The sequence below is a fragment of the Pseudomonas sp. RV120224-01b genome (genome assembly GCF_003208145.1).
Classification (GTDB): Bacteria; Pseudomonadota; Gammaproteobacteria; order Pseudomonadales; family Pseudomonadaceae; genus Aquipseudomonas; species Aquipseudomonas monteilii.
Genome location: NZ_QKMQ01000007.1, coordinates 170,683 through 265,862 on the forward strand (window position 1 = coordinate 170,683; position 95,180 = coordinate 265,862).

The 95,180-nt window shown below is 60.9% G+C and carries 78 protein-coding genes and 4 pseudogenes (1 of these 82 running past the window's edge); 36 read left to right on the forward strand and 46 right to left on the reverse strand.

From position 1 onward, the window contains the following. From N436_RS28410 to N436_RS13590, 9 genes are all read right to left on the reverse strand, one after another. Nucleotides 1–3,260: the 5' portion of an NACHT domain-containing NTPase gene (locus tag N436_RS28410; protein WP_146232434.1), read on the reverse strand. Its footprint begins 751 nt before the window's first position; only the first 3,260 of its 4,011 coding nucleotides appear in the window; the start codon lies at nt 3,258–3,260; the stop codon falls past the left edge of the window. Between the two features lie 209 nt (nt 3,261–3,469). Then, nucleotides 3,470–7,429, reverse strand: a complete 3,960-nt coding sequence (locus N436_RS13555) for a DUF4365 domain-containing protein (protein WP_110741284.1) — start codon at nt 7,427–7,429, stop codon at nt 3,470–3,472. Nucleotides 7,430–7,571: 142 nt separating this feature from the next. Further along, nucleotides 7,572–9,089 (reverse strand): Hsp70 family protein, encoded by a 1,518-nt coding sequence (locus N436_RS13560; RefSeq protein ID WP_146232433.1) that lies wholly within the window; start codon nt 9,087–9,089, stop codon nt 7,572–7,574. Between the two features lie 1,008 nt (nt 9,090–10,097). Continuing rightward, the gene (locus N436_RS13565; protein ID WP_110741286.1) at nt 10,098–10,409 is read right to left on the reverse strand and encodes a DUF3325 family protein; all 312 of its coding nucleotides are present in this window, start codon (nt 10,407–10,409) and stop codon (nt 10,098–10,100) included. Continuing rightward, nucleotides 10,402–11,949 (reverse strand): PepSY domain-containing protein, encoded by a 1,548-nt coding sequence (locus N436_RS13570; protein ID WP_110741287.1) that lies wholly within the window; start codon nt 11,947–11,949, stop codon nt 10,402–10,404. Before N436_RS13570 ends, N436_RS13565 begins: the two co-directional genes overlap by 8 nt. Further along, nucleotides 11,949–12,257 carry a hypothetical protein gene (locus N436_RS13575; RefSeq protein ID WP_110741288.1) on the reverse strand — a complete coding sequence of 103 codons (309 nt, stop codon included), beginning with the start codon at nt 12,255–12,257 and terminating at the stop codon, nt 11,949–11,951. The genes N436_RS13570 and N436_RS13575 overlap by 1 nt, the downstream gene beginning before the upstream one ends. A 108-nt stretch (nt 12,258–12,365) precedes the next feature. Beyond that, entirely contained in the window at nt 12,366–14,783 is a 2,418-nt protein-coding gene (locus N436_RS13580) for a TonB-dependent receptor (protein ID WP_256589956.1), read from the reverse strand. An 82-nt stretch (nt 14,784–14,865) separates the two neighbouring features. Further along, a complete protein-coding gene (locus N436_RS13585; RefSeq protein ID WP_110741289.1) occupies nt 14,866–15,828 on the reverse strand; it encodes a FecR domain-containing protein in 963 nt (320 codons plus the stop codon). Then, nucleotides 15,825–16,331, reverse strand: coding sequence for a sigma-70 family RNA polymerase sigma factor (locus tag N436_RS13590; RefSeq protein WP_256589957.1), 507 nt, complete (start codon nt 16,329–16,331; stop codon nt 15,825–15,827). Before N436_RS13590 ends, N436_RS13585 begins: the two co-directional genes overlap by 4 nt. Nucleotides 16,332–16,461: 130 nt before the next feature. On the opposite strand from N436_RS13590, the pseudogene N436_RS13595 reads away from it, so the two are divergent. After that, a pseudogene (locus N436_RS13595) lies at nt 16,462–16,707 on the forward strand (transposase); the annotation flags it as partial. 26 nt (nt 16,708–16,733) lie between these two features. Here N436_RS13595 and N436_RS13600 read toward each other — a convergent pair. From N436_RS13600 to N436_RS13610, 3 genes are all read right to left on the reverse strand, one after another. Then, entirely contained in the window at nt 16,734–18,146 is a 1,413-nt protein-coding gene (locus N436_RS13600) for an amino acid permease (RefSeq protein ID WP_110741290.1), read from the reverse strand. 296 nt (nt 18,147–18,442) lie between these two features. Beyond that, a complete protein-coding gene (hisD, locus tag N436_RS13605; protein WP_110741291.1) occupies nt 18,443–19,750 on the reverse strand; it encodes a histidinol dehydrogenase in 1,308 nt (435 codons plus the stop codon). Between the two features lie 359 nt (nt 19,751–20,109). Beyond that, entirely contained in the window at nt 20,110–20,928 is an 819-nt protein-coding gene (locus N436_RS13610; protein ID WP_110741292.1) for a helix-turn-helix transcriptional regulator, read from the reverse strand. A 246-nt stretch (nt 20,929–21,174) separates the two neighbouring features. Between N436_RS13610 and N436_RS13615 the strand changes: the two genes are divergently transcribed. Together N436_RS13615 and N436_RS28745 are read left to right on the forward strand one after the other, a co-directional pair. Then, nucleotides 21,175–21,492, forward strand: a complete 318-nt coding sequence (locus N436_RS13615; RefSeq protein ID WP_110741293.1) for a type II toxin-antitoxin system PrlF family antitoxin — start codon at nt 21,175–21,177, stop codon at nt 21,490–21,492. After that, nucleotides 21,492–21,952, forward strand: a pseudogene (locus N436_RS28745) (type II toxin-antitoxin system YhaV family toxin). The gene N436_RS13615 and the pseudogene N436_RS28745 overlap by 1 nt, the downstream one beginning before the upstream one ends. Nucleotides 21,953–22,256: 304 nt before the next feature. On the opposite strand, the gene N436_RS13625 reads toward N436_RS28745, so the two are convergent. Then, a complete protein-coding gene (locus N436_RS13625; protein WP_110741294.1) occupies nt 22,257–23,456 on the reverse strand; it encodes a CdaR family transcriptional regulator in 1,200 nt (399 codons plus the stop codon). A 292-nt stretch (nt 23,457–23,748) separates the two neighbouring features. On the opposite strand from N436_RS13625, the gene N436_RS13630 reads away from it, so the two are divergent. Next, a complete protein-coding gene (locus tag N436_RS13630; protein WP_110741295.1) occupies nt 23,749–24,618 on the forward strand; it encodes a phytanoyl-CoA dioxygenase family protein in 870 nt (289 codons plus the stop codon). A gap of 116 nt (nt 24,619–24,734) precedes the next feature. Here the strand turns inward: N436_RS13630 and N436_RS13635 are convergent, their stop codons facing one another. The 7 genes from N436_RS13635 to N436_RS13665 all read right to left on the reverse strand — a co-directional run bounded on the left by N436_RS13635 (nt 24,735) and on the right by N436_RS13665 (nt 34,745). After that, nucleotides 24,735–25,697: a YCF48-related protein gene (locus N436_RS13635; RefSeq protein ID WP_110741296.1), complete on the reverse strand. Its 963-nt coding sequence runs from the start codon at nt 25,695–25,697 to the stop codon at nt 24,735–24,737. Between the two features lie 10 nt (nt 25,698–25,707). After that, on the reverse strand, nt 25,708–28,122 hold the full coding sequence (locus N436_RS13640; protein WP_110741297.1) for an RND family transporter: 2,415 nt from the start codon (nt 28,120–28,122) through the stop codon (nt 25,708–25,710). 8 nt (nt 28,123–28,130) lie between these two features. Further along, on the reverse strand, nt 28,131–29,777 hold the full coding sequence (locus tag N436_RS13645; protein ID WP_371920909.1) for a DUF1302 domain-containing protein: 1,647 nt from the start codon (nt 29,775–29,777) through the stop codon (nt 28,131–28,133). A 24-nt stretch (nt 29,778–29,801) separates the two neighbouring features. Then, the gene (locus N436_RS13650) at nt 29,802–31,223 is read right to left on the reverse strand and encodes a DUF1329 domain-containing protein (protein WP_110741299.1); all 1,422 of its coding nucleotides are present in this window, start codon (nt 31,221–31,223) and stop codon (nt 29,802–29,804) included. 463 nt (nt 31,224–31,686) lie between these two features. Continuing rightward, nucleotides 31,687–32,349, reverse strand: coding sequence for a hypothetical protein (locus tag N436_RS13655; protein ID WP_110741300.1), 663 nt, complete (start codon nt 32,347–32,349; stop codon nt 31,687–31,689). A 74-nt stretch (nt 32,350–32,423) separates the two neighbouring features. After that, a complete protein-coding gene (locus N436_RS13660; RefSeq protein WP_110741301.1) occupies nt 32,424–33,791 on the reverse strand; it encodes an FAD-binding oxidoreductase in 1,368 nt (455 codons plus the stop codon). 66 nt (nt 33,792–33,857) lie between these two features. Next, nucleotides 33,858–34,745: a phytanoyl-CoA dioxygenase family protein gene (locus N436_RS13665; RefSeq protein WP_110741302.1), complete on the reverse strand. Its 888-nt coding sequence runs from the start codon at nt 34,743–34,745 to the stop codon at nt 33,858–33,860. Nucleotides 34,746–35,048: 303 nt separating this feature from the next. Here N436_RS13665 and N436_RS13670 point away from each other — a divergent pair, with 303 nt between their 5' ends. From N436_RS13670 to N436_RS13715, 10 genes are all read left to right on the forward strand, one after another. Further along, nucleotides 35,049–35,630, forward strand: coding sequence for a TetR/AcrR family transcriptional regulator (locus N436_RS13670; protein WP_110741303.1), 582 nt, complete (start codon nt 35,049–35,051; stop codon nt 35,628–35,630). 487 nt (nt 35,631–36,117) lie between these two features. Then, nucleotides 36,118–37,644, forward strand: a complete 1,527-nt coding sequence (locus N436_RS13675) for an NAD(P)/FAD-dependent oxidoreductase (RefSeq protein WP_110741304.1) — start codon at nt 36,118–36,120, stop codon at nt 37,642–37,644. After that, on the forward strand, nt 37,641–38,516 hold the full coding sequence (locus N436_RS13680) for an alpha/beta fold hydrolase (RefSeq protein ID WP_110741305.1): 876 nt from the start codon (nt 37,641–37,643) through the stop codon (nt 38,514–38,516). The genes N436_RS13675 and N436_RS13680 overlap by 4 nt, the downstream gene beginning before the upstream one ends. Before the next feature lie 215 nt (nt 38,517–38,731). After that, the gene (locus tag N436_RS13685) at nt 38,732–39,889 is read left to right on the forward strand and encodes an iron-containing alcohol dehydrogenase (RefSeq protein ID WP_110741306.1); all 1,158 of its coding nucleotides are present in this window, start codon (nt 38,732–38,734) and stop codon (nt 39,887–39,889) included. A gap of 12 nt (nt 39,890–39,901) precedes the next feature. Continuing rightward, nucleotides 39,902–41,233 (forward strand): APC family permease, encoded by a 1,332-nt coding sequence (locus N436_RS13690; RefSeq protein WP_110741307.1) that lies wholly within the window; start codon nt 39,902–39,904, stop codon nt 41,231–41,233. Nucleotides 41,234–41,313: 80 nt separating this feature from the next. Then, nucleotides 41,314–42,738 carry a gamma-aminobutyraldehyde dehydrogenase gene (locus tag N436_RS13695; RefSeq protein WP_110741308.1) on the forward strand — a complete coding sequence of 475 codons (1,425 nt, stop codon included), beginning with the start codon at nt 41,314–41,316 and terminating at the stop codon, nt 42,736–42,738. A gap of 37 nt (nt 42,739–42,775) precedes the next feature. Continuing rightward, entirely contained in the window at nt 42,776–44,029 is a 1,254-nt protein-coding gene (locus N436_RS13700) for a diaminobutyrate--2-oxoglutarate transaminase (protein ID WP_110741309.1), read from the forward strand. 84 nt (nt 44,030–44,113) lie between these two features. Then, nucleotides 44,114–45,493, forward strand: coding sequence for an aspartate aminotransferase family protein (locus N436_RS13705; RefSeq protein ID WP_110741310.1), 1,380 nt, complete (start codon nt 44,114–44,116; stop codon nt 45,491–45,493). Nucleotides 45,494–45,522: 29 nt separating this feature from the next. Beyond that, nucleotides 45,523–46,413, forward strand: a complete 891-nt coding sequence (locus tag N436_RS13710) for an NAD(P)-dependent oxidoreductase (protein WP_110741311.1) — start codon at nt 45,523–45,525, stop codon at nt 46,411–46,413. 280 nt (nt 46,414–46,693) lie between these two features. Continuing rightward, the gene (locus N436_RS13715; protein WP_110741312.1) at nt 46,694–46,846 is read left to right on the forward strand and encodes an amino acid permease; all 153 of its coding nucleotides are present in this window, start codon (nt 46,694–46,696) and stop codon (nt 46,844–46,846) included. Nucleotides 46,847–46,856: 10 nt separating this feature from the next. On the opposite strand, the gene N436_RS13720 is transcribed toward N436_RS13715, so the two are convergent. The 7 genes from N436_RS13720 to N436_RS13750 form a co-directional block, all read right to left on the reverse strand. Then, nucleotides 46,857–47,906 (reverse strand): AraC family transcriptional regulator, encoded by a 1,050-nt coding sequence (locus tag N436_RS13720; protein WP_110741313.1) that lies wholly within the window; start codon nt 47,904–47,906, stop codon nt 46,857–46,859. Continuing rightward, a complete protein-coding gene (locus tag N436_RS13725) occupies nt 47,903–48,958 on the reverse strand; it encodes an AraC family transcriptional regulator (protein ID WP_110741314.1) in 1,056 nt (351 codons plus the stop codon). The genes N436_RS13720 and N436_RS13725 overlap by 4 nt, the downstream gene beginning before the upstream one ends. Nucleotides 48,959–49,147: 189 nt before the next feature. Continuing rightward, nucleotides 49,148–50,797, reverse strand: a complete 1,650-nt coding sequence (locus tag N436_RS13730; RefSeq protein ID WP_110741315.1) for an acyl-CoA synthetase — start codon at nt 50,795–50,797, stop codon at nt 49,148–49,150. Between the two features lie 96 nt (nt 50,798–50,893). Then, the gene (locus tag N436_RS13735; protein WP_110741316.1) at nt 50,894–51,661 is read right to left on the reverse strand and encodes an SDR family NAD(P)-dependent oxidoreductase; all 768 of its coding nucleotides are present in this window, start codon (nt 51,659–51,661) and stop codon (nt 50,894–50,896) included. Next, the gene (locus N436_RS13740) at nt 51,661–52,833 is read right to left on the reverse strand and encodes an acyl-CoA dehydrogenase family protein (protein ID WP_110741317.1); all 1,173 of its coding nucleotides are present in this window, start codon (nt 52,831–52,833) and stop codon (nt 51,661–51,663) included. The genes N436_RS13735 and N436_RS13740 overlap by 1 nt, the downstream gene beginning before the upstream one ends. A gap of 49 nt (nt 52,834–52,882) precedes the next feature. Beyond that, a complete protein-coding gene (locus tag N436_RS13745; protein ID WP_110741318.1) occupies nt 52,883–53,239 on the reverse strand; it encodes a DUF6285 domain-containing protein in 357 nt (118 codons plus the stop codon). After that, on the reverse strand, nt 53,236–54,294 hold the full coding sequence (locus N436_RS13750) for a phosphotransferase family protein (protein ID WP_110741319.1): 1,059 nt from the start codon (nt 54,292–54,294) through the stop codon (nt 53,236–53,238). The genes N436_RS13745 and N436_RS13750 overlap by 4 nt, the downstream gene beginning before the upstream one ends. Before the next feature lie 199 nt (nt 54,295–54,493). On the opposite strand from N436_RS13750, the gene prpR reads away from it, so the two are divergent. From prpR to N436_RS13770, 4 genes are all read left to right on the forward strand, one after another. Continuing rightward, on the forward strand, nt 54,494–56,440 hold the full coding sequence (prpR, locus tag N436_RS13755) for a propionate catabolism operon regulatory protein PrpR (protein ID WP_110741320.1): 1,947 nt from the start codon (nt 54,494–54,496) through the stop codon (nt 56,438–56,440). Nucleotides 56,441–57,024: 584 nt separating this feature from the next. After that, nucleotides 57,025–57,240 (forward strand): hypothetical protein, encoded by a 216-nt coding sequence (locus N436_RS13760; protein WP_110741321.1) that lies wholly within the window; start codon nt 57,025–57,027, stop codon nt 57,238–57,240. A 123-nt stretch (nt 57,241–57,363) separates the two neighbouring features. Then, nucleotides 57,364–57,744, forward strand: coding sequence for a termination factor Rho (locus N436_RS13765; protein ID WP_110741322.1), 381 nt, complete (start codon nt 57,364–57,366; stop codon nt 57,742–57,744). Between the two features lie 588 nt (nt 57,745–58,332). Continuing rightward, complete coding sequence (locus tag N436_RS13770; RefSeq protein ID WP_110741323.1) at nt 58,333–59,190, forward strand: glucose 1-dehydrogenase; 858 nt, start codon at nt 58,333–58,335, stop codon at nt 59,188–59,190. A 142-nt stretch (nt 59,191–59,332) separates the two neighbouring features. On the opposite strand, the pseudogene N436_RS13775 reads toward N436_RS13770, so the two are convergent. Then, nucleotides 59,333–59,416, reverse strand: a pseudogene (locus N436_RS13775) (exodeoxyribonuclease III); the annotation flags it as partial. Next, nucleotides 59,413–59,655: a hypothetical protein gene (locus tag N436_RS13780; RefSeq protein ID WP_110741324.1), complete on the reverse strand. Its 243-nt coding sequence runs from the start codon at nt 59,653–59,655 to the stop codon at nt 59,413–59,415. The gene N436_RS13780 and the pseudogene N436_RS13775, both read right to left, overlap by 4 nt. A gap of 166 nt (nt 59,656–59,821) precedes the next feature. Between N436_RS13780 and N436_RS13785 the strand changes: the two are divergent. Then, nucleotides 59,822–60,354, forward strand: a pseudogene (locus N436_RS13785) (type 1 glutamine amidotransferase domain-containing protein). A gap of 153 nt (nt 60,355–60,507) precedes the next feature. Here the strand turns inward: N436_RS13785 and N436_RS28750 are convergent. The 4 genes from N436_RS28750 to N436_RS13810 all read right to left on the reverse strand — a co-directional run bounded on the left by N436_RS28750 (nt 60,508) and on the right by N436_RS13810 (nt 62,163). Continuing rightward, nucleotides 60,508–60,672, reverse strand: a complete 165-nt coding sequence (locus N436_RS28750; protein ID WP_256589961.1) for a DUF6021 family protein — start codon at nt 60,670–60,672, stop codon at nt 60,508–60,510. Nucleotides 60,673–60,754: 82 nt separating this feature from the next. Further along, nucleotides 60,755–61,135, reverse strand: coding sequence for a low affinity iron permease family protein (locus tag N436_RS13795; protein WP_110741326.1), 381 nt, complete (start codon nt 61,133–61,135; stop codon nt 60,755–60,757). A gap of 339 nt (nt 61,136–61,474) precedes the next feature. Next, nucleotides 61,475–61,705 carry a metallothionein gene (locus tag N436_RS13805; protein WP_110741328.1) on the reverse strand — a complete coding sequence of 77 codons (231 nt, stop codon included), beginning with the start codon at nt 61,703–61,705 and terminating at the stop codon, nt 61,475–61,477. Then, nucleotides 61,702–62,163, reverse strand: a complete 462-nt coding sequence (locus N436_RS13810) for a phosphotransferase system, HPr-related protein (protein ID WP_110741329.1) — start codon at nt 62,161–62,163, stop codon at nt 61,702–61,704. The genes N436_RS13805 and N436_RS13810 overlap by 4 nt, the downstream gene beginning before the upstream one ends. Before the next feature lie 153 nt (nt 62,164–62,316). Here N436_RS13810 and ligD point away from each other — a divergent pair, with 153 nt between their 5' ends. From ligD to N436_RS13835, 5 genes are read left to right on the forward strand one after another with little or no spacing between them, the layout of a single operon-like run. Further along, nucleotides 62,317–64,782 (forward strand): DNA ligase D, encoded by a 2,466-nt coding sequence (gene ligD, locus N436_RS13815; protein WP_110741330.1) that lies wholly within the window; start codon nt 62,317–62,319, stop codon nt 64,780–64,782. After that, the gene (locus N436_RS13820; protein ID WP_110741331.1) at nt 64,779–65,804 is read left to right on the forward strand and encodes an acyl-CoA dehydrogenase; all 1,026 of its coding nucleotides are present in this window, start codon (nt 64,779–64,781) and stop codon (nt 65,802–65,804) included. The genes ligD and N436_RS13820 overlap by 4 nt, the downstream gene beginning before the upstream one ends. Next, complete coding sequence (locus N436_RS13825; RefSeq protein WP_110741332.1) at nt 65,801–66,571, forward strand: PIG-L deacetylase family protein; 771 nt, start codon at nt 65,801–65,803, stop codon at nt 66,569–66,571. Before N436_RS13820 ends, N436_RS13825 begins: the two co-directional genes overlap by 4 nt. Continuing rightward, on the forward strand, nt 66,568–67,167 hold the full coding sequence (locus tag N436_RS13830; protein ID WP_110741333.1) for a bifunctional 2-polyprenyl-6-hydroxyphenol methylase/3-demethylubiquinol 3-O-methyltransferase UbiG: 600 nt from the start codon (nt 66,568–66,570) through the stop codon (nt 67,165–67,167). The genes N436_RS13825 and N436_RS13830 overlap by 4 nt, the downstream gene beginning before the upstream one ends. Beyond that, the gene (locus N436_RS13835) at nt 67,164–67,826 is read left to right on the forward strand and encodes a glycosyltransferase family 2 protein (protein ID WP_110741334.1); all 663 of its coding nucleotides are present in this window, start codon (nt 67,164–67,166) and stop codon (nt 67,824–67,826) included. The genes N436_RS13830 and N436_RS13835 overlap by 4 nt, the downstream gene beginning before the upstream one ends. Before the next feature lies 1 nt (nt 67,827). Here N436_RS13835 and N436_RS13840 read toward each other — a convergent pair whose 3' ends face one another. The 6 genes from N436_RS13840 to N436_RS13860 all read right to left on the reverse strand — a co-directional run bounded on the left by N436_RS13840 (nt 67,828) and on the right by N436_RS13860 (nt 72,511). Next, nucleotides 67,828–68,664, reverse strand: coding sequence for a Ku protein (locus N436_RS13840; protein ID WP_110741335.1), 837 nt, complete (start codon nt 68,662–68,664; stop codon nt 67,828–67,830). A gap of 9 nt (nt 68,665–68,673) precedes the next feature. Further along, nucleotides 68,674–68,811 carry a PSPA7_2676 family Cys-rich small protein gene (locus N436_RS28585; RefSeq protein ID WP_177410881.1) on the reverse strand — a complete coding sequence of 46 codons (138 nt, stop codon included), beginning with the start codon at nt 68,809–68,811 and terminating at the stop codon, nt 68,674–68,676. A 107-nt stretch (nt 68,812–68,918) separates the two neighbouring features. Next, on the reverse strand, nt 68,919–70,025 hold the full coding sequence (locus N436_RS13845; protein ID WP_110741336.1) for a carboxylate-amine ligase: 1,107 nt from the start codon (nt 70,023–70,025) through the stop codon (nt 68,919–68,921). Nucleotides 70,026–70,032: 7 nt separating this feature from the next. Further along, a complete protein-coding gene (locus tag N436_RS13850) occupies nt 70,033–70,986 on the reverse strand; it encodes a class I SAM-dependent methyltransferase (RefSeq protein WP_110741337.1) in 954 nt (317 codons plus the stop codon). Then, nucleotides 70,986–72,311, reverse strand: coding sequence for an iron-containing redox enzyme family protein (locus N436_RS13855; protein WP_110741362.1), 1,326 nt, complete (start codon nt 72,309–72,311; stop codon nt 70,986–70,988). Before N436_RS13855 ends, N436_RS13850 begins: the two co-directional genes overlap by 1 nt. A gap of 14 nt (nt 72,312–72,325) precedes the next feature. Continuing rightward, entirely contained in the window at nt 72,326–72,511 is a 186-nt protein-coding gene (locus N436_RS13860; RefSeq protein ID WP_110741338.1) for a hypothetical protein, read from the reverse strand. A gap of 216 nt (nt 72,512–72,727) precedes the next feature. Here N436_RS13860 and N436_RS13865 point away from each other — a divergent pair, with 216 nt between their 5' ends. The 3 genes from N436_RS13865 (at nt 72,728) to N436_RS13875 (ending at nt 78,629) form a co-directional block, all read left to right on the forward strand. Next, nucleotides 72,728–73,228 (forward strand): DUF4142 domain-containing protein, encoded by a 501-nt coding sequence (locus N436_RS13865; protein ID WP_110741339.1) that lies wholly within the window; start codon nt 72,728–72,730, stop codon nt 73,226–73,228. A gap of 72 nt (nt 73,229–73,300) precedes the next feature. After that, nucleotides 73,301–74,398, forward strand: a complete 1,098-nt coding sequence (locus N436_RS13870) for a mechanosensitive ion channel family protein (RefSeq protein ID WP_110741340.1) — start codon at nt 73,301–73,303, stop codon at nt 74,396–74,398. 121 nt (nt 74,399–74,519) lie between these two features. Continuing rightward, nucleotides 74,520–78,629 (forward strand): CheR family methyltransferase, encoded by a 4,110-nt coding sequence (locus tag N436_RS13875; RefSeq protein ID WP_110741341.1) that lies wholly within the window; start codon nt 74,520–74,522, stop codon nt 78,627–78,629. Nucleotides 78,630–78,669: 40 nt separating this feature from the next. On the opposite strand, the gene N436_RS13880 is transcribed toward N436_RS13875, so the two are convergent. Further along, complete coding sequence (locus N436_RS13880) at nt 78,670–79,185, reverse strand: MgtC/SapB family protein (protein ID WP_110741342.1); 516 nt, start codon at nt 79,183–79,185, stop codon at nt 78,670–78,672. A gap of 439 nt (nt 79,186–79,624) precedes the next feature. Here N436_RS13880 and N436_RS13885 point away from each other — a divergent pair, with 439 nt between their 5' ends. The 3 genes from N436_RS13885 to N436_RS13895 all read left to right on the forward strand — a co-directional run bounded on the left by N436_RS13885 (nt 79,625) and on the right by N436_RS13895 (nt 82,412). Continuing rightward, a complete protein-coding gene (locus N436_RS13885) occupies nt 79,625–80,059 on the forward strand; it encodes a PRC-barrel domain-containing protein (protein WP_110741343.1) in 435 nt (144 codons plus the stop codon). Nucleotides 80,060–80,546: 487 nt separating this feature from the next. After that, the gene (locus N436_RS13890) at nt 80,547–81,329 is read left to right on the forward strand and encodes an SDR family oxidoreductase (RefSeq protein ID WP_110741344.1); all 783 of its coding nucleotides are present in this window, start codon (nt 80,547–80,549) and stop codon (nt 81,327–81,329) included. A gap of 78 nt (nt 81,330–81,407) precedes the next feature. Beyond that, nucleotides 81,408–82,412, forward strand: a complete 1,005-nt coding sequence (locus N436_RS13895) for an AraC family transcriptional regulator (RefSeq protein WP_110741345.1) — start codon at nt 81,408–81,410, stop codon at nt 82,410–82,412. A 101-nt stretch (nt 82,413–82,513) separates the two neighbouring features. On the opposite strand, the gene N436_RS13900 is transcribed toward N436_RS13895, so the two are convergent. The 4 genes from N436_RS13900 to N436_RS13915 all read right to left on the reverse strand — a co-directional run bounded on the left by N436_RS13900 (nt 82,514) and on the right by N436_RS13915 (nt 86,867). Continuing rightward, on the reverse strand, nt 82,514–84,952 hold the full coding sequence (locus N436_RS13900; RefSeq protein WP_110741346.1) for a TonB-dependent receptor: 2,439 nt from the start codon (nt 84,950–84,952) through the stop codon (nt 82,514–82,516). Between the two features lie 78 nt (nt 84,953–85,030). Continuing rightward, the gene (locus tag N436_RS13905) at nt 85,031–85,867 is read right to left on the reverse strand and encodes a FecR family protein (RefSeq protein WP_110741347.1); all 837 of its coding nucleotides are present in this window, start codon (nt 85,865–85,867) and stop codon (nt 85,031–85,033) included. After that, nucleotides 85,864–86,388 carry an RNA polymerase sigma factor gene (locus N436_RS13910; protein WP_104834928.1) on the reverse strand — a complete coding sequence of 175 codons (525 nt, stop codon included), beginning with the start codon at nt 86,386–86,388 and terminating at the stop codon, nt 85,864–85,866. Before N436_RS13910 ends, N436_RS13905 begins: the two co-directional genes overlap by 4 nt. 92 nt (nt 86,389–86,480) lie before the next feature. Then, nucleotides 86,481–86,867: a MerR family transcriptional regulator gene (locus N436_RS13915; RefSeq protein ID WP_105947780.1), complete on the reverse strand. Its 387-nt coding sequence runs from the start codon at nt 86,865–86,867 to the stop codon at nt 86,481–86,483. A gap of 73 nt (nt 86,868–86,940) precedes the next feature. Between N436_RS13915 and N436_RS13920 the strand changes: the two genes are divergently transcribed. Then, nucleotides 86,941–88,041, forward strand: coding sequence for an SDR family oxidoreductase (locus N436_RS13920; RefSeq protein WP_105947781.1), 1,101 nt, complete (start codon nt 86,941–86,943; stop codon nt 88,039–88,041). A gap of 42 nt (nt 88,042–88,083) precedes the next feature. Here N436_RS13920 and N436_RS13925 read toward each other — a convergent pair whose 3' ends face one another. Further along, complete coding sequence (locus tag N436_RS13925; protein ID WP_105947782.1) at nt 88,084–88,998, reverse strand: LysR family transcriptional regulator; 915 nt, start codon at nt 88,996–88,998, stop codon at nt 88,084–88,086. 197 nt (nt 88,999–89,195) lie between these two features. Between N436_RS13925 and N436_RS13930 the strand changes: the two genes are divergently transcribed. From N436_RS13930 to N436_RS13950, 5 genes are all read left to right on the forward strand, one after another. Next, the gene (locus N436_RS13930; protein ID WP_110741348.1) at nt 89,196–90,164 is read left to right on the forward strand and encodes an ABC transporter substrate-binding protein; all 969 of its coding nucleotides are present in this window, start codon (nt 89,196–89,198) and stop codon (nt 90,162–90,164) included. Between the two features lie 73 nt (nt 90,165–90,237). Beyond that, nucleotides 90,238–91,089 (forward strand): proline/glycine betaine ABC transporter permease, encoded by an 852-nt coding sequence (locus tag N436_RS13935; RefSeq protein WP_105947784.1) that lies wholly within the window; start codon nt 90,238–90,240, stop codon nt 91,087–91,089. Further along, nucleotides 91,086–91,919, forward strand: coding sequence for a glycine betaine/L-proline ABC transporter ATP-binding protein (locus tag N436_RS13940; protein ID WP_110741349.1), 834 nt, complete (start codon nt 91,086–91,088; stop codon nt 91,917–91,919). Before N436_RS13935 ends, N436_RS13940 begins: the two co-directional genes overlap by 4 nt. 12 nt (nt 91,920–91,931) lie before the next feature. Further along, nucleotides 91,932–93,455, forward strand: coding sequence for a histidine ammonia-lyase (hutH, locus tag N436_RS13945; protein ID WP_110741350.1), 1,524 nt, complete (start codon nt 91,932–91,934; stop codon nt 93,453–93,455). Nucleotides 93,456–93,552: 97 nt separating this feature from the next. Then, the gene (locus N436_RS13950; RefSeq protein ID WP_110741351.1) at nt 93,553–94,044 is read left to right on the forward strand and encodes a DUF1543 domain-containing protein; all 492 of its coding nucleotides are present in this window, start codon (nt 93,553–93,555) and stop codon (nt 94,042–94,044) included. A 158-nt stretch (nt 94,045–94,202) separates the two neighbouring features. Here N436_RS13950 and N436_RS13960 read toward each other — a convergent pair whose 3' ends face one another. Beyond that, the gene (locus N436_RS13960; RefSeq protein ID WP_110741352.1) at nt 94,203–95,102 is read right to left on the reverse strand and encodes an alpha/beta hydrolase; all 900 of its coding nucleotides are present in this window, start codon (nt 95,100–95,102) and stop codon (nt 94,203–94,205) included. Between the last annotated feature and the right edge of the window lie 78 nt (nt 95,103–95,180).

Genomic DNA, 95,180 nt, shown 5'->3' on the forward strand with positions numbered 1-95,180 from the left:
AACGCAGATGCCTCGCCGGCCCTACTACTCGACAAGCTATTGTCTGAACTTACAACTGGCCACAAACGCCGAAATTGCGAAACTATCCATTCGGCTTGACTGATACTGTGATCCACTAAACGCCGACTGTGCTCAATAGTAAAGACATCGCGCAAGTGCCATAAGAGCCCCGGCCCCCCAAGCTGACAATGGAATTCATCTATCACACTTTCGAAATCTATTAGAAGCTTTAGAGCCAACCATTTCAGATCAAATTCTGACCTATCTGCGTTTAGAAACACTCGATCATTAGCAATTAGCCGCAATCGGCAAGATTCACCAGATACCATTAGAAAATGGTAAAATTTCTTTTCCACCCCAGCATCTAGAGAGAGCGGCTTCGAAAGCCACTCTAGCGCCAGCTTAATCGCAGTAGATCTCCAGCACTCCATCGTAATCAGGCGAATTATCCCTGGCACATCGCCCCGACCTTCCAATATCGCTGCTTCTAACCAGAGTCGCGCAAAAGCTTCACGCTCGCTTTCTGTTTTCAACAAAATAGCTTCGAGCTTCTGGGTAAGATTTTGGTGATCTGGCTGATTGGGTATGAACCCCTGACTATAACATAACAACAGCCCAACCTTAAGTACATCAAGGGACAGATTGGAAAACTCTAAGCCCTCACGAAATCGGTAAAGCAACGCTGAAAATATCGAATAGTTCGAAACATTACAGAGATTCTGAGACAACTCTCTAGCGACTTTTTCGGGAGAAGGAAAGTCAGGTCGGTACAATACACACTTAAAACCTGTCAACACATCACGAGCCAGCGACTTTCCCCAAAAAATATTCAAACGCTCCAATGCCGGCGGTTGTGCATGAAAAAGATGCCGTTCTCCTAGATAGTGCCTAGCGGGCAGTTCTAAAAATTTTAGATCTCCTTCGCGGAGCAGATCTCTTCTCTGCTGATATTTACAGCGCAATGAACGCTTTTCTAGAATTTTTCTTCTACGCTTCTGCAAAGCATCTGAGGTTGTACGACCCTGAGATTCCGCAGCAGAATGTTTGAGGAGCTCTATTCTACTCTGGATAAAATCTGCAAGCTCGGGGCATCCAGCCTCGAACTTTAGGCTTGCTTCACGCAACTTAGAACTAATACCACAAGACTGGGCCGCAGACGCAATCAAACCCTTCCAATCTTCACGACTTGACGAATCCAGATTACTAAACCCAGCAAATAGACTTATGAAATAAACGTAGTCATCAGCAGTAAGCCCGACTAATCGAGCGTCCAGAACAGTTGCCTGATGATAAATAAAATACTTACGCGCAGGTCCGAACAGAGCATGGTATTGAACAGCACGTCGAAGTTCTTGATTAACGCTTATTAAGTGCAACAGAGACGACATTGCCGGCCCATTGCGATCTGCATGAGAGAGCAAAGCTAGCCACCCCCAAACAACCTCAGGATTATGATGAGAAACTAGCTTTTCTTCAATTGCCCGCCCCACAAGTGAGGCTATCAACTCATATATCTCTAAAGTTGACGAAAAATCACTCGCATTAACAAGCCCAATACGATCAGAAAGTAAATCCAGAACGATTTTCAATATTGAACTGGGGACGCGACTGGGCAACGATGCATATTCACCCAATCTGTACCCTAGGATCTCAACAGGTCGAGCCACTTCGCAAAAAAGCAAACCCAGCCTCGCTAGTGTGACCTCAACGATTAGTTCAGCCCTAACTGCAAAACCATGCATCTCAATAATCAGATACGCTAGCTCTGATGAGTCACGAGTAGCCTGAAGCAATAGTTCCTCTACATGAGCCTCCCACTCCGCCGCACTACATACTGCCTCTAATGCAACTGCCGAAGCGTAGCGCTCGTGTATTGAGCGTTTAATGCACAACATAACATCGCATAGAGTGCCTTTCATTGGACTAACAAGTGAAGTCCCTCTGACACCATCCAAGAGCAATGATGTCAAATCCGAATTGCCCCCTGAAGCAATAATAGACTCGATATCACTCGACAGGACCTCTAACATCAAGCCCTTGACCGAAATGCCTTTCCGATAATTATTATGTAAATACGGATCAGACTTAGAAAAATCCCGAAGAGATTTCAATAGATGTTTCTTTTGGGAAGTGGTCAACACTGTCACGTCAGCGTACAGCACTACCCCGAAAGGATCGGCGGCTATAATACTTGCTGCAAGTTCCTGTTTATGAACAGCAAGCCAGGCATGCAACCCTCTAAAGCTAGCTGGCACTCTCCCACTACTTTGAAACTGGGCCAGTAGTCGACGCTGCTTGCGGGGGTCGTCAACCTGTCGACTCAACCACCGCGCGCCCAAGTACTCTGAAATCACTCTATGTATTGGTTTTGCGCGATACAGTCCATCGCTGCTGAACAATTTGCAGCGTACAACTGCTTCGGAAAACTCTCTATCGATAAGCACTGAAAGCTCTGCGAGTGCAATATCGCTTTCGACCAGAGATATAGGTCTAGCGAGTCCAATCGCCTCTTTACCGGACAAAAGCAATCCGGCCATGAGTGCCCCTGCAATATCGAGAACCTCCTCAGCGGTCAGCTGTCTAAGTGTATCCACAGCACGTATTTTATTGTGTTCTACCCAAAGCAATCTACAGACTCGCTCGAACAAATCCACTCGCGACTTTGGTAATTGTCGGTCGGCTTTTGCAACCTCACCGATCATTTTAAGAGTTAAAGGATTTTGATATAGCTCAGACATGCACTCGAAATCCATTTGCTCCAGCACTTCAACCGCCAGGTTGACGCCAAGCAGTTCAGCGAGAAGTCTTTCCGCTTCACTCCGATTCAAAGGTTCAAGATAAAACACTATCGTTTTATCACGATACACTTCTCCAAGCTTCGAAAGCGCATAATCCGGCCACTCACGAGCTCTGCATGCCAGAATAAAAACTGGGTGACCCATGTCCTCCAACTGCGCCAGAACCCCGTCAACTGCTGCATATTCATCATTGGAGATAGCCTCATCAAAACTATCAATCAACAGAGGGTTCTCTGACATCCCTTTCTGTAGCCGGTTAGATCGTCGGATGAATCGATTTGCCGACACAGCCTTACTTCCCAGCATGTTAGCCAGCGAGTCAATCAAACTAGACTTGCCCATACCAGGCTCACCTAAAATGATCTTGGGACCTTTGATGGCGAACAATTCAGTTTCATCTACAAAAAGTTTCTTCCCTTCAACGTAATAGCTGAGTTTTCGCGAAACATAAATATCGGTCATTTCCGGCATTCTCTCCATTGCAACCGGGTCTCAATACGTACTATTCCGCCTGCTTCGTCGCTCCAACAGCAGCAAACGGGTACACACAGACTGTAGTCCGTCCTTTTGACCGAAGCGCTCACATTATCAAAAGACATGGTAATATTTTGCCCGACACACCAGGCCAACACTAGCATCGCCCACAAGGCCAAGTTTAGAAGCGAAACATATCATGCTCTTGTGTATCCAGAGTCCTGCTGCGCCAGCCCCTTAGAAAAAGCGTTATAAAAAATACGTGCCTCGACTGACCCGTTCGGCAGGCATTTGATGAGAGCAGAAAACACCTCACCCCCCAGACCCAACGTACCGTGTTGTAAGCGAGCACACTCGCCGCCTAACGCCCGTATTGCCAACGCTATTTTAGTGTCATCAAGATGCCCATGATGCCACTCAACAATCAAAAGATAGACTTCCCAGAGCCGCTTCCCCGCCCTCCCCTCTAAGAACCGGATACTCGCCGCAAAGGTTACGAGTTGAGTAATCGCTCGCAGGGCTTTATCTGGAGCATCTTTACTCATTCCAGCCTTCACAAACCACTGAATCATAACTGCTGCGATTGCAGTATCAGATATCGGATCCAGGGTGAGCATCAAAGCAAGCAGCGCAGCAGCATGTTTCATGGTTTTCTGAAAGGAAAGCCGATAATCCCACACTGCAGAGACCAGCATTTTGAACTCAAGGTCACCGTCAAGAACCTGAATGCCTTGACTTACGTCCGTCACCTGCAAAAGCTCCAAAGGAAGAAGTGCAATAAAATCCTTCCAGCTGACCATAAGACCGACATTCCACTGACAGAGCAGTGCAACCTTACGGGCCTTTTGTCTGTTATCTAGAAGTCCCGAATCGACTAGGCTGTCGAGCACATCAAGGGTGCAGATACCGTCAGGCTCAGCCCCTCGGGCGCAAAACACTCGAAAGATTGCGTCGTCAGAATAAAGCCTGAATTCCGCCGCTTGATCCGCACAAATATCCGCGATATGGGAGTTCCCTCGACCAACCACGGCATATTTTTCTTTATCACGGTCCATCGTGGATGACGACGGTTGAAGAATCGAGCTCAAGTGCGGCCTCAGCGCCTGCTGTAACGCCAGACACTTGTTATGCCCGGGACTGCCGAACATGGGGCTCGAAAGCTCCATCAACTCTTCCAGAGTCGCTTTGGACACAGCGATGGTGCCGAAGAAAGCCACTACTTGATCAATCAGCTCCAGATCGAGAAGAATCAGCAAGGCCGTGAAGTCCAACAGAGGTACACGCTCGCGCAGTTCTTTCTGCGTCAGGATCGGCCGATCTGAATCCATTGTCATTGCAAGATGATATTTCACGTCATCACGGGTCGACGCCTTGGCAATCTCCCAGAGATGTACCACATCAGAGATCGATGAAAGAGCAAAGCGTGGTCGCCAAGAAAAAGGAACCGGGGTCGAACCCTGCTGCAATCCTTTTTCAAGCTTCCTTTGCAAAGCCTCCCCAGCTTCCGTGATACCCGCCAGGGACTTGAGGGCTGACAAAAACTCTTCATGAGACCAATCCGCTCGAATCTCACCTCTTCGCAGAATCTTGGAGTTCGGGAATTTTTCGAAGAACGCCGACGCTCTCTCTTGAAAGCGTTCACGATGCGTGACAACGTCTCCATCGGCATCGCCTAAAGGCGCCGCTAGCACCATCAGTAGGAAAGCCCCCTCCTGTTGCTCATCGTTTCGATCAATCATCTCTCCGATTTTTAGCGCCAATGCGTAGAGCCTGGCACTCGCAGGATCAGCCAGATGGATCAACGAGTAGAGCGTTCTCATGCATTCGAGACGCTGCGCTCTGGATTCGGCCACTTCTAGGAAGCGTTCCGCAGCATCGATCGCTTCGCTCACATAGCCACACCGCGTCGCGATAGTGACATAAGTATCCAGCGCAACATGGTCTGTTGAGCCTGAGGCAAGAAGAGTGGCTAGACGTTCACGTGCCGCGCCAGATCGACCAAGGTGATCAAGCGCCAGCGCTTCGAACGCCAGCATGCGATCCCCGGCCTCCGCACGAACCTTTCCCCCTTGGCACAGATTCAGCAACACGGACCAGTCTTTTAACGTGATCAGCGCCAACCCAACCCGAACCGCCATCACGGGTGACAGCAGGTTCTCTTGGGTAATTCGCTCTGCGACCTGAACACAGAGTCGCGCATCTTCCATCTGAGTCGGATTCAACTCCTGCAACAGCGTGAGAGCTAGGTCTTGAGGGTAACCGAGTTGCTCATAGCAGGTGTGCAATGTGCGTAGCGCTTCACTCCTCCCAATCTGATTCTGCTCTAGGCCCAAATGATATTGCGCAAGCGCGGCAAAGCCCCGCAGGCTAGGGTCACACTGGAGTTCGTCCAGCCAGACTCGCACAAGGTCTGGCAGCACCATCTTCTGCGCCGACAAGATGGCCGCAACGGCCGCCGTGCCAAAGCGAGGATGCAGACGATCACAGGAGTCATAACACTTCTGGAAGCTCTGCACGGAAAGGCGATGCTTGCCAGTGGAGTGAAACAGGAGTGTTGCCCACAGACTGTTGATCCCGGAGGGTGGCAACGAGCCGTTTGCCTTAAGTGCCAATTCATAATCACCACACTCCACGGCGACAATTCGAAGCGCCTCCTGTAGGCCGGGCAATTGTGGGCGCGCCGTGGTTGCCTCGACCAACAGCGGTAGAATTTCCGGCCCCTTGCCCAAGGCAAGCGCGGTCGACGGCCAGATATCAGAAAGGTGTTCGATGTTAGATTGCCACCCTGCAGCCCTGAACGACTCCACTCCCGCGTTAACCGCCGTCCACACCTCCAGAAGCATCACCGGGTCGACACCAGGAAGACCAGAGGCCGGGATAAAAGGAAACTCGGCGTCTAAGGCTCCAGCATGAGCCAACGCGAACTTAGCCCGAGCGTTGTAAAGGAGGAGCGTTTGCCCCACAGAGGAGAGCGAGTCGGCGAACGCAAGCCCATGATCGCAGCAATTCACGACAGCGCTATGCGCACCATTGAGCAGATGAGCTAGGGCTGTTGCACAGGAGCGCTCAGGCTCCGGCAGTTCCTCGGCGATCTCAACCGCCCTCCGATAATCCCCTTGGATAGCGGCAAGACGCGAGCGGGTGACAATAATCAGCGGATCGTCTCCCTGAAGCTGCTCCACCAGTTCGGGCAACGTTTCAAAGGCATTGTCAAAGCGGAGTCGGATCTCGGCCTCGCACCAGGCAGCTTGATACTTCGGCAATGGATTCAGTTGATAAGCACGTTGGTAGGCCGCGCTTGCGGGCTCATCTGCACCCGACTCCACATGCCAGTTACCTTGCAGGCACCAATATTCAGCTTCTTCGAGAACAGTAGCCCCTTCCAGCATTCGCTCAGCGGCGTCGAGGTGAATGCGAGCACGCTCAAGAGCATTCGATAAAAGGTCGGTCCTCGCCTGGTTGAGCTGCCATGCAAGAGATCCCTGCGCCGGGGCGATCCAGTGACCTTGCGCCGGTGCTGCAAGGGCTTCGATAAAGGAGGCCCCTCGTGCGGTAATCCCCTGTGTCGCTCCTTGTACCAGCGACAACCGTTCCTCCGAAGGCATACCCGGGTGGGTCTGTTCAGTATGTCCACCCAACAGATGACCAACGCGTGAATAGTCATTTTGCTGACCGATCTCTGACGACAAATCGGTCTTTCTATTGAGAAGGTTTTTCCGAGGTGCCTTGAGGGTTACGGACTTCTGCTCAGCGGGCAAATCCGACACATTAATCCGGCGCAACTCCTCATGAATCCAGACGTAGTGCAGAGGGCAGTCAACCGGATCCTCATCAACAGATAAATCGCAGATCACCAGGAGGATAGGTTCGACGACACGATTGTAGTACCTGACCGTCGAGGCCTTTAACGCGACCGAGATGAACTCTCCGTCCGCGGAAATCGACGGCGAGCGTGTGCCTTTGAGTTGGATACGAAAGACGTCGGTGACCTGTTGGTTTGGCGTTGTCTGGACTTGATAGTCGAACCCGTAGTCATCAGTCCCTTCCAAGCCCTGAATACGCCAATGCTGGGGACGTCGTGCCCGGAGACAAGAGTCCGCATCTGCATTGATATCGTGCTGATCACCGGTTTGAGGCAGAGGTCCTTCTACTGGCATGCGACAATCTCCGAGGACTCAGTGGGGCTGCTACAATTTCGGCGGTGCGCTTGGATAAGTCCAGGGATGCAGGTGGTGTGGTGGTACGAAGTTGCCCACATTGATAGAGGACTTTCAGCCGTGATTTGATGAAGTGGCCTGGTCATTTCGCATGAATTTCAGAGGCCGTCTGGTGCACCGTGGCCGCATGCATCGCCAAGCCACCTACTACCCCTAGCGACGCATCTCCATGGTGTACTTCACTACCTGAAAAGTGACGTTTGACAGCCTCTGCGATATAGGGCGCTCGCGACATGCCACCGGTAAGGAACACAATTGGGGCCCGGCCAGCGGTCGCCGCACTCACCTGACTGAGCAACTCATTGAAGGATCGCATGTACCTCTCATATCCAAACTCCAGATCAGATCTCCCCGCCTTAGCTAGAAGCCCCTTCTGCACGTAATCGAGAGAAACCTCTGCTTCGACTTCTGAACTGAGAGCAATCTTGAGCCTTTCTACGTCACGATTGATCCTGACAGTGACTCCATACCGCTGTAGCGCAAGCAAACGCTTCTTGTAGGGAGCTTTGATCGAATCAACGTTTACTTTTCGAAAGGCCGCTTGCCGGTTCTGGTCGCTGACCGTGGCGGCGTCAACGTAAAAGGGCGCAAGCAGGCGACAGTCATTTTTTCCAAATAATGGCATTACCGCGCGAAGAGAAAGGCCAAGATCCACATCGGTGCCTCCCTTAGCTAGACCCCAACTGGCGTCTAGTTTCGGAGCCCCCTTCTGACCACCGATATACCCAAGAGCGATATCAGTTGTACCACCTCCTACATCCACGACTACCGCAAACTGAGGCTCTAGGAAAGCCATGTGATAGGTAATTGCGGCTGCCGCGGGCTCTGCCAAGAAATCTACTGATTTGAATCCGGCACGATGTGCTGCTTCGCGCAGCAGTTCCACTGCCTGGTCACTTCCCTCTGGCCCCATGGAGCTTCTAAATACAACAGGCCTACCGATAGTGGCTTCAGTGACATCGACGCCCAATTGCTCAGAAGCCGCATGCCGGACGTGCTTGAGGACATTTGAGACGATTTTCACTATCGCTTCGCGCTGCGGAGCCGCTAGCCTGAAGCCAAGCATGGATTTCGGAGACTGGATGAGCCGCCCTTCCTCATACCAGAAGAATTCCTCAATCGCGTCTTCGCCAAAAACTGCTGATTCGTCCACGTTAATCGAGCTGGCCCTACCCGCCTCCCTCTGCTCATGGGCCCAATAGCGTCGAGCTGCGGCAATGGTCGCTCTCCGAATTTCTGCAGCCAAAGGCAATACAGGCCTCTTCAACTCCGAGGTAACCAAGGAAATTTGAGCCTGTGCTTCCTCTTGAGTAATGTCCCCATTTTTCGCTAGCGACCGATAGTGGAACCGGATTTTGCTGGTTGCCTCGTCATATTCTTCGAGAGCCTTCGTATACGCCACCGTCGAAGCACTGAGGTTGTCGCGGACCTGCTGCTCATAGGCGTCTGGCCGGAAAAGTTCCCAGTCAACAGACTTTTCCGGTATGAATACCGCAGTTCGAAACTGGCTGTCGCCGCCGAAGGAAATATGTCGAAGCTCACCGTCTATGTAGGCAGCTGCTGCGGTGTAGCTCGTTCCAAAATCGATCCCTATGCGCATGGTCATCCTAGACATTCAAAGCGGAGGTCGCAGAACCCACCTCCTAACGTTACCGGGGCGTAGGCAATATGCTATCACTTTCAGTCCGGTTACAATCGGGGTTTCACATTTAGGATCACCCCTTTCAAGGTCTTTGGAAAAACACCCAATATCTGATCATTTTTTGACCGCAAGGGATGTTTCCTAGGCCAAATTCAACTGGTTTTTTTGTGAATTGCAGCCTGAGATTTACGTAGGACGCGATTTCAGCCAAAGACCTTGAAAGGGATGACATTTAGGATGTCTGAACTTATCCATGCGCAGCCGCATACTGTGTCAGATGCCGGGCGCCTTGGTATCGCTTCGCGCTCCACCCGGAATACCGCTGAAGCCCAAGACATGACAAATGCCGCTCCTCTATGACCATGTCTATACCGTAAGCAGATCAGCAAAGCCACCTGAAGGCGGGAAAGTCGATACGCAAAGAGCCACCGACGGTCCGCCATGGAGGTACACTGAAGTCCAGGGTGCCCCCTCAACAGCTTTCAGAAATCGCCATTATCCATCACACGCCCTGCTAGAGGTGTCGAGGGGTACTTCTGGGGGTACATTTCTGCTTATGTACACCAGAAACACTGCTCTAGAGGCCTATCAAGATGTTCTTTGGCAGCGATGAAAACATGTGAGTCAAAAGCCTGGAAAAGCTTGAGTGTTGCCCCGTGCTTTGGGTTACCAAATTTCTAATCACTGTACGAAAGTGGTTTGGCTTGCCTGAAAGCCTTTGAATCGCATATCGCGGCAAGAAATGGCCTGCTCCAAGAGCAGGCGGACACCCAACTAACCAGTGGGAGTCTGGGGATCCCGATAGCCTTTAAGCGCAAACAGTTCGTCTGATCATTTCTGCCTTTCACGGATCATGGGGATCAATCCTCTTCCAGAGAATTGCCAAACTTGGGGACATTTCTGGGGGCACGCCAGCGCCTGCCCCTCGTCTGCCCGTTCACTGAGTTAACGCCCCCGCGGTTGGGCTCAGCGACAAAAGCACCGGCCCAACCGGCGCAACCAAGCCTTACGCCAGCACAACATCAGGCTCACGCCGAGCCCGCAGGGCACCTGGGCCAGTACCCAGAACAACGTTCCCATAGCCACCCCCAGACCGGCATGCCCCACCAGCCATGCCAAGCTTGATGCCAGCAGCGCTGACAGGCGCAGAGCGCGTATACCGGGAAGCGCTCGCGGCGGCATCACCCGCTGCCAATGCCCGGCCTGACTCAGGGCCAGCAACGCCAGGCCCAGAGTCTGCAAACCCAACACCACCCCGCTCGTCAGCCACTCAGGCATCCTTGACCTCCACCAAATTGTGCCCTCCCGCAGCGCGCCGTCGCAGGCGCAAGCCCAAGCTGCCAGCAAGCAATGCGCTGGCCAGCAGTGCCAGATCGACACCGGCCACCGACCACAAACCCTGGCTGAGCGCCCGGCACGGATGATCTCCCGTGCTCCAGGCGTTCGACAGCACGGCCAACAGCGCCAGCGCACTGATCGCCAGGCACTGCGCTGCCCAAGGCGCCCGGGCCTGCGCGCAACGGCCAATCGCCCACAGCGCGTGCATCCCGGCCAGCAGCCAGGCGGCGAAGAAAATCCACACCTCCCAGTCGGCACGCCCTCTCAAGGTCAACGGCAAACAGCGGTTCGCTACCAGCATGGCCAGCGTGGCCAGGGGCATGCCGGTGATCAGCGCGCTGCACAGCAGGGCCATAGCCATCGCGCCCCTGTCCCGGACAGGCTGCTGCAGGCGACGCTTGGCCAGCCAGTACAACAGGCCGCTGGCAAGCATCACGCATCCACTAAGTCCTGCGAAAAAGTACAAGGCGCGCAAGCCCGGCTGATGGAAGTGCGCCACGTGCAGCCCGGCCAGCACATCCAGGGCCGCAGCTGTGGGGGGCAGCCGCGACGCATGTAGCAGCCGTCCGTTGGCGCCCTCGAAGTACAGGGTCTGCCCGTCCAGGCTCACGCGATCAGCCAGGCTGCGACTGACCTCTACATAGGCATTGGCGTCGCCTGGGTGCCAGACCCTGACGAACGCAGGCTCACCACCGCCCCACTGCTGCCGGGCCTGGGCCAACATGCCGTCCAGCGAAGCCAATGGCCCCGGGGTGCCCGCCGCCGGGCGACTGTAAGCGGCGTTGGCTTGCACCGCGAACTGCCCGGCCTGACCGGGATACAGCGCATCGATGGCCGCCGGCAGGTACAGCGGGAACAGGATCAGCAGGCCGCTCAGCAGGATCAGCGCATGAAACGGCAAGGCGAGCACGCCGGTCAGGTTGTGCAGGTCGAGCAACCGGCGGGGGGCCTTGTCGGCCCTCAAGGTGAACAGGTCCTGGAACAGCCGCGCATGGATGTACACGCCGGCGATCAGGGCGATCAGCCCGACCATCGCGGCCAGGCCCAACAGCCGGGCACCGAGGCTCCAGGCATTGATATTGAGTGTGTAATGAAGACGGTAGAAAAAGTCGCCGCCTCGGCTGCCGGCAGCGGCCAGCACGCCGTCGCTGCCAGGCAGCAGAAAGCGGCTGAAGCCTTCGCGCTCGATGCTCCAGGCCTGAAAGCGCAGCAGTGGGCGGCGCGCGTCGGGCAACTCGACATACCACTGCTGCAACACCCTGCCCTCACTCAGGCCGGCAACCCGCGGCAGCACCTGCTGGTCCAGCGACAGCGGCGCGGGTACCGGCGCCACCCGCAGCGCCGGTAGCATCCAGCTGTCCAGCTCGCGGTCGTACAACGCCAGGCTGCCCATGAAAAACGCGATCAGCAACAGCGCGGAAAACCCCAGGCCCAGCACCCGGTGCGCCCACAGCATGGCCTGGCGGACACTGTCAAACATCAGCCAGCCTCTGCCAGCACACGCAACGCGGCCAGCATTGCCAGCGACACGCCGCCCAGCCACAGGCTGTTGAGCACCCGCCGACGGACGCACAACAACCACAGCACCAGTGGCGGATAGAGCACGAAGGCCGCGATCGAACTGCTTAGCACCGCCTCACTGGGCGCTTGCCCAAGCCATGCCAAGGCCAGCGCAGCCAGGGCGCTGAGTGGCCAGATCAACAGGTAGGCCAGCAGCAAGGCCAGCAGTAGCCACAACGCGCGCTGTCGGCTCCGTGCGCCTGCCTTGCGTGACGCCGGTTGCTTCACCCTGTTCTCCTTGTTCCTTCGCGGCGATTCGACGCCTCAAAAAGTTCGCCCCCGCAACGACTCCGCGGAATGAGCGGTCATCTGTGGCGGCGCCGCTGCTTTCGCGCGTCAGAACTTGGCGCGCAAGGTCAGCGATACCGCGCGGGGGTCACCAAAGATGTTCCCGTCCTGGAAGGTATTGATGCGCTGGTAGTACTTCTTGTCGGTCAGGTTGGTAGCCAGCAGGTCCGCCGACAGGTGCTCGTTGATCTGGTAGCCGATACCCGCGTCGTACAGCGCGTAGCCACTCTGTTGTAGTTTGGTGCCGTCCATGCCTATGCCGGGAACGTAGAGCTTGTTGTAGGTTTCGCTGACGACGCTCACGCCGCCCTGCACACTCCACTTCTCAAGGTCGCCGGGCAGCTTGTACAGGCTCCAGACCCGCAGCATGTTTTTCGGCAAGTAAGTCTGCAACTGCTCGTTGGGGCTGTCGTAGCGCTTGTAGGTGTGGGTGAAGTTGGCGGTCAGGAACCAGTCAGGCGTCATCTGCCCGCTCACTTCCATCTCGTAGCCACGGGTGCGCGCCTTGCCACCGCCGACCACGGCCCGCGAGTTCGGGTCGTTCATGTCGGGGATGGCGCGGTTCTCTTCCTCGATCTGGAAGGCCGCCAGCGAGGCGTTCACCGCACCGTCGAGGAACTCACCCTTGATGCCGAATTCATGCTGCTTGCCTTCGATCGGCGCGATTATGCTGTTGTTGATGTCCAGGTTGCTGACAGGCTGCGGGTTGAACACCTCGGCGTAGTTGGCGTACAGCGAGTAGCTGTCGTTCAGCTCGTAGATCAGCCCGTAGAACGGGGTGAACTTCTGCGACTCGCTCTGACTGGCCTTCTCCGACGGCGAACCGGCTTCGGGCTGGTGCTGGCTGCGATGCATGTCGAGCCAGGTGACACGGCCGCCAAGCACCAAGGTCAAGGGGTCGGCCAAGCTGATGCGCATGTTGCCGTAGACCGCCTTGGCGCGGGTGTTGGCGACGTTGGTCGGCAGGCGGTCGTCGTTAGGGAACGCCGGGTAGCCGAAGTTGGGCTGCGGGTCGTAGAGGTCCACATCACCGAGGAAGCTGGAGAAGTAGCCACCGTTGGAGGAGAACTCCGAACGCGAGTAATTGGTCCCCACCAACAGTTTGTGTTCACGACCGAACAGGCTGAACGGGCCGTCGGCGTACAGGTCGACCTCGTCCTGTTTCTCGCGGTAGTCGAACATGATCGAGTTCATCGACACCTGGTTGTCGGCCGGGTCGATGCCGCCGCCATTGCGGGCGTAAGCCTGGGTCAGGTCGTAGTTGTTGTCGGCGTGGCGCACCGCCAGCTTGGTCTTCCAGCCGCCACCGAGCTGATGCTCGAGCTCGGTGAACATCGAAGTGCTCCAGAAGTAGTCACGGTTCCAGTTGGCGCCGTAGAAGTTCTTGCGCGAGACGTCCGGCAGCGACATGGCAGCCTCGCCAGCTGCGTTGGTGTAGCGAAACGCAGGCAGCGAACGCTGGGCGCCACGGATATCGGTGTTCTGGTTGCTGGCACCGATAGTCCAGACGGTGTCCGGGGTCAGGTCGATGTCGACAATGCCATAGGCCTGGTTCGACTCACGCTTGCCGCTGCCATCGTAGGGGAAGGCCTGGTTGTGCTGGCTGAGTACCAAGCGGCCACGGATGTTGCCGGCCTCGGTCAGCGGGCCGGTGACGTCGAGCATGCCGCGGTAGTTGTCCCAGGAGCCGGCGCTGACTTCGGCCGATACCGCCGCGTCGGCCAACGGGCGTTTGCGTATCAGGTTGATGCTGCCGCCCGCACCGCCGGCACCGGTCAGGCTGCCGGATGGCCCCTTGAGCACCTCGACGCGGTCGTACATGGTCAGGTCCGGCGACAGGAAGATCCGATTGTCCATGGTGGTCGGTGTGCCATCCAGCTGCAGCGAGGTGACCTCGAAGCCACGCGAGAAGAAGCTCAGACGGCTGGCATCGATTCGTTGCACGGTCACTCCGCCTACTTCACCCAGCGCATCCTCGAGGGTATAGAGGTTCTGTTTCTGGATCCGCTCCTGGCCGATCACGTTGATCGTCTGCGGTACTTCCCGCAGACGCAGCGCAACCTTGGTACCCACTGAAAAGGTCGGCGCGCTGGTCTGCATGCCGATGATCGACATCGCCGGCAGCTCCAGCTGCGCGCCGTCCTGCGCCACCGGCAGCAAGTTCCAACTACCGCTCGGCGTCACCTCCAAACGCAGCCCACTCCCCAGCAGCGCCTGATCCATCGCCTGCTGCGTGGTCATCTGGCCGCGTACCGGCTGGGCAGTCTTGCCCTCGATAAGCGCGGGTGATACCGAGAGCACGTTGCCGGTCTCCCGGGCGATACGGGTCAGGGTGCTGCCCAATGGCGCGGCGGGCAGGTCGAAGGTGTGGCTGACCTGTTCGTTCTGGGCGACGGCTTGCCAGGACAGGCCGGCAAGGGCAATGGCGGCAGCCAGGGCATGGGGGCGGAGCGAAGGATGGGGCATGGGGTGTCGGCTCGTCTGAGTGATCGTTCATAGTCAGGACACCCGAGATCCGGAACCCCCTCATCGCGCTGCAAGAAAATCGTTATTTCACATCGATCCGGGTCAGCCAGAAGCCCAGGGTGTCGACCCGGATCGGCAGCGTCTCGCTCAGAGACGCCAAGGTGCGCTCGATGTCGTCCACAAGGAAGGTACCGAACACCCGGACCTGCGCAGCTTGCGGGCTGATGCGCAGCAGGCCGCCGTAATAAGGGCGCAGGGCATCCACCAACTCGCCCAAGGGTTCGTCCTGGGCTTCGATCCGTCCCTGTACCCAGTCAGCGCGAGTACGCATCGACGGCGCCACTGCCACGCTGCCGCGCCGGTCGAAGGCGAACGCCTGGCCCGCCTCCACCCGCCGGGCGCTGCCGTCGGCGGTGCTTAGCAGCACACTATGCTGCTGGACCGATACCAGGCAGCGCTCAGACTCCTGGCGCACCATGAAGCGGGTTCCCAACGCGCGCACCTCGCCATGGGCGGTGGCGACAATCAGCGGCCGTACCCGATCAGGCTCCACCTGCACCTGCAGTTCACCCGCGCGCAGCACTACCCGGCGCTGCTGGGCGTCGAAGCGGATATCGGCGGCACTGCGGGCGTTTAGGCTCAGACGGCTGCCATCGGCGAGCAGCAGGGTCTTGCGCTCGCCGGTGGCGGTGTGGGCATCGGTCAGCAGGTCGGCCACCGGGGTCAGGCGGTTGAGCACACTGACGCCACCGGCCCCCAGCAGCAACAGTGCCAAGCCCTTGCCCAGCAAGTTTCGCCGCGAAGGATTGGGCAGCGCGCGCAAGGCTCGGCTGGCCACCTGTACCTGGCCGGGCAGTCCCTGCAGGTCGACCAGCGCGGTCTCTAGCACAGTGTTAACCCGCTGCCACGCCAGCCGATGCTCGGCGCAGCGCTGGTGCCATAGCTCGAACGCCTGATGCGCAGGGTCGCTGGCCGGCAGGTGCTCCAGACGCAGCATCCAGTCGATGGCATCGTGCAGCGCCTGTTCAGGGGGTTGGCAGGTCATGCGCCGACGACACTCAGGCAATGCAGGAAGGCGCGGCGCAGGTCGCGCTCCACGGTGGCGAGGGAAATGCCCAGTTGCCGGGCGATCTGCGGCTGCGCCAGGCCATCCAGGCGGCTGAGAATGAAGACATGGCGCACCCGAAGCGGCAGGCCCTGCAACATCTGGTCGATCTGGACCAGCGCCTCGTACACCAGCGCAAGTTCTTCCTCGGAGGGCGCACAGGCCTCCAGCAAGTTGGCCAACTCTTCCAGATACGCCCTTTCCAGCGCCCGACGACGAAACAGGTTGCTCAGCAGACGGCGTGCGACAGTGGCGAGGAATGCGCGCGGTTCCTCGATGGTGACCGGCGGCGGTGCTCTCATGACCCGCAGGAAGGTGTCCTGGGCCAAGTCCGCGGCATCGTGCGGGCATTGCAGGCGGCGATAGAGCCAGCTCATCAGCCAACGATGGTTGGTGCCGTACAGCTCAGAGAACGCATCTTTGACGGGTTGGGAATCTGCCACGACGACACCGCACTAATGATATTTCTTCTCATTATTATCTTTACTACAAGCTTTATACAACCAGCGCTTTTACCCACCCGGCATGCTTTGGAATCCTAGGCGACTTCGACTCGCAGTTTCCGGCCATCGCCTCATGCGCCGCGGTTTGCGGGGCGTGAAGCTGGTCATTTCCGACGTACTTGAAGGCCTCAAGGCGGCTGTATCCAAGGTTTTCAATGTGACTTGGCAGAGTTGCCGCGTGCACTTCATGCGCAACGCCATGGCTCACGTTGGCAAAGGTCAGCGCACCATGGTGGCGGCGCTTTTGCGCACGGTCTTCGCTCAGGACAGCATCACCCCCATGAAGGCTGCAGCGTGTCAACTAAACAAGCCCGCGCACTAGCGCAGGCTTGTTAATCACTCTCAAAGGGCAGTGGTGGAGATGTTTCGAGATCTCGCTTGTGACAGCTGTGGCTGCTTCAGCTGCAGCCAAACACCAATGGCTACAACTATTGCAGTGAGTCCAAATGTCGCGATCAGCTCAGAGCGCTGCCCTGGGAAGGCAGCCATGACCCCGAAAATCGCCAGGATCAAAATGATGGTAAAGATTGTGAGGTATGGGAACAGCCACATCTTCACCCCGAGTTTTTCGCCCGCGGCGATCAACTTTTTCCTCATCACCAGCTGAGTAAGCGCGATTACCAAGTACATGATCAATGCAATAGCGCCGCTCGTAGCGAGCAGGAAAGTGAACACTTGCTTGGGGAGAGCGTAGTTGGCAGCAAGGGCGAGGCAGGCCACAACGGTTGTCAGTCCAATCGCAGTAAATGGGACACCTTTGGGGCTGGTGACAGCAACAGATTGCGGAGCATCACCGCGCCTGGCCAACGAGTAGCACATACGTGAAGCGGTATAGATTGCGGAATTCAGGCAACTGACCACCGCAACGAGCACCACGACGCTCATGATCTGGGAAGCAGCCGGTATGTTCATCGCCGCCAGCACTGCCTGGTACGAACCTTTTGCCAGATCAGGACCGTTCCATGGCACAAGGCACACGACAACAGTGATGGAGCCCAAGTAGAACAGCGCCAATCTCCATACAACCGAGCGGATGGCTCTCTTGATATTTTTCTTTGGATTCTCGGACTCCGCCGCCGCAATGGTTACGACTTCACTGCCCATGAAACTGAACATTGCCGTTAGCAGCGCTGCTACGATCGCAACGTACCCTTGAGGGGCGAACCCACCATTGGAGTAAAGGTTATGAATACCACTGGTGGAGGAGCCAGGTAGCATGCCAAAGATTGCCAGCACGCCTAAGCCAATGAATGACATGATCGCAACGACCTTGACCAAGGCCAGCCAGTATTCGATTTCACCATAATTGCCTACGCTTAAGCAGTTACTAGCCACTAGCGCGAAAGTAATTGCGAAGGCGGCAATCCAAGGTGAGATCCCGAGCCATCCGGCCAAGATTTCTCCCGCTACGATTGCTTCAATCGCGATGACCAGGACGTAGAACCACCAGTAGAGCCAGCCGATAGAAAAGCCGGCCCAGCGACCAAGCCCTTGATCGGCATATGACGAAAATGAACCTGTGTCCGGCCTGGCAGTTGCCATCTCCCCTAGCATTTGCATCACCAGGACAACAAGCGTCGCTGCAAGGAGGTAAGACACAATTACCGCAGGGCCTGCAATTGCGATTGCGTTTGATGAGCCCACGAAAAGCCCAGCGCCAATCACGCCCGCGATGGAGATCATGGCAACTTGTCGAGACTTCAGCCCGTGCCCAAGTTGCCCGACGGCTTGAGTGCTATTCGATACACCGTCCATCCGTTTCACCTCAATATAGGGATTTATTTTTATAGTGTCAGACCGGGCAGCTGAGGAGCGTTAACTTCATGACTACTCGGCATGGATTTAAACCGTCCTGCCATGCGCATCAACCAGACGAACCCATGCCAGAAGATGTTTTAACCTTCCTTGACTTGAACCCGGCAAGTTTGGCCGAGCGTTTCCTTGGTCAGTTATCGATCAGATGCAAAGTCTGTTTTGTGTGCCAATGAATTGGCCTTTCCTATACACAAAGGGGCCGAAGTATTCGCTTCGCCCCCTTCGCTTACTTTCCGTTACAGCGCAGGCGCGCCGAACGGTACCTCTTTCTTGCCGTACCGGCGGACGCGAATGTTGGCTTGCTCAGCATGGCCAACGAACCCTTCCATCAGGCACAGGCGGGAGCAGTATTCACCAATAAGCGCCGACGCTTCGTCGGTAAGTACACGCTGATAGGTACAGGTCTTGATGTACTTGCCGACCCACAGGCCGCCAGTGTAACGAGCGGCTTTATTGGTTGGCAGGGTATGGTTTGTACCAATCACCTTGTCGCCATATGAAACATTGGTGCGGGCGCCCACGAACAGGGCACCATAGTTTTCCAGGTTCTTGACGAAATAATCGTCATCACGGGTCATGATCTGGACGTGTTCAGACGCATACTCGTCCGAGAACTTGACCATTTCTTCGTAGGATTCACAGAGGATGATTTCACCGAAGTTCTCCCATGCTTCCGAAGCAATGGCAGAGGTCGGCAGCAACTCCAGAAGGCGTGCGATTTCCTTTAGCGTGTCCTCGGCCAGTTCGCGGGATGTCGTCAGCATGACGGCAGGAGAATCCTTGCCGTGCTCCGCTTGGCCCAGCAGGTCGGTCGCACACAGCTCACCGTCAACGCTGTCATCAGTAATCAGCAACGTTTCAGTCGGGCCGGCGAAGAGGTCGATGCCCACACGACCGAACAACTGACGCTTGGCCTCAGCCACATAGGCGTTGCCTGGGCCCACGATGATATCCACCGGGTCGATGTTTTGGGTGCCGATAGCCATTGCGCCTACAGCCTGGATTCCGCCAAGGCAGTAGATCGAGTCTGCTCCTGCCAGGTATTGGGCAGCCACGATGTAGGGCGCCGGCTTACCCTGGAAAGGAGGAGCAGCCGTCGTGATGTTGCGAACACCTGCCGACTTGGCGGTGACGATCGACATGTGAGCGGAGGCCAGCAGAGGATACTTGCCACCCGGGACGTAGCAGCCGGCAGCGCTGACCGGAATATGCTTGTGGCCCAACACCACACCGGGAATGGTCTCAATTTCGCAATCGAGCATCGAGGCGCGTTGAGCATCAGCAAAGCGACGTACTTGAGCTTGAGCAAAGAGAATATCGTCGCGCTCTCTATCAGTCAGTTTGTTCATGCACTCCTGAATCTCCGCTGGGCTCAGCCGGTAATCAGTGCGATCCCAGCCATCGAATTGAATCGACAGCTCGCGAACAGCGGCATCACCGCGCTTCTCAATGTCCAGGAGAATGCGGGAGACGTCCGACTTTACCTTGTCATTGGCGGCTACTTGCTGTTCCGTAGGTTTCGCCTTTTTGATCCACTCAGCCATCACTTCACCTTTCTTGTAGGTAGCAGTACCCCTGGCGTCTCACCTAAAAGCGACGCCCGGTTACGCTTTAAAATTTCTTGAGAAAAACGCCTTATCACATCGCCTTGGCTGACCAAGCCAAAGCGAGCCGGTGACATATCGCTCGCTGGTACGGGCATGGAAACCGGCTCGACGGGCAGTGCCGTGAAGCATCACAACCGGAGGTCATGATCTGCCTGCCGATAAAATTACGGCCTGAGCTACTGCGTCACAATTTCTCAAGAGCACGAAATATGACGCAATGTGACGCACATCGAAAGCTGACTGAGCCGAGCACAACTGGAGTCTTCAGGTCGCGCACAGAAGTGACGGATGCGGGGCTAGATCCGGGCGGAATCGATGAATGAATTGTCCGTATCGAGGTAGGTGATCACTTCGCGAGGGATGGAAGGGTCGGACGGGGACAGCACTGTCGCCCTTTTGATGTGTGACTTGCGGATCAGGCCTTTGCCGACATAGGCCATCGCGACCTTCGCCGCAACCGGTTGGCGCATCATCGTCGCCGCTACGCCGCTTATCACGCCAAAGATGAATTTGTTGGAATTGCGGCTCACGGAGGCTAGGTTGCTGAAGGTGAGTTCATTGCGCTGGATCGTTTCGAAATCGATGGCGAAGATTCGGCCCGCCACAGGGAAGCACAAGCCATGGTATTTGAAATGGTAATCCATCTTCCCCGTACCATCAGCGCTGGGGAAACGTTCTACGTAGTAGTGCATGAGGCTTCCCTCGTGCTCATAGATGCAGAAGATCGAGCGAACGATTTGCCCCGTGTAAATCGATGAGTAATGGTAGCGCTCGTACACACCCACGATACTGCTGGGGGCGGGGCTGGCGGCGCTGCTCACCTCGTTGATGAAACTGACCATTTTCGGCGCCTGGATCAAGCTGCGGAAAAGATGGAAATGGCTACCGTCAATGATCGTCCTGAAGTCAGCAGGCGCGGAAAACAAAACCTCGGTGGACAGGCCAAAATGATTGGCAATCGTCCTGAGATTCCCCTTGGAAGGGACATGACTCCCTGCCAAGTACTTGTTGAACTGTTGCCGGTTGATTCCAACCTTCCTGCAAAACTCAGAGACCGATCCGCCCTGCTCACATAGCGTGCGAAGATTTTCAGAAAGATGATTCGATGAATCCATGGCGGTTGTCTCAGCAGTGGATAGCAGCCGGTGAGCAGCGGGTTGGCGAGAGGTGTGCATCGCTTAGTGCGTCAGATTGAGAATCTACAGCATATATCCGCGACGCACTAATACCCCTCCTGCTCGGGGCTGATGCAATGGGCGCACCCCTGGGTCCGGAGAAGTGGCATAACTCTTCGTAGAGCCGAGACTGACCGAGTAAGGATTATTCCTTACCATCTATTCAATGCATCCGGGAGAACGCTCATGCCTGCCATCCACGAAATCGCCACCCTGACCTCAAAAGGACAGGTAACGCTACCCAAATCCGTTCGCCAGCTACTGGGCATTGACACAGGTGGCAAGATTGCATTCGACGTACGCGGGGGTGAAATCGTGATCAGCCGCGTAGAGACCACTCACGAAGACCCTGCCATCGGTGCATCCCTGGGTTTGCTGGAGGCTGATATCCGAGGCGGCCGCAACCTTACCACTCTGCCGGAAGACCTGGCGCAAACCATGCTCGCCAACGCGAACCGGCCTGTAAACCTGGACGAAGATATCGACGGTGAGGTCGCGCTCTGATGCTGCGACATGGCTGGACACAGTTGTTCCTGAAGGTGTGACGTTACAGCTACGCAAATTGCAAGAAGCCGCCGCCCGAGCCGAGCAGAACGACCCGCAAGGTTTTGAAAGCAACGCCAACGTCAAGCTGTTTCGAGCATTGTGCCATCTGATCATGGAGGCTGTGCCTGCCGACCCGGGCCGTGATGAGTTCCGCCAAGGCAACACGCTGGGCACCGCCTACCGACATTAGCGGCAGGCAAAGATCGGTAGGCGCTTTCGGCTGTTCTTTCGCTAAGACTCAAGATCCAAGGTCATCGTCTATGCATGGGTCAACGACGAAAATACCCTACCGTCCGCAGGCAGCAAATCCGATCCCTACGCCGTATTCGAAAGAATGCTGGGCCACGGCAACCCTCCTGATGACTGGGATACGCTGACGGCAGCGACGCGTAGCGACTGGGACGAGCCCAAAGCGTAAGCAGCACGCTTTGGCGAGTGATAGCACGTTCAACACCGCGCCTCAGTGCGTCCACTATCGTCCACTCGGAACCACTGCTAAAGGGGGTACTTCTGGGGGTACAAATTGAATTTCTCACTCGTAACTTGTTGATTAGCATGGTTGCCCAAATGTTCTTCGGCAGCGACGAAAACATGTAAGAACTACAACGTGGGCGCATTCGAGCGGAGCCAGTTGACGCATGCTCATGGCAAATCACTAGGTATTTAACTGCTCGAATTCTGGTTCCTGGCCCGCAGCCCCGACTCTGAACGTGCTTTGACAACTATTTCTCGTCGTCTGCAAATGGGGTATTCCAGATCACCAGCTCGAGTGCGGCAGCGATCTGGATGCGATGGTCGCCAAACGGGATAGGCAGCAAGTCCTGGGCGCGCTCCAGCCGGCGTAGCAAGGTATTGCGATGGGTACCCAGCACCTCGGCGGTCTGGGTGATGTTGCAGCCATTGGCCAGGAAGGCGTGTAACGAATGCTGAAGCACCGTGGGCTCGGTCGCCAAGCGCCCCAGCGTGCTCAAGACGAACTGCCTGGCCGCGCGGGCATCCTGGGTCAGCAGCGACACCATCCTCACCTGATCGATCGTGGCAACGGCGGGTGAGCCCGCCAAACGGCCCATCAACCGCTGGGTGGTCAAGGCTTCCAGGTGCGAGCGCCGGAAGCCATTCATCCCCGCACCCGCCGAACCGATTGCCGCGCGTATCTTCGGAAATTGCCGGGCGACGCCCTGCAGCAGGTTCAGGTCCAGCGGCTTTGCCGCATTGCTCCAGGCCCAGAGGGTCGCAGGGCCCGCGAATACAATCAGAGGCGCTACCGTGCCCGTGAGCTGCGCCAGGGCACGCGCCATATCCTCCAAGGGGCGAATCTCGGCGTCCGGGGTTTCGCTCCAGACGAGGTAGGCATGATGCCTCTGAGCCAGGCTGTAGCCCAGTCGCCTGCCGAACTGCTCCGTGTCCACATCCCTGCCATCGAGCAGCCGGCTGACCAGGCTGCGTTTATCGATAGGGTCGTCATGGGCCTGGGCGCTTTTTTCTTCGAGGATGATCTGCGTCACCACGCGCATGTTGCTGTCGATGAATTCCGAGATCGACCGCGACGAGACCTCCAGGAACTCCTCGAGCACCGCGGGATCCTGCGTCAGGCTGAAGGCCATCTTCATCCACAGGTCCCAAGCTGCGTTCTGTGTCGACCTTGCAACATTCATCAGCAGTTCGGACAACCCCCTGCGGGCGAGCTCCCTGGCCGTGTCCACCATGTCAGCGGACACATAGGGCTCCACCGGCTCCCCAGGGCGCTGCAGGTTGGCATTCGCCCAGTGCAGCAACTCTGCCCGGTTGGCGCGCCGGCACGCCGCGAGGATGACCGGGTCCTCCAGCAACCTGGCATCTTCGGGCGAAGAGAACAGTGACTGGTTCAGGCGCTCGACCCACTCGGGTGGCAGCGCCTGAGCGAGTTCGGCGCCTTTGCGCATGAGCTCGCGAACGGTTTCCGAAGGGCGTGGCCAGGGTGATGGCGTGCTAGTCATGGGCGGTGCAAATCACTCAAAAATCTGCTGGAAAATGGTGCAGTTCGTACCTTGGCGCAGGGTTAGTGGAAACCTAGCATGAACTCACTGCCTGAACAAAAAATACAAGGAGGCACCGTGACGCTCCATGTCCCTTTTTTGGGTTTAGCGCAGTGGCAAGCAGGCCTGTTTCCTGATGCCCGTTGATCAAACGTCAACCCGCCTGCGCAACCGTTCCTTTCAATCTGGAGTGTTCTCAATGTCAGCCTCTCGCGACGCCACGCCAAGCCTGCCCGTGGTAACCCGCTCGACTTCCGCGCAAGAGATTGCGCTGCTGAGCGACCAAGCAGGTGCGGTGATCATCCGCAACTTCATGACCCCTGAACAAGTCGTACGGATCAACAACGAACTCGACGCCCCCCTGGCCGCGCTCGATGCCGGCTCCAGGCACGAGCACGAGCTGATCGCCGAGTTCCATGGCCATCAGACCAAACGGCTCACCAACCTCGTCACCCACAGCAAGACCTTTCGTGAGGAAGTCCTCGATGACGACCTCTTTCACGAACTGGGAAGCGTGCTATACGCCCCGGAGTGCGGTGACTGGTGGTTGACCACGGCACAGTTGATCGAAATCGGCCCAGGCAACAAAGCGCAAATGCTGCACCGTGACATGATGCAGTACCAACCGTTCGTGGCCATGAACAAACATGCGCCACGCGCCATCACCAACCTCATGCTGGCGCTGACCGATTTCACCGAGGAAAACGGCGCCACGCGCTTGATCCCCGGGAGCCAGGACTGGGATGACTTCGACGATGTCGGCACCCCCGAGATGACGATCCCCGCACTGTTGAAAGCCGGAGATGCCGTGCTGTTCGGCGGCAAGGTCGTTCACGGTGGCGGGGCCAACGTGACCACTGACTATTACCGTCGCGGGCTGACCATCCCGATGCAGGCTTCGATCATCACACCTGAAGAAGCCTACCCGTTGATCGTGCCGCTCGAGCTGGTGCGCACGCTTTCTCCGCGGGTACAGAAGATCCTCGGTTTCCGCTCCCAATACCCCAATGGCAGCCCTGGCCTTTGGCAACATAACTACGCAGACCTGGCGGATTACCTTCAGCTCTAGCGTCCAGCGTTGACTTGCCTGGGCCTGAAGGTGCCACGACCACCCAATCGCCCAGGCAAGGAAACAGGCCAGGCATCGGTTTGTGATGCCTGGCCTCTGAGCGAGTGGCCAACCCTTCACTCCTGGTAGGGCATTACCCCTCGGCGTGAAAACAATACAGGTACGCCTTCGGCGTTGAACAACGCCGCCGTCAGTGAAAGGCCATCAACGGTCTGTGTTTCCTGGAAACTGTGCCCGCCATCGCTGCTCTGCACGCTCAGCCCATCCAGCCCGACCGCCAGCACACGAGAGCCGGCTACCGCTACGCAAGTGACGGAGCCCTTGCTTTGCGTTGGCACTCGGCGAAAGCCCTTGCCGTCCGCTGAACCCTGCAACAGGGTGCCGCGCTGGCCACCCAGCAGCAGACGTCCATCGGCCAGTACCGCGCCTGACCACAGGGTGCCTTCGTAGCCAGTATCCAGGTAACGCCAGTTTTTACCCTGGTCCTCGGAATGCAGTACCTGCCCATGCTCGGCCGTGGCGTACAGCGTGCCGCGGCTGTCGGCAAACAGCCCCATCAGGTTGAAGTCGGCTCGCTTGGCCCCCGGCGGGGCCTGAAGCGGCTGCTCGGACCACGTCTGGCCCCCATCCTCGGTAGTCAGCACCAACGACCAGAGGCCTACTGCAACACCCTGCCGGGCATTGAAGAAGTGCACCGCGAACAGTGGCCGGTCTTCTTCGGTGGCCAGGCGCTGGACCTGCCAAGACTCCCCGCCATCGGTGGTGGCCAGGATCGCGCCCCAGTGGCCAACCGCCCACCCGCGCTTGGCATCCACGAAAGAAACGCCCGTCAACGGTGTGGACAGCGGTACCGACCTCGCCTGGTGCCACTGCAGGCCCTGATCGTCGGACAACAACACGACACCGTGGTCGCCCACGGCCACCATGCGCTCCCCCGCCCAGCCGGCGGCCAGCATGGTGGCCTGCCTGGCATTGGTCGCCTGTACGGCCGGCACGGCCTGCAACGGAGCGGCCTGAAGAGACATCAGCGGCAATGATGCTGCGAGCAAGGCCGCGGTGAATGAAACCCTGAACTTCATGCTTCTCTCCTCAGTGCACCAGCGCGCCGATCATGCGCACAGGGCGCTTACGTGGGAATACCCGCTCCAGCCAGACGGCGAAGGCCGGTAGCACGGTCATGGCCATGACCATGTTGACGATGAACATGAAGGCCAGCAACTTGCCCATGTCGGCCTGGAACTTGAGGTCCGAGAACGCCCAGATAGCCACGCCCACCGCCAGGGTGATGGCAGTGAAGATCGTCGCAACGCCCACCTCTAGCAATGCGTGCTCGACCGCTTTGGTGATCGACTGGCCGTGGGCCAGGTGCAGTTGCAGCCGGTTGTAGATGTAGAAGGCGTAGTCGACCCCAATGCCCACGGCCAACACCATCACCGGCAAGGTGGCAATGGTCAGGCCGATCTGCAGTTCCTTCATGAACCAGTAGCCGATGAAGGTGCCGATGGTCAAAGGCAGGCAACAAACCAGCACCGCCCGCAGGTCGCGGTAGACGGCGAACACCAGCAGCGCGATCGCGGCATAGACGTAGAGCAGCATGGGAGTTTCGCTCTTCTCCACTTCTTCGTTGATAGCGGCCAGAACGCCGGCGTTGCCCGAAGCGAGGCGGATCGTAATGCCAGGCAGCGGATACTCGCTGCGGAACGCCTTGGCGGCCGCAACCACCCTGTTGATGGTCGTGGCCTTGTGGTCGGCCAGGTACAGGTGCACGGCGGACATGCTGCAGTCGGTGCGCACCAGCCCGGGCGTGCGCGCCACCTCGGTGGCCAGCGCGGCATAGTTCATCGGTTCGATGGGCACCGCGGCCATCTTGGGATTGCCCTCGTTGTACCCCTCGTTGAACTGACGCATGTTGCTGGAGAACGAAGCCACCGACAGCACACCGGGCACGCCCTGCATGGCCCAGACGAAGCGATCCTGGTACTGCCCCGCCGCCACATCCTCGCAGGCCGCCACCCCGCCTTCGCCAGCCCCCCCCTGGTGGGCTTCGAAAACCACGCTGAGCCAGTCCAGGCCGATGTCATAGTTGCTGGCGATGGAGACGGCATCGCGATTGAAGCGCGAGTCCTCACGCAACTCCGGGGCCCCCGCCTGCAACGAGCCGACGACCCGGTCATGGCTTTGCCAGATCGCCATCAGGAACACCACCAGGGCCACGCCAAGCACCCACTGTGCGTTACGCCACTCGGCGAGCCGGGACAGGCCGCGCAGCCAGCGGGTACGCCGCTGGCGGGAAACTTCCTGGGCCGCCGCATAGCGATCGTCGACCCGCAGCGTGGACGCCAGCAACGGCAGCATCAGCAGGTTGGTGATGATCTTGAACGCCACGCCCAGCGAGGCCGTAATGGCCAGCTCCCGCACCATCGGGATCGGGATCAGCAGCAGCGTCACGAACGACACCAGCGCGGTCACCAAGGCCAGTGTTCCCGGGATCAGCAAGCCGGTGAAACTCGAACGCGCCGCCGCTTCGGCGCTCTTGCCGACCGCGATCTCGCGGACGATGAAGTTGATCTGCTGCACACCATGGGACACCCCGATGGCGAACACCAGGAAGGGCACCAGCACCGCCAACGGATCGAGGCCGTAGCCCAGCAAGCGCAGGCTGCCGAACTGCCAGACCAGCGAGGCCAGCGAACACACCAGCGCCAGCAGCGTGAAACGCAGCGAGTGGCAATACCAATAGACGGCAGCGGCGGTCAGCAACAGTGCCAGCAAACAGAACTCCAGCACGGCTGAAGCGCCCTCGGCGATGTCGCCGATCTGCTTGGCAAAACCGATGATCTGGATCTCGTAGTCACCATCCTCGAACTGCTGACGGATCTCTTGCTCCAGCCGATGGTTGAACGCGACATAGTCCAGGTGAGTGCCATCGGCCTCGTACTCATTGAGCTCCGCCGTGATCATCGCGCTGCGTTGGTCACGGGACACCAGTGTGCCGACGAAGCCCCCCTGCGCCGTGGAGCTGGCGATCTTCGCGATGACCTCATCGTTCAAGTGCTCGGGAGAAACCGTTCCCGGCACCAGCGGGTCGGCGCGAAAGCCTTCCTCGGTGATCTCGTTGACGAAGGCATTGGGCGTCCACAACGAACGCACACTGCTGCGGGAAACCCCGGGCAGGAAACTGATCGCCTGGGTCACGTCATACAGCCGCTTCAGGCCTGGAGCACTCCAGATATCGCCTGTGCGCGACCTGACCACGAGGGTCAGGCGGTTGGCACCCATCAGGTCATTGCGGTACGTCTCGAATGTGTCGATGTATTCATGGCCGACCGGCAGCTGTTTTTCGAAGCCGGCATCCATGCGTAGCTGCACGGCGAACCACGCCATGACCAGGGTGAACACGGCCAGGCTCGCCAGCACCAGCCGACGATGCCCGAACAGGACACGCTCGACGCGTGGCAGCACGCCACGCGCCTGGATTTCAGTGAGTTTCACGGAACCGTTCACGGCAGGCCTCACAAGGTGCGGGAGATCGCGACGCCGATATAATCGCGGTCACGGTACAGCTGGTCGTAAGGCGTATCGCCGCCCATGAACTTGGCGTAGTTGAGGGAAATCTGCCAACTGGCCGGGTTGCGCACGAAGTTCAGGTACAGGTTCATGCTGCTCGCACCTTCGGTAAAGGTGGCCGTGAGGTTAGGCGTGCGCCCGCCCAGCGACCGTGCGTAGAAGATGCCCGGAGTGACCTGCCAGCCCGGCAACAGCGTGCCGTCGTAGGTCATGCTGAGGTCCAGGTTGATGCCCGATGAAGTCTTGTCGCCACGGGACTTGGGCGCGGTTGCAGGGTCCAGTTGCCAGGTATTGAGCCCCGCAGCCAGTGGTTCGCCATTCACTTCGTCATGCAGCCCCGGGTACCGGATGACCACCAGCTCGGTCAGCAAGGTGCCCGAGCTGGCCCCGGTGAAATCGAGCAGCGTCGGCGAGTTGGACGGTGTGAAGCTGTAAAGGCCGGTCAGGTGCCACTGGAACTTCTTCTCGTCCTTCCAGCATTTGCCGCCATTGCTCGCACACAGGTCGACGACCGGGTTGAGCATGACCGAGTCCTTCGGCCGGTACGAAAGCTCCGTCCCCACCGCCCAGTCGCCGATCGGCATGTTGGCGCTGATGCCGTACATCATCCGGTCTTCCTGGTAGCGCCAGGTCGGTGCTGCTGCGAAGGTGTCCGGGTCAAGAATGTCCACCCGCAGCGACGGCAACTTGTCGTGATAGCGCATCACGTAGAAGCCATAGTTGACGTCGCTATCCTCCGGTTGCCAACGCAGCGAAAGCCCCCACTGGCCGCTGTCCTTGGCCTTGTTCTCAGAGTACCCGTAGTCTCCCCTGCCCTTGCCGAGGCCGTTGGTGGTGGACCAGTAGCTGCCCACCGGCGGCAGCTCGCTCTTGTTCCAGCGGAACTGGTAGTAGGCCTCGACATTGACCCCGGCGCCCAGGCCCGAGGCAACACTGAGCATCGGTGCCGGCAGCACGGCCTCCTTGAGTTGCACGCCGGGGCGCGCCAGGGCCTGATAGTCGTAGGCGTTGGTGTTGTTGATACCACCTGCCACGAACAGGCTCTCGCCCCAGTTGATCACCTGGTTGCCCAGGCGCGCCCGAACCCGCTGCCCGCCCACATCGAAGCCCTTGCTCACCCACAGGTCCAGCAGCCGCGCCTTGAAGGCGAGGTCGTCACGGGCGTCGTCGCTGAGGCCGTTGCTGCCGACGCTCTCAGGGGTGTTGAACGACAGCGTGCCGGTGGTATCGGTGGCGGCGAAGTCGCGGATCCAGGTGCCACGCGCCATGAAGGTGACGTCCTCGGGCATCTTCAGCAGCAGCTCGTGGGTACCCTTGAGGTAGTTGGTGAACATATCGCCGCGGTCGTAGTTCAGGTCGCCCTGGTCCGCCACGCCCGAGCTCTGCGCCAGGCAGCCGGAGGGCACGTTGTGCCCGGTCGCCCCCTGGTTGATCAGGTTGCAGCCGCGCGACTCGGTACGCAGGCCCATGCCTGCGGTGATGGTGGAGTCGAACGAGCCGTGCAGGGTTTCGGTTTCGAAGGTGAACCCCATTGCCAGGGGAGTCATGCACGCAATAGCAAGGCCTGAAGCTTTTGTGATTGTTGTTTTCATATCGGCGCTCGGGAAGGTGAAGGATCAACGTTCGCTGATGGCTCGCAGGTTGTCGGAGGTAAAGAAATCGCGTTTCAGGCGTGGGCTGCTGCCTTCCTCGGTGAGCCAGCGGATATCGTTCTTGCCCGCGCCGATCGAGGTCATGTCGAACAGGTAACGGCCATCGATCAGGTTGTACTGGACCTGCGCCTGCACATCACAGGCACCGGTCTCGTACACCGGGATCGAGAAGCCTTCACGCACCTTCCAGATCTGCCCTTGCTTGTCGTAGTCAACGGCCAGCAGCGGGTTCCAGCTGTCCTCGTCGATGTAGAACATGCGCTTGGGGGCCTGGTGGCGCATGCCTTGGCGCACGTTCGCCTCGACCACCCAGACGCGGTGCAGTTCGTAGCGGCGCGACTGCGGCGCGATCGAATCGTTGCCGGCGAACGCCTCTACCTTGGCGGCGGTGTCATAGGCACCGAAGGCGTTGTACGGCACCAGCAGTTCCTGCTTGCCGACCAGCTTCCAGTCGAAGCGGTCCATGGTGCCGAAGAACACGTTCGCCTCATCGACGGTGTACTGGTTATCCAGCCCGATCTGCGGCGCGTCGTAGGAGTACGATGGCATGCGCCGCACCCGCCGCTGGCCGGGGAAGTAGTAGAAGGTCGTGGCCTGCTCACCGGCCACGGCCGTCTGCACCGCCGACTGGCCGGCCAGCGCGGCGGGCTCCAGGTAATTGAAGAAGGTGGCGTTTTCCAGGCGGCCGACGGACGAGAACAGCGCACTGCCCTTCTTGCCCCAAGGCGTATAGAAGAAGGTGTCGGTGGATTGGCGCAACCACTCCCCGCCCTTGCGCGGCGAAATGCCCGAGATGGTTTTCGGGATTTCGACGCCGACGCCGCGGTAACGCATCTTCATGTTCCACATCACCTCTGCACCGGTCGTGGGCAGGGGGAACGGGATGCCCGGCACATGGGCTTCTTCGAGGGCAACGCCGCTGGCGTCGAGCTTGGCGAAGCCAACGTTCTGCCGGGTGTTCTCAGCCACGAAGTTCGGCGCATCACAGGTACGGCGGGTCGGGAAGACATCCATGCGATAGCCCGGAATCTTCTTGAACAGCTCAAGCTGGGCGGGCGACAGCTTGCTCGCGTATTGCGCCACATTGCTCGAATCGATGCTGTACAGAGGCTTGTCGCCCTTGAACTTCCAATACGCCCCGCGCACCTGGCCGTAGCTCCAGCCCGCCCCCTGCGGCCCTGGCGCAGCCCAGGCCGGAATATCCCCGCTTGAACTGGCAGCGCTCTCGCCCCCCAGCGGCGTCAACTTCGCGCCCAGCGCCTCGGCCCCCTGGGGCGCAGCCTGTACCGAACAGATCGCGGTCGAGGCCGCAAGGGTAACCAGCAGCTGCCTGAAAATACGGCGGGCGGATACGACACCTTCCGACCGTGCAGTGACTTCTTTCATTGGAGGATCCTCAAACAAAGGGCTTGGACCGGCTGCTCGACCCTTCGGTGGAAAGATCGGCGCCTGCTACATCCTGATCACGCGACATGATCACTTGACCATGTCGCATGATCAACACGCAAGCCACATGCCAGAATGCCTGAAAGGTGGATTACATGAGATAAATCAGCTGGTTGGAATTATTTATCGGTTAATACGCGACTGGCGCCTGCACCTTACTGGGAAGTAAGGAAACATGTGTTACCAAAAGATGCTTTTTAATAGTGCGCCAAGTGAACAACTCGCCACTTATCGCGCCGAAACTAATATACCTTTCGCTTATTCAACCCCATTATCATCACGAATGATTCGCCCATAAAAAACCGCCCCTGAGGGCGGTAAAAAAGCAGGCTTTCGCCCGCCATGGAGTAATAACAGCTATAAAGCAAATCATCCCACCAGCAATTGAGCCCCACCCCACAACTTAGCTGGGATTGAGCACGGCATGCGAGGACACTTTCCTTGAACGCTGAAGTGCCCCATAGGCATAAAACAACTGCACAATCGAATAGGACCAGGTCAGGAAGGCACAGGTCATGAAGATCATCTTCGTGTCATCGCCTGGAATTGGGAAGAAGTCGTACCGCAGCGCGATCGTCAGCCCCGCCACCCCTCCCAGCAAGGTGGCCAGCGCGTGCAGAGACTCGCCGGCACGTACCAGCCGCCAGATAAAGTAAACCAGGAACAACGTGTAGAACGACCACGTCAAGATATAGAAATAGGGCAGCCACTCTTTAAAACCCGTCGACAGGTAGTAAAAAGCCGTCGCCACAAAAGCGGCCAAAAACAAGATCACGTCCTTCGCCGGTGACGGTTTGTAGTTGTGCGTCACGGCCATCAACCCGAGCATTGCAATAACCGGCACGCCGACCCCGCGGGAAAACGCATCCAGAAAAATGGCGACATTATAATTAGCTTGCCACCCCGTAGCGATGAACGTCGTAAAGTTTGTCGCGGAAATACCTACAATCAAAAACTCCACACCCAGCAGGTAATTCTTACGCCGAATAAATGCAACGCCATAACCCAAGCCACTCACCACCAGCAGCACGCAAGCGATCAACGCAAATAAATCTATGAGTTCCACGATAACAGCCTCTGTTATAAGGGTCGCGCCGTAGTTCTACAATCACGGGCATAGAACAAGCACATCAAATGCAATCAGCCCTTCCTGGCCTTGTCTTTACGCACTTTTCTATCGGTCCAGTCATCCAGCACCTTGGCCGCCGCAAAGGCAGCCTGAACGGCGCACCATTGCAAGGGTTCAGGCAGCAAGGACGGCGTCTTGTGTTGCAGTGCCGCCAGCAGTTCAGGCGCCTTGCCGTTGATTTGTTCGGCAAACAGCTTGCCGATCAACGACTGGGTGCCCAGCCCGTGGCCCGAGCAGCCGGCGGAGTAGTAAATGTTCTGTTTCGCGCCCATGGCACCGATCACCGGCAGGAAGTCGTAGGCACCACTGACGTAACCACTCCAGCAGTGCTTGACGCCCAGGCCCTGCAAGGCCGGATAGCGTTCGCGCAGCACCTGTGCCAATGCCGTGTAGGCATCATGGTCCGGGATATTCGGCGTCTTCGAACCGTAGGCATACCCTAGCTTCTTGACGGTCAACACCATGGTGCCGTGCGCCGTCAGGCGGTGGCTCTCCATGGTGTAGTGCGGCGTGATGATCCCTTCCCGCCCTTGCCAGCCGAGGGCAGCCAACTGCTGCGGCGACAGCGGTTGGGTTTCGATTGCCGACACGCGAATGGCCGCGACCTTGTTGCGCAACACCCCCAGCTGCGGGGTATAGGCGTTGGTGGCCAGTACCATTACCGGGGCGCTTGCACTGCCATGCGCGGTTTTGCAGGTAATGACCGGCCCTTCGCTGAAAGACAGCAACGGTGTGCGCTCATAGAGCTTCACCCCCGCCTCGATGGCCGCGCGCCGCAGGCCGCCGATGTACTTCCCGGGGTTCAAGGTGCCGCCACACTGCTCGGCGGCAAACAGAAAGGCCGAGGGGATGCCCCGCGCACGCATCTCGGCACCGTCCACGAAGCGGCTCACCGCCCCCAGCTTCTGACCCAGTGCCATGTTTTCCCGCAAGCGCTTCTCCTGGCTGGGATGAACACCGGCCCGGAGCACGCCCGAAGGGTTGTAGTCACAGTCGATGCCCAACGTTTTGAATCGACCTTCCACGTAGGGCACCGCCTCGTCATAGAACCTGACGAACTGCGTGGCCTGCTCCATGCCCACGCGCTTGACGAACATATCGTATTCGATACCCATGCTGCCCAGCAGGTAGCCGGCATTGCGCCCGCTGGCACCAAAGCCGGCGAAATCCTGCTCCAGCAGGATCACATCCGCCCCAAGCGCCCTCAGCTCCAGCGCGCTCGACAGGCCGGCAAAGCCGGCGCCGACCACGATGACATCGGCCTGCACATTTGCTTCGAGCGTTGGCTGCAAATCGACCGGCCGCTCCACCCATCCACCCAGGCTACGAAACTTCAACGGTGCTGCACCACCGTGGGCTGCTTTGTTCAACGCATTCATTTACATGGTTCCTGGAAAATCGACTGTGGCTTGCGCCCTGGACCGCCCTATGGAGGCCCAGGCGCGTCAGAACCCCTTGCCCGGCTCGGCGAAATTCGCCATGCCCAGCAGCTCTTGCGGGTCGCGCATCTGGCCATCGATTTCTACCCAGCCCAGCAACGTGGAGCTGGCACTCCAGCCCAGCAGGCGTTGCATTTCTGCTGGGAGCTGGCGAACGCGTTCAACGGGAATGGACAGGAAGTGATTCTCTTCAAGGCGCAGGAAAGCCAGGTCATAGGCCATGGTCAGGCCGGTACGGGGAGCCTCGGATCTGTTGGCGCCGCCGCCGTGATACACCGACCCCATCCACAGCAGCGCCGAGCCGGCCTTCATCTGCGCGGCGACCGTCTCTTCCTGGGTCGGCATGCGCTCGTCATCCCATAGATGACTACCGGGGATGACCCGCGTCGCTCCGTTCTCATCGGTAAAATCCGAGATAGCCAGCATCATCTGCAGGCGGGCCTCACGCCCGTACTGGGGATGGCGCCACAGCGACGTGGCATCGTCACGGTGCAACGGCTGCAGGCCCTGGCCCGGGCCGATCTGGATGGCCTGGGTGATGCTGAGTTGAATATCGGGCGCGACCTCGATGCGGTCGCTCCCGACCCAGACATGGGTAGGTGTTTGCAGGATCTGCCTGGCCGTATCGATGAACAGCGGGTTCAGCGCCACCTCCACCGCCGTGTCGCTGCGCCCTATGATGCGGGCGACACGCCGGGTCTGCGTGCCGGCGAAGTAAGGGTCGACGCCGCAAGGCGTGGCCTTCAAGTAGGTGTCCAGCTCTTCGGTGAGGGCCTTCAGCGTGGCTGGCGAGACGAAGTCACTAATGATGACCCCACCGTCACGCCGGATGATCTCCACCACTTGCTCGACCGAGGCATCGCTGCTGACCGTCGAGAGTTCTCGTGTATCCATCTGCGTTCTACCTGTCTGGTTTTGTCGTTGTTCTGTCCAGTGAGCCTCGGCAACCCGGCTCAGCCCACCCGGTGCCAACCACAGTGTTCGCGACCGTCGTCCTGCGATGACACGGTGGAGAACTCATCATTACCGAACATGGTCACATGATCAAGTCGTTTGATTAAACTAATTTTCGTGCTGTGCTATCCCAGGGCATGGGATTGCATCGACTCATGGATCCAGGCATGACCTTGCGATAGCATTCGTCACCGCCGACACCCGAGCAGAGGGCTGGCGGCACTACCGAATAGGGAGAACTCAATGGCTCGGATTGGCGCTGAAGAGCGCAGGCAGGACTTCATCGAGGCCACCGTCAAGGTGATCGCAGAACATGGCGTGGCCAACGCCACCACCCGGCGTATCGCCGCAGCGGCAGACTCGCCCCTGGCGTCGTTGCACTACGTCTTCCACACCAAGGACGAGCTGTTCTATGCGGTCTACGAGTCCTTGATCAACATGCCGCAACAATCGTTGCAACACGTGCCGACAGGCGCCACGGCCGCGGAATCGGTGGGGGAAATGTTGCGCCAGCTGGTCAACTGGTTCACGGCCCACCCGGAAATGGCCACCACCCAGTTCGAACTGTTTTGCTGGAACCTGCGCAACAACCCGGAAATGGCGACGAAGATCTATGCCGTGTCCCTCGAAGCGGCCCAGCAGGCCATCGTGAAGGTCACTGACGGCGCGCTGGACCAGGCCGCACTGACCACCATCAGCCGCCTGCTCATCAACCTGTTCGATGGCTTGATGCTCGCCTGGTCCGCCCACGGCGACCGCGCGCGCCTGGAGGCCGAGACTGATACGGCCTGCCAGGCGGTAAAGCTGCTGGTGGCCAGTTACTGAGGCACCCGGCGGATGCGCTGTGCTGCGCTTAAGCGCAGCGCATCCGAGCGGCCTGTGACAAGTCACCCGCGAGTGCTTCAACGAGGTCGCTGTGGGAGCGGGTTTAACTGCGAACACCGGCACAGCCGGTGCCCTCCACCGCGTCGCCTGCTTCGCGACTAAAGCCCACCTGGCGGATAGCATGCTCCCCCTGTAGGAGCGGCCTTGTGCCGCGAAAGGGCTGCGAAGCGGCCCCGGCAATCTTGAGGTGTAATCGAGATCCTGGGGGCGCTGCGCACCCCTTTCGCGGCACAAGGCCGCTCCTACAGAAGAGCTGCGCAAGACATGGCGCAAATCAGCATTGCGCCACCCTTCAATGTGCAAATCATCCTAAAACGATAGCGACCTGGTGCATTTTGCACCTTGTCCCGCACCCTTGGCCGCCCTATTCTGGTCAGGTGATCAAGTCAAAAGATCAGTCTCTATAACACAATAATCAGGAGGCGAGATGTCCTCTCACACTGCTCTTCCGGTTGAACCGCTCGATATTTTGATCATTGGGGCCGGTGTGTCTGGCATCGGCGCGGCGGCCTACCTGCGACGCAATCAACCGAACAAGACCTTCGCCATCCTCGAGTCCCGCGAGCGCATGGGGGGTACCTGGGACCTGTTCCGTTACCCCGGCATCCGCTCCGACTCGGACCTGTACACCTTCGGCTTCGACTTCAAGCCCTGGACCAAGGCCAAGTCCCTGGCGGACGCAGCGGACATTCTCGAGTACCTGGACGAAGCCATCGACGAGCACCAGTTGGCCCCCTTCATCCAGTACCAGCAGAAAGTCATCTCGGCCAACTGGCAAAGCGAAAGAGGCCTGTGGGCGGTACGCATCGAGGACGGCCAAACGGCGCAGATCCGCACCCTCGAATGCCGCTGGCTGTTCAGCGCAGGTGGCTACTACCGCTACGACCAGGGCTTCACCCCGCGCTTCGAAGGCACCGAGCAGTTCAAGGGCCAGATCATCCATCCGCAACACTGGCCGGAAAACCTCGACTACAGCGGCAAGCGCGTCGTGGTCATCGGCAGTGGCGCAACCGCGGTCACCCTGATTCCGGCCATGGCCGACAAGGTCGCCAGCATCACCATGCTGCAGCGCACGCCCTCCTACATCATCAACCAGCCGGCCAATGATGGGGTGGCAGCGTTCCTGCGCAAGGTCCTGCCCGCGCAAACCGCCTATTCCCTGACGCGCTACAAGAACGCCAAGATCACCCTGGCCTTCTGGGGCTTCTGCCAGCGCTTCCCCAAGCTTTCGAAGAAACTGCTGCTGTGGCTGACCCGCAAGGAGCTGCCGAAAGACTACCCGGTCGACGAGCATTTCAACCCGCCCTACAACCCGTGGGACCAGCGCCTGTGCTCGGTGCCCGAAGGCGATCTGTTCAAAGCCATCAGCGCGGGCAAGGCCGACATCGTCACCGACCATATCGAGCGGTTCACCGAGTTCGGTGTATTGCTCAAGTCAGGCAGGATGCTCAAGGCCGACATCATCGTCACCGCCACGGGGCTGAACGTGCAGCTGTTCGGTGGCATCAGCCTGTACAAGGACGGCAAGCCGGTGGTGTTGAGCGAGACCCTGGCCTACAAAGGCATGATGCTCTCCGGCGTGCCCAACTTCGCGTTCGCGGTGGGCTACACCAACTCGTCCTGGACCTTGAAAGTCTGCCTGCTGTGCGACCACTTCTGCCGCTTGCTGGGGTTGATGGAACGCAAAGGCTACAACGTCTGCGAACCCAAGGCGCCGGATGGCATCGAAACCCGCCCCCTGCTCGACTTTGGCGCCGGCTACGTGCAGCGGGCGTTGGACAGCATGCCGCGCCAGGGCCCGTGCGAACCCTGGGTGATGTCGATGGATTACTTCCGCGACGTCAAACTGCTGCGCCGCGGCACGGTGGCCGACAAGTGCCTGAAGTTCACCGCAGTGCCCAATGCGCCCTTGCACGCCGATGTTCAGTTGCAGCAGCAAGGTAGCCGCCGATGAACACCGATCGTTTCTGCGAACTGCCGGGCGAACGCAAGCTCTGCTATCGCAGCCATGGCGACGAAACCGCCCCGGCAGTTGTGCTCATCGTCGGCCTCGGGCTGCAGCTGACCTACTGGCCGCAAGCGCTTATCGACGGGCTGGTCGAGCAAGGCTTGCGGGTCATCACCCTGGACAACCGTGACGCGGGCCGCTCGTTCTTCACCGATGTGGCGCCCCCCACGACCCTGCAGCAGTTTCTGCGCAAGCGCACACCCGGCTATGACCTGGGTGACATGGCCAACGACGTGCTCGGGCTCATGGACAGCTTGAAGCTGGCAACGGCTCATGTGGTGGGGATGTCGATGGGCGGCATGATCGCCCAGACCCTCGCCGCGCGTTACCCCGAACGTGTCAGCACCCTGACCTCGATCTTTTCCACCACAGGTTCGCTGCGCGTCGGCCAGCCGGCGCTCAAAGCCCTGTTCCAGCTGCTGCGCCGTCCACCGCGCAACCAGCACGAAAGCGTGCGCGACTACGTGGACATCATGGGCCTGATCGGTTCGCGGCTGGAGTGGAACGAGCCGGCCTTGCGTGACTACGCCACACAGGCCTGGCCGCGCGGTGGTGGTGAGGCCAGCAACCTCGGCACCGCCAGGCAGATCGGCGCGATCATCAACTCCGGTGACCGTACCCAGGAGTTGCGGCAGATTCGCTGTCCGACGCTGGTCATCCATGGCGACAAAGACCTCATGGTCGCCACCAACGGCGGCTTCGCCACGGCGTCGGCGATTCGCGGCGCCAACCTGGTGCTGCTGCCCGGGATGGGCCATGACTTGCCGTCGTGCCTGTCGGGCACCTTGCTGTCCCTGCTCACGGGGCACATGCGCTAGCACAGATTTTTTAGGGGCGCGTCGCTTGGTCGCCCCTCTTTTTATTCCGCTGGAGGCTTTTCGCAACACGCTTGAGCAAGACCCAAAACAACAACATCCCGGCCTGTACGTCACCGCCAGGCCCACATCACACGCCTGAGCCGTTAACCGCGGCCAGGTGCGGATGCTCCTCCACTGCCCTTTCAACAATGACAACAATTGAGCAAGAGGTACGTATGGAATTCAAGTTCTTACTCCCCAGCAAAATCGTGATGGAACCCGGCCTGCGCGAGCGCACCGGTGACCACCTGCGCGAACTCGGCCTGGCCCGCGTGCTGATCGTGACCGATGCCGGGGTCAAGGCAGCGGGCCTGCTGGACAGCGTCTACGCAAGCTTGGACAAGGCCGGCATCGCCTACGAGGAAGTGGCGGACATCAAGGCCAACCCGCGCAGCGAAGACATCAACCACACCGCCCAGCGCTATCGCGGCACGGGTATCGACGGCCTGCTGGCCGTGGGCGGCGGCAGCGCGATGGATGCGGCCAAGGCCATCAGCCTGCTGCTCACCCACGACGGCCGTATCGAAGACTACGAAGGGTCGTTCACCCTCACCCAGGCCATCCCGCCTATCGTCGCCATCCCGACCACGGCCGGCACCGGCAGCGAAGTGACCTGCTTCTCGGTGATCACCGACACCGCCCGCCACTTCAAGATGAACGTGCTGGACTACCGCATCGGCCCGATACTGGCGCTGCTAGATTCCCACATCACCGACACGCTGCCGCCATCGATTGCCGCCGCGACCGGCATGGATGCCCTGACCCATGCCATTGAAGCCTACACCTGCCGCGTGGCCAACCCGATCAGCGACGGCCTGGCCCTGCATGCGATCCGCCTGATCAGCCAGCACCTCAAGGCGGCCGTGCAGGAGCCCGACAACCAGGCAGCCCGGGAGCAGATGCTGGTGGCCAGCCTGATCGCCGGCATGGCCTTCGGCAACGCCGACGTCGGCAGTGTGCATTGCATTTCCGAAGCCATCGGCGGCATGTACGACACGCCCCACGGCGTGGGCAACGCGATCTTCCTGCCCTTCGTGTTCGGTCACAACCGTGATGCCGATATCGTCCGCCATGCCCAGGTCGCCTACGCGTTGGGGATCGACCCCACGCTGTCGCCGGTCGATGCCGCCGAGGCCGCCGTCGGCCATCTGTTCCAGATGAGCAAGGATCTGGGCATCCCTCGTTTCGCCGAGGTCAAGGGCGTGCGCGAGGACGACTTCCTGACCATCGCCGAAAAGTCCAAGCAGAACTTCTCGGACGCCAGCAATGCCAAGGCGATGTCCGTAGAGGCCTACCACGACATCATCACCACCGCTTACCACTTCGTCGCGTAAGAGGGCACCGTCATGAATCAGTCAACCTCAGGCGCCTCGTTGAGGCGCACCCTGGGCCCGTTTTCCGTGCTGCTGTTCGGCCTGGCCTTCCTGGCCCCACTGATCGTCTTCGGCACCTATGGCGTGATCACCCAGGCCAGCGGCAACACCACGGCCATGGCCTACCTGATCGCTGCCACCGGCGTGGTGTTCACGGCCTTGAGCTACGGCCGATTGGTCAGGGTGTTCCCGGTGGCAGGTTCGGCCTACACCTACACCCGCAAGATGCTCAACGCCAACCTCGGCTTTATGGTGGGCTGGGCCGCCCTGCTCGACTATTTCTTCATCCCGATGCTGATCTGGCTGCTCGGCGCCAGCTACCTCAACATGGCGTTTCCCGAGGTGCCCCAGTGGGTGTGGATCACCGGCTTCATCGTCAGCACCTCGCTGCTCAATGTGCTCGGCATCCAGGTGGCCAACCGCTTCAACGTGCTGTTGATGGTGGTGCAACTGGTCATCATCGTGGTGTTCATCGGCCTGTGCGTGCACTACATCGTGGCAGCCAACGGCCCGGGCGGGCTGCTGTCGGCCAAGCCGTTCTTCAACCAGGACGTGCCGTTCGCCACCAGCATGGCCGGCGCCGCCATCGCCGCGTATTCGTTCCTGGGCTTTGACGCGCTGTCCACGCTGAGCGAGGAAACCCGCGACCCTGGCCGCACGCTGCCGCGCGCCATCCTGCTGGTCGCCATGATCGGCGGTTCGGTCTACGTCGGCTCCTCGTACTTCATGTACCTGGCGCACCCCTCCCCCACATTCGAGCTGGTGGACGGGGCCGCCTTCGAGATTGCCCGGATGATCGGCGGCGACCTGTTCTTCGCCGTGGTCCTGGCCGGGATCATCGTCGCCCACTTCGCGGCGGGGATGTCGTTCCAGGCCAGCGTGGGCCGGCTGCTCTACGCCCTCGGCCGGGACAACCAACTGCCCCGCCGGCTGTTCGGCGCGCTGCACCCTCGCTACAAGACGCCGGCCTTCAACATCCTGCTGTGCGGTGTGTTCGGCACCGCCGGGTTTGGCTTGACGATCGCCACCGCCACCTCCCTGGTCAACTTCGGCGCCTTCCTCGCATTCACCGCCGTCAACCTGTGCGCCTTGCGCCTCACCTTCGATGCGCGGGTCAAGGATGGCGCCGGATTGCTGCGTGGGGTGCTCTGCCCGCTCATCGGCCTGGTCACAGCCGGGTGGATGCTGGCCAGCCTGGATAAAGACGCCCTGATCATGGGCAGTTGCTGGCTCGGCCTGGGGCTGGTCTATCTCGCCTGCCGCACCAGCCTGTTCCGCAACCCGGTCCCCGACGCCTTGGCGTAGCGACCCTGCTTCCCCTCGAACGCTCTGACGACAATCCCAAGGCAGGCCACAGGCCTTGCCGTTCAAAGACGAGAATCGACATGCAAACAAAGCTCCTGATCAATGGCGCCCTGGTGGCTGGCGAAGGCGACGACCTGGCCGTGTACAACCCGTCCCTGGGCAGCGTCCTGGTACACACCCACGAGGCCAGCCGTGCCCAGGTGCATGCCGCGGTGCAAAGCGCGGCTGCCGCCTTCGACGCCTGGTCGCAAACACCGCCCAAGGACCGTGCGGCACTGCTGCTCACCCTCGCCGACCGCATCGACGCCCTGGCCCCTGAGTTCGCACGCCTGGAGGCGGACAACTGCGGCAAGCCGTTCACGGCCGTGCTGCAGGACGAACTGCCCGCCGTGTCGGACGTGTTCCGCTTCTTCGCCGGCGCCGTTCGCTGCCTGCAAGGCTCGGCGGCGGGCGAGTATATCCCGGGGCACACCTCGATGATCCGCCGTGACGCGGTCGGTGTCGTCGCCTCCATCGCGCCGTGGAACTACCCCCTGCTGATGGCGGCGTGGAAACTCGGCCCGGCCCTGGCCGGCGGCAACACCGTGGTGCTGAAGCCCTCCGAGCACACCCCGATGAGCACCTTGAAACTGGGGGAACTGCTCGCCGAGATCTTCCCCGCCGGGGTGGTCAACATCGTCCATGGCCGCGGCGCCACGGTGGGTGAACCGCTGACCAGCCACGCCCAGGTGCACATGGTGTCGCTGACCGGTTCCGTGCGCACCGGCAGCCGGATCATCGAAGGCACCGCCGACAGTGTGAAGCGCATGCACATGGAGCTGGGTGGCAAGGCCCCCGTGCTGATCTTCGACGATGCCGACATCGACGCCGCCGTCGAGGGCATCCGCGCCTTCGGCTTCTACAACGCCGGCCAGGACTGTACCGCCGCCTGCCGCCTCTATGTGCAAAAAGCGGTCTACCCGGAATTCGTTCGCAAGCTCGGCGAAGCCGTGTCCAGCATCCAGTGCGGGCTGCAGGACGACCCGGCAACCGAAATGGGCCCGCTGATCACCCAGGAGCACCTGGAGCGTGTCGAGGGCTTCGTCAACCGTGCCCGGGAACTGCCCCATATCGAGGTAGTCACGGGCGGCAAGCGCGGCGCGGGTGCCGGGTTCTTCTTCGAGCCCACGGTCCTGGCCGGTACCCGTCAGGAGGATGAGGTGGTGTCCCGAGAAATCTTCGGCCCGGTGGTCACCGTCTCGTCCTTCGAGGACGAAGCCCAGGTACTGGCCTGGGCCAATGATTCGGCCTACGGCCTGGCCTCTTCGGTGTGGACCGCCGACGTGGGGCGCGCCCATCGCCTGGCCGCCCGCCTGCAGTACGGCTGCACCTGGGTCAACACCCACTTCATGCTGGTGAGCGAGATGCCCCATGGCGGCGTGAAGCTGTCGGGATACGGCAAGGACCTGTCCATGTACGCCCTGGAAGACTACACCGTGGTCCGCCACGTGATGTTCAAGCACTGACCGCCCCACCACACCCCATCATTGCAAGAGGTTATGCATGAACAACATAGAGACGTTCGAAAGGCTCGAGTCCAACGTGCGGATGTACTGCCGCGACCTGCCGCTGGTGTTCGATACCGCCCAGGGCAGCAAAATCCGCGGCGAGGATGGCCGCGAGTACCTGGACTTCTTCGCCGGCGCCGGCGCCCTGAACTATGGCCACAACGACCCGCGCATGCGCGATGCCTTGATCGCCTACCTGTCGGCCAACGGCGTGGCCCACGCCCTCGACCTGCACACCACCACCAAGCGCCAGTTCCTCGAGTCGATCGAGCGTGACCTGTTCCAGCCGCGCGGCTGGGACTACAAGGTGCAGTTCACCGGCCCGACCGGTGCCGACGCCGTCGAAGCTGCCTTGAAGCTGGCGCGCAAGGCGACCGGGCGCACCAAGATCGTTTCCTTCTACGGGGCTTACCACGGCATGACGGCCGGCGCGCTGGCGGTCACCGGCAACCGCACCCGCCGGGGCCCCGGGCTGTCCAACGACGTGGTGTTCGTGCCGTACGAAGATAGCCCTTACGGTGAGTTCGACAGCATTGGTTTCCTCGAGCGCCTGGCCAACGACCAGGGCAGCGGGTCGGAACTGCCGGCCGCCGTGATCGTCGAGTCGGTGCAGATCCAGGCCGGTGTCTACCCCGCCTCCAACCTGTGGTTGCAGCGCTTGCGCCAATGGACCCGCGAGCACGGAGTGGTGCTGATCTGCGACGAGATCCAGGCCGGCTGTGGCCGCACGGGCGACTTCTTCGGTTTCGAGCGCTCCGGGATCGTGCCGGACCTGATCACCTGCGCGAAATCCATCGGTGGTTTCGGCCTGCCGATGGCGATCGTGTTGATCCGCGCCGGGCTGGATGTGTGGCAGCCTGGCGATCACATCGGCACCTTCCGCGGTAACCAGCTGGCCTTCCTGACCGCGCAGATCGCCCTCGGCTATTGGCGCGACGCGCAGTTCCTCAAGCTGCTGACCGACAACAGCGCGGCCATGACCCGTGCGGTTGCCGGTTTCGCCGAGATCCCGGGCGTCGCCTCCGCCCGCTCGCGCGGGATGATCGCCGGCATCGATTTCGGCCGCGGCAACGTGGGCTTGGCCAAGGATGCCCAGCAACGCGTGCTGCAAGCGGGGGTGCTGGTCGACCGCTGCGGCCCGAACGGCGAAATTATCAAGCTGATGCCACCGGTGAACACCCCGACCGACCAGCTCGAACAGGGCCTGAACGTCTTCGGCGAGGCGGTCGCGGCAGCGCTTCGCCAGTAACTGCAGGGTACAGGCGTGCGCCCCGGGCGCACGCCACCTGCTCACCTGCGGGCAACCCTCGCCCAGCGACAGGAACACGAGCCAATGAGCACCCACGCTTCAACCGTTCAGAACGACCTGGCTTCACTCATTCACCCCAACACCAACCTGGCCCTGCACCGAGAAGTCGGGCCGCTGGTGATCACCCGTGGTGACGGCATACGGGTCTTCGATGAGCAGGGCAATGCCTACCTCGAAGCCATGTCGGGCCTGTGGAGCGTTGCCCTGGGCTTCAGCGAACAGCGCCTGGTAGACGCCGCCGTCGAGCAGTTCAAGCAACTGCCCTACTACCACAGCTTCAGCCACAAGACCAACGCACCGGCGGCGGCGCTGGCCGCCAAGCTGGCCGCGCTTGCGCCCGGCGATCTGAACCATGTGTTCTTCACCAACTCGGGTTCCGAGGCCAACGACTCGGTGGTGAAGATGGTCTGGTACGTGAACAACGCACTGGGCAGGCCCGCCAGGAAGAAATTCATTTCCCGTCAGCAGGCCTATCACGGCGCCACCGTCGCCGCCGCCAGCCTGACCGGCATCCCGTCGATGCACCGTGACTTCGACCTGCCGGCCATCCCGGTTCATCACCTGACCTGCCCGAACTTCTACCGCTTTGCCCGGCCAGGGGAAACCGAAGAGGCCTTTTCGGCGCGGCTGGCGGTGGAGCTTGAGCGTTATATCCTGGCCGAAGGGCCGGAAACCATTGCCGCGTTCATCGGCGAGCCGGTGATCGCGGCGGGCGGCGTGATCCCCCCTCCCCGAGGCTACTGGGCGGCGATCCAAGCGGTGTGCAAACGCTACGGCATCCTCGTGGTGATCGACGAAATCATCACCGGCTTCGGCCGGCTTGGCACGATGTTCGGCGCTGAGTTGTACGGTATCCAGCCCGATATCATGGTGGTCTCCAAGCAACTGACCTCGTCCTACCAACCCCTGGCGGCCGTGCTGGTGTCCGATGGCATCCATGACGTGCTGGTAAGCCAGAGCCAGCGCTTGGGGGCATTCGCCCATGGCCTGACCTGCACGGGCCACCCGGTTGCCACCGCCGTAGCCCTGGAAAACATCCACATCATCGAAGAGCGCGACCTGGTTGGCCATGTCCAGCGCCTGGCCCCGGTGTTCCAGCGCCGGCTGCGTGACTTTGAAGACCACCCATTGGTGGGCAACGTGCGCGGCGTCGGGCTGCTGGGCGGCATCGAGCTGGTCGCCGACAAGGCCACCCGTCAGCCGTTCGCCTCACCCGGTAGCTTGGGCGGCTACGTGTTCAAGCAGGCCCACAAGCACGGGCTGATCATCCGCGCCATCTACGACACGATCGCCTTCTGCCCACCGCTGATCACGACAGAAGACGAAGTGGATGTCATTTTCAGCGCCTTCGCCAAGACCTTGGACGACGCGACCGGCTGGGCCCGGTCGCAGAACCTTCTGTGAATACAACAAGAAACCAGGAGTGATGAATCATGCAAAACCCAGTTGATGCCTGTTCAGACTTTGACGTATCCGTCGTGGGGCTTGGGGCCATGGGCACGATCATGGCGCAAGCGTTGCTCAAGCAAGGCAAGCGGATAGCGGTCTGGAATCGTTCACCCGACAAGGCACAGGCGCTCGTCGCTGCCGGCGCCCACCTCTGCGACAGTGCGCACGCCGCGCTCGCGGCGAGCCCGGTCACCATCCTGGTGCTGCTGGACAACGCAGCGGTGATTGAGGTTCTGGGGTCTGCCAGCGTGAACCCAGCACTGGCCAACCGCACAATCGTCAATTACACCACCGAATCTCAGGAAGAGAGCATGGCGCTCCAGGCGCTCGTCAACCGTGCGGGGGGGCACTACGTCAAAGGCATGATCGTGGCCTACCCGCGCAACATCGGCCACCCCGAAAGCTACTGCATCCATACCGGCGAGCAGGAAGCCTTCGAGCAGCATCGCGCACTGCTGCAAGTGCTGGCCGGCCATACCCTGTTCCTGCCCTGGGAAGAAACCTACGCGTTCGCCGCCGTGCTGCATGCACATTCGTTTGCCGCGATGGTGGCGTTCTACGAGGCCGTGGGCGCCAGCCAGGCGTTTGGCATGCCCGCTGCCAGCATGGCCCGGTTGATCCTCGACACTTCGCGTTTTTTCGTCGCCGATGCACTTGAAGACGCCGTGCGGCGCTTGGAACAGCAGGATTTCGCGGGTGACCAGGCCAGGCTCGACGTGCACGCCGGTGCCTTCGCAGAGATTGGCCAAGCCATGCAGGCGGGCGGTGCCTGGACGCCGGTGTTCGACGCCGTGTGCCAGGTTGCTCAGCGGGCAACATCGATGGGTTACGGCGATCAGGACATCGTGGCTGCCACCCAGGTGTTCGCGGTGTGACGTCCATGCACCTGTCATGGGATCGCATGAGGGCCACCAGGTGCATGCCGACAGGTTTGCAGCGCCCATGAGATCAAGCGCCGCGCGGGCGGCGCTCGATCTCAAGAGCGCTGCAAGACTCCCGCCGAACACTTGGCGGCCCTCACGCGAACACCTTGAAAAGGATGGCCTTCACAGGCCGCACAAAAGGGTTGTTTTGTGGCGCACTTTATCAAGCTTTTGCCGGCGCCACGGACCAGACTCCACAGCAACAACTACAACAAAAACGCTGGAGGTTCCCATGAGCCGCTTTGGTTTTATCCTGGCTACCCTGACGCTGGCCATGTTCCTGACTGCCGTCTATGCCCCCAAACCCGCAGTCGCCAATCGAACAGCGGCAGCGCAAATGGGGCATCCGATTGCGAGCATTGGCGAGATCTTCAGGGGCTACTAGGCCACAAGCGCTACGGTCGCCTGCGCCCTCTTCCCAGCAGCCGTGGCTGACGCTGTATGCCCTGGGCCTTCTGCCAGTTCAGCGGGCTCATGTTGTGCCAGCGATGAAAGGCCCGGCAAAAGCCACTGGTGTCGGAATAGCCGAGCAGCCTGGCCAGCTCGCCGATATCGGCCGAAGGCCTGGCCAGATACGCGTGGGCCATGCGCTGGCGAACGTCTTCCAGCAACTGCTGGAACGACAAGCCTTCACGCGCCATGGCCTGGCGCAATTGGTCCGGGCTCAACGCCATGATGCTGGCCACCTTTTGCGCCGTGGCCCTTCCGCTGGGCAGCAAGTGCTGCAGCAACTGCTTGATCTGGCTGGCCAGTTCATCGCTGCTCAACGGCTCCAGGCGCTGCATGCTCCTCACGACCAAATGCTGCAACGCTTCATCGCCGGTGGCGCACGGCTGCGCCAGCACCGACGCCTCGAACACCAGGGCCAGGCCAGGTGCATCGAAGGTCACCGGCATGCCCAGGGCCTGCGCATACAGCGCGGTATCGGCACTGGCCGAATGCCGTAGCCAAATGGCAGTGGGTTGCCAGTGGGGGCCCAGCAGTGCGCGCATCATCTGTATCCCTGCCGCACAGGCCAGTTCTTCTGCCTGGCGCACGCCAGGCGCATCGGCCTGATGCACGTGGTAGCTGAGGATCACCTGCCCGTTTTCATTGCTCAGCCCCACCTCGGCGGCGGCATTGTACAGGGCGTAATGGCTGCACAACTGCAGCAGCGCGTCGCCGACCGTGCGGGCATTGCGCAGCACGTGAAGCAGGTCGCCGAACACGCTCGAGGCCTGGAACAAGCCATAGTGCAAACCGAACAACGGGTTCCCCGACTGTTGGCTGCAGGCCTGGAGCAAGGCGCAATACTGCTGGTAGGGGAACAGGTTGTCCTCATCTTGCAGGCTTTGCAGCGGCAAGCCGATCTGCTTGAGCATCCGCGCAGGATCGAGCCCTTGCCGGGCGGCGAACTCATGGAACCCGACAAGGCTGAGCGCGCGAACCAAAGGCACGGTGGTCATGTTGGCCAGGCCCTCGCCGGTGGCGGCGCGGCATCCTTGGCATGCTGATCGTCCGGCCCACGCTGTAGCTGGCGCCTGCATTGTTGCGCACTGATCCCATGCCAACGGCTGAACGCCCGGGAAAACGCGCTCAATTGGGTGTAGCCCAGCAGCTCTGCCACCTGCGTCAGGCTGATCGAGGCATCACGCAGCAAGCGCATGGCCATTGCCTGGCGCGTCTTGTCCAGCAGCACCTGAAAACTCGTGTTCGCCATCAGCAGGTAACGCTGCAGACTGCGTGGGCTCACATTCAGGTCCAGGGCGACCTGCTCGATCGTGACCCGCCCGTGGGGCATCCGACTGCGAATCAGCTTTTGAACATGCCACGGCAGGTCCTGCACGGTGATATCCGCCAACTCCTCCTGTAGCTGGCGCATCAGTTGCAGGAGCCGCTCATCTTTTTCGCCGAGCCCTACGTCCAGCAGCGACGGGTCGAACACCCAGGCGTTTTCCCGGTTGGCGAAACGCGGCGTGACACCCAGCAGGCCGCGGTAGGCACTTGGTGGTACATCAGCGGATGCGTGGCGCAGCAGCAAGCCGCGAGGGTGCCATTGGCCTTTGAGCAGGCTATGCATCAGTTGCGCGGTCATCCCCATCGCCAACTCCACGGTCTGCCGTATGCATGGAAGATCGGCATCGGTGACCTGGTACAACAACCGTGCATGGCCGGCCTGGCGTTCGAGGCGAAACTCCGCTGCGCTGCTGTGCACGTGGGAATAGCGGCTCAATGCGCTCAGCACATCGCCCACGGTGCCCTCGTTCTGAATCACATGCAGCAGGCTGCCGATACCGCGCATACCGTGCTGCAGGCCGAACTGGAGCCCGAACAACGGGTTGCCGGAACGTTGCGCACACACCTCCAGCAGGGCGCTGAATTGCCGAGCAGCGAAGGTTGCATCAGGATCGGCAGGGCCAAGTGAGCACTCTGCCAGCAGGGCATGGGCATCCAGCCCTTGCGCCGTGGCGAACTCGTCAAAACCCAGTAACGCGGTACCACGGATGTAGGACGTCATCGCAGAAGCCCAGGGCTAAGTGGCGGTGGTGCGTATGAACGCGCGGCTTGCCTGTATTTTGGCGGATAGTGTGAAGCTTTTGTACGCCTGGATAGCACAGACTTCAGCGGGCCAGCGGCTGGCCGCGAGGGTGACCACGCATCCCCCCTGCGGTCGGCCGCTTTGTCGTTCATGGCCTAGGCAGCACCCTTAGCCCGTGCTGTCGGCCGCCGCCTCTTGTTGCCGTGCCCATTCGCGCAGGACGAACTTCTGGATCTTGCCCGTGGCCGTCTTGGGCAGCTCCACCAGCGAAACGTGGCGCGGTGCCTTGAAGTGCGCCAGGTGTGCACGGCACCAGCGGATCAGGTCTTCACCGGTGATACTGGCCAGAGCACCACCACGCAGGGTGACAAAGGCATGGGGCGTTTCGCCCCAGCGTGAATCCGGGCGCGCCACCACGGCAGCCTCGACTACCTCGGGGTGCTGGTAGAGCACTTCCTCGATTTCCAGCGAACTGATGTTCTCGCCACCGGAAATGATGATGTCCTTGGCCCGGTCCTTGATTTCCACGTAGCCGTCCGGGTGCAGCACGGCCAGGTCGCCGGTGTGCAGCCAGCCGCCGGCCAGTGCGCTGCGGGTGGCCTCGGGGTTGTCCAGGTAGCCTTTCATCACCGTGTTTCCGCGCACCACCAGTTCCCCCAGGGTGAGGCCGTCGGCCGGCACCGGCCGACCGCTGTCGGTATCCAGCACCGTGGCCTCTTCGAGCATCGGGTGGGCAACGCCCTGGCGGCTCATGAACCGGGCGCGGGCCTCCAGGGGCAGCTCGTCGACACCCGGCTGCCACAGGCACAGGGTGCTGGGGCCGTAGCTCTCGGTCATGCCGTAGGCGTGGGTGATGCTGAAGCCGCGGGCCTCCATGGCGGCGATCACCGCGCTGGGTGGCGCAGCGCCGCCGGTGATCACCGCTACCGGCCCGCTCGGCGCGCCGGCGTGCTCGGCATGGATCAGCATCGACATCACCACCGGCGCGGCGCTCAAGTGGGTCACACCATGCACGGCAATCGCCGCATGGATCGCTTCGGGCTGGACCTTGCGCAGGCACACATGGGTGCCACCGGACAGGGTCACCGCCCAGGTGTGGCTCCAGCCATTGCAGTGGAACATCGGCAAGGTCCACAGGTAGACGCTGCGCGGCCCCAGCTGGAAGATCAGCGCCCCGGCGCAGGCATTGAGGTAGGCGCCACGGTGATGCAGCACCACCCCCTTGGGGTCGCCGGTGGTGCCGGAGGTGTAGTTGATGGCGATCGACTGCCATTCGTTCTGCGGCGCGCTCAGCGGCCTGGCCGGGTCGCCCTGGGCCAGAAAGCTCTCGTAGTCCAGGTCATCGGTCAGCTCGCCCTGCCCGGCCGCGTCATCGTCGATGCCCACCAGCAATGGCGGTGTATCGAGCATGGCCAGTGCCTGCTGCACCACCGCGCCGAACTCACGGTCGTAGATCAGCACCTTGGCCGCGCAATGGCGCAGGATGAAGGCAATGCTGCGCGCCTCCAGGCGGATATTGATGCACACCAGCACGGCCCCCGCGCCCGGCACGCCATAGTGCGCCTCGAGCATCTCGGGGATGTTCGGCGCCAGGATCGCCACCCGTTCGCCCGGCTGCACGCCGACCCGCTCCAGCGCACTGGCCAGGGCCCGGCTGCGCAGGTGCAACTGCTGGTAGCTGTAGCGCCGCTCGCCATAGACCACGGCATCGCGCTGCGGGTACACCTGGGCAGCGCGCTTGAGGAACGACAACGGTGACAGCGGTACATGGTTGGCTGCGTTGGGGGCAAGCTCGTGCTCGAAGGTCGGGTGAGTCATCACTGCCACTCCATCGACAGGTTATCCAGGCATTGAAGGTACATACACATCTCCTGCTTATTGTTGTTCTCGCCTCAGGCTTGGGTCCGGGTCAGCTCACAGGCTGCTGCACAGATGCCCGCCATCGACCACGATCTCGGTGCCGCTCATGGCCCGCCCGGCATCGCTGGCCAGCAACAGCAAGGCGCCGTCCAGGTCCTGTGGCTGGCTGAAGCGCCGGCTTGGGATACGCGCGCGCAGCTTCTCCCCCGCCTCGCCGGCCAGGAACGCATCGTTGAGCTCGGTCATCACGTAGCCCGGCGCCAGGGCGTTCACCCGGATGCCATGACGCGCCAGTTCCAGGGCCATGGCGCGGGTCAGGTGGGCCAGCCCGGCCTTGGCCGCCAGATAAGGGCCGACCGCGCCGGCCACGCGGCTGGCGAGGATCGAAGTGACATTGATCAGGCTGCCGCCCTGCCCCGCGGCGACCATCCGCCGGGCGCACTCCTGGGCCACGGTCCAGGCGCCCTTGAGGTTGGTGTCGAGCACCCGGTCCCAACTCTGGTCGTCGCAGGCCAGCAGCGGCTGGCTGTCGCTCACCCCGGCGTTGTTGACCAGCACATCCAGCGGGCCGGCGGCGTCGAGCACCCGGCACACATCGTCGCGGCAGGTCACATCCAGGGCCAGGGCCCGGGCGCGACCACCGGCCAGCTCGATGGACTCGACGAGACTCTGCAGCGGCGCCAGGCGCCTGGCCGTTACCACCACTTCGGCGCCGGCCGCCGCCAGGGTGGTGGCGAAATGTCGGCCAAGGCCGCTGGAGGCGCCGGTCACCAGCGCGCGGCGCCCATCGAGGGCGAACAATCGGGCAAGGGTCGGCTGCATCAGTGGGCTCCCTGGCGCTGGTCGAGGAGTTTCTTCGCCAGGCTCATGCGGTGCACTTCGCTCGGGCCGTCATAGATGCGGAACGGGCGAATGTCGCGGAAGATCCTCTCCACCACGGTCTCCCCGGTCACTCCACGCCCGCCCAGCACCTGCACGCAACGGTCGACCACCCGCCACAGCGCCTCGGCGCTGATCACCTTGGCCATGCTCGAATCGACATTGGCGCGCTGGCCCTGGTCGAGCACCCAGGCGCAGTGCCACACCGCCAGGCGCACCACATGCAGGTCCATCATGTTGTCGGCCAGCATGAAGCCCACGCCCTGATGCTCACCCAGCGGCTTGCCGAACGCATCGCGAGTGCGTGCGTAGTCACAGGCGATGTCATGGGCCCGTCGCGCGGCACCGAGCCAGCGCATGCAGTGGGTCAGGCGCGCCGGTGCCAGGCGCACCTGCGCATAGCGGAAGCCCTTGCCGATCTCGCCCAGCACATCGCTGGCCGGCACCCGCAGGTTGTCGAAGCGCAATTGCCCGTGGCCACCGGTGAAGCAGCTGTCCAGGGTATCCAGCTGGCGTTCGTGGACGATCCCTTCACGCTGCATGTCGGACAGGAACATGGTCGCCGAGCCATCTTCCATGCGCGCCATGATGATGGCGAACCCGGCGCCGTCGGCCCCGGTAATCAACCATTTGCGGCCGTTGATCAGGTAATCGTCGCCATCGCGGGTTGCGGTGGTGCGCAGCATCGACGGATCGGACCCCGAGCCCGGCGCGGGTTCAGTCATGGCGAAGCACGAACGCACGTGCCCCTGGACCAGGGGCCGCAGCCAACGGTCCTTCTGCGCTTCGGTGGCCACCACGTCCATCAGGTGGATGTTGCCTTCGTCCGGGGCATGGATGTTCAGCGCCACCGGGCCCAGGGGCGAGTAGCCGGCCTCTTCGAAGACGATGGCCTTGGCCGCGTGGCTCAGGCCCAGCCCACCCATTTCGCGGCTGGCGTGGGGCGTCAGCAGGCCTGCGGCCTGGGCGCGGGCCTGCAGGTCCCGACGCAGGGCGTCGCTGGGGCCGTGGCCATCCTGGCGGGGGTCGTTTTCCAACGGGATGACCTGTTCGGCAATGAAGGTGCGGGTTCTGGCCTGCAGTTCGAGCAGTTCGTCTGGGAGCGCGAAATTCATGGGTTTCCTTCTTCGTACGTGTCGGTCTTGAAACTAGAGCTCGCCGCGCTCAGCGCACGGCCTTGGGGTTACTGATCGCCAGCCGGTCGAGCGTCACCTGGCGCAGCGTCTCGACCAGAGCGCAAGCGCTGTGCGGGGCGTCATGGCGACCTTGGCGAATCGCCCGCGCCAGCTGGCTTCGGGCTTCCTGCAACGACGGCGCGGGCGCATCGATCAGTGCGGCCAGGCGCGTCTGCTCCTGAAGGCTGACGGCGGCGTCCAGGCGGTTTTCCCGGGCGGCGATGGCCATGGCGTTGGCGATCATCAGCGTCGGGTAGCGCAGCTCGCCGGGCAGTGCCGGCAATAACTGCTCCAGCAAGGTCTGGCGGGCGATTTCGAGTAGTTCATGGGCGTGCGGCTGGGTCATGGCGCATCGGCTCCGGTGATGTTCAGGATGTCGAGTTCAAGTTCGGGCAGCAGGCGCGCGGTCAGTGCCAGCTCCAGGGAAGGCTCTTCGCCGGACAGGTGGCGCTGCCCCTGCTGCAGCGCGATCACCGCCCAGCGCAGGGTCGCCATGACCTGCCAGTAGTGCAGTTGGCGGGGCTCGATCCACAGTGGCGAGACCTGGTGGTAGCCACGCAGGAAGTCCGCCAGCTGGCCGATGCCGCCGGCTTCCAGGTCGGGGCGGGTGAAACGCCAGCAGGGGGCGGTGAACCAGCCCAGGTCCTCGCAAGGGTCGCCCCAGCCGGTGAATTCCCAGTCCAGTACCGCCTCCAGCCCCTGTTCACTGGCCAGGTAGTTGCCGGTACGGTAGTCGCGGTGCAGCAGGCACAAACGGCTGTCGCGCGGGGCATGCAGCTCGCACCAGCGCAGGCCCCACTCCAGTGCCGGATAGGCATCGTCGAGGGTGTCGAGGTAACGCCGGTAGGCATCGACGGTGGCCAGGGCCGGCGAACGCTGGGGCACGGGCAAGAAGTCCAGTGCCGCGCTCGGCGGGCGGATCTGATGCAGGCGCGCCAGGTTGGCGCCGAGCTGCTCTGCCAACCGGGCCTGACCGTGGGCGCCCGCTCCTGCGCTGAGCAACCGCCCGGCCGCGACACCCGGCACATACTCCATCAGGAAGAACACCCGCCCGTGGACCTGCGTATCACCGCACAGCCAGAGCGGCCGCGGCACTTTCACCCCAGCCTGGTAGGCCACCTGCAACACGGCGAACTCCTGGGCGCGGTCGAGGCTTGCCGGCAGCGCGGACAGCGCGTCGCTGCGCAACACCCAGCGCCGGGCACCGGCCCAGGGGCCGCCCTCGATCAGTAGTTCAAGCAGCCAGTTTTCCTGGATGGCACCGCCGCTTAGGCGCTTGCGGGTTTGCATGACAACGCGTGTTGCCGTTGCCTGCTCGCGGATGAAGTCGACAAGGCGCTGCTCATCGGCCGAGACCGCGAGCGCGTCGCCTGCCGGACAAGTCGTAGAAGAACTGCTCATGAATCAATGATCCTGCCTTCGGTTTCAAGTGGGCAGGTCAGCTAGAGCAACGCCTGGGCCAACTTTGCCTGGATCACCTGCAGGCCTCGTCATACCTGGCCTGCAGCGGCTCACGGGAAAGGCTGGCGAAGCGCTGCATTGCATAGATGAAACAAATTAGTTCAGGATGGAAACACTTCAATTCTGAACAGGCGCCGCCATGCACTCCCCCACCTCCCAGGTCGTCGTGCTGATCAGCCACCTGCAGCGCCCCCGGCAACGCAGCCGCCTCGCGCAAATGGTGGCCGCGCTCGCCGCGGACTACCTCGACACCCACATCGAAGTGCTCGACACCTCGGTGACCGAGGCGTTGCAAGCCGCCCGCGAACTGGAATTGCGCGGCGAAGCCGACGTGTTCATCTGCGCCGGGGCCACTGCCGCCTACCTGCGCAAGCACCTGGCGCGCCCGGTCCTGACCATGCGCGTGGGCGGCGATGACCTGCTGCGGGCGCTGGGGCAGGCGCGCGAGCATGCCTCGCAAGTGGCCTTGCTCAGCTACCACCGCATCGACCAGGGCCTCCAGGCCATGGCCGCGCTGTTCACGGTGCAGGTTCACCAGGCCGCCTACACCTCCCTGGAAGAGGCGCGCCAAGCGGTCGAACAGGCCGCCCGGCTGGGATGTCGCAGCGTCATCGGTTCGTCGACGGTGGTGGAGCTGGCGGAACAGGCAGGCCTGCACGGCGTGCTGTCGCTGAGCGAAGACACCGTGCGCAAGGCGCTCGAGGAGGCCCTGGGCATTCTCGACAGCCAACGTATCGAGATCGCCAAACGCCGGCACTTGAACGCCGTGCTGCAACACATCCCCACCGGTGTGGCGGCGGTCGACAACCAGGGCGTGGTGCAGTCGCTCAATCCGGCCCTGGCCCACCTGCTGGATTTGCCACTGAGCGCAGCGCTGGGCCGTCCGCTGCAGCAGTTGTGCCCGGAACTGGACCTGGAGCAGGCGTTGGCGGAGGGTGGCGAAGAAAACCGGGTGATCCGGCTCGGCTCACATGCAGTGGTCAGCAACCTGCTGCCGATCCTCGAGAACGGCCAGCGCACCGGACTGGTCCTGACCTGCCAGGACACCACCGCCGTGCAGCGCGCGGACCAACGCATCCGCTCCACCCGCCGCCCCGGCGCCTTTACCGCCCGATACCGCCTCGAGCAGCTCGACGGCAACAGCCGGGCCAACCGCGAAATGCTGCAGCTGGCCAGGCGTTTCGCCGCCAGTCATTCAACCATCCTGATCACCGGTGAAAGCGGTACCGGCAAAGAGTTGCTGGCCCAGGGCATCCATAACGAGAGCCCGCGTCGACAGGGCCCCTTCGTCGCCATCAACTGCGCGGCATTCCCCGAGTCGCTGCTGGAAAGCGAACTGTTCGGCTATGAGGAAGGCGCCTTCAGCGGCTCGCGCAAGGGCGGCAAGCCCGGCCTGTTCGAAGTGGCTCACCGTGGCACGCTGTTCCTCGACGAGATAGGCGACATGCCCGTGTCACTGCAGACGCGCTTGTTGCGGGTACTGCAGGAGCGCGAGGTCCTGCGCCTGGGCGGCACCGAGCCGATCGCGATCGATGTGCGCATCATCGCCGCCACCCATCAGGACCTGAGTGCTGCGATACAAGATGGCGATTTTCGTACCGACCTCTATTACCGGCTCAACATCCTGCGCCTACAGACCACTCCATTGCGCGAGCGCCCCGAGGATATCGCCCTGATCTGTCGAGGCATCAGCCAGCGCCTGCTGGTCCAAGGTCAGCCGCCCGGCGCGGCGGAGGTGCCAGGCGCCCTGCTGCCTTACCTGGCACGTTATGGGTGGCCAGGCAATGTGCGTGAGCTGGAGAACGTGATCGAGCGGGCGATGCTCTCGGCCCGCGAACTGCTGGGAGAGCGCGGCGTAGATGAACAGTATCTGGCGCGGGTGCTGCCCGAGCTGTGCGAAAGTGTCGCGCCAACCAGCCGTGCCAGGCCCTCCCGGGAGTCGGACCTGCACAGCATCGGCAAGGCCGCCCAGCTGCGGCATGTGCAGGAAACCCTGGACAACTGCCAGGGCAATCTCGACGAAGCGGCGCGGCAGTTGGGAATCAGTCGGACCACGTTATGGCGAAGGCTCAGGTCAGTGCGGTGAATCAACTACTTTGCCACCCAACGGCCAATCACCGATCAAGTATCGTTCCGCGTCGACGGAAGACGTTAGTCACGAGCGCTCCAGTACGGGCGTGGGCCCGCCCAGTTTCCAGCCACTGCACCCTGGAGACGCACTGACGCCCACCGCATACCACATCGATGACTAGCCGAAATCGCCATTCTCGATCGCGTATCCTACTGAGGGTATCGAGGGGTATTTCTGGGGGTACATTTCTGCTTCTGCAATCCAGAAGTCCTGCCCTAGAGCCATGTCCAAATGTTCTTTGGGGATCCGGATAGTCTGTGAGTGGCGATGCCTTCCTGCGCACCGGGCCTGTCCTTGGTTGATCTCCGCTATCCCCCTGAGATGCCTCGTGGAAAGCAGCCATCGGCCCAGAGCTGACGATCAGCACTGATAGCCGATAGCGGTCGCAATCACCCGCTCGTTCTTTGACGAGCGCGTTGAGCTCGACGGTTGAGTCGGGCATTTTGTTGCCCGTTCATCTGCTCGAGTGCACCTCGATGACCTGAACAGCTTCCAAAGAGTACGGCCCAGAAAAGCTGGACCCTATTGGAGAGGTCCCTATGTCTACCGACCCGAGTTTTCAAGATCAACCGCAAGGTTCAGACCCGTCAATGCCTGATCCTGATGGGAATGATCCTACCCTGGATCCCGATGACCCCAAGAAATACGATCCTCTGAAGAAGCCAGACCTTGATCGTCCAGAGGACTGGGACGACCAGGAACGGTTGCCTCCGGAAGCGGATGAACAGACGCCTCTGTCCGATGACAGGCGTTGAGCTAAGTGGATCGGGTGCCGGGGCGGGCAGCAAGCTGGAATGGCCAATGACGGTGGTTCTCCCATCCACAGCCCGGCACTTCGGTTTTACCTTGGCTTCACAGCTCACTCAGGAGTCAATGTGATGCCACGCGGTGACAAGGACAAGTATACGGACAAGCAGAAACGCAAGGCCGAGCACATCGAGCAATCGTACGAGGACAAGGGCGTAGGCAAGGACGAAGCCGAAGCGCGCGCCTGGGCCACCGTGAACAAACAATCCGGTGGCGGTGAAAAGCCGGGAGGCTCGGGGAGCAGGACTCCGGCGCGCGAGAAGAAGACCGCACGCACGGATTCAGCCAAGCGCGCCGCCGAGTCTCGCCAGGGGCACTCACGCGCTTCGCGCGCGTCGCTGGAATCGCAAAGTAAGGAAAGCCTTATGAAGGAGGCGCGCAGTAAAGACATCACGGGGCGCTCGGGCATGAACAAGGCCCAGTTGATCGAAGCCCTGCGAAAACAGGGGTGATCGAGGAGGGTCGGCACAGCGTGAGGCTCGCTCGCCTCACACTCAGCGCCATTGGGTCATCAACCTGCCCCGCTCCACGCTCAGGCTTTGCCGTATTCCCCGCCAAGCGTCAACCGGCCCCGTCCAATGCCGAGTGGGAGATCTGAGGATCAACGAACAGGGCAAGGTAGCGGCGGTAACCTTCAGGAAGATGATCTTCAGCGTGCCGGTGGTGCAAGCCAACACGGCTCACTGCGCAGCAGGTGACTTTGTTTGAGCTGCCAGTGGTCGATGATGTTGTACGCCGCGCGGATGCCAGGAAAAGTCCAGACGCTCTTTGGGAGAACCAAACATCCTGGCATTGTGCTCGCTGATCTCATGCTCAGGGGTCGCTGGGGTAATGATTCGAGGCACTCGCTGCTCCGGAATTGGGCTCCGCGCTACGGGATGAGCCTGGAGCTGAGTTCGGTAGAGCAAGCGATGGGACATGGAATTCAATTGGATTGATATCCCGCACCGCTCGTCGTTTCTACCGCAGATTGAAACCAACACATCGGGGCAAGGCCTTTCGAACCGGTATGACCGTTCTCAACTGCAGGAGCTTCTACCATGCGAGACTTTCCTACCCCACCCTTCCCTTCGCAGCATCAAAATGTCCCTGGCTCACAGCGCAAGATGGAGCCCTACCCGGATTGTGGTGAGCAGTCGTATACCGGCCACAATCGACTCGTAGGCAAGATTGCACTCATCACCGGAGCAGACAGCGGCATCGGACGGGCAGTAGCGATTGCCTATGCCCGTGAAGGAGCCGACGTCGCCATCGCTTATCTGGATGAGCATGAAGACGCGCAAGAAACTGCGCGCTGGGTCGAGGCCGCAGGCCGTCAATGCCTGCTGTTGCCCGCAGATCTGGCGCAGAAACAGCACTGTTACGACATCGTCGAAAAGACAGTCAGCCAGTTCGGGCGTATCGACGTCCTGGTCAACAACGCAGCGTTCCAGATGGCCCACGAAACCCTGGAAGAGATCGACGATGATGAATGGGTGAAAACCTTCGATACCAATATCACCGCCATCTTCCGTATTTGCCAGGCGGCACTGCCTTCCATGCCCAAGGGCAGTGCGATCATCAATACGAGCTCGGTCAATTCCGACGATCCATCCCCCAGCCTGCTTGCCTATGCCGCGACCAAAGGGGCCATTGCCAACTTCACTGCCGGTTTGGCTCAGCTGTTAGCCAAGAAAGGCATCAGGGTCAACAGCGTCGCGCCAGGCCCTATCTGGACACCTTTGATTCCGGCAACCATGCCGGACGAGGCCGTCAAGAACTTTGGTTCCAGCTATCCGATGGGGCGGCCGGGGCAGCCGGTCGAAGTCGCGCCGATCTACGTGCTGCTGGGCTCCGACGAGGCCAGTTACATCAGTGGCTCACGTTACGCAGTGACTGGCGGCAAACCGATCCTTTAGCGAAAAGAGGCTCGCCGTGCTGGCGAGCCTCAACCTCCTTAAGCATTGAACCGTTTCTTTCTGCGTGTACTCAGCCAATACGGAGCCCGGCATTACGCGCCTAATGATTGTGAAAATTGTCCCAGAACGTGTAGATGCGCTGCTCCCGCTCCAGCCACGCCAACAGTGCGGGCAGGCGGCTGCGGATACCATTGATATTGAAGGTGGCGAACTTCAGCGCTTTCATGCGTCAGGGTCGCTCACGTGAGCCTGTACGGCATCTTCCAGTGCCCGGATATGTGCCTCGTCGGCCAGTGCCTTCAGCGCCAACCAGTCATCCCAGTCAATCGCACCGTCGTCCCGTAGCGCCTCAGCGGTGCGAACCAGTTCATGGTGGTAGGCATCCGGCGATTCGCGCCTGTAGCTGATGTCGTCGTACTGCGCGTACCAGGCTTCGCGTTCAGGAATACTGCGTTCGATGCTCATGACGGCTGCCTCATTCTATCCCTGCTAGTGAGAGCCCGATTGCCGCGCAATGTTCAACTGCAACGGTCAGCCGCTCAGCCCCCCTACCGCTGAAGTAGTGCATTGGAACTTCTCACCCCTTCCGAGACGTCCCACATCCACACCTGGCGAAAACGGAGACTGAACGATGAGTGCAAAACTGAGTGGCAAGCGCGTAGCCTTTCTGGTCACCGATGGCTTCGAACAAGTGGAGTTGACCGGCCCCCGTGAAGCCTTGCAGAAAAACGGGGCCGTGATTGACATCCTGAGTGACAAGGAAGGCACTGTCCGCGGCTGGAACCATGACAAGCCGGCCGACGAGTTTGCGGTGGACGCGACGTTCGACAGCGCCCACCTCGACCTTTACGATGCCATCGTGCTACCGGGTGGGGTACAGAATTCCGACACCATCCGCCTGATACCTGGCGCCCAGAAACTGGTGAAAAGCCACAACTCGGCCAGCAAGCCGCTTGCGGTAATCTGCCACGGCGCCTGGCTGCTGGTATCGAGTGGACTGGCCAAGGGCAAACGGATGACCAGTTACAAGACCTTGCAGGATGACATTCGCAACGCAGGTGGCCACTGGGTAGATGAAGAGGTAGTGGTGGACGGCAACCTGATCACCAGCCGGATGATATCCCTGCCTTCAGCGAGCAATTGATCAAGGCCCTTGCTGGCTAGCTTCCTGACCCGAGAACTGGCAAACACATGGTTTGCCAGTTCAACAAGCCTGCGCCGCTTGCCCCGGTAGGGCAGGCATGTCGAACTGTGGAAGACGAGCCGGGGCAACAGATGGATGCAGGTGCGGCAGGCAAGCGCCCACGGCAGCCAGGCTCACGGTTTCTTTTCCACGTCCCTCGGTGCTTTCGCGGGGCCTTGCGGGTCCACTTGAGGGTCATCCAGGTCCGGAGAGTCCGGGTCGAACCCCAGGTCCTGATCAGTCGTTGCATGATCGGAAGAATGGGGGCCTTTCTGCAGCTGATCGTCGGATTTTTTCATCATCTGGTCTCCGAAGTGTGAGTTGTTCACCGTCACTGTCTTGCCCCTTTCTTAACAACGCCATGGCGTGTTCTTGAAGCCGTCAATGGGAGTCCTCCCTGTCCGGCCCCGCTTCGTTGTGTTCCCCCAGTTGCTGGTACCGCTTTCGAAGCGCATGGAGTTCAGCAGGCCCCATATCCTCAAGGTCGAGCAACGCCTTATGCGCCCGCTGGGTAGTGCGCAACAGTTCGTCAAGTTTGATGTGCATCTCGTCGCTATCACGGTTTTGGGTATTCTGAATCAGGAACACCATCAGGAATGTGATGATGGTGGTCGACGTGTTGATTACCAGCTGCCAAGTGTCGTTGAAATGAAACAAGGGCCCGCTTACGCCCCAGGCAATGATCAACATCAAGGCGATAACGAAGGTCAACGGGCGTCCGCTGTGGTTGGCCAGCCTTTGTGCAAAACGATCGAACTTCATGACTAAACCTCCATCACCCTGGACGCTATGTGATAAACACTGGCATCCGGTGGAGGATGGCAACACCGGTAAAGTTCCGTTTTTGCGTGGCCTTCCACTCGTCAATCCTGCTGAACCCTCTTGTACTACTACGAGTCGCTATTCATAAGTACAGGGTTGATGGGCCGTCGTGCTACTACGACACCCCTAGCCTGGGCCAGGCCCGTAGCGATTGCGAACGCAACAACGGTGTGTGGCAGACCCATTGAGGGCGTCACCCAAGCCAGATGCGTGACGGGTGAGTTTCCACATAAACCACGTCCTGTCGCTCTCCCGTCTCACATCTACAGGCATCTGGCCTCACGGCGAAATCGGATCACTCGCCGGGAATGTTTCATCCAGTGCATTATCGACATTGGACTCTTTCGACTCAGCCAACTCACCACACTTGCAGTCGCTCATACGACAGGGCTCGCCGTTGCGATGGCCCTTCGCACAGGCTTCGCAGCAATAGGCCTTGCCATCCTGGACCAGAGCATTGGCATCCACGGTGCAAGAACAATGGGTGCAGGAACAGCGTTGCTCGTTCATCTCGTCTCTCTCCCTTCGTCATCGGGTACCACGTCATCGGTCCACGGCTCGCCGTCCAGCGGCGCGGAGCGGGCCAGTTCGGCCTCGTCCAGGCCAAAACCACCACCGATCTCGTGGGCCTCCACCTGGCGCAAGGTCTTGTCCGCCGGGCCGCCGCTGCCAGGCTCATCCGGATCGCGGGCACCTGTCTCATCGAGCAGCGTATCGGGGCTCAGGTCATCGAGGGTGACATTGTCCTCGTGCAGGCTGTCGCTCAGCGCCTCGCCGCCGGTCATCCCACTTTCGGCGACACGCCGGGGCGGATAATCCTCGGCGATCTCCCGCGCCGGACGCTCGTCGCCAACTCGTCCTTGGCGTTCATCGCGGCGTTCGCTGAAATCCAGCTCGTGGACGCTGCCCATGCGGTCTTCGGTGTCGTCGATCTCAATGGGCGGTCTTGGGTCATCGGGTGTGGACATGAACGTTCTCCGTCTGTGGGCTTAACTCGGTCGACTCTCCCCGGCGGCAAATGATTCAGAGTTTCTGCCAGCCCCACCCCTCGCATTTTTTGAACTCCTCGCGCCACCGCCGCCTCCCAATCCTGAGACCCGCGAACCCTTCCGGAGCCCGTCATGGCCAAACCCCTGCAGGAGTACCAGCGCAAGCGCGACTTCAATGCCACGCCCGAGCCGGCCGGCAAGCGCGCCCGCCCCCGCTCGGCCCATGCACTGCAGTACTGCATCCAGAAGCACGATGCCAGCCACCTGCACTACGATTTTCGCCTGGAGCTCGACGGCACACTCAAGAGCTGGGCCATCCCCAAGGGCCCCTCACTGGATCCGAAGGTCCGGCGCCTGGCAGTGCATGTGGAGGATCATCCGCTGGATTACGCCAACTTCGAAGGAAGCATCCCCGAAGGCCACTACGGCGCCGGCGATGTCATTGTCTGGGACCGGGGTGTGTGGGAGCCCGAAGGCGACCCACGTGAAGCATATGCAAAGGGCAAGCTGCGCTTTCGCCTGCAGGGCGAGAAACTGTCAGGGGTATGGAACCTGTTCCGCACCCACCTGGCCGGCAAGAAAGAGCAATGGATGTTGGTCAAATCCCATGACGGACAGGCGCGTAGTGAAACGGACTACAGCATTGTCGAGGCACTGCCGGACAGCGTGCTGAGCGAACGCACCCTGCCCCCGCGCAGCCCGGCCAAGGCGACCACCACCAAGCACAAGCGAGCCAGCCGCAAACCCCTGCCGGATACGCTCCAGCCGCAACTGGCCACGTTGGTCGACTCCCCACCTAGCGGCGATTGGCGCTACGAAGTCAAGTTCGACGGCTACCGCATCTTGGCACGTATCGACGGTGACGACATACGCCTGTTTACCCGTAATGGCCACGACTGGAGTGCGAAGATGCCCCGGCAGGTCGAGGCGCTCAAGGCTCTGGGCCTCGACTCGGCATGGCTGGACGGCGAGATGGTAGTGGTCGACGACAACGGCGTGGCCGACTTTCAGGCCTTGCAGAACGCCTTCGACACCGAGCATGACGAGCGCATCACCTACTACCTGTTCGACCTGCCTTGGCTGGGTGGCGAGGACCTGCGAGAGCTGCCGCTGCAACAGCGTCGCGCCACCCTGGCCGGGTTGCTGGAAGGCCATGCATCGCAGGTACTCAGGTATTCCGCCGATTTTGAGGAGCCCGTCGAGTCACTGCTCGACAGCGCCTGCCGGCTGGAACTCGAAGGCTTGATCGGTAAACGTGCCGACAGCCCCTACGTTGGCCGGCGCAGTAGTGACTGGGTCAAGCTAAAGTGCAAGCAGCGCCAGGAATTCGTGATCGTCGGCTACACCGACCCCAAAGGCAGCCGCAACGGCTTCGGCGCCCTACTGCTGGCCCTGCACGACCACGGCAGCGGCCAGTTGCGCTACGCCGGCAAGGTCGGCACGGGTTTCAGCGCTGCCACCCTGGATAGCATTCACGCCCGCCTCAAGCCGTTGCAAACCGACAGATCGCCCTTGCCGAAACCACCTACCGGTGCCGAAGCGCGCGGCGTGCATTGGCTCAAGCCACAGCTGCTGGCAGAGGTCGCCTATGCCCAGATGACCCGCGAAGGCATCGTGCGTCACTCGGTGTTCCACGGCCTGCGTGACGACAAACCTGCAAACGCCATCGACCTGGAGCGAGCAATGCCCACCAAGCGCGCAGCACAGACAGAACCCGAGAACCTGGGCATCCTGCGCCTGACCCACCCCGACCGCGTGGTCGACGCAACCACGGGTACCACCAAGCGCGAGGTCGCCCAGTACTACGCTCAGGTCGCCGACTGGCTGCTGCCACAGCTGAAGGACCGGCCTGTAGCCCTCGTCCGGGCCCCGGATGGTCTGGACGGCGAACTGTTCTTCCAGAAAAACGCCGGCCAGCTGCATATTCCCAAGGTGCTCAGCTACAACAAGGCCCAGGCCGGCCAGGCGGCCATGGTGCTCAACCGCGCCGACAGCCTGCTGGGCGCGGTGCAGATGAACACGCTTGAGCTGCACACCTGGAATGCCACCACCAAGGATTTCGATAAACCCGACCGCTTTGTCCTCGACCTGGACCCTGACCCGGCGCTGCCCTGGAAAGCCATGCTTGAGGCCACCCAGCTGACCCTTACCCTGCTCGACGAACTGGGCCTGAAGGTGTTTCTCAAGACCAGCGGCGGCAAGGGCATGCACCTCGTCGTACCGTTGACCCGCCGCGCTGGCTGGGACGAGGTGAAGGACTTTAGCCATGCCTTGGTCAACCACATGGCCGGGCTGTTCCCTGATCGTCTCAGCGCCGTGTCCGGGCCGAAGAACCGGGTCGGGCGGATCTTTATCGACTATCTGCGCAACGGCAAGGGTGCCACCACCGTTGCCGCCTACTCGCTGCGGGCCCGCGAGGGCCTGCCGGTGTCGGTGCCGATCTGGCGTGAGGAACTGAGCCAGCTCAAGGGTGCCAACCAGTGGAACATCGGCAACCTTCACACGCGGCTTGCACAGGTCGAAGACCCGTGGGCCGAAATGGGCAAGACACGCCAGTCGATCACGTTGCGTATGCGCAAGCAGTTGGGTATTGCATGATGGAACTGACCCACTTCGATTCGTTGTTACACCGTTTTGCTCACCGTTCGCAGGCCATCGAACGCGACGCTTCGCTAATAGAACTGATGCAGGCCTTGCAGGGCGAACGGCTCGACGTGCTCCCGTTGCCCGGCCAGGGCTGCACGCTCGAACGCTGGCGCGTCCTGGCGCGGGTCGCCGGTTGCGATCTAAGCCTGGCCAAACTCTATGAAGGCCATACCGACGCCTTGGCGATCCTCGCCGAATGCGGTGCCGCCCAGCATGCCTCCAACGGCATTTGGGGCGTGTGGGCCGCCGAGCCGCCAGATGCCCGGGCATACATCGTCGAGCGGGACGGTGAACGCGTGCGCCTGCAAGGCCGCAAGGCTTGGTGTTCGGGCGCGTTGCAGGTCGACCGTGCCCTGCTCACGGCCTGGGAAGACGACCAGCCTCAGTTGGTGGCCATCGAACTGCCTCATCCCAGCCAGCGCATCCTGGCCGAGCATTGGCACGCCGTAGGCATGGCCGCCACCAACAGTGTTGTCATCGAATTTGACGACTCGCCAGGGCTGGCCATCGGTACGCCCGGGCAGTACCTGTCCCGTCCTGGCTTCTGGCAAGGTGGCGCGGGTATCGCCGCTTGCTGGTATGGCGCCGCCGAGGCCCTGGCCGGCTACCTTCACGAACAGTGCCGCAAACCCAGGCGCGACCCGTATGCTGATGCGCATCTGGGCGCAGTCGATGCAGCCTTGTACGGTGCCCGTGCAGCCTTGCGCGAATGCGCCACCTGGATCGACCTCCACCCTCAGGACGACGCCAGCTTCCAGGTGCGGCGCACCCGCGCCCAAGTCGAGCAGGCGGTCGAACAGGTCATCCAGCATGTCGGCCGGGCACTGGGGGCCACACCGTTCTGTCTAAGCGGCCATTTTGCGAGGCTCAGTGCAGACTTGCCGGTGTACCTGCGCCAGAGTCACGCCGAGCGCGACCTGGCCGAGTTGGGCCGACAACTGACCGGCATGCCGGCGGGAGCATGGCAGCTATGAGCCAGAACTTGATACAGGCTGCGCAAGGGACGCCATGGAGCGCCTGGCAGCATTCTGCTCAGCTGGCCCGCGCCAGCTGGACGCTGCCCGAACAGTTGTGCCCACCCGGAAGGCGCATGGTATTGCTGGCTCCGCACCCGGACGACGAAATCCTCATGGCCGGCGGGCTGCTGGCCAGCTTCCAGGGGCGAGAACAGGACGTGCTGCTTGTTTCTGCAACCAATGGCGAGGGCAGCCACCCACATTCCTCGCAATGGCCCGAGCGCCGCCTGCGTCATCAGCGCCCACTGGAAAGCCGCCATGCCCTGCAACTGCTTGGGCTGGACCTCAACCGCCTCGACTGGCGACGACTCAACCTCAAGGACGGCGCGCTGCCCCACGATGAAGCCTTCCTGGTCAACCACCTGAACCAGTTGCTCAAGCCTGGCGACCTGCTGCTGACCACATGGCGCGGCGACGGCCATTGCGACCACGAAGCAGCAGGTCGCGCCTGTGCCCAGGCTGCCCAGGCCAGGCGTGTACAACTGGCTGAGGTCCCGGTCTGGGCCTGGTACTGGGCAAGCCCCGATGACCCGCGTTTGCCCTGGCCCCGGGCTCACCGCCTGCAGCTCTGCGATGAGCATCTGGCTCTCAAGCGCCAAGCCCTTGCCGCACATGCCAGCCAGTTGCAGCCCGATGGTGATCGGCCACCAGTTGTGCCAGAACAGCTGCAGGCTTGCCTGTTGCAACCGTTCGAACTGATCTTTCTGTCAACGGAGGCAACATGAGCCTGGACGCACAGTACTTCGCCGACTTGTACGCCGGCAGCGATGACCCCTGGGCCTTTCGTACCCGCTGGTACGAACGGCGCAAGCGCGAGCTGACCCTGGCCAGCCTGCCGCGCCAATGCTACGAGCGCGTATTCGAGCCGGCCTGCGCCAACGGCGAGCTGAGCGTTATGCTGGCCGAGCGCTGCGCCAGCCTGTCGTGCCAGGACATCGACGCGACCGCCGTGGCCCTGGCCCGTCAGCGGCTTGCAGGCGTGAGCCACGCCCATGTCGAACAGGGCCACCTGCCGGGCGACTGGCCGGGCGGTCAGTTTGACCTGATCGTGCTCAGTGAGATCGGCTACTACCTGGACCCCAGCGACTGGTTGCAGGTGATCGAGCAGTCGGTGGCCAGCCTGGCGTATGACGGCGGTTTGCTGGCCTGCCACTGGCGCCATCCCATCGCCGGTTGCCCGCAGGATGGCCGCGAGGTGCATGCTCTGCTGGCCCGGCATCTGCCACTTTACCCACTGCTGCGTCACGAGGAGGCAGACTTCCTGCTCGAATACTGGTCGTGTCAGCCCGGCGTGGTGGACCTCGACGAGACCTGCCCATGATCGCCGTCATCATCCCCGCCCACAACGAAGCCCGTCGTCTTGGGCACTGCCTGGCCGCCGTCAAGCTGGCGGTGTCTCAGGCCGAATCTGCGGGCCTGGCGGCCGAGGTTCTGGTGGTGCTCGATCGCTGCGTCGACGCCAGCGCGCGCATCGCCCGCCGCCATGGTGTGCATACCCTGGAACTGGAGGCCGGCAATGTCGGCATCGCCCGGCGCCTGGGCGCGGCGTGGATGATCGAACGCGGCGCTCAGTGGCTGGCCTTCACCGACGCCGACAGTCGCGTGCCCAGACATTGGCTGGTGTCACAACTGCAATGGCACGCGGACGCGGTGTGCGGCACGGTGCATATCGAGCGCTGGCAGCCGTGGCAGAACGCAGCGTTACGCCAGTTGTATCGCAGCCGTTATCAGGCACGTGACGGGCATCGGCATATCCATGGCGCCAACCTCGGCGTATGTGCCAAAGCCTACGAGCGCGTGGGAGGCTTCCAGCCATTGCCGGCGCATGAAGATGTGCAACTGGTGTTGGCCCTTGAAGCCAGCGGCGCACAGATCATCTGGACGGCGGCGCACAGCGTGGCCACCAGCAGCCGGGTGGACAGCCGCGCGCGTCAGGGCTTCGGGGACTATCTCCGCGGGCTGGAGGGGCAGCTACCGTAGCTCAAGAGGCCTTGCGTGGCCGTTTGGCCGCCGGTTTCTTGGTCTTGGTCTTGCCACCGAGGCTGCGTTTGAGCAGTTCGGTGAGGTCGATGATATCGGCGCCCTTCTCCGCCGCCTCGCCCTCGCCTTTGTCCACGGTCTCGATCTTGCCTTTGCTGGCCTTCTCCTCCACCAGGTCGAGGATGGTCTGGCGAAACGCATCATGGTACTCATCGGGCGTCCATTTCCCGCTCATGTCCTCCACCAGGCGCCTGGCCATGTCCAGCTCACGCTTGTCGACCTTGCTCTCGGTCACGCTCTTGTCCAGTTCCAGCGTATCCAGCCCACGCACCTCTTCCGGCCAGCGCAGCGTGATCAATACCAGTGCATCGTCCAGCGGGCGCAGCAGCGCCAGGTGCTGCCGGGTGTGCAGCACGACGGTGGCCAAGGCCACCTTGCCGGTGCTGTGCAGGGTCTCGCGCAGCAAGGCATAGACCTTGGCACCACGACGGTCGGGGCTCAGGTAGTAGGGGGTGTCAAACTGTTGCAGCGGAATGTCGCCGGCGTCGACGAACGAGAAGATGTCGATGGTCTGGGTCGCTTCAGGCCTGGCCTTGCGAATTTCCTCTTCGCTGATCACCACGTAGCGGCCCTTCTCATACTCCACGCCCTTGACGATGTGCTCCTTGTCGATCTCCTTGCCGGTCACCTTGTTCACCCGCTTGTAGCCCACCGGCTCCATGCTGCGCTTGTCCAGCCAGTCGAAGTCCACACGCTCGCTGCGTACGGCGGTATTCAACGAGACGGGGATGTGCACCAAGCCAAAACTGATCGCGCCTTTCCAGATTGACCGGGCCATGGTCCGCTCCTACACATTGAAAGGTTGACCGGGCTGGCTGTAGCGCAGCGCGCCACAGCGTTCGCAACACTGGCAGTGAAGGCCGGCGACTTCACACACCAGCAGGCTGCGCCATTGGCAGCCACGCAGCAGGCAGTAGAGTTTCATCAGCCACCTCCCTGGCCCTCTGGAGTATCCGGGCCCTTACTGAAACTGACTCCAAGGCGCCGCGAAGGTTTATCCGGATTTCCAAGGGGCAGCGGCTCGCCACCGGCCTACCGATGATCGCTCATCACCTGCCCGACCACTGCGCGCATCGCCTGGCGGTTATCCAGGCCCTGTTCACGGGCCAACGCGAAGGCCTGCCGCTGGCGATCGGCACTGCTGCCTTCGCGCAGGATATGCCGGGCCTGAACGAATGATCGCTCGGCATCGGCGGTGTCCGGCGGGCATTGCAGCTGCAACTGCATCAGCCAGCCCTCGGCGCTGACCGGCTGTTGCGCATGGACACCGATGAAGTTGGCCAGGCGGCCCTGACGCAGGGCGCGCCAGTAGTTTTCCTGGCTAATCCAGCGCATCTCGCGGCTGGCGGGGTCGTCGTGGCGGGCCAGCACCTGCCCGACAAGGTGGCGAAACAGGCCGGCGACAGCCAGGGCATCCTCCAGCCGCGGGCAGCCATCGCAGATACGCAGCTCGACCGTCGGAAACCGCCGCGAGGGCCTGATCGCCCACCAGAAGTCGCCGTCTTCGGCCAGGCTGCCGGTCCGTTGCAGCAATGCCCGGTAGCGCTGGTACGCGCTCCAGTCCGGCAACGGCTCGGGCAGCCCCATGTGCGGCCATTCCCCGCACACCACGCGGCGGTAGCTCATATAGCCGGTATCCTCACCGCCCCAATACGCAGACGAGGTACTGAGCGCCAACAACAAGGGCAGCCAGTACAGCACCCGATTGATCACCCGCATTCGATCGATGCCCACCGGTACGCCGACGTGCACGTGCAGGCCATTCAACAGGCTGCGCCGGGCCACCAGCTGGTAATCGTCGAACAACTGGCGATAGTGCGGGGAGCCACGTGGGCGTTGGCGCAGCCACTGGGCGCTGGGGTGGCTCGCCGCGCCGTATAGCCCGGCGCCCTCATCGGCCAGCGCCTGGGCCAGGCGCTGTCGCCGCTCGCCAAAGAACTCACGCGCCTGTTGCAGTGCGTCGAATATGGGCGAAGCGATCTCTATCTGGCTACGGAACATTTCCTCCGCGAACCACGGGCCCAGCGCATCCCGACAACAGCGGGCCACGGCTGCTGACGGAGCCGCCATGACCTGCCCGGTGGCCAGGTTCACCAGCAGGTATTCTTCCTCGATGCCAAACGTGCACTGCCGCGCCACGACGCTATCAACCGCGACGGGTGACGGTCAGGGCCACGGCGGCAATGCGCTCGACCTGCTCGTAACCGGGTTCAAGCAATTGCTCACCGAATACGTCGGGGTCCAGCTCGCGATAGAACCAACTGAACGCAGGCCCTGCCAGGCGCAACCGCATGGCTTCAAGCAGCGCGTCGCGCCCCTCGACGATGGCGACACCGGTGTAGAGCAGCAACGTGCCCCCTGGCGACAGGCGCTCCCGGGCTTGCTCGACGATGCGCAGCGACAGCTCGGCACCCAGTGCGCCGCCGCCGTGGCGGTAGGCGCGCTGTCCGGCGTCGAGCATGTACGGCGGGTTGGCGACGATCAGGTCGAAGATACCTGCGATGTCATTGAGCAGGTCACTGCGCTCGACCGAAACATTGGCCACACCGGCCAAGGCGGCATTGATGGCGGTGTAGCGCAATGCAGCAGGGTTGATATCCACTGCGCAAACCTGCGCATGCTGCGCGGCGCGCGCAATCAGCAACGCGCCGACACCCGTGCCGCAACCAATGTCGACGGAATGCTGCACACGCTCGGGCGTGCTTCTGAGGTGATCGTGGATCAACTGGGCGAAGCGGTAGCTGTCTGGGCCGAAGAACACCGCGTCGCGGCTGTCCGTTGGCCAGGCAGCATGTACCAGCAACAGATCGTCCAGGCTGGACCAGCGTACAGTACTGCGCCACAGCGCCCCCTGTGCTTCCAGCACGCCGGCAAGGCGCAGCTGCTCCAGTTCATCGGGGCTGAGCAGTGACGCGGCGAACGGTCGACTCCAGCCGAACACATCACGCAAGGTACGCGCCTGCTGCGCATCGGCCCGGGCATTGACCCTGGCTTGGGTCGCAGGGGTTACGCAGGTGAAATGATAGCCGTCGGCACGCAAACGGTTACCCAATTGCAGCAAGGCCTCATCGGCACGGATCTGGTCCTGGTCGAGCAGCATCAGTAAAGCCCTCCGTGCATCAGGCCGGTGGCCTTGATGAACGCGCGGGTGGCGTGCAGGCCCGCCGGGGTAGCATGCCGATTGCCGGCCATTGCTTTGATCAGTGCAGCCATGTCCGCATTCTGCGGCGAAAGGGGCGTTTCATCTGCCAACTGCAAGGCGTGCTCCCACTGCCCTGGCGGCACCCGACGCGTTCCGGCGCCTTGCCAGTTTCCAGCGATCCAGTCATACCAGAGCTGCTTTTCATAGGCATCGAACACACCGAACATAGCCGCTGTCGGCCCCTCGATCAGCGACCAGAAGCGGCTCTGTCGGGGATCGGTGTCACGCTTGATCCAACCTTGGGCCTGCAGTGCATCCAGAAACCCGGGCATCGCGCCGGGTTCAGCAAGCCATTGGTTGATGGTGCGTCCTTGCAGACGACAGCGGTCCGAATGCATGCACTGCCCGTAGCTGCGCTTGCGTTCCAGCGCGCCGAACAATTCGGCCTGCAGATCGAACGAGGCGATCAACGACGGCGTGTTGATCCCCAGGTCATTCAGCCGATAGCCGTGCCGTACCCGCTCGTAGAACGCGGCCCCCTGATCGCGCGCCAGCTCGGTGACGCTCTGCGCGGCGCGTCGCGCATGACCACTGGCGGCATTGTCGATGGTCACATGGAGCTGGAAGTAATAGGCGTCGATACCCAACTCGGCCAGCTCATGCGTGGTAATCAGCAGGTGCAAGGGCGGTTGCTCGTAACCCAGGTTGTAACCGATCACTTCCGGCAGGAACCGCTGGCAGTGCTGCCCTAAAGCTAGTTGCAGCGCGCCCTGCAGGTATCGAACGGGGTCAAGCGGGCCTTCCTGCAGGCAACCAAGCCGACTGAGCAAGCGCTGGTAGATCAACACATGATTGCAGCGCGGGTCACCGTCCCCGAGCTCTTCGAGAAAGGTGCGGATCAGCCCATGGAAGCGCGGGTCCTGCCAGTGCCACAAGGCCCCGTGCAGCCATGCGCCATCGACCGCCTTGGTCGGCGCGACCTGCTGCAGGAACCACAAGGCATGGGCACGGTTGGCAAAATAACGACGTGCCCCGCCCTGACGCCGTTGTGCCAGATAGGCCGCATGCTCTTTTGCCACACGGCGTGCATGGGCATCGGCCCATTCCAGGAGTAGCCCAGGATCATCTGGCAGGTCATCGTCAAGCACAAGGGTATTGCGCAGTTGCTCATCCAGCCAAGCCTCGGCGGTCGGCTCTCGCCCCTCAAGCAGCGCGCGATAGCGATGCTCCAGCCCTAAATCAGCCTTGTGAATCCTTGTACCTGCCGGTGTCATCGCCACCATGCCCTGTACCTCGCTCATGGGTTCTGCGGTTTGCTCTCAGCTGGAGGGGCGGTTGCGGGGTCACTGGGTTGCTGCATCTGAAGCGACGGTTTACTCGGGTCGGCATCCTTCGCTGGATGGTCGTTATCGCGGTCGAAGCAACCTCCGAGCAGCGTGAAGCTGGCAGTCAACAACAGCGTGGTGAACAGGTTGCTTTTCATGTCGAGCTCTCGCTTTGTTTGAAGACTTATACCAACGAGTCCAACGCGCCCCCCTGAATTCGTTCTGATTACGACATAGCGGATGAGCGGTGCCCAGAAACGCAGATTGCGCCGCCACGGCGGCCCTGTTTTCAAGAAAAACTAAACCTTCACCCACACCTGCGGTTCAACCGAGTGCGACATTGAGGTCGCGCCAACAGAACGAAGGAGTGAGACATGAACACACCATTCTTGAAAATCGCCGGCGTTACCCTGTTGATGGGCCTAGCGTCGCTGCAGGTGCAGGCAGCGTCTTCGGACGACTTCGTCGATGCGGCCACTGAAGCCGGTATCGCCGAAGTGGTCACCGCCAACCTGGCGCAGGAAAAGAGCCAGAGCGCAGATATCAAGCAATTCGCCCAGCAAATGGTCACAGACCATACCAAAGCCAATCAGGAACTCGGTGATATCGCCCGCAAGCTGGACATCAGCGTGCCCGACGAAGCAGCGCTGACCGACAAGGTCAAGAAGATGATTCTCGAATGGCGCGAGGAGTCCTTCGACCGGTCATACGTCAATAACCAGGTCGACGCGCACGAAAAGGCCGTGGAGCTGTTCAAGAAAGAGGCCGCCTCCTCCGACAAGCCGGAGCTGAAGGCCTTCGCCAGCGACAAGCTTCCAACGCTGCAACACCATCTGGAACAGGCCAAGGCACTGCAAGCCACCACCGGCAAGTAACCCACACGTCACCGCACAATCCCAGGGGCCGCCCTGCGGCCCTGCCTTGAGCCATCTGGAGGTGGGCTCCCCATGAATGATCGAATCATCGAACTGTTCACCGACACCACATTCTTCGGCATTTCCATCCTCAACCTGCTGGTAGCGCTGTGCGTTGCTGTGCTGACGTTCCTGATTGCCAGAGCTGTCATCGGCCTGTTGATGCGCAGGGTGCAGCGCTGGTCCGAACATGACGGGGCAATGAGTCAGGTGCTGGCCAAGGTACTGGCCGGTACCAGTAACAGCCTGCTGCTGCTCGCTTCGCTGCTGGTGGGTCTGAGCATGCTGGACCTGCCCGAGCGCTGGTTGGGCCGGGTCAGTAGCTTGTGGTTCGTGGTCGCTGCGCTGCAGATCGGCCTCTGGGTCAATCGCGCCATCGCGCTGGGCCTGACCCGCTACTTCAGCCGGCACAGCGCCGACGGCCTTTACCAAGGCAGTGCGCTGGCCACGCTTTCGGCCTGGGGCGCGCGCGTGCTGTTGTGGTCGGTGGTGTTGCTGGCCATGCTGTCCAATCTGGGCGTCAATATCACCGCCTTCGTGGCCAGCCTGGGTGTGGGCGGCATTGCCGTCGCCCTGGCCGTGCAGAACATTCTGGGTGACCTGTTTGCCTCATTGTCGATTGCCGTCGATAAACCCTTCGAAGTCGGCGACTTCATCGTCATCGGCCCACTGGCCGGCACAGTGGAACATGTCGGGCTGAAGACTACACGCATCCGCAGCCTGGGCGGTGAGCAGATCGTCATGGCGAATGCCAGCATGATCAGCAGCACGATCCAGAACTACAAGCGCTTGCAGGAACGACGCATCGTGTTCGAGTTCGGCTTGTCGTACGACACGCCCACCGAGGCGGTGAAACAGGCGCCCGCCATCGTCGAAGAGGCGATCAGGGCCCAGCAGCAGGTGCGTTTCGACCGCGCTCACTTGCGTGGCTTTGGCAAAGAGGCGCTGGAGTTCGAATGCGTCTATATCGTGAGAGACCCTGGCTACAACCTCTACATGGATATTCAACAGGCCATCAACTTTCACCTGCTCGAACGCTTTACCCGAATCGGCGCCAAATTTGCCGTGCCAGTGCGTGCCATCAAGGTGACGGCGATGCCGCAACCCCTCGTTCAGTCTCAGGCACTGTGACGGCGCGTCGCACTTTGGTCCGTGCGAGCAGTCTTACCTGTATCCCCGCTCGTCCATTGAAGGCTGTCGAGCCTATAATCGCTGCCACTGCTCACTTTCGGTTCGCACAAGGCTCGTGCCCATGAAATCGTCCAGCAAGCCCACGCTCGCCTCGCCGCAAAACCCTGCGCTAAGCCCCAGCCATCTGGACTTTCCAGTGGTGGGTATCGGTGCATCGGCCGGCGGGCTGGAGGCGGTCCAGGCGTTTTTCCAGCACGCCCCCGAAAACTGCGGCATGGCGTTCGTTGTGGTGTTGCACTTGTCGCCGGACCACCAAAGCCAGGCCGACCGCTTGATCCAGCGCGTCACGCGCATGCCGGTGTGCCAGGTAAGCGAGCCGGTACCGATCGAGCGTGATCACGTCTATGTCATTTCGCCGGCCAACCGCCTGTCCACCAATGACGGCTACCTGCGGGTCAGCCCGGCCAGGCGCAGCCGAGGCGACCACGTCGCCATCGACCTGTTCTTCCGCGACCTTGCTGATGTGCACAAGGACCATGCGTTCTGCGTGATCCTTTCGGGCAGCGGCAGCGATGGCGCAGTGGGCCTGTCGCGCATCAAGGAACAGGGTGGCGTGACCCTTGTGCAGTCGCCCGATGACGCCCAGTATCCTGACATGCCCAAGGCCGCCATCGCCACCGGCATGGTCGACCTGATCCTTCCGGTGACCGAGATACCGGGCAAGCTGGTGGAACTGTGGCGCTCGGCTCAGAAGGTCAAACTGCCGGAAATCGAGGATGACAGCCTCCCGCCGCCGCTAGGCGAACGCTCAGGCGACCCAGCCCAATGCGACCCGCTACTCGACGACATCCTCGCCCGGCTGCATGCCAGCACCGGCCACGACTTCCAGCACTACAAGCGCGCGACCGTCCTGCGCCGGCTTGAACGTCGCCTGCACGTCACCGCGCAGACCGACCTTGCCGGTTACCGCGACTACCTCGAGCGGCATCCTGAGGAGTCTCGCGCCCTGTTGGCGGACATGCTGATCGGGGTCACCAACTTCTTTCGCGACCGGGACGCCTTCGAAGCGTTGCAACAACAGGCGATGCCGGGGCTGGCCAACGACGACAGCGAGGATCCGCAGCGCGAAATACGCATCTGGTCGGCGGGGTGTTCATCCGGCGAGGAAGCCTATAGCCTGGCGATGATGGCAACCGAGCAATTGGCGATGGAGCAGCGCAGTGCCAAGGTGCAGGTGTTCGCCACCGACCTCGACGAGCGCGCGATCAATGTCGGTCGGCTGGGCGTTTACCCCGATGCCATCGCCACCGATGTTCCCACGGCCAGGCTGCGCCAGTTCTTCATCAAGGAAGATCAGAATTACCGCGTACGCAAGGACATTCGCGAAAAAGTGCTGTTCGCCCGGCACAACCTATTGTCCGATCCACCGTTCTCTCAGTTGGACCTGGTGGTATGCCGTAACTTGCTCATCTACCTGGACCGGGAAGTGCAACGGGAAATCCTGCGGCTGTTCCACTTCGCCCTGCGCAAAGGAGGTTACCTGTTCCTGGGCAGTTCGGAATCAGCGGACGTGGCGACCGACCTGTTTATTGCCGTGGACAAACGCCATCGCATCTTCCGCGCCAGGGAAGTAGAACCGGCGCGCCGCCCGGGGCGGCTTCAGACGCCCGACACGCAAGCAGTACGCGCCAAACCCAAGCCCCTGCGCAAGCTGTCCTATGCTGAAATCCATCACCGGGCGTTGTCCAGGCGCACACCGCCCAGCCTGATCGTCGATGGCGATGGCAACATCTTGCACATGAGTGATGGCGTCGGCCGCTTCCTGCGCCACGCCGGTGGCGAAGTCAGCCCCAGCCTGCTCAATCTGGTACTCGCGCCGCTGCGCCCTGCCCTGCGCAGTACCTTGTTGCAGGCCCAGAACACCGGCCAGCCAGTCAGCTCGGGCGCTGTGATCACCACCGTCGACGATCAGCGCGTCGAAGTCCAGTTACAGGTCCTGCCCCACCAGGACGAACCCAGTGGCAGCGAATGCCTGCTGGTGGTTTTCCAGGTTCGCGAAGCTGATCCCCACAACCCGCCTGCTATTCAGCAAACCGAAGGCATGGTGTTGAGCACCTTGGAGCGCGAACTGCAGCGTACCCGTCAGCAGTTGCAGGAAACCATCGAGCAGTCGGATATCTCCAGCCAGGAGCTGATGGCCTCGAACGAAGAAATGCAGGCGGTCAACGAGGAGCTGCGCCTGGCCAGCGAAGAGCTGGAAACCAGCAAGGAAGAGCTGCAATCAATCAACGAGGAATTGCTGACGGTCAACTACGAGCTCAAGACCAAGGTCGATGAAACCGACAAGATCAACGACTACCTGAGCAACCTGATCGCCTCCACCCAGATCGCCACCGTGTTCGTCGACCGCAACCTGCACATTCGCTGGTTCACCCCCAGGGCCACCGATATTTTCAGCATGCTGCCGGTCGACACCGGCCGCTCGCTGCTGGACATCACCCATCGCCTGGAGTACCCAGGCCTGGCGGACGATGCGCGTGCGGTGATCGAGCGCGAAACCACGATCGAGCGTGAAGTGATTGGGCAGGACCAGCATTGGTACCTGGCGCGCCTTCTGCCTTATCGGGCCAGCGAGCAGAATGTCGATGGCACCGTGCTGACATTCATTGATATCACCAAAAGCCGCGCAGCCGAAGAACGCTTGCGCCAAGGTGAGGAGCGCATGCGCCTGGTCGCTGAGAGCACCCATGACTTCGCCATCATCCTGCTTGACGAACAGGGCCTGATCATCGATTGGAACACGGGCGCTGCGTTGATCTTCGGCTACGCCAAGGATGAAGTGATTGGCCAGCACTATGCGCTGATCTTCACCGATCAGGACCGCGAAGAAGGCGAACCAGAACGTGAACTGCGTGCCGCTCGCCTGCATGGCCGAGGCCAGGACGAACGCTGGCATGTGCGCAAGGACGGCAGCCGCTTCTACTGCAGTGGGGAAGTTTCACGCCTCAAGGGCAGCAGCCTGCGCGGTTACGTGAAGATAGCCCGTGACCTCACTGGCCACAAGCGCCTGCAGGACGAACAAAGCAAGCGCCTGGCCGAGTCACAAAGCTCCAGCCACATGAAGGACGAGTTCTTCGCGGTGATGTCCCACGAGCTCAAGCACCCGTTGAACCTGATTCAGCTCAATGCCGATATCTTGCGACGTATACCATCGGTCACAAGTACCGGCATGGCGAGCAAAGCGGTCAACTTCATTCGCGAAGCGGTCACCAGCCAGGCGCGGATCATCGATGACTTGCTCGATGTAGCGCGCATCCGCACGGGCAAGCTCAAACTGAAGACCCAGCCGGTCGATTTGTGCGCCGTGCTGCAGGGTATCTGCTCCGTAGCCTGCAACGAGCAGCGCAGTCGCAAAGTTCGGCTGACGCTGCCGGCCGATGGCGAACCGGTCTATGTGGAGGCCGACAGCACCCGTGTCGAGCAGATCATCTGGAACCTGCTGAACAACGCACTGAAGTTCAGCCCTGCCGATGGCGAAATTCTGTTGAGACTTGCTCGGCAGGATGAGCAGGCGCGACTTGAAGTCATCGATCAGGGCATAGGCCTCGCCAAGAACTCCCTGGAAGATATTTTTGAGCTGTTCAACCAGGCTGCACCCACCGGCCATGGGCGAGAGGGGCTAGGTATTGGCCTTTCCCTGGTTCGTCAATTGGTAGAAGCCCATGGCGGAGCGGTCAGCGTAGAGTCCCCCGGAATAGGCCACGGTTGTACGTTCATCATCACTCTGCCTTTGTGCGCGTACGCCCAGCAACCCCAGGTGCAGGGCGAAGTGCTGCCCTCAGAAGGTCGGCTGAAAGGGGTTCGCATCCTGCTGGTGGATGACTCGGTCGATGTGCTGGAAGTGATGGAACAATTGCTGTTGATGGAAGATGCCGACGTCGATGCCTACAGCGACCCGAAACTGGCGCTGCAGTCGGCGGCAAATGCGCGTTACGACGTGATCATTTCCGACATCGGCATGCCTGGCATGGATGGCCATGCTCTGATCCGGGCGCTGCGCGGCCTGGAGCATCTGCGCTACATCCCGGCCATCGCGTTGACTGGCTATGGGGCAAGCGCCGACCAATACAAGTCTCGCCAGTCCGGGTTCGACCGTCACCTGAACAAGCCTGTGGGCTATGACGACCTGATCGACGCGATCGAGCGCCTAAATGGATCAGCGTCGGTCTGAACAAGGGCAGGCAGGCTTTGCGGGGGGGCGACCCACGTCCTCAGTGCTTCCTGCCCTCCTCCTTCTGTTTTTCTTCGTCCTGCCCTTCGACCTTGTCCACCAGCAAGGGCATCGTGCCCAGCACCAACAGCGCCAGCACCGTGCTGACCAGCGCCGTGGCTTCGCGTCCCATCCCCGCTGCCGTACCGATGGCCGCCGTCATCCATAGCCCCGCCGCTGTGGTCAGGCCTTTGACATGACTGGTGTCCTGGCCATTGCCTTTGAGAATGGTACCCGCACCCAGAAAGCCGATACCGGCGACGATACCCTGAATCACCCGGCTGAGCGCCTGTTCGTCGGCGCCGGCCATGCTCGGTGCCAGCACAAACAGCGCCGCGCCCAGCGAAACCAGCATGTGCGTGCGCACCCCGGCGGACTTGCCCTTGTGCTCGCGCTCGAAGCCCAGTACCGCGCCCAGTACGGCAGCCATCACCAGCCGTACCAGAATTCGCACGATCTCGCGCTCATCGCCAATATCGGCGAATTCGGCCTGGATTGTTTGCCAGATCAGATCCATGGATGGGGTCCGGGCCGTTTACACGTTAGGCCTCTGCTGGCGCGTACGCGGATAGGCGTTTTTACGATCTTGATGGGCATGGCCGGGTCTTCCGGAGGCAGTTACAGTATGTGACTGCGTGCACTGCACGTTTGCTGCATCGAACGCTCAAGTCGACTCCATGTCCCACCACTGGTCGCAAATAGCGAACGGCTGGTTATGCTGACCACTCTCCTATTCTGAGCGCCGCAGAACGTATCCAGGCTGTCGTAGCTTAGTGTCCTATTCCGTCGCTCGCTGTCCCGCCCGTTTCTCGTACGAGCCTTGCTAAATGCTCGAGGGATATCGCGCGGTTATAAAACGTCAGATGACGCCGACATTCCCGCCGGCGTCACCCGAGCAGCCTTGAACCAAGAGTCGAGGGGCTCTACTGCCTGTGGCCGCTGGCCAGGAGCGTACTATGAATTTCGAAGAACGCGACAAGTACGGTATGTACAAGGGACGGACCGATTTCACTGCCGAGGGAGAACGCGGCCCGGGGCCGCGGCTGATGGGCGCGGATACCCTCATCGGCAACGACGTGTATAACACGCAAAACGAAGACTTGGGTGACATCAAGGAAATCATGCTGGACACCGCCAGCGGCAAGGTTGCGTACGCTGTACTGTCGTTTGGCGGTTTCCTGGGGATGGGTGAAAAGCTGTTCGCCGTGCCGTGGGCTGCTTTGCGCCTGGATACGGTGAACAAACGCTTCGTCCTTGATGCCGACAAGGACCGCCTGAAGAACGCCCCAGGCTTCGATAAGGACAACTGGCCAAACATGAGCGATCCGACTTGGGGCAGAGGTATCCACGACTACTATGGCACCAGGTGGGAAAGCGATCCCCGGCTGTGATGTGCCCTGCTTGGCCGGGCTTCCGGCCAAGCCTATCCTGACCAAGAGGGTCATGACAGGCGGCTTTGGGTCGAAAGCGGCCGTGTGAAAAAATTTCCATACGGACGCGGCACTGTCCTGCTTTCGACCACACCGCCATGGAGATACACTGAAATCCAAGCTGCACCATCTCGACAGCTGTCAGAAATCGCCATTCTCGATCGTGTATCCTGCTGGGGGTATCGAGGGTATTTTTGGGGGTACATTTGTGCTTTTTGAAGACAGAAATGCCGTTCCAGAGGCATGTCCAAATGTTCTTCGGCGACCCCGATAGTCTCTAATCAAGTTCCACAAAGCGTCTTGAAGCCTTTAGATACATTGGCTCACGTCACGTGAACACAGCTTGGCGCAATCGGAATTAGCCATGGCATTTTGTGCTAGTGCCATACCCGACCGCGCACCGTAGCATCTCCTTGCCCAAACGCATTGCACCAAGCAAGGAGATAACATGGTTACTGAAACCGCATTGATTACTGGCGCCTCGGGTGGCATCGGACTGGAACTGGCACGCCTCCATGCAGCCAAGGGTGGCGATGTCGTCCTGGTAGCGCGCTCGCGTGACAAGCTGGAGTCCATCAAGCAGGAACTTCAGACACGATACGGCGTGAAAGTGTATGTAATCGTGGAAGACCTGGCCGATCCTGGCGCAGCAGATCGGGTATTCGCTGCCACCGAAACATTGGGATTGTCCATCGACGTTCTGATCAACAACGCCGGGTTCGGTGGCCACGGGAAATTTGTCGAGCGCAACATCGCTGCCGACCTCGCCATGATGCAAGTGAACATGGGCGCGCTTACCGCTCTGACCCATCATTACCTGAAGGCAATGGTCTCGCGTCGACGCGGGCGTATTCTCAACGTCTCGTCGACCGCCTCGTTCATACCAGGCCCCCTCCAGGCGGTTTACTACGCCACCAAGGCATTCGTGACCTCCTTCACCCAGGCTATCGCCGAGGAAGTCAGGGAATACGGTGTAACCGCCACTGCACTGTGCCCAGGAGCGGTCGCAACAGGTTTCGTCGCCGCAGGGGATCTGCAGGGGGTGGATGTCTGGAAAAATGCCAAGACGGCACAATCCGTGGCGCAATGCGGTTACCAGGCCATGGAACGCGGTGAACTGGTTACGTTCAATGAAGGCAAGTTGCGCGTGATGCTCGACTGGATTGTTCCGCTGTTGCCTCGCAAACTGGTGCTCAGGATGTCCCGCAAGGCAATGGAAAAGGCATCCTGAGAAGGCCAGAAAAGCCCTACCCGTTCCCCTTGTTGACGTGCGTGCTACGGCAATGCGCTGCGAAGAGATGCCTCGATAATGAAACAAGCCAAGAATTTCGCCGTGCATGCTGGGTGGAAAGTGATCATTGCTGATTTGGGCGTAGCGCCCGGGGACTTGCTGGCGTTGGCCGAACTACCGGCTGATCTGTTCAGCCGCAAGGACGCCGTGCTCTCGCCACCTGAGTATTTTCGACTTTTCGAGAGCCTTGAGCAGTTGGTCGGAGAGTCGCATCTGCCACTCCGACTCGGTGGTGCCATTTCAGTAGAAGCCTTCGATCCAGCTCTTTTTGCTTGCCTGTGCAGCCCCGACTTCAACGTAGCGCTCACCCGGCTTGCCGAATACAAGCGTCTGTGTGGTCCCTTGGCGCTGGATGTGGTCTTCCACGACGCGTGCACCGAGGTTTTTATCGAGTGCTATGGATACGACCGTCCGCTCCCGCGCAGCCTCCTTGCGATGGAACTGGTCTTCCTTACCCACTTGGCGCGCCTCGCCACAAGGCAAACGATCACCCCGCTGGAGGCAGAGCTGGTGGCGTTGCCCGAACCGGCAAAGCCTTGCGAGGCGTTCCTGGGATGTAGCTTGCGGCAAGGCGACTGCAATCGTATTCGCTTCTCCAAAGAAGATGCTTCGCGCCCTTTCCTTACCGAGAACGTTTCCATGTGGCAGTTCTTTGAACCGGAACTCCGGACCCGGCTTTCAAAACTCGAAGCCGGCGCCACCACTCAAGAACGAGTACACAGCGCGCTGCTCGACATGCTGCCGAGCGGGCGGAGCAGCATCCAGGATGTTTCCAGTCGCCTGGCGATGAGCAAGCGCTCCCTCCAGCGCCATCTTGCAGACGAGGCGCTGAACTATCAGGAGATACTCAACGACACACGTCAGGGCCTGGCTCGCCACTACCTGTCTCGCTCAAACCTGTCACCCGGGGAAATTGCGTTCCTGATCGGGTTCATGGATGCCAATGCTTTCCTGCGCGCTTTCAAAGCCTGGACTGGCATGACACCGGGCGAATACCGGAGGCAGCACAGCTACTTGATGTGAGGGCTGAATGGCAGTTCTGGCGTCGGAAGCGCTCATCGCAGGTAGCGCGAAAGCTGTAAACAACCACCGGGCTCGATACCGGCCCGGTGATGCTCGCCACCTTACCAATTGTGCGTATAACTGGCAGTCAACACAGTGCCGGGTGCTGGCAAGTGGCTGGTGTTGTTGTTATTGCGCAGCAATTGACTGTAGAGCGGGTAGTAGTCGCGATTGAACAGGTTCTGGATGCCGACGCTTACCTTGTCGTCAGCGGATATCTGGTACTGGCTGACCAGGTCCACTGTCGTATAGCTACTCACTTGATGCCGACCAAAGCTGTCCACGCCATCGAGCCTATAGTCCTTGGCGTCGAAGAACGTAGCTTGCAAGCGGTTGCTCCACTCCAGTGTCGGCTTGTACTGGACGTAGGCGGTCAGCTTCAGGGGCGGAACGCGATAGCCGGTCATGTCTTGCCAGCCTTTGCCATCCGGTTTTTCTCGTCCGCGCATCCAGGTCGCACTCCCCCCTGCGCCCCACACCGCATCGTCCGACAGCCAATCTGCACTGGCTTCGGCTCCGTAGATGCGCTCCTTGGTGCGGGTCAGAATCAGGCCATTGTTGAAACTCTGCACATCCCCCAATTTGGAGGTGGTGTAGAACAGCGCCAAGGTGCCGAGGGTGTTGCTGCCCAGCTCTCCTCGCCAGCCAAGCTCATAGTTGTTGGTTTTGACCGGTTCCAGGTTCGATGCGCCGATGTCGAAACCACGGCGCGCATTGCGCAATTGAATGCCCACGTCGGGCAATTGGAAGCCCTGGCTGAAGGAGGCGTAGATCTCCTGGCCGAGTACCGGTGAGTAGACGATGCCCAGGTTCGACAGCACCGCATCGTAATGAACTTCGCCCCCCTTCACCGCCACCGGGGAGGCAGCGGTGGATTCGGACAACGGAACGAAGTCATCGAATTCGGCAGTGGAGTATTCGTAGCGCAGGCCGCCGTCGACAGACCAATGCTCATCAAAGCGATGCTGTAGCTGGGCGAACGCACCGGCGCTTCGCGTCCTCAGCGGGGGCATGTAGGTGAGCTTGCCGGTCTTGTCGAAGACCAGGCCGCCACTGGCGTCATAAACCGCAGGATCGAAGATATCGAGCGGCATGTCGCTGCGCTCCTGGTTATAGTCGCCACCCCACACCAGCTCGGTACTGCCGCTGTCGCCAAGTGGCGTGCGCAGGGTCAGGCGGCTGCCGAACACTTCGCTGTTCTGCATGATCTGGTCCACGTTGCCGCCGCGGGTAGCAACGGCACGGGCGTCGAACGGCGTGAAGCGGGTGAAGTAGTCCCGGTAGTACATCTGGGCAGAAAGCCGGCTGCCGAGAATGTCGAGATTCTCGTACTCCAGGTTCACCAGCGTGTTGCGAATGCGGTTCTGTTCGTCAAGATCCAGGCCTTTGATCGCATTGGCCGGCACAGAGCCTGCGGGGAGTTTCGCGACGCTTGGGTCTGTAGCGTAATCGGTGTCCTGGCGTGCATCGTAGTGGCTGACTGCAAGCTGGATTCGCTGGTTCTCGTCGATGTGCAGCCCCAGCTTGCCGCCGATGTTGTAGATGTTCGAATCGAACAGGTCGCCTTGACTGGGCTCCGGGGCGATCCGGTCGCCATGCGCATCGTACGAGGCACCGATGTGGCGGGTGCCGAAGTCGAACGCATAGTCCACTGCCCCCTGAGAGCCTGCGAAATACTGCTGGAACTGGCCCCCCAGGCCATCGCTGCCCAGGCGGGTAAGTGGCGAGGTGGCGCTGAGGCTGGTTTCGGCACGGTTTTCACCACCGGCAGGTCGTGTAGTGATGGAGATGATGCCCCCCGTGGCGCCGCTGCCGTAGATGGCGCTACTGCCACGGATGACTTCGACCCGTTCGATCAGCGCCGGTTCGATGTTGGCCAGGTTGCGCGAAGAGTCGCGGTTGGTGTTGAGCGGCACCCCGTCAACCATGACCAGCATGCTGCGCCCGCGCAGGGTCTGGCCATACTCGGTGATGGTGCGGCTGGAGTCGGACATGCCCGGAATCGCCTTGGCCAGTACCGTGGCCAGGCTCTCTGAACCCTGGCGCAGCTCCTGCAGTTGTTCATGCTCAAGAACGGTGGATTGCCGCGTTGCGGAAACCAGGCTGCTGCTGGTGCGCGAGGCGGTGATTTCCATCTGCGCCATTTCCACGGGCACGCTCTGGGTCACGGGGCTGGATGCAGGGGCACCCTGCGCGACGATGACGAACGTACGCTCATCCTTGGCCTGTACCTGCAAGCCACTGTCCTTGAGCAGCGTTTGAAGTGCTTGCTCAGGTGTGAACCGCCCTTTCACCGCAGGCGCGTTTCGCCCTGCACCGAGATCGCTGGCAAAGATGACCTGTACCGAAGACTGCTGTGCAAGGGCGTTGATGGCCTCCCCCAGCGGTGCGGTGGGGAGATCCACGTTCACCTTTTCCCGGCCCTGGGCCGACATTGCGATGAGCAGGCTACTGGCGAGCAATGACAGGCGTAGTTGGCGACTGCGGAGGGGAAAATGCACGTCTCGAGTTCCTTTTTCTGGTTGGGCTTTTTTCAATAGCCGCCATGGGAATCGAGAAACCCTACCTGCGCTTGAGCTTTATTTTTTTGCCGATTTACGTTGAATCCGGACGCTGCCATCCTCTGTTTTCAACACGGCGACGGGCAGGATGCTCGGTAGCAGATCCAGCAGTCGGTCGACATTGTGCGCTTCGAAGACCCCTGTCACCTTGAGTGCAGCCAAGCTTGGGTCGCTCAGCTCAATGGATGCCTTGCGATAGTGACGCAGCAACGACACCGCTTCATCCAGCGGCGTCTGCTCGAACACGATGCGATCATCTTTCCAGGCCATCGCCTTCAAGGCGTCGACCTTCGCAACCGGCATCAGTTGCCCGCCAATCGAGTCGACCTGTTGCCCTGGCCTGAGGGTGACAGGCGCGTGTTCTGCAGCTGCAGCGGTGACGTCCACGCGTCCACGGGCCAGGGTCACACGCACCGCGTCGTTATCCAGCCGGCGGACATTGAACAGCGTACCGAGCACCTCGACCTTCGCCAGGCCAGCGGACACTACAAAGGGGCGGTACACGGCCGAGGAGACATCGAAAAGCGCCTGCCCTGCGCGCAGGTCGACTTCGCGGCTGAGCAGACGCCAGCTGATATCGACATGCGTGCCACTGTCGAGCAGCAGCTTGCTTCCATCATTCAGCAGCACAGCACGCCGCTCACCAATGGCGGTAGCGAAACGCTCGCTCTTGTAGGCAGGGTTGAGCCAGGCCAGGCCTGCAAAGGCGATCGCAACCGCCAGCGTGATACCTGCCGACTTTGCTGCCTTCGAGGGCGCAGGCCTGGACGGCGGCATGGGGAACAGCTGCTTGAGCTCTTCACGATGTCGCCCAAGCGCCTCGTCCAGTGGCACCTGTTCGGGTTGCTTCGTCATGGGCGCACCTCATCACGCCCAAGCCGTTGCCTGCATGCCGCCAGCCCCAGGCGCAGGTGCTTTTCCACGGTCTTGATGGAAATACCGAGGCGAGTGGCTACTTCTGCCTGGGGGATTTGGTGAATCTTGTGCATGACGAAAACAGCTTGGCAGCGAGGTGGGAGGTCTGTGATCGCGTCGACGAGCAGTTGAAACTCGCGCTCGCTGTCATACCTGGTCATCGGGGTGGCTGCCGGGCAGGCCACCTCAGGCAGCTCGGAGACCGCCTCTACCCAGGCGCCTCGGCGGCGATCGCTACGATAGCGACTAATAGCGGTATCGTGGGAGATTTTTCGTAGCAAGGCCAGTGGGGTTCGAACGTCTTCTTTCTCACCGCGCTCAAGCAACTGCACGCACACGTCATGCACCACATCACGCGCCATGCTTCTGTCGCCGAAGCGTCGGCGAATGTGGTCCACCAGATCGTCATAGTGACGTACCAATGTAGACAGCAGCGTCGGTTTGGCGGGATCGAACGACACGATGCATCCTGGATAAGAGGTAGGCTCCGAAACAAGACACAAGTGTAAATGAGAAATAATTGCGAATAAACCAACTACCGCGTTGCGGTATGCTAAATCGCAGGAAGGTGAGCAATGGTCAGCCCGTTGGCAACGGCACTGGCTTCAAGCTTTGCGCGCTCCGCGCCCAGAAGGTTATACGCGGCTTGCAGCGTGGTGATCTTCGCTTGAATGTCGGCCATCTTGCTGGCCACCAACATCGCGCCTTGCGCACAATCGATCGTATTGCCCCGCTTGGCCGCAAGGATGTCGCCGATCTCGGCGAGCGAAAAACCGCCGCTCTGGGCACTTTGAATAAAGGCCAGGTCAACAACGGTCTGGTCGCTGTAGCTGCGGTAGTTGTTGGCTTGGCGATGGGCCACGATAAGCCCGAGTTGCTCGTAATAGCGCAATGTATGGCGGCCGACTCCACTCCGGCGCTCCAACTCTCCAACATTCACAGTAAAAACTCCTTGACTGTAGAGTACGCTCTACACCTTAGCCTGCGCCGATCATTCAAACAAGGATTCAGGTATGAGCGTGGAGTGCTTCGTCACAGGCGGCAGTGGGTTTGTGGGTCAACATCTGCTGGCCCATCTTACCGCGACAGGGCATAAGACCTGGGTGCTCATGCGCAACCCTGAAAATATCGGACGCCTCAAAGAGCAAGTCGGGCAACTGGGAGGTAACCCTGCGTATATTCATGCAGTTGGGGGAGATATCAGCAGGGATGGGCTCGGACTCAGCGAAACAGGCAGGCAATGCGTAGCATCGGTCGCTGTGGTCTTCCACCTCGCGGCGCAGTTTACCTGGGGCCTGACAATGGAGCAGGCCCGCGCAGTCAATGTACAAGGGGCGCGGAACGTCGCCAGGCTCGCGGCGAGCCTGCGTATCCGCTTGCTGATGGTGGGCGGTTATATGCTGCAGAACCTTACCCATCTTGCAAGTATCGGGGTTGATAACGAGCGCCCTGAAAACACCAATTGGCCTGCAGTCTACGGCCGTGTGGGTGGCTACGAAGGCAGCAAGCTGGAGTCCCATTTCGCCGTCATCCGTTACATGCAGGAAGTAGGCGCAGATTACGCGATCGTTCATCCTGCTACGGTGTGTGGTCACAGCGAGAGTGGACACATCCCTGAAGGACAACCTCTGGTGGATCTCATTCGAAATCTGGCACTGGGCCGGTTCAAGGCTGTCCCGGGTTCCGCCAGGCACTGGTTGCCATTGGTCAGCGTCGATTACCTGGTAAAGATGATGACCTGCGTGGCGTTCGACCCGTCAATGGCCAACCGGCAGGTGCTGGCGCTGTATGAGCACACGCCGAACCTACAGGGTATGCTCGAACAATTGGCACAAACGCTGAATACAAGGGCTCCCCGCCGCCATGTACCTATAGGATTGCTGAAGTGGCTATTGGCGATTCCCGGACTGGCCACCCGATTATCGATCAGCGCCGAGTCGCTGAACTTCGTCCAGACGCAGCGCTTCGACATGAGTGACAGCCAGCAACTGGAACTCAAGTATCAGCTGGCACATCCCGACATGGCGCGAACGTTGGAAAAGACCGTGCATTACGTCCAGGGTTACTTGCCCAATCGTCATGTTCACACTTCTGCAAACCCTGCCGGGAAATAACAAACGGGTTGTGAAAGAGCGCGTAATCCCGCCACCCATTATTCACTCGGATGCAAACGACGGTCGTTCCGCGAACCATGCCACCGCCAGCTCCTTGAACGCCTCGGCCGAAGGCGTCAGCGGATAGCGCTGATCATGCGCCAGTACAATGCTATGCGTTGGCAGTTTCTCCAGGGTCGGCCTGCAGACCAGCGCTTGACCATCATAACTACGGTCACCAAACGGCCGGGTATAAATCAGCGCCACGCCAAACCCGTTGGCGACGAGGCTGCGCTGCAACTCGAACGTGCGCACACGGTGCACAACGGCGGGTGAAAGATCGTAAAAGCTGAACAGGTCCAACACATGCTGCCAACTGTGGACCTGATCGGTAACGACCAGCGTGTGTTCGGATAGCGCCTTGAGACTGACACGCGATTCCTTGGCCAGCGGGTGATCGGCCGACAACAGTACCTGAGCTGTCAGTTCACACAACTGGGTGCATTGCGTATTCGGCGGCAAACCCAGATCGTAGGTGATTGCCAACTCTATCGCCCCTTCACCCAGCCGCTTGCCAACATAGTCGAAACTGCCTTCGCGCATATCGACAGTGACCCTTGGGCAAGACTCCTGCATCCGCCGCACAATTTGTGGCAGGCAATAGGGCGCCAGGTCTTCAAAGCATCCGACCACCAGTTCGCCGACGCACTCCCCTGCATTGGCATTGATCTCGGCGAAGGTGCGAGCCTCTGCCAGAACGCGACGGGCCTGGACCATGACGGTGCGACCGAACGGGGTCAGCGATATCCCGAGGCCCCGTTGGCGCACGAAAATCGATTGGCCCAACACCTCTTCCAGTTCGGTGATGGCCGCCGAAATGGAGGGCTGTGAAACATGAAGCTCCATGGCGGCAGTCGTCAGGTTACCGTGCTTGGCCGCGGCTAGCGCATAGCGAAGCTGGCGCAGTGTGAACTTCATAGCTTTTTCCGTTGTGATACATCAGCACATATTATTTTATCCTTTTTTGAGGTTGTGAAATATTTCTCCTGCGCAGTGGCCACCGATCAGAAGTGCCACGCCAACGCCGATTACAAGGCTTATCAGCCCGTTTGGCGACCCTCTTTGGGCCGGATGCCCTCAACTGCCGCACTCCATTCTTGTTTGGGAGCGTCACAATGAAAATTACAAAGGCTCTGTTGACCACGACACTATCGTTCGGGCTGCTGGCGGCGGCTGACGCCAGCCAGGCGGCCGGCTGGTGCGAGTCTGGCAAACCGGTGAAATTCGCAGGTTTGAACTGGGAAAGCGGGATGCTGCTCACTGACGTGATGCAGTTCGTGCTGAAGCATGGTTATGGCTGCGATACCGATAGCCTGCCGGGTAACTCCATTTCCATGGAAAACGCACTGAGCAGCAACGATATTCAGGTGTTTGCCGAAGAGTGGGTGGGGCGCAGCGAGGTGTGGAACAAGGCTGCGGCTGCGGGCAAGGTGGTTGGCGTCGGCGCGCCGGTCGCTGGTGCGGTCGAAGGTTGGTATGTGCCGCGTTATGTGATCGAAGGCGATGCCAAGCGCAAACTTGAAGCCAAGGCACCGAACCTCAAGAACATCGCCGACCTGGGGCAATACGCCGAAGTATTCAAGGACCCGGAAGAGCCGGACAAGGGGCGCTTCTACAATTGCCCGGCCGGCTGGACCTGCGAGCTGGACAACAGCGCGATGCTGAAAAGCTACGGCCTGGAAAGCACCTATACCAATTTCCGCCCTGGCACCGGCCCGGCACTGGATGCTGCCGTACTGTCGAGCTACAAGCGTGGCGAGCCCATCCTGTTCTACTACTGGTCGCCGACGCCGCTGATGGGCCAGCTGGACCTGGTCAAGCTGGACGAAAAGCCGGGCGTGGATAAATCCCTGACCATCAAGGTGGGTGTGTCGAAGACCTTCCACGAGCAAGCGCCGGAACTGGTGGCGGTGCTGGAAAAGGTCAACCTGCCGGTCGATCTGCTTAACCAGAACTTGGGGCGCATGACCAAGGAACGTATCGAATCGCCGGAACTGGCCAGGTTGTTCCTCAAGGAACACCCCGAAGTCTGGCACAGCTGGGTCAGCGAAGACGCAGCCAAAAAGGTAGACGCGGCACTCTGAGCGTGTGGGCTCCTCCGGCGCCTGCCGGGTAAGACACGACAGTCCGCTTCATACACTTGCTCGAGAGAATTCCATGTTTCCCAAAAACTTCACGTTTTCCATTGCCGACTGGGTCAATGGCTGGGTCGACGCGCTTGTAACCAACTACGGTGACGTGTTCCGGCACATCTCCGACACCCTGCTGTGGGCCATCGTCAACCTCGAAGGCCTGCTGCGCGCAACCCCCTGGTGGCTGACGCTGGCCATCGTCGCGGGTATTGCCTGGCACGCCACCCGCAAGGTCGTGCCCACTGCCGTGATCGTCGGCCTGCTCTTTCTGGTCGGTGCGGTCGGGCTCTGGGACAAGCTGATGCAGACCCTGGCGCTGATGCTGGTGGCAACGCTGATATCGGTCCTGGTCGGCATTCCGCTGGGTATCCTGTCGGCGCGCAACGATCGCCTGCGGGCAGTGTTGATGCCGCTGCTCGACATCATGCAAACCATGCCCAGCTTCGTGTACCTGATTCCGGTGCTGATGCTGTTCGGCCTGGGCAAGGTGCCGGCGATCTTTGCCACCGTCATCTATGCCGCCCCGCCGCTGATTCGCCTGACCGACCTGGGCATTCGCCAGGTGGATGGCGAGGTCATGGAGGCGATCAATGCATTCGGTGCCAATCGCATGCAACAACTGTTCGGCGTGCAGCTGCCACTGGCCTTGCCGAGCATCATGGCCGGGATCAACCAGACCACCATGATGGCCCTGTCGATGGTGGTCATCGCATCAATGATCGGTGCCCGTGGCCTGGGTGAAGACGTCCTGGTCGGCATCCAGACCCTGAACGTGGGCCGCGGCCTTGAAGCGGGCCTGGCCATTGTGATTCTGGCGGTTGTGATCGACCGCATTACCCAGGCCTATGGCCGACCACGGCATGGGGTGGGCAAATGAGCGCCAAGCAAGCGATGAACAAGATCGAAGTCAAAAACGTCTTCAAGGTGTTCGGTGCCCGCGCCGAAGATGCCCTGAAACTGATCCGCCAGAAAAAAACCAAAGATCAGGTCCTGGCCGAAACCGGCTGCGTGGTCGGGGTCAACGATCTGTCGTTGTCCATCGGCAGCGGTGAAATCTTCGTGATCATGGGGCTGTCGGGCTCGGGCAAGTCGACCCTGGTGCGTCACTTCAACCGCCTGATCGACCCGACCAGTGGTGAGATCCTGGTCGATGGCGAAGACATCCTGCAATACGACCTGCAAGCCCTGCGCGAATTTCGCCGGCACAAGATCAGCATGGTGTTCCAGAGCTTCGGCCTGCTGCCGCACCGCACTGTGCTGGACAACGTTGCTTACGGCCTGAAAGTGCGTGGCGAGAGCAAGGCCTTGTGCACCGAGCGTGCCCTGCACTGGATCAACACCGTGGGCCTGAAGGGTTACGAAAAGTCGTACCCGCACCAGTTATCAGGCGGCATGCGTCAGCGCGTCGGCCTGGCCCGTGCCTTGGCAGCCGACACCGACATCATCCTGATGGACGAAGCCTTCAGTGCCCTCGACCCGCTCATTCGCGCCGAGATGCAAGACCAGTTGCTGGAACTGCAAAAGACCCTGCACAAGACCATCGTCTTCATCACCCACGACCTGGACGAAGCGGTGCGTATCGGCAACCGGATTGCCATTCTCAAGGACGGTCGCCTGATCCAGGTCGGCACGCCGAAAGAAATCCTCTACCAGCCTGCGGACGAATACGTAGACCGTTTCGTGCAGCGCCGTGTAGCTTCGCTTTAAGGAACCGCCTGTATGCCACTTGCCGAAAAAATCATCATCGCCGACGCGCCAGTTCGCTGGCAGGACGTGGTGGCAGTGGCCCGACACGGGGCGAAGCTTGAGCTGGCCCCATCGGCCTGGGCGCGGATCGAGAACGCCCAGGCGATTGTCCGGCGCATCGTGTCCAGCGGTGAACGCGCCTATGGCGTCAACACCGGGCTTGGCGCCTTGTGCAATGTTTCGCTGCAGGATGAACAGCTCAGCCAGCTGTCGCATAACACCTTGCTCAGCCACGCCTGTGGCGTGGGCTCAGCGCTGTCGGACGAACAGACCCGAGCAATAATGTGCGCAGCCATCATCAATTTCAGCCAGGGCCGTTCCGGCCTTCAGCGCAAGGTGGTCGAGGCGCTGCTGACCTTGCTTAACCAGCACATCACCCCGCAGGTTCCGAAACAGGGTTCTGTGGGGTATCTGACCCACATGGCGCATATCAGCATCAGCTTGCTGGGCGTAGGCCAGGTCAGCTATCGCGGGCAGATCGTGCCGGCGCAGCAAGCCTTGGCCGAGGTCGGCCTGGCGCCGGTCAAACTGGGCGCCAAGGATGGCCTGTGCCTGGTCAACGGTACCCCTTGCATGACGGGCCTGAGCTGCCTTTCTTTGGACGACGCCACGCGCCTGAGCCAATGGGCGGACATCATCGGCGCCATGAGCTTCGAGGCCCTGCGGGGCCAACTCGATGCCTTCGACCCCGAAATCATCGCGATGAAACCGCACCCCGGCATGCAGCGCGTGGGCAGTAACCTGCGTCGCCTGCTCGACGGCAGCGAAATCATTGCCAATAGCCATGGCATTCGCACCCAGGATGCCTTGAGCATTCGCTCGATTCCGCAGGTTCATGGCGCCGCGCGCGATCAGCTGGATCACGCTGCGCGGCAGATCGAAACCGAACTCAACTCCACGACCGACAACCCCATGTTGCTCGGTACACCCGAGTCGTATCGGGTGGTTTCCCAGGCGAATCCGCACGGCCAGTCGGTGGCCATGGCGGCCGACTTGCTGGCTATCGCGGTGGCCGAGATCGGGGCGATTGCCGAGCGCCGACTCGATCGCCTGATCAACCCGCTGGTCAGCGGCTTGCCGGCTTTCCTGGTCAGCCAACCGGGTGTGAACTCGGGCATGATGATTGTCCAGTACGTGGCTGCTTCACTGTGTGCAGAAAACCGTCAGCTCGCACAACCGGCAGTCGTCGACAACTACGTCACCTCTGGTCTGCAGGAGGATCACCTGAGCATGGGCACCAACGCCGGGTTGAAGCTGCACCGCGCCCTGGAGAACTGTACGCAGATCCTTGCCATCGAGTACCTGTTGGCGGCCCAGGCATTCGAGTTCCTCAAGGAGCAGCGCTTTGGCGCAGGTACCCACGTAGCCTGGCGGTTGTTGCGCGAACGGGTGCCGGCCTACGTCCAGGACCGTTGGCTGGCACCGGACATCGCCAGCAGTGCATCAATCCTGAAGGATCCCGGCCTGCCAGGTGCTGCCTTTCCTTGGCTGCTATGACGCGTGCTGAACGGCGCCGTGCGATGGATTGTGCGCTTGGCGAACAGCGCCTGGGTGTTCACACTACAGCGCTTGATGCTGCCCCAAAGGATTACTCATGCTCTACATCGTCATGCTTGGCGGTCGCCACCCTCGAGCCCGTATCGAAGTCCACGATGTGGTCTTCGCCCAGGCCGACACCCTTGAACAGCTCCATCCCCAGTTGCGCGAAGCCTGGTTCGGCAGCGCACAAGGCCTGCACATCGACTCCTGGCTGGAAGTCGGCGGGGTCGATGGCTACCGTGTCGAACTGAGCCAGGTAGCCCCCGGCCCCGGCGCCATGCGCTTGTTTTTCCTGAACCTGGGCGGTTATGAACGGCAGGTATTCGGCGAAGCTCACCGGTACCTGCTGGTGGCGGCTGTCGACAAGGCCGAGGCCAAGCGCCTGGGCAAGCAACGCATGGCAGAAGATTGGCTCAAGCCGCATACCGACGCCGTGCTGGATGTCGACGATTGCCTGCCGGTCGACCTGGTGGCAGGACGCTATGTGCATCTGGTCAAGGGTGAGCATGCGGGTATCCGCCAGTTCAGCGACTACATCCTGCTCTGAAGCCTATGAGCCCAGGTCAGAACCAGCCCGTTTTTTGACCCGAAAACCCTGCCAAACGTAAACAGTGACTCGGCATTGACCGGCTGGAAGTTGCTGAAGCCTTCACGAATCAGGCGGCCGAAGTTGACCCCGGCGATCGACACCAGCGCTTTATACGCTCAGAGGTTTGCCTGGAAGAACGGCGTCAGATGCTGCAAGGCCTTATGTACGCCCGGGCCGTCGTACAGGTCCATGTGCGCCAAGCCGTCGAGCACCACCAACTCTTTGTTACCCTGTGCCTTGGCGTGCAATTCCTGGCTGTGCCACAGCGAACCGGCTTCGCTGCCGGCGATGACCAGCGTTGGCTGGGTCAGCAACTGCTCGACCAGGTCGAAGGCATCGAAGGCGACCCAGGCGCCCAGGCCGTTCATCAGCATCTTGTTCTGCGCGTTGGGGTGCTGGGCGCGAGGCGTAAGGTAGTAGTCGGCGGCTTCTTGCAGGTCACGGGGCGCGCTGGTGTCGCCCAGTTGCGGCACATAGGGGGCGTACACAGGCTCGGCGCCGGCCGCTTCGGCCGTACGTTGCCCGGCCAGGGCATCGAGCAGCGGCAGCAGGTCGTTGATCGAGCCCTTGCCCTCCCAGCCTTTGCGGGTGGCCGTGCCTACATTGACCGCGCTGGCGGTGGCCAGCGCCTTGATACGGCGGTCGACCGAGGCGGCCTTGGCCGCAAACCCGCCACCGGCGCAGATCCCCAACACACCGATACGCTGGGCGTCGACAAAGCCCAGGGTGGTCAGGTAATCAACCGCGCTGTACACATCGGCCACACGGTTCATCGGCTCATCGAGGAAGTGCGGCTCGCCGCCGCTGGCGCCCTGGTAGGACGCATCGAAGGCCAGGGTGACGAAGCCCTGCTCGGCCAGCAGCCGGGCGTAAGTGCCCGCAGCCTGCTCTTTCACGCCGCCACCTGGGTGGACGGTGACGATCGCAGGGTACTGCTTGTCTTCTTCGAACGCAGTCGGCAGGTAAAGGTGGCCAGCCATCACGATGTTGCGGTTGTTGAACTGGACGTCTTGCATGGTGTTGCCTCCGGGAGGGCAGCGCGCCGGGCAAGGGCGCGAGTGCTGGATTGCGCAGGGCGATATGCTTGCGCGGGT

Excerpts from the sequence above, each read along its gene's own strand:
- N436_RS13675 (WP_110741304.1), top strand. The coding sequence starts at position 36,118 with ATGTCCTCTCACACTGCTCTTCCGGTTGAACCGCTCGATATTTTGATC.
- N436_RS13570 (WP_110741287.1), bottom strand. The coding sequence starts at position 11,949 with ATGTTTGACAGTGTCCGCCAGGCCATGCTGTGGGCGCACCGGGTGCTG.
- N436_RS13565 (WP_110741286.1), bottom strand. The coding sequence starts at position 10,409 with ATGCCTGAGTGGCTGACGAGCGGGGTGGTGTTGGGTTTGCAGACTCTG.
- N436_RS13600 (WP_110741290.1), bottom strand. The coding sequence starts at position 18,146 with ATGGACGGTGTATCGAATAGCACTCAAGCCGTCGGGCAACTTGGGCAC.
- N436_RS13950 (WP_110741351.1), top strand. The coding sequence starts at position 93,553 with ATGCTCTACATCGTCATGCTTGGCGGTCGCCACCCTCGAGCCCGTATC.
- N436_RS13715 (WP_110741312.1), top strand. The coding sequence starts at position 46,694 with ATGAGCCGCTTTGGTTTTATCCTGGCTACCCTGACGCTGGCCATGTTC.
- N436_RS13650 (WP_110741299.1), bottom strand. The coding sequence starts at position 31,223 with ATGAAAGAAGTCACTGCACGGTCGGAAGGTGTCGTATCCGCCCGCCGT.
- N436_RS13725 (WP_110741314.1), bottom strand. The coding sequence starts at position 48,958 with ATGACGTCCTACATCCGTGGTACCGCGTTACTGGGTTTTGACGAGTTC.
- hisD (WP_110741291.1), bottom strand. The coding sequence starts at position 19,750 with ATGGCTGAGTGGATCAAAAAGGCGAAACCTACGGAACAGCAAGTAGCC.
- N436_RS13925 (WP_105947782.1), bottom strand. The coding sequence starts at position 88,998 with ATGAAGTTCACACTGCGCCAGCTTCGCTATGCGCTAGCCGCGGCCAAG.
- N436_RS13765 (WP_110741322.1), top strand. The coding sequence starts at position 57,364 with ATGCCACGCGGTGACAAGGACAAGTATACGGACAAGCAGAAACGCAAG.
- N436_RS13940 (WP_110741349.1), top strand. The coding sequence starts at position 91,086 with ATGAGCGCCAAGCAAGCGATGAACAAGATCGAAGTCAAAAACGTCTTC.
- N436_RS13860 (WP_110741338.1), bottom strand. The coding sequence starts at position 72,511 with ATGAAAAGCAACCTGTTCACCACGCTGTTGTTGACTGCCAGCTTCACG.
- N436_RS13795 (WP_110741326.1), bottom strand. The coding sequence starts at position 61,135 with ATGAAGTTCGATCGTTTTGCACAAAGGCTGGCCAACCACAGCGGACGC.
- N436_RS13780 (WP_110741324.1), bottom strand. The coding sequence starts at position 59,655 with ATGAGCATCGAACGCAGTATTCCTGAACGCGAAGCCTGGTACGCGCAG.
- N436_RS13770 (WP_110741323.1), top strand. The coding sequence starts at position 58,333 with ATGCGAGACTTTCCTACCCCACCCTTCCCTTCGCAGCATCAAAATGTC.
- N436_RS13645 (WP_371920909.1), bottom strand. The coding sequence starts at position 29,777 with ATGAAAACAACAATCACAAAAGCTTCAGGCCTTGCTATTGCGTGCATG.
- N436_RS13825 (WP_110741332.1), top strand. The coding sequence starts at position 65,801 with ATGAGCCAGAACTTGATACAGGCTGCGCAAGGGACGCCATGGAGCGCC.
- N436_RS13720 (WP_110741313.1), bottom strand. The coding sequence starts at position 47,906 with ATGACCACCGTGCCTTTGGTTCGCGCGCTCAGCCTTGTCGGGTTCCAT.
- N436_RS13740 (WP_110741317.1), bottom strand. The coding sequence starts at position 52,833 with ATGAATTTCGCGCTCCCAGACGAACTGCTCGAACTGCAGGCCAGAACC.
- N436_RS13730 (WP_110741315.1), bottom strand. The coding sequence starts at position 50,797 with ATGACTCACCCGACCTTCGAGCACGAGCTTGCCCCCAACGCAGCCAAC.
- N436_RS13670 (WP_110741303.1), top strand. The coding sequence starts at position 35,049 with ATGGCTCGGATTGGCGCTGAAGAGCGCAGGCAGGACTTCATCGAGGCC.
- N436_RS13555 (WP_110741284.1), bottom strand. The coding sequence starts at position 7,429 with ATGCCAGTAGAAGGACCTCTGCCTCAAACCGGTGATCAGCACGATATC.
- N436_RS13695 (WP_110741308.1), top strand. The coding sequence starts at position 41,314 with ATGCAAACAAAGCTCCTGATCAATGGCGCCCTGGTGGCTGGCGAAGGC.
- hutH (WP_110741350.1), top strand. The coding sequence starts at position 91,932 with ATGCCACTTGCCGAAAAAATCATCATCGCCGACGCGCCAGTTCGCTGG.
- N436_RS13820 (WP_110741331.1), top strand. The coding sequence starts at position 64,779 with ATGATGGAACTGACCCACTTCGATTCGTTGTTACACCGTTTTGCTCAC.
- N436_RS13760 (WP_110741321.1), top strand. The coding sequence starts at position 57,025 with ATGTCTACCGACCCGAGTTTTCAAGATCAACCGCAAGGTTCAGACCCG.
- N436_RS13880 (WP_110741342.1), bottom strand. The coding sequence starts at position 79,185 with ATGGATCTGATCTGGCAAACAATCCAGGCCGAATTCGCCGATATTGGC.
- N436_RS13805 (WP_110741328.1), bottom strand. The coding sequence starts at position 61,705 with ATGAACGAGCAACGCTGTTCCTGCACCCATTGTTCTTGCACCGTGGAT.
- N436_RS13885 (WP_110741343.1), top strand. The coding sequence starts at position 79,625 with ATGAATTTCGAAGAACGCGACAAGTACGGTATGTACAAGGGACGGACC.
- N436_RS28585 (WP_177410881.1), bottom strand. The coding sequence starts at position 68,811 with ATGAAACTCTACTGCCTGCTGCGTGGCTGCCAATGGCGCAGCCTGCTG.
- N436_RS13890 (WP_110741344.1), top strand. The coding sequence starts at position 80,547 with ATGGTTACTGAAACCGCATTGATTACTGGCGCCTCGGGTGGCATCGGA.
- N436_RS13635 (WP_110741296.1), bottom strand. The coding sequence starts at position 25,697 with ATGAAGTTCAGGGTTTCATTCACCGCGGCCTTGCTCGCAGCATCATTG.
- N436_RS13810 (WP_110741329.1), bottom strand. The coding sequence starts at position 62,163 with ATGTCCACACCCGATGACCCAAGACCGCCCATTGAGATCGACGACACC.
- N436_RS13705 (WP_110741310.1), top strand. The coding sequence starts at position 44,114 with ATGAGCACCCACGCTTCAACCGTTCAGAACGACCTGGCTTCACTCATT.
- N436_RS13690 (WP_110741307.1), top strand. The coding sequence starts at position 39,902 with ATGAATCAGTCAACCTCAGGCGCCTCGTTGAGGCGCACCCTGGGCCCG.
- N436_RS13745 (WP_110741318.1), bottom strand. The coding sequence starts at position 53,239 with ATGACCCAGCCGCACGCCCATGAACTACTCGAAATCGCCCGCCAGACC.
- N436_RS13850 (WP_110741337.1), bottom strand. The coding sequence starts at position 70,986 with ATGCTGCTCGACCAGGACCAGATCCGTGCCGATGAGGCCTTGCTGCAA.
- N436_RS13865 (WP_110741339.1), top strand. The coding sequence starts at position 72,728 with ATGAACACACCATTCTTGAAAATCGCCGGCGTTACCCTGTTGATGGGC.
- N436_RS13840 (WP_110741335.1), bottom strand. The coding sequence starts at position 68,664 with ATGGCCCGGTCAATCTGGAAAGGCGCGATCAGTTTTGGCTTGGTGCAC.
- N436_RS13710 (WP_110741311.1), top strand. The coding sequence starts at position 45,523 with ATGCAAAACCCAGTTGATGCCTGTTCAGACTTTGACGTATCCGTCGTG.
- prpR (WP_110741320.1), top strand. The coding sequence starts at position 54,494 with ATGCACTCCCCCACCTCCCAGGTCGTCGTGCTGATCAGCCACCTGCAG.
- N436_RS13680 (WP_110741305.1), top strand. The coding sequence starts at position 37,641 with ATGAACACCGATCGTTTCTGCGAACTGCCGGGCGAACGCAAGCTCTGC.
- N436_RS28750 (WP_256589961.1), bottom strand. The coding sequence starts at position 60,672 with ATGAAAAAATCCGACGATCAGCTGCAGAAAGGCCCCCATTCTTCCGAT.
- N436_RS13685 (WP_110741306.1), top strand. The coding sequence starts at position 38,732 with ATGGAATTCAAGTTCTTACTCCCCAGCAAAATCGTGATGGAACCCGGC.
- N436_RS13920 (WP_105947781.1), top strand. The coding sequence starts at position 86,941 with ATGAGCGTGGAGTGCTTCGTCACAGGCGGCAGTGGGTTTGTGGGTCAA.
- N436_RS13610 (WP_110741292.1), bottom strand. The coding sequence starts at position 20,928 with ATGGATTCATCGAATCATCTTTCTGAAAATCTTCGCACGCTATGTGAG.
- N436_RS13700 (WP_110741309.1), top strand. The coding sequence starts at position 42,776 with ATGAACAACATAGAGACGTTCGAAAGGCTCGAGTCCAACGTGCGGATG.
- N436_RS13560 (WP_146232433.1), bottom strand. The coding sequence starts at position 9,089 with ATGCGCATAGGGATCGATTTTGGAACGAGCTACACCGCAGCAGCTGCC.
- N436_RS13835 (WP_110741334.1), top strand. The coding sequence starts at position 67,164 with ATGATCGCCGTCATCATCCCCGCCCACAACGAAGCCCGTCGTCTTGGG.
- N436_RS13830 (WP_110741333.1), top strand. The coding sequence starts at position 66,568 with ATGAGCCTGGACGCACAGTACTTCGCCGACTTGTACGCCGGCAGCGAT.
- N436_RS13875 (WP_110741341.1), top strand. The coding sequence starts at position 74,520 with ATGAAATCGTCCAGCAAGCCCACGCTCGCCTCGCCGCAAAACCCTGCG.
- N436_RS13870 (WP_110741340.1), top strand. The coding sequence starts at position 73,301 with ATGAATGATCGAATCATCGAACTGTTCACCGACACCACATTCTTCGGC.
- N436_RS13935 (WP_105947784.1), top strand. The coding sequence starts at position 90,238 with ATGTTTCCCAAAAACTTCACGTTTTCCATTGCCGACTGGGTCAATGGC.
- N436_RS13625 (WP_110741294.1), bottom strand. The coding sequence starts at position 23,456 with ATGCGCAAAGGCGCCGAACTCGCTCAGGCGCTGCCACCCGAGTGGGTC.
- N436_RS13960 (WP_110741352.1), bottom strand. The coding sequence starts at position 95,102 with ATGCAAGACGTCCAGTTCAACAACCGCAACATCGTGATGGCTGGCCAC.
- N436_RS13930 (WP_110741348.1), top strand. The coding sequence starts at position 89,196 with ATGAAAATTACAAAGGCTCTGTTGACCACGACACTATCGTTCGGGCTG.
- N436_RS13660 (WP_110741301.1), bottom strand. The coding sequence starts at position 33,791 with ATGAATGCGTTGAACAAAGCAGCCCACGGTGGTGCAGCACCGTTGAAG.
- N436_RS13615 (WP_110741293.1), top strand. The coding sequence starts at position 21,175 with ATGCCTGCCATCCACGAAATCGCCACCCTGACCTCAAAAGGACAGGTA.
- N436_RS13735 (WP_110741316.1), bottom strand. The coding sequence starts at position 51,661 with ATGCAGCCGACCCTTGCCCGATTGTTCGCCCTCGATGGGCGCCGCGCG.
- N436_RS13750 (WP_110741319.1), bottom strand. The coding sequence starts at position 54,294 with ATGAGCAGTTCTTCTACGACTTGTCCGGCAGGCGACGCGCTCGCGGTC.
- N436_RS13895 (WP_110741345.1), top strand. The coding sequence starts at position 81,408 with ATGAAACAAGCCAAGAATTTCGCCGTGCATGCTGGGTGGAAAGTGATC.
- ligD (WP_110741330.1), top strand. The coding sequence starts at position 62,317 with ATGGCCAAACCCCTGCAGGAGTACCAGCGCAAGCGCGACTTCAATGCC.
- N436_RS13855 (WP_110741362.1), bottom strand. The coding sequence starts at position 72,311 with ATGGTGGCGATGACACCGGCAGGTACAAGGATTCACAAGGCTGATTTA.
- N436_RS13905 (WP_110741347.1), bottom strand. The coding sequence starts at position 85,867 with ATGACGAAGCAACCCGAACAGGTGCCACTGGACGAGGCGCTTGGGCGA.
- N436_RS13665 (WP_110741302.1), bottom strand. The coding sequence starts at position 34,745 with ATGGATACACGAGAACTCTCGACGGTCAGCAGCGATGCCTCGGTCGAG.
- N436_RS13585 (WP_110741289.1), bottom strand. The coding sequence starts at position 15,828 with ATGACCTGCCAACCCCCTGAACAGGCGCTGCACGATGCCATCGACTGG.
- N436_RS13580 (WP_256589956.1), bottom strand. The coding sequence starts at position 14,783 with ATGCCCCATCCTTCGCTCCGCCCCCATGCCCTGGCTGCCGCCATTGCC.
- N436_RS13630 (WP_110741295.1), top strand. The coding sequence starts at position 23,749 with ATGTCAGCCTCTCGCGACGCCACGCCAAGCCTGCCCGTGGTAACCCGC.